The 115,343-nt window shown below is 36.0% G+C and carries 105 protein-coding genes, 1 tRNA gene, 1 other RNA gene, 4 pseudogenes and 2 riboswitches (2 of these 113 running past the window's edge); of the genes and pseudogenes, 91 read left to right on the top strand and 20 right to left on the bottom strand.

The features are described 5' to 3' along the window. From MHI02_RS14550 to MHI02_RS14450, 21 genes are all read left to right on the top strand, one after another. A protein-coding gene (locus MHI02_RS14550; protein ID WP_047184738.1) for a S41 family peptidase crosses the window boundary here: on the top strand, window positions 1-945 show its 3' portion. It extends 522 nt beyond the left edge of the window; the window shows 945 of its 1,467 coding nt (coding positions 523-1,467); its start codon lies beyond the left edge, outside the window; it ends in the stop codon at window positions 943-945. A gap of 262 nt (window positions 946-1,207) precedes the next feature. After that, the gene (locus MHI02_RS14545; RefSeq protein ID WP_047184736.1) at window positions 1,208-2,398 is read left to right on the top strand and encodes a PDZ domain-containing protein; all 1,191 of its coding nucleotides are present in this window, start codon (window positions 1,208-1,210) and stop codon (window positions 2,396-2,398) included. Window positions 2,399-2,693: 295 nt separating this feature from the next. Then, a complete protein-coding gene (uvrB, locus tag MHI02_RS14540) occupies window positions 2,694-4,718 on the top strand; it encodes an excinuclease ABC subunit UvrB (protein WP_341166116.1) in 2,025 nt (674 codons plus the stop codon). Window positions 4,719-4,726: 8 nt separating this feature from the next. Next, window positions 4,727-7,609: an excinuclease ABC subunit UvrA gene (gene uvrA, locus MHI02_RS14535; protein ID WP_047184735.1), complete on the top strand. Its 2,883-nt coding sequence runs from the start codon at window positions 4,727-4,729 to the stop codon at window positions 7,607-7,609. A 146-nt stretch (window positions 7,610-7,755) separates the two neighbouring features. Further along, window positions 7,756-8,109, top strand: a complete 354-nt coding sequence (locus MHI02_RS14530) for a YojF family protein (protein ID WP_047184734.1) — start codon at window positions 7,756-7,758, stop codon at window positions 8,107-8,109. Between the two features lie 21 nt (window positions 8,110-8,130). Next, entirely contained in the window at window positions 8,131-8,796 is a 666-nt protein-coding gene (bshB2, locus tag MHI02_RS14525) for a bacillithiol biosynthesis deacetylase BshB2 (protein ID WP_204797639.1), read from the top strand. 232 nt (window positions 8,797-9,028) lie between these two features. Continuing rightward, window positions 9,029-9,967 (top strand): HPr(Ser) kinase/phosphatase, encoded by a 939-nt coding sequence (gene hprK, locus MHI02_RS14520; RefSeq protein ID WP_047184732.1) that lies wholly within the window; start codon window positions 9,029-9,031, stop codon window positions 9,965-9,967. A gap of 13 nt (window positions 9,968-9,980) precedes the next feature. Then, window positions 9,981-10,814, top strand: a complete 834-nt coding sequence (gene lgt / locus MHI02_RS14515) for a prolipoprotein diacylglyceryl transferase (protein WP_047184731.1) — start codon at window positions 9,981-9,983, stop codon at window positions 10,812-10,814. 110 nt (window positions 10,815-10,924) lie between these two features. Next, on the top strand, window positions 10,925-11,872 hold the full coding sequence (locus MHI02_RS14510) for a nucleoside recognition domain-containing protein (RefSeq protein WP_047184730.1): 948 nt from the start codon (window positions 10,925-10,927) through the stop codon (window positions 11,870-11,872). After that, a complete protein-coding gene (ppaX, locus tag MHI02_RS14505; RefSeq protein WP_047184729.1) occupies window positions 11,847-12,485 on the top strand; it encodes a pyrophosphatase PpaX in 639 nt (212 codons plus the stop codon). The genes MHI02_RS14510 and ppaX overlap by 26 nt, the downstream gene beginning before the upstream one ends. After that, entirely contained in the window at window positions 12,486-13,007 is a 522-nt protein-coding gene (locus tag MHI02_RS14500) for an acyltransferase (protein WP_047184728.1), read from the top strand. It begins immediately after the preceding gene. Between the two features lie 9 nt (window positions 13,008-13,016). Further along, window positions 13,017-13,565: a glycerol-3-phosphate responsive antiterminator gene (locus tag MHI02_RS14495; protein WP_083452604.1), complete on the top strand. Its 549-nt coding sequence runs from the start codon at window positions 13,017-13,019 to the stop codon at window positions 13,563-13,565. Window positions 13,566-13,908: 343 nt separating this feature from the next. Continuing rightward, window positions 13,909-14,727, top strand: a complete 819-nt coding sequence (locus MHI02_RS14490; RefSeq protein ID WP_047184727.1) for an MIP/aquaporin family protein — start codon at window positions 13,909-13,911, stop codon at window positions 14,725-14,727. 15 nt (window positions 14,728-14,742) lie between these two features. Beyond that, entirely contained in the window at window positions 14,743-16,236 is a 1,494-nt protein-coding gene (gene glpK, locus MHI02_RS14485) for a glycerol kinase GlpK (protein WP_047184726.1), read from the top strand. Window positions 16,237-16,459: 223 nt separating this feature from the next. Then, window positions 16,460-18,130 carry a glycerol-3-phosphate dehydrogenase/oxidase gene (locus tag MHI02_RS14480; protein ID WP_060668919.1) on the top strand — a complete coding sequence of 557 codons (1,671 nt, stop codon included), beginning with the start codon at window positions 16,460-16,462 and terminating at the stop codon, window positions 18,128-18,130. Window positions 18,131-18,302: 172 nt separating this feature from the next. Continuing rightward, a complete protein-coding gene (locus MHI02_RS14475) occupies window positions 18,303-19,301 on the top strand; it encodes a tetratricopeptide repeat protein (RefSeq protein ID WP_047184724.1) in 999 nt (332 codons plus the stop codon). 140 nt (window positions 19,302-19,441) lie between these two features. After that, window positions 19,442-20,395 (top strand): thioredoxin-disulfide reductase, encoded by a 954-nt coding sequence (trxB, locus tag MHI02_RS14470; protein ID WP_047184723.1) that lies wholly within the window; start codon window positions 19,442-19,444, stop codon window positions 20,393-20,395. Between the two features lie 335 nt (window positions 20,396-20,730). Next, window positions 20,731-21,618 carry an RNase adapter RapZ gene (rapZ, locus tag MHI02_RS14465; RefSeq protein WP_047184722.1) on the top strand — a complete coding sequence of 296 codons (888 nt, stop codon included), beginning with the start codon at window positions 20,731-20,733 and terminating at the stop codon, window positions 21,616-21,618. A 1-nt stretch (window position 21,619) separates the two neighbouring features. Further along, the gene (locus MHI02_RS14460; RefSeq protein WP_047184721.1) at window positions 21,620-22,579 is read left to right on the top strand and encodes a gluconeogenesis factor YvcK family protein; all 960 of its coding nucleotides are present in this window, start codon (window positions 21,620-21,622) and stop codon (window positions 22,577-22,579) included. Window positions 22,580-22,727: 148 nt separating this feature from the next. Next, entirely contained in the window at window positions 22,728-23,669 is a 942-nt protein-coding gene (whiA, locus tag MHI02_RS14455; protein WP_047184720.1) for a DNA-binding protein WhiA, read from the top strand. A 221-nt stretch (window positions 23,670-23,890) separates the two neighbouring features. Next, window positions 23,891-24,145 (top strand): HPr family phosphocarrier protein, encoded by a 255-nt coding sequence (locus MHI02_RS14450; RefSeq protein WP_047184719.1) that lies wholly within the window; start codon window positions 23,891-23,893, stop codon window positions 24,143-24,145. 48 nt (window positions 24,146-24,193) lie between these two features. On the opposite strand, the gene clpP is transcribed toward MHI02_RS14450, so the two are convergent. Continuing rightward, a complete protein-coding gene (clpP, locus tag MHI02_RS14445) occupies window positions 24,194-24,784 on the bottom strand; it encodes an ATP-dependent Clp endopeptidase proteolytic subunit ClpP (RefSeq protein ID WP_047184718.1) in 591 nt (196 codons plus the stop codon). Window positions 24,785-25,262: 478 nt separating this feature from the next. Then, a complete protein-coding gene (locus MHI02_RS14440; RefSeq protein WP_204797636.1) occupies window positions 25,263-25,823 on the bottom strand; it encodes a shikimate kinase in 561 nt (186 codons plus the stop codon). A gap of 178 nt (window positions 25,824-26,001) precedes the next feature. Here MHI02_RS14440 and MHI02_RS14435 point away from each other — a divergent pair. From MHI02_RS14435 to MHI02_RS14390, 11 genes and pseudogenes are all read left to right on the top strand, one after another. Continuing rightward, window positions 26,002-26,077, top strand: a tRNA-Arg gene (locus tag MHI02_RS14435). Between the two features lie 187 nt (window positions 26,078-26,264). Further along, entirely contained in the window at window positions 26,265-27,029 is a 765-nt protein-coding gene (aroD, locus tag MHI02_RS14430) for a type I 3-dehydroquinate dehydratase (protein WP_204797635.1), read from the top strand. 26 nt (window positions 27,030-27,055) lie between these two features. Continuing rightward, window positions 27,056-27,124, top strand: a pseudogene (locus MHI02_RS18575) (hypothetical protein); the annotation flags it as partial. Next, window positions 27,121-27,384, top strand: coding sequence for a glutaredoxin family protein (locus MHI02_RS14425; RefSeq protein ID WP_338111354.1), 264 nt, complete (start codon window positions 27,121-27,123; stop codon window positions 27,382-27,384). The pseudogene MHI02_RS18575 and the gene MHI02_RS14425, both read left to right, overlap by 4 nt. A 150-nt stretch (window positions 27,385-27,534) precedes the next feature. Continuing rightward, window positions 27,535-28,557 (top strand): sugar-binding transcriptional regulator, encoded by a 1,023-nt coding sequence (locus MHI02_RS14420; RefSeq protein WP_060667572.1) that lies wholly within the window; start codon window positions 27,535-27,537, stop codon window positions 28,555-28,557. 78 nt (window positions 28,558-28,635) lie between these two features. Beyond that, window positions 28,636-29,643, top strand: a complete 1,008-nt coding sequence (gap, locus tag MHI02_RS14415) for a type I glyceraldehyde-3-phosphate dehydrogenase (RefSeq protein WP_047184703.1) — start codon at window positions 28,636-28,638, stop codon at window positions 29,641-29,643. A 165-nt stretch (window positions 29,644-29,808) separates the two neighbouring features. Continuing rightward, complete coding sequence (locus MHI02_RS14410) at window positions 29,809-30,990, top strand: phosphoglycerate kinase (RefSeq protein WP_060667571.1); 1,182 nt, start codon at window positions 29,809-29,811, stop codon at window positions 30,988-30,990. 22 nt (window positions 30,991-31,012) lie between these two features. Further along, window positions 31,013-31,771 (top strand): triose-phosphate isomerase, encoded by a 759-nt coding sequence (tpiA, locus tag MHI02_RS14405; protein WP_341166004.1) that lies wholly within the window; start codon window positions 31,013-31,015, stop codon window positions 31,769-31,771. Further along, window positions 31,768-33,309: a 2,3-bisphosphoglycerate-independent phosphoglycerate mutase gene (gene gpmI / locus MHI02_RS14400; RefSeq protein ID WP_047184700.1), complete on the top strand. Its 1,542-nt coding sequence runs from the start codon at window positions 31,768-31,770 to the stop codon at window positions 33,307-33,309. Before tpiA ends, gpmI begins: the two co-directional genes overlap by 4 nt. 104 nt (window positions 33,310-33,413) lie before the next feature. Continuing rightward, window positions 33,414-34,700, top strand: a complete 1,287-nt coding sequence (gene eno / locus MHI02_RS14395) for a phosphopyruvate hydratase (protein WP_047184699.1) — start codon at window positions 33,414-33,416, stop codon at window positions 34,698-34,700. Between the two features lie 295 nt (window positions 34,701-34,995). Continuing rightward, on the top strand, window positions 34,996-35,967 hold the full coding sequence (locus tag MHI02_RS14390; RefSeq protein WP_047184698.1) for a nucleoside hydrolase: 972 nt from the start codon (window positions 34,996-34,998) through the stop codon (window positions 35,965-35,967). A 105-nt stretch (window positions 35,968-36,072) separates the two neighbouring features. Here MHI02_RS14390 and MHI02_RS14385 read toward each other — a convergent pair whose 3' ends face one another. Further along, window positions 36,073-36,894, bottom strand: a complete 822-nt coding sequence (locus tag MHI02_RS14385; protein WP_204797633.1) for a MerR family transcriptional regulator — start codon at window positions 36,892-36,894, stop codon at window positions 36,073-36,075. A 146-nt stretch (window positions 36,895-37,040) separates the two neighbouring features. On the opposite strand from MHI02_RS14385, the pseudogene MHI02_RS14380 reads away from it, so the two are divergent. After that, window positions 37,041-38,390 (top strand): annotated as a pseudogene (locus tag MHI02_RS14380) (MATE family efflux transporter). Between the two features lie 175 nt (window positions 38,391-38,565). On the opposite strand, the gene MHI02_RS14375 reads toward MHI02_RS14380, so the two are convergent. After that, on the bottom strand, window positions 38,566-39,615 hold the full coding sequence (locus MHI02_RS14375; RefSeq protein ID WP_047184696.1) for a homocysteine S-methyltransferase family protein: 1,050 nt from the start codon (window positions 39,613-39,615) through the stop codon (window positions 38,566-38,568). Between the two features lie 383 nt (window positions 39,616-39,998). Between MHI02_RS14375 and MHI02_RS14370 the strand changes: the two genes are divergently transcribed. Then, a complete protein-coding gene (locus tag MHI02_RS14370; protein WP_060667568.1) occupies window positions 39,999-40,577 on the top strand; it encodes a nitroreductase family protein in 579 nt (192 codons plus the stop codon). A gap of 71 nt (window positions 40,578-40,648) precedes the next feature. Here MHI02_RS14370 and ptsP read toward each other — a convergent pair whose 3' ends face one another. Next, the gene (gene ptsP / locus MHI02_RS14365; RefSeq protein ID WP_341166003.1) at window positions 40,649-42,361 is read right to left on the bottom strand and encodes a phosphoenolpyruvate--protein phosphotransferase; all 1,713 of its coding nucleotides are present in this window, start codon (window positions 42,359-42,361) and stop codon (window positions 40,649-40,651) included. A gap of 30 nt (window positions 42,362-42,391) precedes the next feature. Then, window positions 42,392-43,315, bottom strand: coding sequence for an alpha/beta hydrolase (locus tag MHI02_RS14360; RefSeq protein WP_341166002.1), 924 nt, complete (start codon window positions 43,313-43,315; stop codon window positions 42,392-42,394). 305 nt (window positions 43,316-43,620) lie between these two features. Between MHI02_RS14360 and secG the strand changes: the two genes are divergently transcribed. The 6 genes from secG (at window position 43,621) to ssrA (ending at window position 49,298) form a co-directional block, all read left to right on the top strand. Further along, window positions 43,621-43,851, top strand: coding sequence for a preprotein translocase subunit SecG (gene secG / locus MHI02_RS14355; protein WP_047184692.1), 231 nt, complete (start codon window positions 43,621-43,623; stop codon window positions 43,849-43,851). A 190-nt stretch (window positions 43,852-44,041) separates the two neighbouring features. Then, complete coding sequence (locus tag MHI02_RS14350; RefSeq protein WP_047184691.1) at window positions 44,042-44,788, top strand: alpha/beta hydrolase; 747 nt, start codon at window positions 44,042-44,044, stop codon at window positions 44,786-44,788. A 49-nt stretch (window positions 44,789-44,837) separates the two neighbouring features. Beyond that, window positions 44,838-47,060 carry a ribonuclease R gene (gene rnr / locus MHI02_RS14345; protein WP_341166001.1) on the top strand — a complete coding sequence of 741 codons (2,223 nt, stop codon included), beginning with the start codon at window positions 44,838-44,840 and terminating at the stop codon, window positions 47,058-47,060. 404 nt (window positions 47,061-47,464) lie between these two features. Continuing rightward, on the top strand, window positions 47,465-48,271 hold the full coding sequence (zupT, locus tag MHI02_RS14340; protein WP_047184689.1) for a zinc transporter ZupT: 807 nt from the start codon (window positions 47,465-47,467) through the stop codon (window positions 48,269-48,271). 66 nt (window positions 48,272-48,337) lie between these two features. Further along, window positions 48,338-48,805, top strand: coding sequence for an SsrA-binding protein SmpB (gene smpB, locus MHI02_RS14335; RefSeq protein WP_047184688.1), 468 nt, complete (start codon window positions 48,338-48,340; stop codon window positions 48,803-48,805). Between the two features lie 150 nt (window positions 48,806-48,955). Next, window positions 48,956-49,298: a transfer-messenger RNA gene (gene ssrA / locus MHI02_RS14330) on the top strand. 1,146 nt (window positions 49,299-50,444) lie between these two features. Here the strand turns inward: ssrA and MHI02_RS14325 are convergent. Beyond that, window positions 50,445-51,053 carry a LysE family transporter gene (locus MHI02_RS14325; protein ID WP_204797627.1) on the bottom strand — a complete coding sequence of 203 codons (609 nt, stop codon included), beginning with the start codon at window positions 51,051-51,053 and terminating at the stop codon, window positions 50,445-50,447. A gap of 225 nt (window positions 51,054-51,278) precedes the next feature. Continuing rightward, window positions 51,279-52,688, bottom strand: coding sequence for an ISLre2 family transposase (locus tag MHI02_RS14320; protein WP_047183902.1), 1,410 nt, complete (start codon window positions 52,686-52,688; stop codon window positions 51,279-51,281). A 171-nt stretch (window positions 52,689-52,859) separates the two neighbouring features. On the opposite strand from MHI02_RS14320, the gene pdxR reads away from it, so the two are divergent. The 14 genes and pseudogenes from pdxR (at window position 52,860) to MHI02_RS14245 (ending at window position 65,988) form a co-directional block, all read left to right on the top strand. Beyond that, window positions 52,860-54,308 (top strand): MocR-like pyridoxine biosynthesis transcription factor PdxR, encoded by a 1,449-nt coding sequence (gene pdxR, locus MHI02_RS14315; RefSeq protein ID WP_341166000.1) that lies wholly within the window; start codon window positions 52,860-52,862, stop codon window positions 54,306-54,308. A 482-nt stretch (window positions 54,309-54,790) separates the two neighbouring features. Next, window positions 54,791-55,945: a betaine/proline/choline family ABC transporter ATP-binding protein gene (locus MHI02_RS14310; RefSeq protein ID WP_047184685.1), complete on the top strand. Its 1,155-nt coding sequence runs from the start codon at window positions 54,791-54,793 to the stop codon at window positions 55,943-55,945. 16 nt (window positions 55,946-55,961) lie between these two features. Then, window positions 55,962-56,606, top strand: coding sequence for an ABC transporter permease (locus tag MHI02_RS14305; protein ID WP_047184684.1), 645 nt, complete (start codon window positions 55,962-55,964; stop codon window positions 56,604-56,606). 30 nt (window positions 56,607-56,636) lie between these two features. Further along, entirely contained in the window at window positions 56,637-57,557 is a 921-nt protein-coding gene (locus MHI02_RS14300; RefSeq protein WP_341166115.1) for an osmoprotectant ABC transporter substrate-binding protein, read from the top strand. Window position 57,558: 1 nt separating this feature from the next. Beyond that, window positions 57,559-58,221: an ABC transporter permease gene (locus MHI02_RS14295; RefSeq protein ID WP_341165999.1), complete on the top strand. Its 663-nt coding sequence runs from the start codon at window positions 57,559-57,561 to the stop codon at window positions 58,219-58,221. A gap of 56 nt (window positions 58,222-58,277) precedes the next feature. Then, window positions 58,278-58,484: pseudogene (locus MHI02_RS14290) on the top strand (CocE/NonD family hydrolase); the annotation flags it as partial. 7 nt (window positions 58,485-58,491) lie between these two features. Next, window positions 58,492-59,938 (top strand): annotated as a pseudogene (locus MHI02_RS14285) (CocE/NonD family hydrolase). 213 nt (window positions 59,939-60,151) lie between these two features. Beyond that, complete coding sequence (locus MHI02_RS14275; protein WP_047184681.1) at window positions 60,152-60,700, top strand: GbsR/MarR family transcriptional regulator; 549 nt, start codon at window positions 60,152-60,154, stop codon at window positions 60,698-60,700. A gap of 3 nt (window positions 60,701-60,703) precedes the next feature. Beyond that, window positions 60,704-61,597, top strand: a complete 894-nt coding sequence (locus tag MHI02_RS14270; protein WP_047184680.1) for a BKACE family enzyme — start codon at window positions 60,704-60,706, stop codon at window positions 61,595-61,597. A gap of 1 nt (window position 61,598) precedes the next feature. Next, window positions 61,599-62,579 carry a 3-hydroxyacyl-CoA dehydrogenase NAD-binding domain-containing protein gene (locus tag MHI02_RS14265; protein ID WP_047184679.1) on the top strand — a complete coding sequence of 327 codons (981 nt, stop codon included), beginning with the start codon at window positions 61,599-61,601 and terminating at the stop codon, window positions 62,577-62,579. Between the two features lie 22 nt (window positions 62,580-62,601). Continuing rightward, window positions 62,602-63,078, top strand: coding sequence for a thioesterase family protein (locus tag MHI02_RS14260; RefSeq protein ID WP_341165997.1), 477 nt, complete (start codon window positions 62,602-62,604; stop codon window positions 63,076-63,078). A 346-nt stretch (window positions 63,079-63,424) separates the two neighbouring features. Next, a complete protein-coding gene (locus tag MHI02_RS14255; RefSeq protein WP_204797624.1) occupies window positions 63,425-64,168 on the top strand; it encodes a metal ABC transporter ATP-binding protein in 744 nt (247 codons plus the stop codon). Continuing rightward, window positions 64,168-65,022, top strand: coding sequence for a metal ABC transporter permease (locus tag MHI02_RS14250; protein WP_047184671.1), 855 nt, complete (start codon window positions 64,168-64,170; stop codon window positions 65,020-65,022). Before MHI02_RS14255 ends, MHI02_RS14250 begins: the two co-directional genes overlap by 1 nt. A gap of 21 nt (window positions 65,023-65,043) precedes the next feature. Next, window positions 65,044-65,988 carry a metal ABC transporter substrate-binding protein gene (locus MHI02_RS14245; RefSeq protein ID WP_047184670.1) on the top strand — a complete coding sequence of 315 codons (945 nt, stop codon included), beginning with the start codon at window positions 65,044-65,046 and terminating at the stop codon, window positions 65,986-65,988. Between the two features lie 54 nt (window positions 65,989-66,042). On the opposite strand, the gene MHI02_RS14240 is transcribed toward MHI02_RS14245, so the two are convergent. After that, window positions 66,043-67,239 (bottom strand): MFS transporter, encoded by a 1,197-nt coding sequence (locus tag MHI02_RS14240; protein WP_145523495.1) that lies wholly within the window; start codon window positions 67,237-67,239, stop codon window positions 66,043-66,045. 150 nt (window positions 67,240-67,389) lie between these two features. Between MHI02_RS14240 and MHI02_RS14235 the strand changes: the two genes are divergently transcribed. Together MHI02_RS14235 and MHI02_RS14230 are read left to right on the top strand one after the other, a co-directional pair. Further along, window positions 67,390-67,947, top strand: a complete 558-nt coding sequence (locus MHI02_RS14235) for a cupin domain-containing protein (RefSeq protein ID WP_060667554.1) — start codon at window positions 67,390-67,392, stop codon at window positions 67,945-67,947. A 97-nt stretch (window positions 67,948-68,044) separates the two neighbouring features. After that, window positions 68,045-68,980, top strand: coding sequence for a hypothetical protein (locus MHI02_RS14230; protein ID WP_060667553.1), 936 nt, complete (start codon window positions 68,045-68,047; stop codon window positions 68,978-68,980). Between the two features lie 40 nt (window positions 68,981-69,020). Here the strand turns inward: MHI02_RS14230 and MHI02_RS14225 are convergent, their stop codons facing one another. Further along, window positions 69,021-69,485 carry a hypothetical protein gene (locus tag MHI02_RS14225; protein WP_047184667.1) on the bottom strand — a complete coding sequence of 155 codons (465 nt, stop codon included), beginning with the start codon at window positions 69,483-69,485 and terminating at the stop codon, window positions 69,021-69,023. 85 nt (window positions 69,486-69,570) lie between these two features. Continuing rightward, window positions 69,571-70,221, bottom strand: a complete 651-nt coding sequence (gene trhA, locus MHI02_RS14220) for a PAQR family membrane homeostasis protein TrhA (RefSeq protein WP_047184666.1) — start codon at window positions 70,219-70,221, stop codon at window positions 69,571-69,573. 138 nt (window positions 70,222-70,359) lie between these two features. Between trhA and MHI02_RS14215 the strand changes: the two genes are divergently transcribed. The 11 genes from MHI02_RS14215 to MHI02_RS14160 all read left to right on the top strand — a co-directional run bounded on the left by MHI02_RS14215 (window position 70,360) and on the right by MHI02_RS14160 (window position 82,046). Further along, window positions 70,360-70,920 carry a DUF1836 domain-containing protein gene (locus tag MHI02_RS14215; RefSeq protein ID WP_047184665.1) on the top strand — a complete coding sequence of 187 codons (561 nt, stop codon included), beginning with the start codon at window positions 70,360-70,362 and terminating at the stop codon, window positions 70,918-70,920. Window positions 70,921-70,950: 30 nt separating this feature from the next. Beyond that, complete coding sequence (locus tag MHI02_RS14210; RefSeq protein WP_047184664.1) at window positions 70,951-72,006, top strand: M42 family metallopeptidase; 1,056 nt, start codon at window positions 70,951-70,953, stop codon at window positions 72,004-72,006. A gap of 59 nt (window positions 72,007-72,065) precedes the next feature. After that, window positions 72,066-73,070, top strand: coding sequence for an LLM class flavin-dependent oxidoreductase (locus MHI02_RS14205; RefSeq protein ID WP_328150079.1), 1,005 nt, complete (start codon window positions 72,066-72,068; stop codon window positions 73,068-73,070). A gap of 404 nt (window positions 73,071-73,474) precedes the next feature. Further along, complete coding sequence (locus tag MHI02_RS14200) at window positions 73,475-73,828, top strand: lmo0954 family membrane protein (RefSeq protein WP_047184662.1); 354 nt, start codon at window positions 73,475-73,477, stop codon at window positions 73,826-73,828. An 18-nt stretch (window positions 73,829-73,846) separates the two neighbouring features. Then, complete coding sequence (locus tag MHI02_RS14195; protein ID WP_047184661.1) at window positions 73,847-74,482, top strand: PspA/IM30 family protein; 636 nt, start codon at window positions 73,847-73,849, stop codon at window positions 74,480-74,482. Window positions 74,483-74,569: 87 nt separating this feature from the next. After that, entirely contained in the window at window positions 74,570-75,298 is a 729-nt protein-coding gene (liaF, locus tag MHI02_RS14190) for a cell wall-active antibiotics response protein LiaF (protein ID WP_341165996.1), read from the top strand. After that, entirely contained in the window at window positions 75,295-76,338 is a 1,044-nt protein-coding gene (locus tag MHI02_RS14185) for a sensor histidine kinase (protein WP_047184659.1), read from the top strand. Before liaF ends, MHI02_RS14185 begins: the two co-directional genes overlap by 4 nt. Further along, entirely contained in the window at window positions 76,331-76,963 is a 633-nt protein-coding gene (locus MHI02_RS14180; protein ID WP_047184658.1) for a response regulator transcription factor, read from the top strand. The genes MHI02_RS14185 and MHI02_RS14180 overlap by 8 nt, the downstream gene beginning before the upstream one ends. A gap of 579 nt (window positions 76,964-77,542) precedes the next feature. Continuing rightward, complete coding sequence (aceB, locus tag MHI02_RS14170) at window positions 77,543-79,138, top strand: malate synthase A (RefSeq protein ID WP_047184657.1); 1,596 nt, start codon at window positions 77,543-77,545, stop codon at window positions 79,136-79,138. A 2-nt stretch (window positions 79,139-79,140) separates the two neighbouring features. Next, window positions 79,141-80,418, top strand: a complete 1,278-nt coding sequence (gene aceA / locus MHI02_RS14165) for an isocitrate lyase (RefSeq protein WP_047184656.1) — start codon at window positions 79,141-79,143, stop codon at window positions 80,416-80,418. Between the two features lie 248 nt (window positions 80,419-80,666). Beyond that, window positions 80,667-82,046, top strand: a complete 1,380-nt coding sequence (locus MHI02_RS14160) for a C40 family peptidase (RefSeq protein ID WP_341165995.1) — start codon at window positions 80,667-80,669, stop codon at window positions 82,044-82,046. 111 nt (window positions 82,047-82,157) lie between these two features. Here MHI02_RS14160 and MHI02_RS14155 read toward each other — a convergent pair whose 3' ends face one another. The 7 genes from MHI02_RS14155 to MHI02_RS14125 all read right to left on the bottom strand — a co-directional run bounded on the left by MHI02_RS14155 (window position 82,158) and on the right by MHI02_RS14125 (window position 86,418). After that, entirely contained in the window at window positions 82,158-82,592 is a 435-nt protein-coding gene (locus tag MHI02_RS14155) for an SH3 domain-containing protein (protein ID WP_047184654.1), read from the bottom strand. A gap of 82 nt (window positions 82,593-82,674) precedes the next feature. Beyond that, complete coding sequence (gene crcB / locus MHI02_RS14150; protein WP_341165994.1) at window positions 82,675-83,022, bottom strand: fluoride efflux transporter CrcB; 348 nt, start codon at window positions 83,020-83,022, stop codon at window positions 82,675-82,677. Then, window positions 83,023-83,418 (bottom strand): fluoride efflux transporter CrcB, encoded by a 396-nt coding sequence (gene crcB, locus MHI02_RS14145; protein ID WP_240473188.1) that lies wholly within the window; start codon window positions 83,416-83,418, stop codon window positions 83,023-83,025. Then, entirely contained in the window at window positions 83,403-83,816 is a 414-nt protein-coding gene (locus MHI02_RS14140) for a Fur family transcriptional regulator (protein WP_047184651.1), read from the bottom strand. The genes crcB (MHI02_RS14145) and MHI02_RS14140 overlap by 16 nt, the downstream gene beginning before the upstream one ends. Continuing rightward, window positions 83,813-84,667, bottom strand: coding sequence for a metal ABC transporter permease (locus MHI02_RS14135; RefSeq protein WP_047184650.1), 855 nt, complete (start codon window positions 84,665-84,667; stop codon window positions 83,813-83,815). Before MHI02_RS14135 ends, MHI02_RS14140 begins: the two co-directional genes overlap by 4 nt. A 15-nt stretch (window positions 84,668-84,682) precedes the next feature. Further along, window positions 84,683-85,438 (bottom strand): metal ABC transporter ATP-binding protein, encoded by a 756-nt coding sequence (locus MHI02_RS14130; RefSeq protein WP_111014430.1) that lies wholly within the window; start codon window positions 85,436-85,438, stop codon window positions 84,683-84,685. Window positions 85,439-85,461: 23 nt separating this feature from the next. Then, the gene (locus MHI02_RS14125; RefSeq protein WP_052771675.1) at window positions 85,462-86,418 is read right to left on the bottom strand and encodes a metal ABC transporter solute-binding protein, Zn/Mn family; all 957 of its coding nucleotides are present in this window, start codon (window positions 86,416-86,418) and stop codon (window positions 85,462-85,464) included. Between the two features lie 271 nt (window positions 86,419-86,689). Here MHI02_RS14125 and MHI02_RS14120 point away from each other — a divergent pair, with 271 nt between their 5' ends. From MHI02_RS14120 to sufB, 16 genes are all read left to right on the top strand, one after another. Beyond that, window positions 86,690-89,077 carry a 3-hydroxyacyl-CoA dehydrogenase/enoyl-CoA hydratase family protein gene (locus MHI02_RS14120; RefSeq protein WP_047184649.1) on the top strand — a complete coding sequence of 796 codons (2,388 nt, stop codon included), beginning with the start codon at window positions 86,690-86,692 and terminating at the stop codon, window positions 89,075-89,077. Window positions 89,078-89,089: 12 nt separating this feature from the next. Then, window positions 89,090-90,265 carry an acetyl-CoA C-acetyltransferase gene (locus MHI02_RS14115; RefSeq protein WP_047184648.1) on the top strand — a complete coding sequence of 392 codons (1,176 nt, stop codon included), beginning with the start codon at window positions 89,090-89,092 and terminating at the stop codon, window positions 90,263-90,265. 158 nt (window positions 90,266-90,423) lie between these two features. After that, window positions 90,424-92,208, top strand: a complete 1,785-nt coding sequence (locus MHI02_RS14110) for an acyl-CoA dehydrogenase family protein (protein ID WP_341165993.1) — start codon at window positions 90,424-90,426, stop codon at window positions 92,206-92,208. A gap of 320 nt (window positions 92,209-92,528) precedes the next feature. Beyond that, window positions 92,529-92,885, top strand: coding sequence for an arsenate reductase family protein (locus MHI02_RS14105; RefSeq protein ID WP_047184646.1), 357 nt, complete (start codon window positions 92,529-92,531; stop codon window positions 92,883-92,885). Window positions 92,886-93,018: 133 nt separating this feature from the next. Next, window positions 93,019-93,399 carry a glycine cleavage system protein GcvH gene (gene gcvH / locus MHI02_RS14100; RefSeq protein WP_047184645.1) on the top strand — a complete coding sequence of 127 codons (381 nt, stop codon included), beginning with the start codon at window positions 93,019-93,021 and terminating at the stop codon, window positions 93,397-93,399. Between the two features lie 129 nt (window positions 93,400-93,528). Next, window positions 93,529-93,894 (top strand): toprim domain-containing protein, encoded by a 366-nt coding sequence (locus MHI02_RS14095; RefSeq protein WP_047184644.1) that lies wholly within the window; start codon window positions 93,529-93,531, stop codon window positions 93,892-93,894. A 31-nt stretch (window positions 93,895-93,925) separates the two neighbouring features. Beyond that, window positions 93,926-94,249, top strand: a complete 324-nt coding sequence (locus MHI02_RS14090) for a thioredoxin family protein (RefSeq protein ID WP_225344122.1) — start codon at window positions 93,926-93,928, stop codon at window positions 94,247-94,249. Window positions 94,250-94,454: 205 nt separating this feature from the next. Then, window positions 94,455-94,569: riboswitch (SAM riboswitch) on the top strand. A 154-nt stretch (window positions 94,570-94,723) separates the two neighbouring features. Beyond that, window positions 94,724-95,764 (top strand): methionine ABC transporter ATP-binding protein, encoded by a 1,041-nt coding sequence (locus MHI02_RS14085; RefSeq protein ID WP_047184642.1) that lies wholly within the window; start codon window positions 94,724-94,726, stop codon window positions 95,762-95,764. Next, the gene (locus MHI02_RS14080) at window positions 95,754-96,410 is read left to right on the top strand and encodes a methionine ABC transporter permease (RefSeq protein ID WP_047184641.1); all 657 of its coding nucleotides are present in this window, start codon (window positions 95,754-95,756) and stop codon (window positions 96,408-96,410) included. The genes MHI02_RS14085 and MHI02_RS14080 overlap by 11 nt, the downstream gene beginning before the upstream one ends. Before the next feature lie 170 nt (window positions 96,411-96,580). Beyond that, entirely contained in the window at window positions 96,581-97,426 is an 846-nt protein-coding gene (locus MHI02_RS14075) for a MetQ/NlpA family ABC transporter substrate-binding protein (RefSeq protein ID WP_047184640.1), read from the top strand. 172 nt (window positions 97,427-97,598) lie between these two features. Then, window positions 97,599-97,769: a hypothetical protein gene (locus MHI02_RS14070; protein WP_165589169.1), complete on the top strand. Its 171-nt coding sequence runs from the start codon at window positions 97,599-97,601 to the stop codon at window positions 97,767-97,769. A 329-nt stretch (window positions 97,770-98,098) separates the two neighbouring features. Continuing rightward, window positions 98,099-98,884, top strand: coding sequence for a Fe-S cluster assembly ATPase SufC (gene sufC, locus MHI02_RS14065; RefSeq protein ID WP_047184639.1), 786 nt, complete (start codon window positions 98,099-98,101; stop codon window positions 98,882-98,884). Between the two features lie 17 nt (window positions 98,885-98,901). Beyond that, window positions 98,902-100,212, top strand: coding sequence for a Fe-S cluster assembly protein SufD (sufD, locus tag MHI02_RS14060; RefSeq protein ID WP_047184638.1), 1,311 nt, complete (start codon window positions 98,902-98,904; stop codon window positions 100,210-100,212). Next, window positions 100,212-101,435 (top strand): cysteine desulfurase, encoded by a 1,224-nt coding sequence (locus MHI02_RS14055; RefSeq protein WP_047184637.1) that lies wholly within the window; start codon window positions 100,212-100,214, stop codon window positions 101,433-101,435. Before sufD ends, MHI02_RS14055 begins: the two co-directional genes overlap by 1 nt. Then, the gene (gene sufU, locus MHI02_RS14050) at window positions 101,422-101,856 is read left to right on the top strand and encodes a Fe-S cluster assembly sulfur transfer protein SufU (RefSeq protein ID WP_047184636.1); all 435 of its coding nucleotides are present in this window, start codon (window positions 101,422-101,424) and stop codon (window positions 101,854-101,856) included. Before MHI02_RS14055 ends, sufU begins: the two co-directional genes overlap by 14 nt. A 72-nt stretch (window positions 101,857-101,928) precedes the next feature. After that, window positions 101,929-103,326 carry a Fe-S cluster assembly protein SufB gene (gene sufB, locus MHI02_RS14045; RefSeq protein WP_341165992.1) on the top strand — a complete coding sequence of 466 codons (1,398 nt, stop codon included), beginning with the start codon at window positions 101,929-101,931 and terminating at the stop codon, window positions 103,324-103,326. A 171-nt stretch (window positions 103,327-103,497) separates the two neighbouring features. Here the strand turns inward: sufB and MHI02_RS14040 are convergent, their stop codons facing one another. Then, complete coding sequence (locus MHI02_RS14040) at window positions 103,498-104,808, bottom strand: ISL3 family transposase (protein WP_047185367.1); 1,311 nt, start codon at window positions 104,806-104,808, stop codon at window positions 103,498-103,500. Window positions 104,809-105,767: 959 nt separating this feature from the next. After that, the gene (locus MHI02_RS14035) at window positions 105,768-107,483 is read right to left on the bottom strand and encodes an IS1634 family transposase (RefSeq protein WP_047184088.1); all 1,716 of its coding nucleotides are present in this window, start codon (window positions 107,481-107,483) and stop codon (window positions 105,768-105,770) included. A gap of 292 nt (window positions 107,484-107,775) precedes the next feature. Between MHI02_RS14035 and MHI02_RS14030 the strand changes: the two genes are divergently transcribed. The 8 genes from MHI02_RS14030 to MHI02_RS14000 all read left to right on the top strand — a co-directional run. Further along, window positions 107,776-108,564 (top strand): enoyl-CoA hydratase/isomerase family protein, encoded by a 789-nt coding sequence (locus MHI02_RS14030; RefSeq protein ID WP_047184634.1) that lies wholly within the window; start codon window positions 107,776-107,778, stop codon window positions 108,562-108,564. Window positions 108,565-108,869: 305 nt separating this feature from the next. Continuing rightward, a complete protein-coding gene (locus tag MHI02_RS18570; protein ID WP_225344196.1) occupies window positions 108,870-108,950 on the top strand; it encodes a putative holin-like toxin in 81 nt (26 codons plus the stop codon). A 328-nt stretch (window positions 108,951-109,278) separates the two neighbouring features. Next, a complete protein-coding gene (locus tag MHI02_RS14025) occupies window positions 109,279-110,097 on the top strand; it encodes a sulfite exporter TauE/SafE family protein (RefSeq protein WP_047184633.1) in 819 nt (272 codons plus the stop codon). 11 nt (window positions 110,098-110,108) lie between these two features. After that, a complete protein-coding gene (locus MHI02_RS14020) occupies window positions 110,109-111,506 on the top strand; it encodes a bifunctional metallophosphatase/5'-nucleotidase (protein WP_060667542.1) in 1,398 nt (465 codons plus the stop codon). A gap of 94 nt (window positions 111,507-111,600) precedes the next feature. Next, window positions 111,601-111,912: a YunC family protein gene (locus MHI02_RS14015; RefSeq protein WP_047184631.1), complete on the top strand. Its 312-nt coding sequence runs from the start codon at window positions 111,601-111,603 to the stop codon at window positions 111,910-111,912. Window positions 111,913-112,156: 244 nt separating this feature from the next. Beyond that, window positions 112,157-112,966 carry a sporulation protein YunB gene (gene yunB, locus MHI02_RS14010; protein ID WP_047184630.1) on the top strand — a complete coding sequence of 270 codons (810 nt, stop codon included), beginning with the start codon at window positions 112,157-112,159 and terminating at the stop codon, window positions 112,964-112,966. A 43-nt stretch (window positions 112,967-113,009) separates the two neighbouring features. Next, a riboswitch (Lysine riboswitch) is annotated at window positions 113,010-113,186 on the top strand. 186 nt (window positions 113,187-113,372) lie between these two features. Next, the gene (locus tag MHI02_RS14005) at window positions 113,373-114,923 is read left to right on the top strand and encodes a Na+/H+ antiporter NhaC family protein (RefSeq protein ID WP_047184629.1); all 1,551 of its coding nucleotides are present in this window, start codon (window positions 113,373-113,375) and stop codon (window positions 114,921-114,923) included. Window positions 114,924-115,103: 180 nt separating this feature from the next. Next, window positions 115,104-115,343 carry the 5' portion of a sodium-dependent transporter gene (locus MHI02_RS14000; RefSeq protein ID WP_341165991.1) on the top strand. The gene runs 1,296 nt beyond the window's last position, so the window shows 240 of its 1,536 coding nt (coding positions 1-240); the start codon lies at window positions 115,104-115,106; its stop codon lies beyond the right edge, outside the window.

The following is a 115,343-nucleotide window of genomic DNA, read 5'->3' as shown; positions in this document are numbered from 1 at the left end:
GCTAAAATTCGCGGAGAAAAAGGATCAAAAGTAGTACTAGAAATAAGACGTGCTGGGGCTAAAGATCCTTTTGATTTGACGATAACTCGTGATGAAATCCCGGTTGAAACAGTATATAATAAAATAGAAACGGTCGATGGGAAGAAAACAGGTATAATCGAGATTACGAATTTTTCTGAGCATACATATACCGAATTTAAAGAACAATTGGATACGTTGGAAGATAAAGGGATAGAAGGTTTAATCATTGACGTTAGAGGTAATCCTGGAGGACTCCTAAATGTAATTGAGGAAATATTATCCTTATTCGTACCGAAAGATATCCCATATATTCAGATTGAGGATGCAAATGGTAATAAAGAGCCATATTACTCTAATCTTGATGAGAAAAAATCTTATCCAATTAGTGTCTTAATTGATGAAGGTAGTGCGTCTGCTTCGGAAATATTGGCCGTAGCGATGAAGGAATTAGGTTATGATATAGTTGGTCATACTAGTTATGGTAAAGGAACGGTTCAACAAGCTATTCCTCTTGGAGATGGAAGTTCTTTAAAACTTACTACAAACAAATGGCTGTCTCCAAAAGGTAAATGGATCAATGAAGTTGGGGTAGAACCAACTATCGATGTAAGTCAACCTGATTATTATTATACGAATCCAATTTCACTTGAAAAACCTTTACAATACGATCAAACCAATGAAGCAATTGGAAATATGCAAACAATGTTGAGTGGGTTAGGTTATGATACAAGTCGTACAGATGGTTACTTCAATAAGGAAACGGAAAAAGCAGTGAAACAGTTCCAAGCAGACAATAAATTGGATGCAACAGGAAAGGTCGATGAGAATACTGCAGGTCTTATTGAAGCTAAAGTAATAGAACATATTCGAAATGGTGAAGATGATCAACAATTGAAAAAGGCATTAGAAGAAATATATAAATAATGTTAGAAAATAAAATCCGTGGGAAACCACGGATTTTATTTCATTTTTTTGTTATACTTCAATTAGAGTATGATGCAGAAAATACATTTATTTATCCTACCTCAAGATTTTGGGGAAACAAAGAAGTAGGTGGGAGATCAACTGTCCGTAATGGTCCGATAAGTGCGACTAACCATTAGTGGGGATGAAGGAAACCCTCCACGGATGGAAGTCTCCTTAATCGAATATATTTTTAAATGCATCTTGTTGGAAGGTGATGAACTTGATAGAAGATTGGTTCATGGAAGTGTTAAAAGGAATTGGAAGGTTCTTCTTAAATCCTCTTGTATATTGGTCTATTTTATTAGTTGTTTTTTCTGGCTATAAACGCATTAAAGATGAACGCCTTGATTTCGGTTCTAAAGTTTTTGATATTTTTTCTGAATGGAAAGGCACGCACTTGATTGCAATTGTTTCTGGTATAATCATTTCGGTTATTACTTTAGGGACAGGTATGGTTATTAACTATGAGACTATCATTTTACTATGTATATTAACTATTCTATTAAGTATAACAATGCGCTTTACGCTGCTTTCACCGATATACACGATAGGTATTACTTACTTATTGTTTTTATTTTTGCCATTCGTATCGAAAGACTTAGAGTTATTCGGTATGTCCTTTACAATGGAAACAAACTTTACCGTATTATCTATTTTATTAGGTTTATTTTTAATTGTAGAGGCGATTTTAATTAAAAGCATAAAACGAAATCGAACTTTTCCAAGCCTATCATTAAGTAGACGAGGAATTTGGGTAGGTCAGCACCGATTAAAAAGAATGGCTGTCATTCCATTTTTTATGCTAATTCCTACTGGCAATATTGTTCCTATTGAGCCTTACTGGCCAGTTGTTTCTTTAGGTGATCAAAGTTTTGGCATCGTACTTATTCCTTTTATTATTGGGTTTGACTATATTGCAAAAGGCCACATGCCAAAACAAGCCGCGGAGAAACTTTCGAAATATATTATGTTACTAGGATTTGGGATTGTTGCCATTGCAGTAGGTGGAATCTTCATACATTGGTTGTCCTTTGTTGCATTAATTGTAGCCATTTTAGGAAAAGAATATATTCATTATCGTTATAGATACGGCGATAAAGTAAGATTACCTTATTTCCATCCAGAAAATGCTGGGCTTAAAATTGTAAGTGTTATTCCTGGTACTCCCGCTGAACGAAGTGGAGTTCTAGTCGGAGAAATCATCGCAAAGGTAAACGGAATTAAGGTAAATAATGTTCATCAATTTTATCTAGCCTTACAAAATAGTGGAGCCTACTTTAAATTAGATGTTTTAGATGATAACAAAGAAGTAAGGTTTGTACAGGGCGCCTATTATGAAGGGGAACATCATGAATTGGGATTATTATTTTCTGAGAAACCTCACAAAGAAAAGATGAAAAAGGTAAATTAATGAATAGCTTAAGAGCCTGCTAAAGCTCTTCATGCTATTAGACTTCTATCGTGGATAGGGGTCTTTTTTTGATACATGGGGCTCGTTGGCTAAAATGTTAATTTATCTCATTTAAGTAAGACCCTCACCACAAGCTTCAGGGAAACAAAGAAGGGAGAGGCAGATCCAAATTCCCGTAAAGTACCTCTGCCCTCATTGTCTCCTTATTTTCCCTGCAAATTATGGATAAAATAGTAAAGCGTTAATACTTATGAATCGAATATTTGTTCGTGCTATGTTAAAATATGAAGCAGATATGATAGAATATAGGGAAAGAAGAACGGAGGCGGACATTTTGGATAATAATAAGTTTGAATTAGTATCTAAGTATAAACCAGCAGGGGACCAACCAAATGCAATTAAAGAAATAACGGAAAAAGTGTTGGCTGGTCAACTACACCAAACTTTATTAGGTGCAACAGGTACTGGTAAAACATTTACGATGTCCAATGTAATTAAAGAAATTAATCGTCCAACATTAGTGATAGCTCACAATAAAACACTTGCAGGGCAATTATATAGTGAATTTAAGGAGTTTTTCCCCAATAATGCAGTGGAGTATTTTGTTAGCTATTATGATTATTATCAACCTGAGGCATATGTCCCTTCTACAGATACATTTATTGAAAAAGATGCAAGTATTAATGATGAAATAGATAAATTACGGCACTCTGCCACATCTTCTCTTTTTGAAAGAAATGATGTATTAATAGTAGCAAGTGTGTCTTGTATATATGGTTTAGGTTCACCAGAAGAATATCGTAGTCAAGTACTTTCCCTTCGTATGGGGATGGAAAAAGATCGTGATCAATTGCTCCGAGAATTAGTGGATATTCAATACGCTAGAAATGATATTGAGTTCGGGCGCGGAACATTTCGAGTTCGGGGGGATTCGGTTGAAATTATTCCCGCATCTAGAGAGGAACATTGTATTCGTGTTGAGTTCTTTGGGGATGAAATAGACCGAATTAGAGAAGTTGATGCTTTAACAGGAGAAATAGTTGGTGACAGAGAACATATTGCTATTTTCCCTGCTTCCCACTTCGTTACGAGAGAAGAAAAAATGAAATTGGCTATAGCTAATATCGAAAAAGAGTTAGAAGAAAGATTGAAAGAATTACGGGATGACAACAAACTATTAGAAGCACAGAGGCTAGAACAACGAACCCATTATGATTTAGAAATGATGCGGGAAATGGGTTTTTGTTCAGGGATTGAAAACTATTCTAGACATTTGACTTTAAGAGAAGCAGGTGCGACACCATATACGTTGCTCGATTATTTTCCAGAGGATTTCCTAGTTGTTATTGATGAATCCCATGTTACGTTGCCGCAAATAAGGGGAATGTATAATGGGGACCAAGCTAGAAAACAAGTACTTGTGGATCACGGTTTTCGTTTACCATCTGCTTTGGATAACCGTCCTTTAAAATTCGAGGAATTTGAAGAGAAAACACATCAACTTGTCTATGTTTCTGCAACACCTGGGCCATATGAGTTAGAACATTCTCCAGAAATGACGGAGCAAATAATTCGCCCGACCGGATTACTAGATCCGAAAATAGAAGTACGTCCAATTGAAGGACAAATTGATAATTTAATTAAAGAAATAAATCAACGAATCGATAAAAATGAACGTGTCCTTGTAACAACTTTAACGAAAAAGATGTCTGAGGATTTAACCGATTATTTGAAAGAAATCGGGATGAAGGTTGCCTACTTACATTCAGAAATTAAGACATTAGAGCGAATTGAGATCATACGTGATTTACGAATAGGAAAATATGATGTACTTATTGGAATTAACTTACTTCGTGAAGGACTTGATATTCCAGAAGTTTCGTTAGTTGCTATCTTAGATGCGGATAAAGAAGGATTCCTTCGTTCTGAACGATCTTTAATCCAAACAATTGGTCGGGCGGCACGTAATGCAAATGGAGAAGTTATTATGTATGCAGATAAAATAACGGATTCGATGCAGAAAGCAATTGATGAAACAGGAAGACGTCGGGAAAAACAGATGGCATATAATGAGGAACATAACATCGTACCAAAAACGATTAAGAAAGAAGTACGTGATGTGATCCGTGCAACAATGGCTGCAGAGGATACTGAAAAATATGATAGTAAGTCTAAAGCAATAGAGAAGTTACCGAAGAAGGAAAAGGAAAAAGTGCTTGAACAAATGGAAAAGGAAATGAAAGAGGCAGCAAAAGCGCTTGATTTCGAAAAAGCTGCTGAACTCCGTGATATTATTTTTGAACTGAAAGCGGGAGCGTGATTTCAAATATGTCTACGAATAAAACGATACAAATAAAGGGAGCAAGGGCCAATAATTTAAAAAACATTGATATTAATATCCCGAAAAATCAACTTGTAGTGGTTACAGGATTATCTGGTTCGGGAAAGTCTTCGCTCGCTTTCGATACAATCTATGCAGAAGGTCAACGTCGATATGTTGAATCCCTATCTGCCTATGCAAGACAGTTTTTAGGTCAAATGGAAAAACCAGATGTCGATTCGATCGAAGGCTTATCCCCAGCAATTGCAATAGATCAAAAAACTACAAGTCGTAATCCAAGGTCAACGGTTGGAACAGTTACAGAGATTTATGACTATTTACGTCTTTTATTTGCTAGAGTGGGGCACCCAACATGCCCAAAGCACGGAATCGAAATAGCATCACAAACTGTTCAACAAATGGTTGATCGAATCATAGAGTATCCAGAGCGAACCAAAATGCAGATACTTGCTCCAGTTATTTCTGGAAAAAAAGGTGAACATAAAAAAGTTCTAGAGAAGTTGAAAAAAGAAGGCTATGTCCGAATTCGTGTAGACAAAGAAATGCGTGAAGTAACAGAAGACATAGCACTGGAAAAAAACAAAAAGCATTCGATTGAAGTGGTTATTGATCGTGTAGTTGTAAAACCGGGTATAGAAGGAAGATTGAGTGATTCCATTGAAACAGCATTGAAATTGGGTGAAGGAAAAATCATTGTCGATGTGATTGGAGAAGAAGAATTAACTTTTAGTGAAAATCATGCCTGCCCTATTTGTGGTTTTTCCATTGGAGAATTAGAACCACGTTTATTTTCATTCAATAGCCCTTTTGGTGCGTGTGCTGCTTGTGATGGACTTGGTACAAAACTAGAAGTAGACATCGATTTAGTAATCCCTGATTGGAATAAAACACTAAATGAAAATGCGATTGTTGCTTGGGAACCTATTAGTTCACAATACTATCCACAATTACTAAAAAGTGTTTGCAAGCATTATAACATTGACATGGATACCCCAGTGAAAGATTTGCCAAAGGAACAAATGGATAAAGTCTTATATGGAAGTGGAAATGAAAAAATTCATTTCTACTATGAAGGTGAATTTGGAAACATTAGGGATACCGATATTTACTTTGAAGGTGTTATGAACAACATTGCGAGACGTTACAAAGAAACAAGCTCTGACTTTACAAGGGATACACTACAGAAATATATGACGGAAAAAAAATGTCCTAAATGTAAAGGACACCGATTGAAACAAGAAGCATTAGCGGTATTAATTAATGGGTTACATATTAGCAATATAACCGATTATTCTATCATGGAAGCAATGGAATTCTTTAAGAAAGTAGATTTCACGGAGAAAGAAAAACAAATTGCAAAAATGATTTTAAAAGAAATTAATAATCGTTTATCGTTCCTTGTCAATGTAGGATTGGATTATTTAACAATGTCTCGTGCTGCAGGTACTTTATCTGGTGGAGAAGCACAACGTATTCGATTAGCTACTCAAATTGGATCCGCATTAACCGGAGTGTTATATGTGCTAGACGAACCATCTATTGGATTACATCAAAGAGACAACGACCGTCTTATAAGTACGTTAAAACAGATGCGTGATTTAGATAATACGTTAATCGTAGTGGAGCATGATGAAGATACCATGCTTGCTGCGGATTGGTTAATCGATATAGGCCCTGGAGCTGGGGAATATGGTGGTCAAGTCATAGCAAGTGATACACCGGAAAACGTAATGAAACACGAAATTTCACTTACTGGTAAATATTTATCAGGAGAAAAGTTTATCCCACTTCCTGCGAGCAGGAGAAAAGGAGATAAACGAAAACTTGAAGTTATTGGTGCGTCAGAGAATAATTTGAAAAATGTATCTGTAAAAATACCGATCGGATTAATGACCGTAGTTACTGGAGTTTCAGGTTCAGGTAAGAGTACATTAGTAAATGAAATTATTTATAAATCGCTAGCGAAGGAATTGAACAGAGCCAATATAAAAGCCGGGGAACATAAGGAAATCAAGGGATTAGATAATCTTGATAAAGTGATTAATATTGACCAGTCACCGATAGGAAGAACACCACGTTCCAACCCAGCAACATATACGGGGGTTTTTGACGATATTCGTGATGTGTATGCACAAACGAATGAAGCAAAAGTAAGAGGTTATAAAAAAGGCCGATTCAGTTTTAATGTTAAAGGTGGGCGTTGTGAAGCTTGTCGAGGAGACGGAATTATTAAAATTGAGATGCACTTCTTACCAGATGTTTACGTTCCTTGTGAGGTTTGTCATGGAAAACGATACAATCGTGAAACATTAGAAGTACAATATAAAGGAAAAAGTATTTCAGACGTTTTGGATATGCGAATTGAAGAAGCATTAGAATTTTTTGCTCCTATCCCTAAAATCAAACGAAAACTCCAAACATTAGTTGATGTTGGATTGGGGTATGTTCAATTAGGACAACCTGCAACTACGTTATCTGGCGGAGAAGCCCAACGTGTGAAGTTAGCGAGTGAGCTCCATAAACGATCAACAGGTAAAACTTTCTATATTTTAGATGAACCTACAACAGGTTTACATGTTGATGATATTAAGCGACTTCTATCTGTTTTACAACGTATCGTAGAAAACGGGGATTCCATCTTAATTATTGAACACAATCTAGATGTTATTAAATGTGCCGATCATATTATTGACTTAGGCCCTGAAGGTGGAGATCGTGGTGGGCAAATTATTGCAACTGGAACACCAGAGGAAATTGCGGAGGCATCTGATATTTCCTATACTGGTCAGTACCTTAAAACAGTACTAGAAAGAGACCAAAAACGTATGGAAGAACTAATTACCGAAAAAGAGAAAATTAGTACGAAATAAAAGTGGAAACACCAAGCAGCCCGAATATATTATCCTTAAGAACGAGGAGTGTATTTCGGGCTACAATCTATTTTAAACAAACCAAATTTTTGACTGTATTTTGTTCTTCCGTTACAGTTAATAGAGGAAGAATTGGAGGAACAAAAATGAAACCAATTGAATTGGAAAAAGTTCAAAAAATAATAGATGGATTTAAAAATAAAGAAGTATATGTCCATTTGGAAACAACAAATGGTGCATACGCGAGCCATATTAATAAAAAAGCATATAATGTTGGTGCATATATACGAAATGCGAAAGTTTCCTTTAACCAAGCGAAAATTGTAGGAGATGGAAAGTCATATCGTGTCGGTCTTAAAATGGAAATGGGATGGATTTATGCGGAAGGTCTAACGGATTGGACCATTCATGAAGATTCTAAACTATTAATGGCCGGTCATGATAGAGAAGGACGTTTAATGGTTTCCCTACAGATAAGTGAAACACCATTTAGCTATTAAGTGAAGGAAGGAACGTTAACTATGGAAAAACACGTTGTTGTTATTTACCCACATCCAGATGATGAATCATTTGGAGCTGCGGGGACCATTGCAAAATTTCGGGAAGAAGGTGTGCCTGTTACGTACTTATGTGGAACACTTGGAGAAATGGGAAGAAATATGGGATCTCCTATATTTGCAAACCGCGAGACATTACCTGAAATTAGAAAAAAAGAACTAATAGATGCATGTGAAGTTCTGGATATGAATTTAGAAATGTTAGGTTACCGCGATAAAACAATTGAATTCGAAGACCGAAACCAAATTGCATTAGATTTAAAGTCATATTTAGATAAAATTAAGCCTAGTCTAGTTATCACGCATTATCCAGACTATGCAGTTCACCCGGATCATAATGCATTAGGTGCAGCTGCCATTGAAGCTGTTCGCCTAATGAATCCTGAAGATCGACCAACCGTTTGGGCTCAAGCTATATCCAATGATTATGAAGAGGTACTAGGAAAGCCTGAAATCGAAAATGATATAACGGCTATTTTTGATAAGAAAATCGATGCAATATTCGCACATGCTTCTCAAGCACAAGGTGTTTTAGGGCAACGAAGAGACGAAGCAAGTGCCAATATTGATTTGAAAGAAATTGCAAAACAGAACATGGGAATAGAAAGATTTTATATATGGAAGTTTTAAGAATAAAGGAACCTACTTATGTTAGGTTTCTTTTTTTAGCAAGAAGTTATAATGAACTTCTTGTCCTGGGATCCAATTAACCGTCCCACCGTAAAGATTTGTAAAGCGCAACTAAGGTAATCGCCTAGCCCAATCGCGTGTGCTAGTTTTAATCAAAAAAATCTAGTAGGTGTATTGCCTATATTTTTTTATGCTATAATATTAGCAGTTATTATTGAAGGAGGCTACCTGAATGGGTGCAATAGTACGCACAAAAGATCTACTGGATAATTTTAATCTAACTCTAGTTGCAGGGAAAGATGGTATACATAGAGAAATTATTACAAGCGATATATCTCGTCCAGGAATCGAAATGACTGGCTATTTTAAATATTATCCTAAAGAGCGTTTACAGCTTATTGGAAAGACAGAAATGACATATTTTCTTGAATTGTCACCTGAACAAAGAAAAGACCGAGCAGAAAAATTATGTACAGACATTACACCATGTATTGTCATTTCCCGTGGTATGAAAGTTCCAGAGGAGTTAATCAAAGCTGCAGATCATGCTGGAGTACCTATTTTACTTTCTCCTAGAAAAACGACTAGGGTCACTAGTCGGTTAACAAACTATTTGGAAGCAAAATTTGCACCATTTACAGCCGTACACGGTGTTTTAGTTGATATTTATGGGGTAGGTGTACTCATTACTGGACAAAGCGGTGTTGGAAAAAGTGAAACTGCACTTGAATTGGTTAAGAGGGGGCACCGTTTAGTTGCAGATGATAGTGTGGAAATTAGACAGGAAGATTATGACACCTTAGTTGGAACTTCTCCACCATTAATTGAACATATGCTTGAAATACGTGGATTGGGAATTATAAATGTCATGACCTTATTTGGAGCTGGGGCAGTCCGTAATTATAAAAAGATTGCTTTAGCCGTCAATTTGGAAATTTGGGATGAAAAGAAACAGTACGACAGACTCGGTTTAGATGAGGATAAAATGAGAATTATGGACGTAGATTTACCTAAGGTAACGATACCAGTACGTCCAGGCCGAAATCTTGCTGTAATTATCGAAGTCGCAGCAATGAATTTCCGATTGAAAAATATGGGTGTAAATGCTGCAGAAGAATTTTCAGATCGATTAACCCAAATGATTGAACTTGAAAAAGATATTTCAGAATAAGTGAGGTTTAAAAATGATCTTAACTGCACCATTAAATAGAGTATTTATAGAAATTGGCCCGTTAACCATTTATTGGTATGGGGTAATCATTGCAGTAGGTGCTGGATTGGGACTATGGCTAGCTATGAAAGAAGCGGATCGCCTTGGTCTAAATAAAGAACTGCTAATCGACTTCATTGTTTATGCGGTACCTATAGCGATTATTTGTGCAAGAATTTATTATGTTACGTTTGAATGGAGTGAACGTTACGCGAATGGTCCATTCTGGAAAGTGTTTGCAATTTGGGAAGGCGGTATAGCTATTCATGGTGCTATTATTGGGGGAGTATTAACTGCAATCGTCTTTTCGCGTGCTAGGAAGATACCTTTTTGGCAATTGGCTGATATCGTAGCTCCAAGTTTGATTCTCGCTCAGGCAATTGGACGTTGGGGAAATTTTATGAACCAAGAAGCTCATGGTGGCCCACTCCCTGATGGGTCCATTATTTATGATATTGTCCCGGATTTTATTATAAATCAAATGACAATTAATGGGGTTACCTACCATCCAACATTTTTGTATGAATCATTGTGGAACATTTTAATCTTTGTTTTACTTATTATATTAAGAAGATACAATCCATTACGTGGGGAAGTATTCTTAACGTATGTCATTGGCTATTCGATTGGACGCTATTTTATCGAGGGTATGAGAACGGATAGTTTATATGTTATTGGTGAATGGAGAACAGCCCAAATAGTTTCTGTCATTGCTATTGTTACAGCAATTCTATTGATCATTTACCGACGAAAAACGACAACTATCAGATACAATGATATTCCCAATAATAAAAAGAAAAAAGGTTAGAGTACTTGGCATTCGTCAAGCTTTTAGGCGAATGCCTTAATTGCACTTCATACAAATCTTTTAAGGAAGAAAAAATAAATGGATTAACATTAACGTAAAGGAGATTGCGTATGACAGGTATTTTAAAACGCGGTTTTATACAAGGATTAATAACCGGATGGACATTAGGGAAGGTAATCTTTCCAGTTACATTAATTGTTACCATTTTACAGTTTACTCCTTTACTCCCATGGCTAATCAATATATTAGAGCCGGTGATGGGCCTTATAGGTTTATCAGGAGAGGCAGCAGTTCCTTTAGTGCTTGGGAACTTTTTAAATTTGTACGCAGGAATTGGGGCAATTATTTCGTTTGATTTTACTGTAAAAGAAGTATTTATTATGGCTATGATGCTTTCGTTCTCTCATAATTTACTCATTGAATCTGCTGTAGCTACTAAAGTTGGAATTAAATGGTGGATTATTGTCAGTATCCGTCTTGGGTTAGCGGTACTTTCTGCGGTTATTATCAACTTGTTTTGGAGTGGTGGATCACAAGCTGCACAATATGGGTTTATAGCGGCAACAGAGGAACCTAATGGATGGGGCGAAATCATCTTCCATGGTATACAAACTTCAATTTTGGCGATTATTCAATTAGCTGCAATCGTGATACCATTAATGATTTTCACGCAGATATTACGTGAAAAAGGGTGGTTAAATAAATTATCCAACGCTTTTGCTCCTTTCATGAAAGTGCTTGGAATGAACAAGAATACATCAATGACGATGGTAGCAGGGCTTACAATAGGCTTAGCATATGGAGCAGGTTTAATGATTCAGGCGGTGAAAGAGGATGGGGTATCTAAGAAAGATATGTACTTAGCGATTATATTTCTTGTTTCATGTCATGCAGTAGTTGAAGATACGTTGGTTTTTATCCCATTAGGAATCCCGGTCTGGCCACTGTTAGTAATTCGATTGACTACAGCAATCCTTTTAACTATGTGTGTTGCTTTAGTTATGAATAAACATTCTAGAAAGGAAAGAGAAAATGAGCATACATACCATACTATTTGATTTAGACGGAACATTAATTGATACAAATGAACTAATCATTGCTTCTTTTACCCATACGTTTAAACATTATAATTTACCTTATACAAGAGAGGAAATTATAGAGTTTAATGGACCACCATTAAGGGAAACTTTTTCAAACATTGATAAAGACCGTGTGGAAGAAATGATCGATGTTTATCGAGAACATAACTTAAGGGAACACGATCATTATGTAAAGGCTTTTCCGAATGTAGTAGAAGTATTAGATATACTTAAAGAAAAAGGCTTCCAGCTAGGGATTGTGACAACGAAAATGAACGATAGTGTCCATCGCGGACTTAGTATAGTAGGTATAGAAGATTATTTCGATACAATCGTGACACTTGATGATGTTTCACATTCCAAACCACATCCTGAACCTGTGATGAAGGCGATGAAACAATTAGATGCAGATTCAACAACGACATTAATGGTTGGAGATAATTCTCACGATATTGAAGCAGGTAAAAATGCGGGAGTGAAAACAGCAGGAGTGGCATGGTCCTTTAAAGGAAAAGAGCGGTTAATGAAGTATAATCCAACTTATATGTTAGAAGATATGCGTGATTTATTAAAAATCGTAGGAGTCGAATAAATGCGTAAAACGAAGCGATACCCAGTACAGAATTCAAATTCCTTATGGCAAATATATCAAACGATTTCTTTCTTTAAAGTATTTAAAAATACGGTTGTTATCATTATTGGAAGATATACCCCGTTTATGCGTTTAAAGAACTGGATGTACCGCATGTTGTTGCATATGAAAATTGGCGATAAAACAGCCTTTGCCTTTATGGTTGTCCCAGACATTATGTATCCCGAAAAAATCACGGTCGGTAAAAATAGTATTATCGGATATAACTCAACTATTTTAGCGCATGAATATTTAATTGATGAATATCGTGTGGGAGAGGTCATCATTGGTGATGAAGTTATGATCGGAGCAAATTCTACCATTCTTCCTGGAGTGACCATCGGCGACCGTGCCATTGTCTCTGCAGGATCAGTTGTTCATAAAGATGTCCCTGAAGGTGCATTCGTTGGAGGGAACCCAATGAAAATTATTTATACAAAAGAGGAAATGGAAAAAAGAAAAGTTAGCTTAAGAGAAGAGTAGGTGAAAAGGTTGGAAATTCCTACTGGTATTATACCAGCAGTAAGAAAAATGAAAGAATTTGAATTAGCCCTTGAGACACCATTTGACACAGTTGTTTTTTTAGAAACTAGAATTAGTCAATTGAAGAGTATGATACATTATGCGAAAAAGGCAAATAAAAATGTGCTTGTTCATTTTGATTTAATCCATGGCCTAAAGTCAGATGACTATGGAATGGAATTTTTGGTACATGAAATGAAACCAGATGGTATTTTATCTACCAGAGGAAATGTGGTTACGTTAGCAAAAAAACACCAATTATTAGCGATTCAACGTATGTTTTTGTTAGATAGTATCGCACTTGAAAATAATTTGAAATTGATTAATCGTATTAAACCCGATTGTGTTGAGGTGCTTCCAGGTATCATGCCAAGCATCATTAAACAAATTTATGATAAAACAAATCTTCCTATCATAGCGGGAGGGTTAGTAACAAGCTCAAATGACGTAAAGGCAGCGTATGATGCAGGAGCAATTGCTGTTTCAACTTCAAGAAAGAATTTATGGCATTTATCATAATAAGAAATAATATTTTATCATTGACAACGTTTTCAGTGTGTAGTAACATCTAAACATAAGTTAATGTTGTGACGGAGAAATGGAGTCCCACACGTTTATCGTACTTTTATAAAAAAAGGGTATGAATAATTAGTGTGGGCTCTTTTTATTTCACGTTAGGGAAATTTAGCAAGCGACGCTAACATTTTAACGTTTCAAGTAAAACAAAAGGATTAATAAGTTCAATCTTTATATTTCTCTGTAGGAAAAACATTATGGATTCGTTAAAGGACGAGTGAATAAAGTTTTTCAAAATAACATAACTTGCTTATAGATACATCTAAGAAACGGAGGTATGGTAGAAATGTCAGAATTTCTGGCTGAACTTATAGGAACTATGATCGTTATTATTTTCGGTGGAGGTGTCGTAGGTGGTGTAGTATTAAAAAAGACGAAAGCCGAGAATTCTGGTTGGGTAGTGGTTACCATTGGCTGGGGTCTTGCTGTGACAATGGGGGTTTATGCAGTAGGTAAATTTACTGGTGCCCATATCAATCCTGCTGTAACATTAGGGTTTGCAGCAGCTGGTGAATTCCCGTGGGCAAAGGTCCCACTTTATATTACAGCACAAATGATTGGTGCATTTATTGGAGCGGTTATTGTTTTTCTAAACTATTTGCCACATTGGAAGGCAACAAAGGATAAAGGAGCGAAATTAGGAGTGTTCGCAACAGATCCAGCAATACGAAGCCCTCTATCCAATTTGGTTAGTGAGATAATTGGTACATTTGTCTTAATGATGGGACTGATGTTTATTGGTGCAAATGAAATTACAGAAGGATTAAATCCGATTATTGTTGGTGCTTTAATTGTAGCAATTGGAATGTCATTAGGTGGTACAACGGGATACGCAATTAACCCGGCTCGTGACCTAGGACCGAGAATTGCTCATGCAATTCTACCGATACCAGGGAAAGGTAAATCGGACTGGGGGTATGCTTGGGTTCCTGTCTTTGGTCCAATAATTGGTGGTGTTTATGGCGCCCTATTTTATAATGCGATATTTCTAGGGAATTTTTCCGTGATGTTCTGGGTATTAAGTGTTTTTGTAGCCTTAATAGTAATTGTCGCTGCAAATATTGAATTGAAAAAGAAAGAAATAATATCAGCTAAAAACAATTAGTTAGGAGTGTAGCAAATGAGTGAGAAGTTTATTTTATCTTTAGATCAAGGTACAACAAGTTCACGTGCAATATTATTTAATCATAATGGAGAAATAGTTCAGACAGCACAAAAAGAGTTTGAACAATTTTTTCCGCACCCTGGTTGGGTTGAACATGATGCCAATGAGATTTGGACAAGTATTTTAGCATGTATTTCTGACGTATTACGAAAAGCAGATGTGTCAGCTTCACAAGTTGCTGGGATTGGAATTACGAACCAAAGAGAAACTGCAGTAGTATGGGATAAGAATACAGGTAAACCAATTTATCATGCAATCGTTTGGCAATCGCGACAAACAGAAGATATTTGTAAAGAGCTAGCTGATCAAGGCTATCAAGATATCATTCGGAAAAAAACTGGGTTATTAATCGATCCATATTTTTCAGGCACAAAAGTAAAATGGATACTTGATCATGTGGATGGAGCTAGAGAGAAGGCCGAAAATAATGAGTTAATGTTTGGTACAATTGACACTTGGCTTATATACAAACTTTCTGGTGGAAAGGTGCATGTAACTGATTACTCTAATGCTTCCAGAACATTAATGTATAATATTTATGATTTAAAATGGGATGAGGAATTATTAGATATTTTAACGGTTCCAAAAAGTATGCTGCCAGAAGTACATCAGTCTTCAGAAATCTATGCTAAAACCGTGGATTATCATTTCTTTGGCCAGAAGGTTCCAATAGCAGGAATTGCCGGTGACCAACAAGCAGCATTATTTGGCCAAGCGTGCTTTGAAAAGGGAATGGCTAAAAATACGTATGGAACAGGTTGCTTTATGCTAATGAATACAGGTGAAAAAGCCGTTGTATCCGAAAAGGGGCTATTAACAACATTAGCTTGGGGAATTGATGGGAAGATAGAATACGCATTAGAAGGAAGTATTTTTGTTGCTGGTTCCGCTATACAATGGCTACGGGATGGGTTGAGAATGATTAAATCTAGCCCACAAAGTGAAGCATATGCAAAGAGTGTTGAATCTACGGACGGAGTATACATGGTTCCGGCATTTGTTGGACTAGGTACTCCATACTGGGATAGTAATGCAAGGGGGGCCGTATTTGGCTTAACTCGTGGAACAACAAAGGAGCATTTCATCCGTGCTACGTTGGAATCTCTAGCGTATCAATCAAAAGATGTCCTAAATGTTATGATTTCTGAATCAGGCATGGATCTAAAAACGCTACGTGTTGATGGTGGTGCTGTTGCAAATGATTTCTTGATGCAGTTTCAAAGTGATATTCTAGGTGTTCCGGTTGAACGACCAGCTATACAAGAAACCACCGGTCTAGGAGCAGCATATTTAGCTGGTTTAGCTATAGGATTTTGGGAAGATAAAGATGAGATTGCTAAACAATGGAAAAATGAACGTACTTTTACAAATCAAATGAATGAAGAAGATAGGAATAAATTGTATTCCGGATGGAAGAAAGCAGTGGAAGCAACTAGAGTATTTAAGTAATTTAGAAGTATATAGGTGTAGTAAAGACTTTTAAGTACCAAATATAAGAGAAATTGCTGTTGAATGTTATATCAAATGGTGCTATACTAATGGTAAGTTAATAATCTGCTCGGAGAGATGGAGAACCGCAAGCAACTAATGCAATGGCATTAGTCTGTTTGTGGTTCTTTTTTTGGGTAGAGTTTTTCAAAATTGGTAATACTACCTATAAGGAGTGTAGACAATGAATAACTTTTCAAGCTATAAACGTGAAGATATATTTCATAATCTAGAAAAAGAAAAATTAGATCTTTTAGTAATTGGTGGTGGGATTACTGGAGCAGGAATTTCATTGGATGCTGTAACAAGAGGATTAAAAACGGGACTAGTTGAGATGCAAGATTTCGCTGCAGGTACTTCAAGTCGTTCCACGAAACTTGTTCATGGTGGTCTTCGTTATTTAAAACAATTTGAAATAAAAATTGTAGCCGAAGTTGGGAAAGAAAGAGCGATTGTTTATGAAAATGGGCCACATGTAACAACACCAGAATGGATGATGCTCCCATTTCATAAAGGTGGCACATTTGGTCCGTTTACAACAAATATTGGACTTCGGGTTTATGACTTTCTTGCTGGCGTAAAAAAACAAGAACGTCGAAAAATGTTAAGCGCGGATGAGGCGTTGAAAAAAGAACCACTAGTAAAAGACCAAGGCCTAAAAGGTGCAGGGTATTATGTGGAATATAAGACAGATGATGCCCGATTAACCATTGAAGTAATGAAAAAAGCCGTTGAAAAAGGTGTCCATGCAATAAATTATGCAAAAGTAGTGGAATTACTTTACGATGGATCTAAAAAAATAATTGGTGTAGTTGTGGAAGACCAAATTACTGGTGAAAAACATGAGGTATTTGCGAAAAAGGTAATTAATGCAGGTGGACCATGGGTAGATAATTTAAGAGAAATGGATGGATCTAAAAAAGGAAAAGCATTACATTTAACAAAAGGTGTTCATTTAGTAATACCAAAAGAAGTTTTTCCACTTAAACAGGCGATATATTTTGACACTCCTGATGGTCGGATGGTTTTTGCAATACCGCGTGAAAATAAAACATATGTCGGAACAACGGATACAACCTATCAGGGTGATATTGCACATCCACAAATAACAGACAAGGACAGAGATTATTTACTTGAGGCAATAAACTATATGTTCCCATCACTGAATATAGGACCAAATGATATTGAATCAAGTTGGGCTGGATTACGGCCGTTAATTGCGGAAGAAGGTAAAGGTAATAGTCCGAGTGAAATCTCTAGGAAAGATGAAATCTTTATCTCAGATTCTGGACTTATATCCATGGCAGGCGGAAAATTAACCGGATATCGGAAAATGGCGGAACAAGCTGTCGACACAGTCGTAAAACAATTAAAGGAAGAAGAAGGAATACTTTATCCTGAATCTGATACAGAAAAAATACCGATATCTGGTGGAGACATAGGTGGTTCTAAAGGGTTCGACCGTTTTAAAGAGCAAAAAGTTAGAGAAGGAATAAACTTAGGTTTAGATAAGGAAACTGCATTAAAACTTGTTCAAAAATATGGTACAAATGTAGATTTAGTTTTTGATGTATATCAAAACCGCTCTGAGGAAGCTAAGGAGGAAAATATCGACCCTGACGTGTTCGCAATGCTTGTTTATGGAATTGAACATGAATTAGTTTATAAACCTATTGACTTTTTCATCCGGAGAACAGGTGCATTGTTCTTTGATATAAATTGGGTGCATCAACATAAAGAAACTGTCATCAATTATATGGAAAAAGTTCTAAAATGGAGTAAGGAACAAAAGGAAGTGTACACCAAAGAATTAGATCAATTACTTTATGAAGCTGTACACCCAATAAAGGAATAATGTCTCTTTACCTAAATCCAAATCTAAAAGGGCAGCCGTTATGGCTGTCCTTTTAGATTTGTAACACCAAGTATTCGAAAAGGCTTAAATGATTATCCAAGAACTAGGTATATATTTAGAAGATTATATATGGTATACTTTTTTCGTATGTTCGAAAAATAGGGGGATACACATGTCACATGTAACAAATAAAGAAAAGAATAAAGTAAATAATATCGTCCCTTATATTCCAGATGGTGATTTTTATTTTACAAAAGGTGTTGAGGCATTCCGTAATCGGAAATTTGATATTGCATTAAAATGGATGAAAAAGGCTGTCGAACAAAAGCCAAATGAACCATTATATCAATGTCAGATGTCTATTATATATACTGAAATTGGTGCGTATCATGCAGCCAATCAATTATTAACAAACGTATTACAATCAAGTGATTATATTGATTGTTATTATTTAATTGCTAATAATTATGCGCATTTAGGACTATTAAATGACGCGAAAAAATATGCAACTTCATATCTTGATAAAGAACCAAATGGCGATTTTAGTGATGATGCCAAACAGTTATTAGAGTTGATTGAAATTGATGACGAAGAATTGGATGAATTTGATTTAGAAGATGAGGATGAGCTTCTTATTTATCAAGAAACTGCCTTTTTTTATATGGAAAAGATGGAATGGGATAAGGCATTACCGGTTATAGAAAAAATGGTTGAACTATTTCCGAATCATGAAATTCCAAAACATGACTACGCGCGAGCGTTATTCTTTTCAGGTCGAAGGGAAGAGGCTTTACAGAAGGAATTAGAACTATTTGAAGAAGACCCAACTTCATTATATAGCCTAACGAATTTAGCAATCTTTTATTATGAATTAGGTCAAAACGAAAAAAGTGATCCATTTATTCAAGCTATAAGTAATGTATACCCAATACATGAACAGCAAAAGCTAAAAATAGCGGTTACGTTAGCTCGTACTGCAAATTTTGAGGAAGCATACCTTCGATTTCGCTCAATTGCAAAAGGAAAAGTGAAAAATCACTCCTCTTATTATCGCTGGTACAGTACTACTGCTTATCACCTAGGAGAGCCATCTAAATCCATAGAGTTATGGAAAGAAGGGTGTCACTTACATCCACATTTATCTAAGGAAAAAGGGCCTTGGAATTGTTAAATAAGTCCGAAAAGCCAATGAGCAGAATAATAGACGTACTGCGTTTATTTTAATAAGCTAGAGATGACTGAAAGTGCAAGTTCAAAAGAAGGACTTTTTTGAACATGCTTTAAATAAATAGGATTAAAGGGGCGAAGAAAATGTCCGATGAACGAATCTATGATGTAATTATTGCGGGTGCAGGTCCTGCTGGTATGACCGCTGCTGTATATGCTTCACGTGCAAACTTATCAACGCTTATGATCGAGCGGGGAATTCCTGGTGGACAAATGGCTAATACGGAAGATGTCGAAAATTATCCAGGATATGATCATATTTTAGGACCAGATTTATCTAACAAAATGTTTGATCACTCTAAAAAGTTTGGTGCAGAATATGCTTATGGAGATATTAAAGAGATTATAGATGAAGGCGACTATAAAACGATCAAAGCTGGCGATAAGGAATATAAGACAAAAGCATTAATCATTGCAACAGGTGCAGAGTATAAAAAACTCGGTGTCGAAGGTGAAGATGAACTAGCCGGCCGTGGCGTTTCTTATTGTGCGGTTTGTGATGGTGCATTTTTTAAAGAAAAAGAACTAGTCGTCGTTGGTGGTGGTGATTCAGCCGTTGAAGAAGGTGTTTATTTGACACGTTTTGCAAATAAGGTTACCATCATTCACCGTCGTTCGGAACTAAGAGCACAAAAAATTCTTCAAGATCGTGCATTTGATAATGAGAAGATTGATTTCATATGGGATACCGTTGTGAAGAAAATTAACGGTCCTGAAGGTAAAGTGAGCAGTATTACTTTAGAAAACACAAAAACGGGTGAAGTAACAGAATTTCCTGCTGATGGAGCATTTATTTACATCGGTATGGTGCCATTAAGTACACCATTCGAATCACTTGGAATTACAAATAATGAAGGTTATATCCCAACAAATGAAAATATGGAAACGAATGTACCGGGAATTTTTGCAGCTGGTGATATTCGAGAAAAACAACTTAGACAAATTGTGACAGCTACCGGCGATGGAAGTATTGCTGCAGAATCAGCTATCAAATATGTCGAAGAATGGCAAGAAAGATCCAAAGTCTCTAATTCATAAGGTATTGTGATTTTTACGAAGTTTTAATCCTGCTGTAACACAGGTGAAATAAATATGGGGTACAATTAAAATAACTAATTGACCCCCTTTTATAAATAGATTAGTTACTTGGCACAGGTTTGAAACCTGTGCATTTTTTTGTTCTAAAAAGACTTATTACAATTTTCTACATCAAATGATTATTATTGTTAAAACTAGGAAAAAACAAAAACTCTACTGTCATGGAAGTTTAGTGTTATTCATAGTATAATATGTAAGGAAGATAAAATATATTAATGAAACTAGCGTAATGATAAAAATCCTTCCATTAAGGTATTTTAAAGGGGACATACAGGATGAGCGATAAAAATACAGAAACAAAATTAGTCATTATTACTGGAATGTCAGGTGCTGGTAAAACAGTAGCTGTACAAAGTTTTGAAGATCTAGGATATTACTGTGTAGATAATTTACCCCCTACTTTATTACCAAAATTTCTAGAATTAATGAAGGATTCCGCTAATACGATACAAAAAGTTGCAGTTGTCATGGATTTAAGGGGTCGGGAATTTTTTGACTCCTTATTTGATGCGTTGGAATCTTTAGGGAAAGAAGAATGGTTAGATGAACATATTCTATTTCTTGATGCGAAAGATGAAAAATTAGTTAGTCGATACAAAGAAACAAGACGTTCCCACCCACTAGATCCTGGTAGTTTACCGCTTAATGGTATCAGACAAGAGCGAGAAATTCTAGATCTTCTGCGTGGTAGAGCTCAACGAATTATTGATACAACAAATTTAAAACCGAGAGAATTAAGAGAGAAGATTATTAATATATATTCCGAAGAGGAACAAGAAATTTTCTCTGTGCATATGGTTTCTTTTGGATTTAAACATGGAATACCAATTGATGCGGATCTTGTATTCGACGTGAGGTTTTTACCAAATCCTCATTATGTAGGTAATTTACGACCGTTAACAGGTTTGAATCAAGAGGTTTCTTCCTACGTATTTAAGTGGTCTGAGACACAAACATTTATTGAAAAAGTTTTAGATCTATTACGGTTTATGCTCCCTCAATATAAAAAAGAAGGAAAAACACAATTAGTCATAGGTATCGGTTGTACAGGCGGACAACATCGTTCCGTAGCATTAGCGGAATACTTCGGTAAAGAACTATCCTCTAGCTATATAACACATGTAAGTCATCGCGATATTGATAAAAGAAAGGGAAACTCCTAACATGATGAAGAAAGAGCAACCACGTGTAGTTGTCATTGGGGGCGGAACTGGTATGCCGGTTCTTCTTAGAGGTTTAAAAAATTTGCCAATTGATCTCACAGCACTAGTTACCGTTGCTGATGACGGTGGTAGTACAGGAAGAATTCGAAGCGAAATGGCAATCCCTGCCCCAGGTGATATAAGAAATGTAATTGCAGCGTTGTCTGATGCGGAACCTATGTTACTTGATCTTTTTCAACATCGTTTTTCTGATGGTAATGGTTTATCAGGTCATTCACTAGGAAATTTACTCTTAGCCGCAATGACCTCCATTACTGGTGATTTTTATGATGGAATACAAGAAATTTCAAGAGTACTCAATGTAAAGGGAGATATTTTCCCGATTTCTAACCAAAATATGACTTTACATGCTAAGTTCACGGATGGGACATATGTTTGTGGAGAGTCCAATATACCTAAAGCAAATAAAAAAATTGAACGTGTATTTTTGGAGCCAAACCCGATTAAGCCACTTCCTAATGCTGTACGTGCAATCGAGAATGCTGATTTAGTCATTATTTCTCCAGGTAGTTTATTTACAAGCATCATGCCCAATTTAATTATCCCGCAAATTGATGTTGCATTAAGGGAAACGCAAGGGAAAGTTGTTTATATTTGTAACGTTATGACGCAACCTGGGGAAACTACTGGTTTTACCGCATCTGATCATATTCAAGCAATTCAGAATCATATTGGTACTGGATGTGTTGACTCTATTGTTGTACATAACGAACCTATCGAACAATCGATTCGTGCGATTTATGCAGAAGAAAATGCTGAACCAGTTGTATACGATATTGAAAAATTGGTCGATATGGGATTGGAGATTATTGAAGGAGATATTATTAATCATTCAAATAAGACCGTAAGACATGATAAAGAAAAAATTGCAAAGCTATTATTTTCGATCATCGACAAATAATTGGGATAAAATGCGAGTTCAAAAAGGACCGTGGTCGGCTAAATGCGTAACGTTTTATTGCAACGCTGCTATTACCAACTAGAAATGCGAAGCGTCATTTTCACCGGACTTTTTGAACAACCTCTTAAAAGGAAGGGAGGGGATTACGATGTCCTTTGCTTCAGAAATAAAGAAAGAACTGACAAGCCTAGAAGTTGATGAATGTTGTAAACAAGCTGAATTAACTGCATTAATTCGGATGAACGGTGTTATTTCTGTCAATAGGTTACAATACACGTTAGATGTTCAAACTGAAAATGCTGCAATCGCTCGAAGAATATACACGCTTATAAAAGCAAATTATGATCCACCAGTAGAGCTACTTGTTAGAAAGAAAATGAAGCTTAAGAAAAATAATGTTTACATTGTTCGCTTAAAGGAGAAGGTACGTGAATTCTTAATGGAGTTAGGAATTTTAAAGGATTCATATACGGTTGTAAGAACGATATCTGATAAATACTTATCTAAATCTTGTTGTAAACGTGCCTATTTACGTGGTGCATTTTTAGCTGGTGGTTCCATTAATAATCCCGAAACATCATCTTATCATTTAGAGATTTTTAATAATTATGAGGATCATAATAATGAGTTATTCGAATTACTTAATTCATATGGTTTACGTTCAAGAACGTTAGAACGGAAAAAAGGTTATATTGTCTATATGAAGGAAGCAGAAAAAATTACTGAGTTTCTAGGAATAATAGGAGCACATAATGCATTATTTAAATTTGAGGATGTTCGAATTGTAAGGGATATGCGAAATTCCGTTAATCGATTAGTGAATTGTGAAACTGCGAATTTAAATAAAACGATTGGAGCAGCTTTCCGTCAGATAGAGAATATAAAACTTATAGAAAACACAGTTGGTCTGGATAAGCTTCCAGAAAAATTGCAAGAGATTGCTAAGTTACGGGTCGAGCACCAAGATGTCTCGTTAAAAGAATTAGGGGAATTAGTTGGAAGTGGAAAGATTTCCAAATCTGGTGTAAATCACCGCCTTAAAAAGATAGATGAGTTTGCAGAAAAAATCAAGCAAGGTGAATTTGTTTAGCGGATAAGAAAGTATGATACTATCTTATCTACATAAGTCACCAGCTAATAGTGTATTCTGATTATATTAAAGTTAAAAGGGGATATTTTCCTTTTAACTTTACATATGATATAATACATGTAATTTACAGTATAAAATTTAATTTTTTAGATAGTTAGCAATATGGGATGGTACAAAAGAAAAACAATGTTAGCGCTTACTCAATTGGGAGGATGAGAAGTTTGATTGAAAAACAGATAAAGGTAGAAATAGAGTCGGGTCTACAAGCTAGACCAGCGGCACAATTTGTTCAAGAAGCAAACCGCTATGCAGCGCATTTATTTTTAGAGAAAGATAGTAAGAAAGTAAATGCCAAAAGTATAATGGGGCTTATGAGTTTAGCTATTGCATGTGGAGAAGAAATTAAATTAATTGCGGATGGTCCTGATGAAGAAAATGCAATTGATCATTTATGTGAATTTGTTTCCAAAAAATAAGATATAAAAACTCCCTTTCGAAAAGTTGAAAGGGAGTTTTTATATCTATTATTTTTCTGATTGACGTTCTAGAATTTTGTCAATTAATCCATATTCAACGGATTGTGGAGCAGTCAAGAAGTTATCACGTTCCGTATCACGTTCTACTACTTCTAGAGGCTGTCCAGTCTTCTCAGCAAGGATTTCGTTCATGCGTTTTTTGATTTCTATAATACGTCTTGCATGAATTTCAATGTCGGTTGCTTGCCCCTGTGCTCCACCTAATGGTTGGTGAATCATAATTTCACTATTTGGTAGGGCATATCGTTTTCCTTTTTCCCCCGCTGCAAGTAAGAATGCTCCCATAGAAGCAGCCATTCCAATACAGATAGTGGATACATCTGGTTTAATAAAGTTCATCGTATCATAAATTGCCATCCCAGCAGTAATAGAACCACCTGGTGAGTTAATATATAATGAAATATCTTTCTCTGGATCTTCAGCTTCTAAGAATAATAATTGTGCAACAATGGAGTTTGACACATTATCATCGATTCCGCTTCCAAGTAAAATGATACGGTCTTTCAATAAGCGTGAGTAAATATCATATGCACGTTCACCACGATTAGTTTGTTCAATAACTGTAGGTACTAAATTCATAGTAAATCCTCCCTTAATAACAATAGTTTAGCCAAAATGTTATATTTCCATAATAGCTCAATGGTCAATGAAGGTCAAACAAAAACGTTCGACAAATTGGATACACTTTCCATTTTTCCCATAATTTTATTTAATAAACCAAATAAACCATTGGAAAGTTTGAAATCCCTTCATTTTATCATTATTGACTATTATCCCACCTCAAGCTTCCGGGGAACAAAGAAGGTAGGTGGGAGAAAGGTCCGATAAGTGCGACTAACCATCAGTGGGGGATGAAGGAAAAAACCACTGATGGAAGTTTTCTTTATGGCTTCATTAGAAAACTTGGCATTCGCTAGGCTTTAGCGAATGCCTTAGTTGCACTTATGCAATTCTTTAAGGTGGGGCGAGTAATCGGAGCCCCAGACGGGAAAGATGTTATACTTTCCCGCTAAAAAAAAGAAAGTATATTTCTACTTTTCTTTCCCTAAAATTTTATTTAACGATTTGGTTCATAAATATCCCAAGCTGTTTTTAATGAGGATACAATATAATCTGCTATTTCTTCGACATTTTGCTTGTCCGTTGCTACTTTGGAATGATGTTCTTCGTATATTGGCTGTCTTTTTTCAAATAGTTCTTTCATTTCTTCATAATTCTTTCCTTGAAGAACCGGTCGATTATCTATTATCATACTGATTCTTTCTTTCCATGATTCCCAAGATAACGAAAGGTAGAATACGATAGAATTAGCTAAGCAAGTCTCTTTTATTTCTTCTTGTAAAAATGCGCCACCACCAAGTGAAATAATTTTGAGTCTTTGATTTTTACAAAAATCCTGAATGATTTCTTTTTCTTTTTCACGGAATGTTTTTTCCCCAAATACCTGGAATATTTGGGGGGTAGGCATGTTGAATTGTTTTTCGATTTCTTCGTCTATATCAATGAAATCGCGATAAAGTTTTCTTGCAACAGCTTTACCGATTGTTGTTTTTCCTGCTCCCATAAATCCGATAAGCACAATATTTTGTTCTCTGAGAGAAACATTATTTAATCCCATTTTAATCCTCTTTCTCTTTGATAAGTTAAGGATATTATAATGTAAATTCATAATTTTGTAAAAGAGGTCACATAGGTACTAGGTGTCAAGTTTTTTGGCAATGTAAATGGATTAATTAAAGACTTGAATCTAGTAAAAGTTAAGGTTATAATAATATATGTGTCCAATTTTATATTATGCGCCCATAGCTCAGCTGGATAGAGCACTGGTTTCCGGTACCAGGTTTGTCGGGGGTTCGAATCCCTCTGGGCGCGTTAGATGAAGTCAAGTGTAGCAAGGGATAAAAGATGTTTTCTTCCCTTGCTATTTTACTATGAAAAAGGTGATTTTCAAACGGATTTCAAACATGTGGATCCAATTCACTGAATAGAAAGATTTTTTAGTAGGATTAGCACTGGTGTAACGAGAAAATCAATTAAACCTAACTAAAAGGAGTCCCAAATGATGACTATAGTTAAAGTGAAGAATATTACTATAGGCGAAGGAATGCCGAAAATCTGCGTACCGATTGTAGGAGAGACCGTTGAAAAAATAGTAGAAGAGGCAAAGTATCTTACTACTCTTGAGGCCGATGTAGTGGAATGGCGAGTTGACTTTTTTGAACAAGTTGAAGATATCAATCAAGTAAAAGAGGCATTAAAGAAAATACGAAAACGATTGCCACAAACCCCTATCATTTTCACGTTTCGTAGTTTAAGAGAAGGCGGACAAAAGGAAATTAGTACATCTTATTATATGGAATTAAATCGTATAATGGTTCAAACCGGGCAAGTGGACATGATAGATGTAGAATTGTTTAACGATGAAAAAGATGTAAAACATTTGATTGATGTTGCTCATGACCATCATGTGTATGTGATTATTTCCAATCATGATTTTCATAAAACTCCAAATAAAGAGGAAATTGTAGCCAGATTACGAAAAGGGCAAGAGCTAGGTGGGGATATTCCAAAAATTGCTGTTATGCCGAAAAATACGGCTGATGTATTGACATTATTGGATGCGACAAGAGAAATGAAAGAACATTATGCCGATCGCCCGATTATTACGATGTCAATGGCTGGAAAAGGTGTAATTTCTCGCTTGGCTGGTGAAATATTTGGCTCAGCATTAACATTTGGAGCGGCGAAGAAGGCCTCAGCACCAGGACAAGTAGCTGTTAATGAATTAAAAAACACTTTATCTTTATTACATAAAGCTCTTTAAGACGAATATGGAATTGAAATTGCCACAGAACAGTCATGAAATATCGAGAACAATTACATATACCATCATCAACTAATATAAGGAGAAAACAATGATGTTACATATTAACTTTTATACGAAGGAGAATTGTTCTTTATGTGTGGATGCAGAAGCACTCTTGTCCACATTCAAAAGAGATTACCCTTATGAGTTAGAAATGCGTGATATATACTCAAATGACGATTGGTTAGAAAAGTACCAATTATTAATTCCAGTTATCGAAGTAAACGGAAAACAATTGAATTGTGAGGAAATTAATTATGACTCAGTTGAAGAATTATTAAAAAATGAGTTTAAAAGGGAAGCCAACAAATAACGGTCTTTCCTTTTTTTATGTTCTTTTCCACTGTTTGTCATGATTATGAATCTTTTATTTGTATATTCATTAAACTATGTTATAATTAAAATCAGCTGGGACATAATAAAACCGCATGGGACATATTGTGTCCAGTTAGGAAGGGATTATATGAGAACTTTTACTGAATTGCAACAGAAATTGGTGCCAGATCTTTTGAAAATTATGCAACAACGTTATTTTATTTTACAAGCTGTCGAGAACTTTGAACCAATTGGAAGAAGAGGCTTGGCAGATCATTTAAATATGACGGAAAGATATGTCAGAAGTGAAGTTGATTTTTTACATAAACAAGCACTTCTTGATGTAACGTCAAAGGGTATGTATATTTCAAAAGAGGGCAAATTAGTTCTTGAACAATTATCTGGCATGATGCGGGAAATTGTCGGATTATCTGTTTTAGAAAAGCAAATTCGGGAAAAGTTAAAAGTAAGAAACGTTATTATTGTCCCTGGAAACAGTGATGAATATGAATGGGTAAAACAGGAAATGGGTAAAGCATGTGTTACCTATCTTAAAAAGATTGTTACTACTCGTTCCATTATTGCTGTAACTGGTGGAACAACAATGGCAGCCATTGCCGATGTAATGACTCCCTTAAATCACCGGATTTTATTTGTTCCTGCTCGTGGTGGGGTTGGAGAGAAGGCTGAGAACCAGGCAAGTAGTATTGTTTCCCAGATGGCGCATAAAGCGAATGGTGAGTATCGTCAACTATTTGTTCCAGACCCAATAAGTGAATCAGCATACCAAACATTAATTGACGAACCAATGATTAGGGATGTTTTAGAACATATTAAAGGTTCGAACATCGTCATTCATGGTATAGGTGATGCAAATACAATGGCCAAGCGAAGAAAGACATCCGAAGAAACAATGCGTAAACTTATAACCAATCATGCGGTTAGTGAAGCCTTCGGATATTATTTCAATCAAGATGGGGCTGTTGTTCATAAAGTACGAACAGTTGGATTACAACTGGAAGACTTATCATCAATTGATCATGTAATTGCGGTTGCTGGAGGAACTTCTAAGGCAGAAGCTATAGAATCATACTTTAAACAAGGAAAAAGTGATTTATTAATTACAGATGAGGCAGCTGCAGAACAGATTTTAAGAGGGAAATCCTTTTAAATATATGTTCGAGGAGTAGAGGAGAAATCATCTACACTTTGAACAAACCTATATAAAAAACATTAGGAGGAATTTTTAATGGCAGTTAAAGTAGGTATTAATGGTTTTGGAAGAATTGGACGTAATGTTTTCCGTCAAGCTCTAAAAAATGATAATGTAGAAATTGTTGCAGTTAATGACTTAACTGATGCAAATATGTTAGCACATCTTCTAAAATATGACTCTATTCACGGAATTTTAGAAGAAGAAGTTACTGTAAATGGTTCAAATATTGCAGTAGGTGGTAAAGAATTTAAAGTACTTTCTGAGCGTGACCCTGCACAATTAGGCTGGGGAGACCTAGGAGTAGACATCGTAATCGAATCTACAGGTCGTTTCACTAACGGAGAAGATGCGAAGAAACATATTGAAGCTGGAGCGAAAAAAGTAATTATCTCTGCACCTGCATCTAATGAAGATTTAACAATCGTTATGGGTGTTAATAATGATAAATATGATCCAAGTCAACATAACATTGTATCTAATGCATCTTGTACAACAAACTGCTTAGCACCATTTGCTAAAGTACTTAATGATACATTTGGAATTAAACGTGGTCTAATGACAACTATTCACTCTTACACAAATGACCAACAAATTCTTGACTTACCACATAAAGACTATCGTCGTGCTCGTGCAGCTGCTGAAAACATCATTCCAACAACAACAGGTGCTGCAAAAGCAGTAAGTTTAGTATTACCTGAATTAGAAGGTAAATTAAATGGTATGGCTGTTCGTGTTCCAACTCCAGACGGTTCATTAACTGACCTTGTTGCTGAACTTGAAAAAGATGCAACAGTTGAAGATATTAACAATGCATTTAGAGAAGCTGCACAAGGACCATTAAAAGGAGTTCTTGAATACAGTGAATTACCATTAGTATCTAGAGACATTGTAGGAAATACTCATTCTTCTATCGTTGATGGATTATCAACAATGGTAATGGAAAATAATATGGTAAAAGTTGTTTCTTGGTATGATAACGAAATGGGTTATTCCACTCGTTGTGTAGACTTAGCTGTATTTATGGCAGAAAAAGGACTATAAAATTAACCAATAGTGTTTAATAATTTCCTTAGGGGGAGGAGGTAGCTCCTCTCCCAATTTCCATTTTCCTATTTTTAAATCGTACATTTAGTATATAATGGATAAGGATGCAAGAAATGGCAGACGCTATATACTAGACATCTACATAATATAGGAGGATCTAACGTGAATAAGAAAACATTAAAAGACCTTGATGTAAAAGGGAAAAAAGTTTTTTGCCGTGTCGATTTTAATGTGCCTATGAAGGATGGGGAAGTAACAGACGATACCCGAATTAAAGCTGCATTACCAACCATCAAACACTTATCAGACAATGGTGCTAAGGTAATTTTAGCTAGTCACCTAGGACGACCAAAAGGACAAGCGGTAGAAGAGTTACGACTTGATCCAGTAGCCAAAAGACTTAGCGAATTAAGTGGTAAAGAAGTAGTCAAAACAGATGCAGTTTATGGCGAAGAGGTAAACGAAGCTATCGCTAATCTTCATGATGGTGATTTATTATTAATAGAAAATGTTCGCTTCGAATCAGGAGAAGAAAAAAATGATCCTGCATTAGTGCAAAGTTTTGCATCTATGGCAGATTTATATGTGAATGATGCATTTGGAGCAGCTCACCGTGCGCATGCTTCAACAACTGGTATTGCGGAAAAATTACCTTCTGCAGCTGGCTTTTTGATGGAAAAAGAAATCAGTGTGTTGAGTAAAGCTTTAGAAAATCCAGAGCGCCCATTTACAGCGATTATTGGTGGGGCTAAAGTAAAAGACAAAATTGACGTAATCGATAATTTGTTAGATAAAGTAGACAATCTTATTGTCGGTGGAGGCCTTGCTTATACATTTATCAAAGCACAAGGTCATGAAATTGGAAAATCCCTATTAGAAGAAGATAAAATTGATTTAGCAAAAGAATTTATGCAAAAAGCAAAAGAAAAAGGTGTAAACTTCGTCCTTCCAGAAGATGTCGTTATCGCGGATGATTTCTCTGAAGAAGCAAACACGAAAGAAGTATCCATTGAAGAAATCCCTGCCGATTGGGAAGCACTAGACATTGGACCGAAGACACGCGAGAAATATAGCAAAATCGTATCTGAATCTAAACTAGTGATTTGGAACGGACCGATGGGTGTATTCGAATTGAATGTATTTGCTAATGGTACAAAAGCTGTAGCAGAAGCTCTTGCAACAACAGAAGGTTATACGGTTATTGGTGGAGGAGATTCGGCAGCAGCAGTTGAAAAATTTGGTCTAGCAGACAAGATGGATCACGTTTCAACTGGTGGTGGAGCTTCCCTAGAGTTTATGGAAGGTAAGGTTCTACCGGGAGTAGCAGCCCTAGACGAAAAATAGTATTTTATATTGAGGTGAGACGATGCGTAAAAAAGTAATTGCTGGTAACTGGAAAATGAATAAAGTTTTATCTGAAGCAAATAGTTTTGTAGATGAAGTAAAAGAAAAAGTACCTAATAGTGAACAAGTAGAAGCAATCGTATGTGCACCGTTTCCATTTTTAGCATCTCTTGTAGAGAAAACAAAGGGATCTAAATTAAAAATCGCTGCACAAAACATGCATTTTGAAAATGATGGAGCATTTACTGGTGAAGTAAGTCCCGTTATGTTAAAAGACTTAGGTGTAACTCACGTTGTATTAGGTCACTCGGAACGTCGTGAGTATTTTGCTGAAACAGATGAAACAGTTAACCAAAAGACCCATGCAGCATTTCAACATGGTTTAACACCAATTGTTTGTGTTGGTGAAACGTTAGAACAACGTGAAGCAAACGAAACAATGGGACTTATCGAAACTCAAGTGCAAAAAGCACTTCAAGGGTTATCCGAAGAACAAGTAGCAAATACTATCATTGCTTATGAGCCGATTTGGGCAATTGGAACTGGTAAAACAGCAACAAGTGAACAAGCTAATGAAGTATGTACACATATTCGTAACGTTGTAAGAGAATTAACTTCTGAAGCTACTGCTGAACAAGTTATTATCCAATATGGTGGAAGTGTAAAACCTGCCAATGTGGATGAATTATTAGCACAATCCGATATAGATGGCGCACTTGTTGGTGGAGCAAGCCTAGAAGTCGATTCTTTCTTACAGCTTGTGGAGGCTGGAGCAAAATGAATAATGAAAAACTAGCTGCATTAATCATCTTAGATGGATTCGCATTTCGCGATGAACAATTTGGGAATGCAGTTGCACAAGCAAAAAAACCAAACTTTGATCGTTATTGGAAGCAATTTGCACATAATCAGTTAACAGCTAGTGGTGAAGCGGTTGGATTACCTGAAGGGCAAATGGGTAACTCTGAGGTTGGACACTTAAATATCGGTGCGGGTCGTATCGTTTATCAAAGTTTAACAAGAGTTAATTTATCCATTAAAGAAGGCGAATTTTACCATAATGAAGCTTTCTTAAAATCTATTCAACATGCAAAAGATCATAACCGAGCATTACATCTATTTGGTCTACTATCAGACGGTGGAGTGCACAGTCACATTAGTCATTTATTCGCTTTGTTAAAGCTTGCGAGTGATCAAGGACTTAAAGAAGTTTATGTCCATGGTTTCCTTGATGGTCGTGATGTTGGACCGCAAACAGCGAAAGAATTCATTAAACAAACGGAAGAAAAAATGAAGGAATTAGGTGTAGGTAAGTTTGCTACAATCTCTGGACGTTATTATTCCATGGATAGGGATAAACGTTGGGATCGTGTGAAGAAATCATATGATGCCATGGTATATGGAGAAGGACCTAGCTACCAATCAGCGTTGGAAGTAGTAGAAGACTCCTATAAGAACGGAATTTATGATGAATTCGTCATTCCTTCTGTAATCGTTAATGAAAATGGAGAAGCGGTTGGAAAAGTACAAGATAATGACTCTATTATTTTCTATAATTTTAGACCAGACCGTGCCATCCAAATTTCACGTACCTTTGCAAACGAAGATTTCCGTGACTTTGACCGTGGTGAAGGTGTACCGAAAAACTTGGACTTCACAATGTTAACAAACTTTAGTGAAACAGTTGATGGGTATGTTGCCTATAAACCAGTGAACTTAGATAATACAGTAGGTGAAGTTCTTTCTCAAAACGGCTTAAAACAATTACGTATTGCGGAAACTGAAAAATATCCGCACGTAACGTTTTTTATGAGTGGTGGACGTGAAAAAGAATTTGAAGGAGAAAAACGAATTCTTATTAATTCACCAAAAGTAGCGACATATGATCTTAAACCAGAAATGAGTGCATACGAAGTGACGGACGCGTTGCTTGATGAACTTGATTCTGAAGATCGTCCAAATGCCATCATTCTTAATTTTGCTAACCCAGATATGGTTGGACATTCCGGAATGTTAGAACCAACCATTAAAGCAATCGAAGCGGTGGACGAATGTTTAGGAAAAGTTGTCGATAAAATTCTTGAACTAGGTGGAAATGCAATTATTACTGCTGATCACGGTAATTCAGACGAAGTAGTAACAATGGAAGGTAAACCAATGACAGCTCATACAACAAATCCAGTACCTGTCATTGTTACGAAAGAAGATGTCAAATTACGTGATGGTGGAATCCTTGCAGACTTAGCACCAACCTTACTTGATTTATTGAATGTTAATAAACCAGAAGAAATGACTGGGAATTCATTGATTGAAAAATAACTATATGTCTTAAAATTCCCGTGGTGAGATAAGATTGGCTAGCCACTCATATACGGGAACATGGACTTGATAGAAAACTAACATATTTAAGGAGAGAAAAAATTATGCCATACATTACAGACGTATACGCACGTGAAGTATTAGATTCACGTGGTAACCCAACAGTAGAAGTAGAAGTTTATACAGAATCGGGTGCTTTCGGCCGTGCTCTAGTTCCAAGTGGTGCTTCAACAGGTGAATATGAAGCAGTTGAATTACGTGATGGAGATAAAGACCGTTATTTAGGTAAAGGTGTTCTTCAAGCGGTGAAAAACGTAAATGAAACAATCGCACCTGAAATCATTGGACTAGACGTAACTCGTCAAAATATCATTGATGCCACTATGATTGAATTAGACGGTACAGAAAACAAAGGTAAATTAGGAGCAAACGCAATTCTAGGTGTATCTATGGCTTGTGCTCGTGCTGCTGCTGATTTACTAGATGTTCCTTTATACAATTATTTAGGTGGATTCAATGCAAAAACTCTTCCAACACCAATGATGAACATTTTAAATGGTGGAGAACATGCAGATAATAATGTTGATATTCAAGAATTTATGGTTATGCCTGTAGGTGCTGAAAGTTTTAAAGAAGCTCTTCGCATGGGTGCAGAAATTTTCCATTCCTTGAAAAAAGTATTAAATTCCAAAGGACACAATACTGCTGTAGGTGACGAAGGTGGATTTGCACCAGACCTTGGTTCAAACGAAGAAGCTCTACAAACAATTGTTGAAGCAATCGAAGCAGCAGGGTATAAACCAGGTGAACAAGTAAAATTAGCGATGGACGTAGCTTCTTCTGAAATTTATGAAGATGGTAAGTACAACCTTAAAGGTGAAGGGGTAACTCGTACATCTGAAGAAATGGTAGCATGGTACGAAGAAATGGTGAACAAATACCCAATCATTTCCATTGAAGATGGTTTAGATGAAAACGACTGGGAAGGCCATAAACTATTAACAGACCGTCTTGGCGATCGTGTACAATTAGTTGGTGATGACCTTTTCGTTACAAATACGAAGAAACTTGCACAAGGTATTGAACAAGGTGTAGGTAACTCTATTCTTATTAAAGTGAACCAAATTGGTACACTTACAGAAACATTTGATGCAATTGAAATGGCGAAACGCGCTGGTTATACAGCAGTAGTTTCTCACCGTTCTGGTGAAACAGAAGATTCAACAATCGCTGATATTGCAGTTGCAACAAATGCTGGTCAAATTAAGACTGGTGCTCCATCACGTACAGACCGTGTAGCTAAATATAATCAATTACTACGCATTGAAGATGAATTAGCTGGCATGGGCGAATATGGTGGACTAGCTTCATTCTATAACTTAAAAAAATAAGTTGAAACAATATAAAAAGAGTGCTAAATCATAAGGTTTAGCACTCTATTTTTTTATATTTCCGTAAAAGGTCAGATAAGAGCCTGTAAAAGATTGAAATGTAATCGTCGATGAGTAACTATCTGCATATGTTTAGCGAATGTATTTTTTATCCCGCCTAAACGGGCAGTAAGACTCCTGCCTCGGGCTTCTGGGGAACAATGAAGGTAGGTGGGAGATTAACTGCCCAGTTTTTTCCATAAGGGCATAGGACAAATTATCGAATTAATATCATAGCATAAGGGGGGGAGGAAGATTGGCAAAAAAAGTATTGCTCTTTGGAGATATTGGTATAGATGATACAGTAGCTCTCATCTATGCTTATTTAAGTAAAAATATTGATGTAGTAGGTGTGGTAGCAGATTATGGGAACATACCTAGAGAAAATGCGATAGCTAACATTAATTACGTTCATAACATCTTTGATACACCAAAAATAGAAAATGTTAAAATTATTGCAGGAGCTGAACTCTCGATGACTGGGGAAATCCCTAAGTTTTACCCAGAAATTCATGGGGAATATGGACTTGGGCCTATCATTCCCCCTGCAGATGGGGCTGAGGTTTTAAGTGAAAATTTCTATGAAGTCATCGAAATTATTAATGAACACTTTGATGATCTTATTATCGTTAATATTGGTCGACTAACATCTTTAGCCACATTGTTTATTCTGCAACCTAATTTGATGAAACAAATTAAAGAATACTACATTATGGGAGGGGCATTCTGGTATCCAGGTAATGTTACATCGGTCTCTGAAGCTAACTTCCATGGTGATCCAATAGCTGCACAATTAGTTCTTAGTTATGCAAATAGGGTGAAAATCTATCCTTTAAATGTAACATCTAGAGCTATTGTTACACCTGAAATGGTTAACTATATTGATCAAGTCGGGAAAGTACCCCTAATCAAAACCCTCCTTGATTACTATTATAATTTTTATAAAAAACGCGATCCAAGTGTACAAGGAAGTCCGTTACATGATGTACTCACAATAATGGCAGTATATTATGATGATATGCTTAAGTATGAAAGTTTTCCAGTCTATGTCGTACGATCATTAAATGGAACGGAACGGGGTCAGAGTATTGCTGACATAAGACCATTTGGAAGTTTAGAAGAAGAAACGACAGCGGTGATTAAAAAACATCAAATTGCGTCCCAGTTAGACTATCCGAAGTTTTTCAATCATTTTATGGAAGTGATGACAGGGGGAAAATTTGAATAGGAAAATATTCGTTTTTAAGAGGAACTATCCAATGCATTCTAGAAGAAGAAAATGAAAAAAATAAGCGATATAACTAAAAATGGCAGAAGAAAAATAGCAGTTTGCTTATTTTTCTTCTACCTGTATCATTATTTTTGTCACATAGTTATCTTCTCCGTGTACACTTACCTCATCTATCACATACTCTTCGAAGCTGTCACCACAAATGCTATAGCCTTCCTTATTTAAATAAATTTTCATTTTTTCATATGTTTCTGGAATCGTTACATAACTTCCTTTATGATAACCAATTACATATTTGCCTGCCTTTTTGATAAAAGGTTCCGCAAAATCAGGTTGATCGATACGCATATATAGATGCGAATAATTCCAGTAGTCTCCCGCTTCTAATTGCTTTTGTCGAACTAGAGCACCAATAGGATAGCCTGTATCAAGTTCCTCTTGCTTTGTGTATTTAATAAATGACATAATGGATTTCGTATATTCTTTATCGGAACAGTTTAAAATGTCCTCACTTAATACATAGCTTCCTATTTCCATCTCTTCAATTGTAAACTTGTCAAAATCCAACCGTAACGCTTCCTCAATTTGTTTTTTCTTGTTTTGAATAATTTGCTGCGTACGTTGCATTTTCACGATTTTCTCTTTCATTGCTTTTTCCTTTTCCGTTAATAATTCGATTGCTTGCTTAGGGTTTTTGAAATGTAAAAAGTCTTTAATTTCTACTAAAGACATACCAATTTCTTTTAACATTTCGATCACGCTAAAAACCTCTGCTTGTTGAACGGAATAAAAGCGATACCCATTTTCGTTTTTATACTCTGGTTTGAAAAGACCGATATCATCATAATGAAAGAGTGTTTGCTTTTTTACACCACATAAATCCGCAAATTCTCCTGTCGTAAATAGTATTTTAGTGGACTCCAAATTTTTCACCTCTTCACTCTTGACTATATGGTAACCGAATACTTTATCATCATAACATAGAAAGGTCGACAAGCGCCGAATGAATGAGGCATAGACATCAAAGAATGTAAACTTGAGGTGGTATTTTTATGGAAAACAATCATTTAATGATGCAAACGATGGAGCCCCGTAAACTATTTATGAAGTATTTAATTCCTTCCTTATTTGGAATGGTGTTGATGGCGATAAATATTTTAATTGATGGTCTATTCGTTAGCCATGGTGTTGGAGAAAAAGGGTTAGCCGGGGTTAATATTGCAGTGCCGATTTATTCGGTCATTTTATCCGTTTCTTTGTGGATTGGGATGGGCGGTGCCACGTTGTATTCGATTGCACTTGGCTAAAGCAATCAACATCGTGCGAAAGAAATATTTACACATTCGATTATTCTTGCTGTTTTGACAACAGGATTGATTATAGGATTCTGTCTATTATTTGAGGAACCACTTGCTTATTTATTCGGGGCAAACGATTCCATTATTTCATATGTTGACGATTATCTTCACATTATCCTATTATTTGGCCTTGTCTTTGTATTTGAAAATATTTTAAGTATTTTTATCCGAAACGATGGAAATCCTACGCTTGCGATGGCAGGGTTAATTGTAACATCTGTTGTGAATATTATTTTAAATTATCTATTTATCTTCATTTTTCATTGGGGGGTAAAAGGGGCCGCTTATGCAACAGTAATCGGTACTTTCATAGGAATTCTTGTTTTACTTACACACTTCTTAACGAGGAAAAAACAACTAGGGTTCGTCCATACGAAACTTGACTTGTCAATACTTGGTAATATTTTCTCGATTGGTTTTCCGAGTTTTATCGTGGAAGGCTCAACCGCGGTGATGATGGTTGCATTCAATATAACATTTAGCCATTATGTCGGAGAAACGGGAGTTGTAGCCTATGCGGTTGTCAACTATTTGCATACGGTGTTTCTTATGCTTTTTATCGGGATTGGAGCAGCCCTGCAACCTATTACAAGCTATCATTACGGTGCGAAACTTTATCAGCTTATGAAACAATTTATCCGGATTGCGCTCGTTACAGGATTTGGTCTTGGATCAGCTGTATTTATTATTGGGCTTTTCGGAAAAGGATTTATTATTGATTTATTCGGGATTGATATTCCCGAAATCATCAATTATACGAAAATAGGGATCGTATACTTTTTTGTAGGATATCTGTTTCTAGGGATCAACATGGTCTTTGTGGAATATTATCAATCTATTAAAAAAATCCGCATTGCTACATGGATTATCTTAAGTCGTAGCATAATTTTATTTATCCCTTTGCTTTGGATTTTACCGAATGTCTTCGGTCCTAACACGATTTGGCTTGTTTTTCCGGTAGCTGAGGGATTAACGGTACTTTTCACTTTTCTAGTATTAAAATTCAAATGGGTGGAACTTGTTCCAGTAGAAATGACACAGCTGTCCAAAAAGTCAGGATAAGGAATCAATAAAGAGATGATGGAAATATATTGAATTGGTTAGGAAGAATTATGGGCTTTCCTTTGTATAAAATTTTGCGATTAAAAAGGCTCGGTTCTATTCTGTAGAACCGAGCCTTAATCGTTTAACTGTTTTGGAAATTAGATGTTCAACATTTCAAAAATATTTTCAGACCTTAGGCTTTTAAACGATAGTTCAAGTTATGATCTTTTAATGTTTTATCGTTCCCGAACAAGAAGTGTTTTTCCATGTTAGGCGAGTATTTGGAATTTACCGTTTCAATACCCACAGCTTCAGCTACCGCACGCAGCATCGCAGGGGATGCGCCACAACACAATCCTATATAGTTTATTCCTATGTCTTTGGCTTCCTTAGCCCACTCAGCCAACTCGTAACGATTATGATAAAGTGGGTCTAAAGCAGTGGGAAAAGTTGTTTCTAAAGGCAAATGACAACTACACCCACCATCTGGTAAATTGAAAAATGTAGGATTTTCTTCTGTTGTACGGTAAGGGATTGGTAATCCAGCTACGTAGCCATCCACATTTTTACGTATTTCAGCAAGGTAGGGCTGCATCGTATTAGGGCCTCGGAAACAATTCATTCCCACAACTAATGCACCTTTTTCGGAAAGTATTTTACATGATTCTTCTACTGTATACCCATCTCTTAAAACATTTTCACCCATTAGACCTAAAGTTATGACAGCTGGTAATCCTTGATTTTGAATTTCTTCCAGAGCGATTACTGCTTCTTCGTGGTAGTAAAACGTCTCACCATTAATATAGTCGACCTCTTCTTCCTTACACCATCCAGCCATTTCTGCAAACATATTTCTAACCTTTTGTTTCGATTCGGAGTCTTGCGGATCAAAAATATTCGTGTTAGATATATTACCTGCAACCAATGCCTCTTCATAGGGGTGTTCCTTTGCGACTTCTTTTGCTAATCGTATCGCATTCCTATTGAGAGGTTCTAATAAATCTTCCTTACCAATTATACGCATTTTTTCTCTGTGGGCATTGTATGTAAAGGCCAATACCACATCTGAACCTGCATTCATGTAATCTCGGTACGCTTGTTTAAGTGCTTCTGGATTATCCAATGCTATTTCTGGCACAAAGGATCCCGCTTGCAAATAACCCCGGCGTTCTAATTCAAATAAATAACCTTCCCCCGCAATAACTGTTCCATCTTTCAGCCTTTCTTCTAAACTGCGTTTCATACGAATTTCCTCCCCTTAAGTTTTGTGTTCAACCTTTTGAACAACTTATTTCATATTTGAATCATTTCGCTATCCTACCCGATAGGCCACTTTATACTCCCATCTAACCTAACCCTCTCCTTGTTTGAATTTGATGTAAAGTAAGTGTAGCATGGAAAAATAAATATAGGGTAACACATAAAATCTATCACTTGATATAGTCTTAGACTATGGCAAGAGATGCCAAGAAGATGGGACTGTGAAATCGAAAAACCATATGCGATGGAGACTTTTAAAATGTAAAAGAGATAAAGACGCTATTTCAAATCACCAATCTTTACCATCCTATCTATGCTAAAATAAAGACAAAATAGAAAAATTTACACGACAGGGAGGGGACTCGTATAGATATTTTAGAGGGGATTAAGCGCCGTAGGTCTATCCATTCATTTAAAGAGGAACAAGTAAGTAAAGAAATATTGGAGCAAATTTTCACATATGGTTCCTATGCACCGACCCATTATATGAAAGAACCGTGGAAGATAAAGGTGTACCAAGGTGACGGTAGGAAGAAATTTGTTCAAAGCATCATGAAAAGCTATCAAAGGATTGGCATGATTAAAGATGATGATCATCCGAAAACGTTAAAAACAATAGATTCCTTATCCAGTTTTCTTCTAGCTATTCCCCATCATGCTGTGATTTATTATGAACAACCTGACGATAGAATTCGTAATGAAGAGGAATATGCTTCCATTTGTGCTTTCATACAAAATTCCCAACTAGCTGCATGGCAATTTGGGGTAGGTATGTTATGGACTATCACACCCTATATGCACGATCCACAGTTTGCAAAAGAAATAGGGTTAGAAAACGAGAAAATTAAAATAGCAGCTGTTATGCAAATTGGGTATCCAAAAAAGATTCCCATTGATAAAGGGAGAACACCGATAGGAGAAAAAATGGAATTTGTGGAGTTCTAAATTCAAAATGTCGAACATACTTTTTCGATCAAAAAACACCTTGTCAAAATATAGACAAGGTGTTAGCCGTTTCACTCAGTTATTTCCCTAATAAACTCCACCACTTCATCCGCAGTCCTCATCGATAGAATTTGCTCTTTATGTTTGGAAATATCTTTTTTAGATAAATTTTTAATTTGTGTACGTGCAGGTAAGATAGATGTTGCACTCATGCTGAATTCATCTAAACCAAGTCCTAAAAGAATGGGAATGGCAATTGGGTCGCCAGCCATTTCACCACACATACCAGTCCATTTTCCTTCCTTATGTGCGGCTTGGATAACGTTGTTAACTAAGTTGAGAATAGCTGGATGATATGGTTGATACAAGTAAGAAACTCGCTCATTCATCCGGTCCGCTGCCATCGTATATTGAATTAAATCATTCGTTCCAATACTAAAGAAATCCACTTCTTTTGCAAATTGCTTTGCGGTAACGGCAGTCGATGGAATTTCAACCATAATTCCGACTTCAATATCCTCTGATACTTTGACACCATCGGCTTTTAGGGATTTCTTCTCGTCTAAAAGAATGGATTTAGCTTGGCGGAATTCCTCTAACGTTGCAATCATTGGGAACATAATTTTCAAGTTTCCGTAAGCACTAGCGCGAAGTAATGCGCGCAATTGTGGACGGAAAACAGCCTCATTTTCTAAACAGAAACGGATGGCACGGAAACCAAGGAAAGGGTTCATTTCCTTAGGCAGATTAAGGTAACTAAGTTCCTTGTCTCCACCAACATCCAGCGTTCGAACAACGACGGGTTTCCCATCCATCCTTTCTAGGACAGTTTTATACGCTTCGAATTGTTCTTCTTCTGATGGTAGTTCACTTTTACCCATATAAAGAAATTCTGTACGATAAAGTCCTACTCCCTCGCCCCCATTATTTAAAACTCCGTCAATGTCATTCGGGGTTCCAATGTTAGCAACCAATTCAACTTGTTCCCCTTCTTTGGAGAATGTCGGTTCGTCTTTTAATTTTGCCCATTCTTCCTGTTGTTTGCGAAAAGAGTTTTGTTTCTCACGATAGCTTGTTAATTCTTCTTCGCTAGGCTGTATAATTACTTTTCCTTCTATACCATCAATGATTACCATGTCGCTTTGGTTTACGGAGGTAGTTACATTCTTCGTTCCTACGACAGCCGGAATCTCAAGGGACCTAGCCATAATGGCAGAATGCGAGGTTCTTCCACCAATGTCGGTTGCAAAACCTTTCACATATTGGCGATTTAATTGAGCCGTATCAGATGGTGTTAAATCCTGAGCAATTACAATCACTTCTTCATTAATTAATGCAGGGTCAGGAAATGTCACACCTAATAAATGGGCCATCACACGTTTAGTCACATCTTTAATATCAGCTGCACGTTCTCGCATATACTCATTGTCCATATTTTGAAACATCTCAATAAACATTGTTGTAACATCTTCAAGAGCTGTTTCCGCCATTACGTTATTTTCCTTGATTTTATCCTTCATGGGATTAATCATTTCAGGGTCATTTAAAATAAGTAAATGTGCGGAAAAAATTTCAGCATGCTCATCTCCCAAGGAATTTTTCGTATGTTCTTTAATTCTCTCAAGTTCGGATTTAGATGTTTCTAGTGCTTGATTTAACCTTTCTATTTCTACACTGGGATTATCGATCGTTTTCTTTTCAAAAGATAAATCTGGAGTGACTAGTTGATACGCTTTTGCTATTGCAATTCCTGACGATGCTGCAATTCCATTGATGTGTGTCATTTTAATTACTACAACCTTTCCATCTCTTTTTCAGCTATGATTGATATTACTTAATTGTTGATTAATCCAGTTATAAATGACGGAATGGGCTTCTTCTTTGACCGAGTCATTTAATACCTCGTGTCGAGCGCCTTTAAATAAATGTGTATCTATCGATTTTATACCCACATCTTTATATAATTGAACACTTTTCCATACGCCTTTTTCATAATTCCCTACTGGATCATCTGAACCACTTATAAAAAGCATCGGTAAGTCTTTTCGTATGGAATGATTTTGTTTCTGCATTTGGTTTAATCCGGACATTAAATCATAAAAGAAACGAGCGGTTGGAATGAATCCAGATAAAGGGTCTTTCAAATACTTTTCTACTTCTAATTCATCACTAGATATCCAATCATACGCCGTTTTATGACCTGTAACTCTCTTATTATAATTTCCAAATGCTAAACGATTCATAATCTTAGATGGCTTTTTACTAGGCAATAGCATGGAAAGTAATTTACCTGGTATGGTTATGCTATCTGGATAATAACCGGTTCCAGATAAGATTACTCCATCAATCGAATGGCTATATTTTTGTATGAAACTTCTTGCGATAAAAGAACCCATACTATGACCAAAAAGAAAAATTGGTACATGAGGATGTTCCTCTTTTATGTGAACATTAATCTGATGAAGATCATTAACTACTTTAAAAAAACCATTATTTTGATCAAAGTAACCAAGCAAACCTTGTTTTAAGCCAGTTTGTCCATGGCCTCTATGATCATTTCCGTATACAGTAAATCCCTTATTCGTTAGGAACGTTGCAAAGGAATCATATCTTTCTATATGTTCAGCCATCCCATGGGAAATTTGAATAATTGCTTTTGGTTTAGCATTTTCTGTTGACCATCTTTTTATGTATAAATCCGTATAATCTTTTGTTTTAAACCAAAAGGACTGTCCCATCTGATCATCCTTTCTTTATAAGATAAGAGAAAGTATAAAAATTCAGCCTATAAATCTTGTCATAGAGAGGGCCACGTCCAGCTCCAGCGCCCAGCGACTAGCGAGACTTCCTTCACCTCCGTGCGATAAGTTAACATCGACTCACTCCGTTCGTCGTGTTTCCTTTATCTCCTACGGCTCAGTCCAGTCCGTACGTCGCTAAACGGGCGCTTCCGCTTTAGTTCAGTTAAATCAATGGTATTTTAAAATTATTTGTGCTAAAGTAAAGGGTAGTTAGTGTCGGAAATAGGAGGTATGATGGAAATATGTCTGGATTAGTAAATACATTATTGATTATTGATGCGATTATTTTAATCACTTTCGTTCTACTACAACCTGGAAAAAGTGCTGGGCTGTCCGGAGCAATTTCTGGTGGCGCTGAGCAATTATTTGGTAAACAAAAAGCGCGTGGTATGGATTTAATTTTACATCGTGGTACAGTAATTACTGGCGTTTTATTTTTTGTATTAGCATTTATAAGTGGATATTTAGTATAATTATATTCTACCCTTATCACAATGAGAAGTGATAAGGGTTTAATTATGATTTTTAAAAGGTTGTTCAAAAAGTCCGGTGAAAATGACACTTCAACGTTTCTAGTTGGCTTGCTTTCATCCTTCTTTTTGAACACCTATTTTAAAATTGGTAAAATTAGGGAATACATATAAAGATAGGAGATGTAGCATCATGAAAATAGTTCAACCAAAACCATTTACATTTGAAGCAGGTAAACGAGCCGTACTTTTATTACATGGATTTACTGGGCATTCTGCTGATGTACGGATGCTTGGTCGATTTTTAGAGAAAAAAGGATACTCGTCCCATGCACCAATCTATAGAGGACATGGTTTGCCACCTGAAGAGATTCTTAAATCTAATCCAATGCAATGGTGGGAAGATGTCAATAAAGGGTTAAATCATTTAAAAGAATTAGGATATGAAGAAATAGCTGTTGCCGGGCTATCCCTTGGAGGTGTTTTAGGACTTAAATTAGCCTACTCAACACCGATAAAAGCGGTTATTTCAATGTGTGCTCCAATGTTTTTTGATAATGAGTTTCAACTATCTAAGGGTTTTGAAATATTTGCCAAAGAGTATAAACAATTAGAAGGCAAAGATGAGCAAACCATTGAAAAAGAAGTAAATCAGTTAATGGAAGATTCATTAGATTTATTCCATGAATTAGGAGAAACGATTAACGAAGTAAAAAGTAACATTGACACCATATATACACCAACTTTTGTCGTACAAGCTCGTAACGATGAAATGATAAATACAGATAGTGCAACTTATATATTTGAAAACGTAGAATCTGATGAAAAAAGCATTAAATGGTATGAAAACTCTACTCATGTAATTACCTTGGGAGATGAAAAGGAAGAATTGTACGAAGACATTTATCAATTTTTAGAAAGCCTTCAGTGGAATGATTGAGTATAAATAGAATAGAGAGCAAACAATAAATTGGAAAGCAGGTGAGAAGATGAAAGATAGAATACTAAGCATGTTCAAAGAAACTGAGATGAGACCATTAGCCGTCGATGAGATTGAACGTGAACTTGGAATAGATGATTCAAGTGATTTTAAAGAACTTATCATTGCATTAAATGAATTAGAGGAAGCTGGTGAATTAGTACGTACGAGGAAAAATAGATTTGGGCTACCAGAAAAAATGAACCTCATTCGTGGTAGAATTCAGATGCATCAAAAGGGTTTTGCCTTTTTAATTCCTGATGAGGAAGGTTTATCAGATGTTTATATACACGCATCTGACTTAGCTTCCGCCATGAATAATGATAAAGTTCTCGTACGAATCGAAAAAATGTCTGATGTGGGAAATCGCCCTGAAGGACAAGTTATTCGTATATTAGAAAGGGCAGTGACAAAAGTAGTTGGAACGTTTGAGGACAATCGCTCCTTTGGTTTTGTCATAGCAGACGATAAACGAATCCCAAATGATATATTCATCCCAAAAGGAAAAACAAATGGTGCTGTAGATGGACATAAGGTAATTGTGGAAATCACGAAATATCCTGAAGGAAGAAAAAGTGCAGAAGGAGAAGTAATTCAAATTTTGGGGCATAAAAATGACCCAGGAATTGATATACTTTCGATTATTTATAAGCACGGAATCATCATTGATTTTCCAGAAGAAGTTTTAAAACAAGCGGCTGATACACCGGAAACCATTTCGGAAGATGAACTAAAAGGACGTCGAGATTTGCGAGATGAAATGATTGTAACCATTGATGGTGCCGATGCGAAAGACTTAGATGACGCCGTTTCCGTTAAACAGTTAGAAAATGGAAACTATAAATTAGGGGTTTACATTGCTGATGTTAGTTATTATGTAAGAGAAGGTTCTCCCATAGATGTAGAAGCATTTGATCGGGGAACAAGTGTGTATTTAGTAGATAGGGTTATCCCGATGATTCCGCATCGATTATCCAATGGGATTTGTTCATTAAACCCACAAGTCGATCGATTAACCCTTGGTTGTGAAATGGAAATTACTTCGACCGGTGAAGTCGTAAACCATGAAATTTTCCAAAGTGTGATTAAAACGACGGAGCGGATGACCTATAGCGATGTGAATAAAATTCTCGTTGACCATGATGAGGAACTTCGCAATCGTTATGAATTGCTCGTTCCGATGTTTGAAAACATGGAGAAGCTTGCGGAAATATTAAGAGCAAAACGAATGGGACGTGGAGCCATTGATTTTGATTTTAAGGAAGCAAAAGTATTAGTGGACGATGAAGGTAAAGCGTTCGATGTTGTTTTACGCGAACGTTCTGTTGCGGAACGTTTGATTGAGGAATTTATGTTAGCAGCAAATGAAACGATAGCGGAACATTTTCATTGGATGGATGTCCCTTTTATACATCGTATTCATGAAGATCCTGATGATGGGAAACTACAAAACTTCTTTGAATTCCTTGGTGGATTAGGAATCAAAGTAAAAGGTACTGCTAATGAAATTCACCCACAAGCTTTACAAAAGGTTCTAGAGGAAATTAAAGGTGAACCAGAAGAAATGATTGTTTCTAAACTTATGCTTCGATCCATGAAACAAGCAAAATATGATCCGCAAAGTATTGGACACTTTGGGTTGGCAACGGAATTTTATACACATTTCACCTCGCCGATTAGAAGATATCCGGATTTAATTGTCCACCGCTTAATTCGAACGTATTTAATTGATAAACAAATGGATAGTAAAACCATTCAGCATTGGAAAGAAAGTATGCCTGAAATAGCACGTCATACTTCGGAAAGAGAAAGACGAGCTGTAGATGCAGAACGAGATACAGATGATTTGAAAAAAGCGGAATACATGCAAGATAAAATCGGTGAAGAGTTTACTGGTGTTATTAGTTCCGTAACGAATTTTGGTATGTTTGTCGAGCTACCTAATACGGTGGAGGGCCTTATCCATGTTAGTTTTCTAACGGATGATTACTATCACTATGATGAAAAAAGTCATGCACTAATTGGTGAACGGACGGCTAATGTGTATCGTGTGGGTGATGAAGTGAAAATAAGAGTCGCTGGAGTTAATATGGATGAACACGCGATTGATTTTGAATTAGTTGGCTCTGGTACAAAAGCAAGGAAGAGAAAGCCAATTAAAAATGATAAATCATCCGAAAAAGGTCGACCTCCAAAAAAGAAGCAAAAGAAGAATAAGAAAAAAAGAAAGTGAGCCTTCAGTTGATTGGGCTCGCTTTTTTTAGGAGAGAAAATGTATAAAAATTTAGCTTATTAAATTCTAACTTAAGAAAGGCCACGTCCAGCTCCAGCGCCCAGCGACTAGCGAGACTTCCTTCACCTCCGTGCGATAAGTCAACATCGACTCACTCCGTTCGTCGTGTTTCCTTTATCTCCTACGGCTCAGTCCAGTCCGTACGTCGCTATACGGGCGCTTCCGCTTTTGTTCTTAAAACATTGGACAATTGCCCTGCATATAATTCATTATCTATATCAATTAATGGATTTTGCCCTTGGGAAAACTTATTGTTGACATCTAAATTATCGTCTTTTATACTGATTAACAATAATAAGCTATATAAAGGTTAAACGGGAGACATCATGAGAGGGGTACTTCAGATGAATGAAGTAATGCTTGCTTTTTTACTAACATTGTTTGCTGGATTAGCCACTGGTGTAGGAAGTTTAATTGCCTTTTTCGCAAAAACAACGAATACCAAATTTCTTTCCTTTGCATTAGGTTTATCAGCAGGGGTTATGATTTATGTGTCGATGGTTGAAATTTTCTTTAAAGCAAAAGATTCTTTAACGATGGCACTTGATGAAACGAGTGGCTATTGGTTAACTGTAATTGGATTTTTTGCTGGAATGCTTTTAATTGGACTGATTGATCGATTTATTCCTAAATATTCGAATCCTCATGAAGTTAAAAAAGTAGAAGATATGGAAAAATCAACATCTCCAGTAAATGACCCGGATCTAATGAAAATGGGGATTTTTACGGCATTGGCTCTCGCAATTCATAATTTCCCAGAAGGAATTGCAACCTTTATTTCGGCCTTAAACGACCCGAGTATTGGTATTGCCATTGCTGTTGCCGTTGCTATTCATAATATCCCGGAAGGCATTGCGGTATCTGTTCCAATTTATTACGCTACAAATGATAAGAAAAAAGCCTTTAAACTATCTTTCCTGTCCGGTTTAGCAGAGCCAGTAGGGGCTTTAGTTGCTTTCTTAATCCTCATGCCGTTTTTAAGTGATGTATTGTTTGGAATCATATTTTCCATGGTCGCAGGTATCATGGTATTCATTTCTTTAGATGAATTATTACCTGCCGCTAAAAAATATGATGAAGCCCATTTGTCTATTTATGGAGTGATATTTGGAATGGCAATTATGGCAGTTAGTTTAATACTACTTGCCTAATCAATTGGAATTACAGTAATAATTTGTTAAAATAAGGATTACCTGAGCTGTAGGAGGATACACCTTATGCCAAAAGGACAAGGAAAAACAATCGCACAAAATAAAAAAGCAAATCATGATTATGCAATTGAGGAAACGTTCGAAGCGGGAATCGTATTAAAAGGTACAGAAATTAAATCAATCCGTAATGGTCGGGTAAATTTAAAAGACTCCCATGCAAGAATAGATCGTAATGGAGAAGTCCAATTAATAAACATGCATATTTCTGAATATGAACAAGGGAATCGTTACAACCATGATCCTACGAGGTCAAGAAAATTACTTTTGCATCGAAAACAAATTGATAGATTAATCGGTTTGATTCAACAACAAGGTTATGCGCTTGTTCCATTGAAGTTATATATAAAAAATGGTTATGCAAAAATTCTTCTCGGACTTGGAAAAGGGAAGAAAAAATATGATAAGCGCGAAGATTTGAAGAAGAAACAAATGAAGAGAGATATAGATCGAGCACTCAAAGATATGAACCGGTAGGGATGTAATTTCTACCAGTCCTTGATTTCTTCTCTTAATTTGTTATAATAAAGATACAAGTTAATAGCGAATGCTCATTTATCCTTGAGCGTTTCTCATTAAAGTATGTATTCAAATTATTTTTGAATAACATCATTTATATGGGGACGTTACGGATTCGACAGGGGTAGGTCGAGCTTTGGTCGCGCGTCGAGGTTACGACTCGTAAAACGTTATCGCCTAATAATAACTGGCAAATCTTATAATCAACCTGCTTTAGCAGCTGCGTAAGTAGCCTAAAGCGATCCTTCCTACCATCGCCCGTGTGGTAGCCTTGAAGGGTCTCAAATGAAGCGGGCTTTTGCTTCAATCCGCAGTCTGAGGATTGTTGCAGAAACTAATCAGACTAGCCATCTGGAAGCCTGTTGGTAGGCTGAAGGAATGGCGAAAGATAATATACCAACTACACGCGTAGAAGCCTAAGTGGCGATGCCCTTGGACGTGGGTTCGATTAGTAATTTAGTCGCCTTTTGTGGTAACACAAAAGTGAAAATTCGGCTTTATCGGTGAAACCTAAGTTGCTTATAAATATAGCAATAAGGCAATACCGAGTGGTATGTGGAGTAATCCAACAGCCATCTATCGACTTATAGGCTGCCTATCAGGTAGTACTAGGATACGGAATCCTACCATTATGGTAAATTTATATTTCGTATAAAACGCCGAAGGACCTTCAAATAGGTTCAAGATATAGTCAGTGCCATGACGAAAGCATGGAAGAGCATGTCCCACCGTCTCCACCAATACATAAGTTGGTGGTTTTTTTGCTAACTATAACTTAAAAAAGTTTTCTTCAAATAACAACTTATTTTTTAGAGCTTCATCGCTATACTTCCCATTTCTCGGGGTTACATGGTTGTAATCAAAAATATGTGAATTTCCTGTAATCAGAATTGCTCCCCATTTCTACAACACGAAAGATGAAATAAAATATGCAATAGATGAACTTGCTAACATAGTTGTCGGAAATTAATATAGTTTGATCATAAAGATCGTATATTGTAAATTAAAAATGGGTACCTATTGACATAAAAGGTCCGAGGGTAAAGTATAAAATCAATGTACACAATCATTGATTTCGTGGTATAATTAACATAGAAAATCTCTAAGTGCATACAATAATAAGGACCGCCCATGCTGGTACATGGAGCGGTCGCAATAGACCGAACCCCGTCAAGAGGGGTAGGTAGCTAGAGAGATAATCCCTCACATACCTGCTAGAGTGCATGAGGGGTTATTTTTTATGGTTTTTATCAGAAACGATAAACGCCACCAACATCCCGAAGGATATCATAAGCGTTAGCGCACTAACAATGTCCATAGGCAAGCACCTCCCTCCCGAGAAGTCTCTCAATGAAGACAAAACGGCAGATCGACAGTGCTACCAAAAACCCCTCATGCGAAGCCAGTCTATGTTTTATTATAGCATATTATTATCGCTTTTACTGTTAAGGAAAAGTTTGTTCAAAAAGTAGAAAAATAAGGATATGAATTTTTCCTTTTAAAAGTAATTAAAATAATGAGGCACATATATCAACTAGTATGTACCTTGCGATTAAGAAACTCTAATAACTTTAATGTTCCATTTATTACAATCGATTTAAAATAACTGCGCCCCCATATAAACAGCCATAACCCAGATAATGATGGCAGAAAATTGATTCATCCGTTTTAACAGTTTTCCGTCTTTATCGATTTGACCGATTTTTTCCCCAGTAAGGGCTAAAGCTAGAAACCACATCCAAGAAATGAGAATACAGGCTATTGTAAAAATCCACTTCTCATGCCCCGTATAGACCAACGAGCTTGTCCCAATGACGCCTATTGTGTCCAAAATAGCATGAGGATTTAACAAGGATACAGAAGCGGCAAATATAATTTGTCGCTTTGCGGAGAAAGGATTAGATTCTTGGTGGTTCTTTACTTCGGGTGTTTCTCTCCACATTAGCCATCCCATGTACAGTAAGAAAATAAATCCTATCAAAAACATGACTGTTCTTAACCACTCGAAACTTAGAATAATAATAGATACACCAGCAACAGCTAAAGAAATTAGTAACGTATCACAAACTCCGGCCGTAATAACAGCAGGCAATGCGCTAGTAAATCTTTTATGTGTTGCACCTTGATTAAATATAAAAACATTTTGTACCCCTAAAGGTAGTATTAATCCGAAAGCAAGCGCCATTCCGTGAATAAAGGCTTCCATCTTTTACCCTCCAATCTAATATAGAATAAATGATTGGCATCAATATGTCTCCAACCAATTGGATGGTGTATGTGTCAAGTTTTTCTCGGTGTGTCTTTCACGCCAATATTTCCGGCACTCTATTTTTGTACACTTTTTCGGCTACCGCGCGACCCTTGTCGCTTGCTGTCCCCAATTTTTAGGTAACGTTCTAAAAACCAAGAACCTTACCTAAAAATCAGGGTGTTATCTAAAACTTTTTATTAACTGTCCAATAGCTGATGAATGAGCTGTATTTAGGCTTATTTTACCTTGTTTTGCTCCAATTGACGGCTGGGTTTCCTGGCGTAGAAATTCAGTCATACGAACCACTTTTTTCACGTCTCGTTGTTTTCTTACACTTCGCCTTTGGTCTCTCAAATAGACGGATCGTAATGTTTTATTTAGAATCCCTTGTTTGATCTTCACCATTGCCTCACTACCTTCTAAACTCCAATGCATTCCACGCTTTTTCATTCGGAATGAAATATGTCGTTGGTTGGATTCCATTGCACCCATGCCCCTTGCCTCTTTTGGTGGATTCTCAACTTTTTCTCTCCAATCAAAAATTCGATCCCAATTACCGCCAATATATCTACGAAAATCCTCGGCCTTTTCTAACTGCTTATCCGTTTCTAAAGTGCTCTCCAATGTATCCATCCAACGTATGAAATCATCCAGTTCGTGTTCTTTGATTGCCTTTTGTACACCTTCTTTAAACTCGCTCTTTTTAACTCCAAAAGTTCGATTCAGTGCTTTAGAAATGTGAAAGGAATCCAATTGATTTAAAACAGGATAACTAGACTGTGAGAAAGCCTCTTGAAAACGTTCTGCCGTATAACCGGGACCACCATCACTATTGGTGACAACTTGTGTATTTTCTAAGGAATAATGACTAGCTGTAAACGCCTGGACTTCTTTCCAAAAATCATTTGTTGGTTTGGTTGTCATAATAACTTGTGGATTCTTTAGGGATACGCGCTTTCCATTTTTAATCCAACCTTCATGGATCACTGCATGATGTACTTCATGACTTGTTTTTTCCTTAGTCCCACGCACAAATACACCATCTGCCTCGGCAAATAAAAATTCCAATTCTTTCCCCTTTGGTAAATAGGCAGCTTCCTCTAATTCAGCTAACAATTCTTCATCAGCTTGCGCTTGTGCTTTTCCTACACGCTTCACCATACTTCCCACTGTCGTATGACTAAGATTCACGGCAGTCCATTCACTTAATATGCGTGCAGTTTCTCGGTACGTACTCTCACTAGCCAACTCCGCCACTTTTACTTCAACTAAAGGACTATGTCGCTGATATTTTCTAAATCCAACCCACTCATCAAAAGGATAATGCGCTTTCCCATTGATATCGTGCATTAATGTATGCGTAAAACGAACTGCCCCAAAGATAAACTGAATTGTCTTTTCATCTTCTCGTTCAACCGTCCAACCCTTACTTTGCATTCTTCTTTTTATCGTTTGATTAAGTTGTGTAAATACGCTCCCCATCAGTTTAGTAAGGAGATCATATACATAAATTTGAACATGTTCCTCAAAGTCAATTAAATCATTTGTATCCTTTAATAATTCGCTGATTTTTGATATAATTGTATTCATGAAAAGGCCTCTTTCAAATGTATTTGCCGGTCAGCATACATTTATGATAGAGCGCCTTTTCTTTTTTTTCTAGAATTTTGTTTCAAATCCCCGAGAACTATTTTACACATAGTTGGATGGTAATGTAACCAACCATTTGATACACTTATAGAAAAAAGATGGAGTAGGGATATGTCTAAAATAGAATGGAAACCGCAAAAATCTTCAACATTACCTTTACATTTGCAAATCACCAATTATATGAAAAAGAAAATTTTGAATGGGGAGTGGACAATCGGCACGAAAATACCGTCACAGAGGATTTTGGCCGAACAATTTCAAGTAAATCGAAGTACCATTGTAACTGCACTTGAGGAGTTGGTCGCAGATGGATTGATTGAATCGAAAGTGGGGAGTGGTACAAGGGTAGTAAATAATACTTGGAGTCTCCTTGCATCAACACCACCCCCCGATTGGACTAGTTATGTTCGTTCAGGTATTTATGAGCCTAATATAAGCACGATTCAAAAAATTAACGAGTCGGAAGCAAATTCTAATATCATCCGTTTAGGTACTGGGGAACTTTCCCCTGATTTACTACCTAATGAACAAATGAAGAAGTTTTTACAAATGGAGGTGGGCGATACTCTATCTCTAGGCTATGAAGAGCCAAAAGGAAGTTTCGAACTGCGAGAAACTATTAGCCACTATTTAAAAAAGAAAGGCATTGAAGCTGCACCTGCTTCCATATTAATTGTCTCAGGGGCATTACAGGCACTACAATTAATCTCAATCGGTTTATTAAAACGCTGTTCAGTTATCTTTCACGAAACACCTTCATACCTCAACTCAGTTCATGTGTTTCAATCAGCTGGTATGAATTTATTTGGTATTCCTATGGATAAAGAAGGGATAGTGCATGAATCTATTAGTCGTTTACAACGTCAGCACAATGCAGCATTACTTTATTCGATTCCATCATTCCATAATCCAACAGGCACTTTAATGACAGAAAAAAGAAGGCAACAATTATTAGAGGTTTGCAGAAAAGAAGCACTTCCGATTATAGAAGACGATGTTTATGGTGAATTATGGTTGGATACACCACCTCCAAAACCAATGAAGGCAAACGATGAACAAGGGAATGTGCTGTACATTGGTAGTGTTTCCAAATCGTTAAGTCCGGGGCTTAGAATTGGATGGATTGTTGGTCCAGAACCGGTTATTGATCGTCTCGCCGATATAAAAATGCAAACAGATTATGGGTCAAGTTCCATATCGCAATTTATTGTAAATAAGTGGATGAAAAATGGTTTGTATGGGGAGTATTTAAATCAAGTGCGTGTAGAATTAAAACGTAGAAGGGACTTTATGATCGAAATTTTAAATACATATTTCTCTGATATTGCAACATGGAATATTCCAAAGGGAGGATTTTATTTATGGCTTCAATTACAACCAGGGATATCCACGCGAAAATTATTTGAAACAGCTCTTAAGGACGGCATATTATTAAATCCGGGAAGCGTCTATGATAAGAATAATCAAGAACATTTACGTTTATCGTATTCCTATGCATCATTAGCAGAACTTGAAAAAGGGCTTATAAGGTTATCTGAACTTATTAAAGAACATAGATAGATTTTAAATTTTTCTTTCAAACTATTTTAGGGGGAGATTAAATTGAATTTGACCGAACATTCACTAAAGAGGATGTTGAAATATTTACAAAAGTGTTCATGGAGAAGGGGATGGGTGGGAAATTGACTGACCGTAAAGTCTGATAAGTACGACTAACCAACAGTGGAGGATGAGGGAAAAACCCTACTGATGGCTAGTCTTTTTTATTTGAGTTTAGGTAGAATTAGTTGTCTTTCCAATCAAACATTTTCGACATCCCCTTGCCTTTATTTATTACAGCTACAATATACGGAAAGTCATAAACAGGTGAAATATCTAGATATATGCAGGATTTCTATGATATGCACTCTATAAAGTTTATACAATAAAAATTATACAAATTTATCGTACTTTATGGACTTGTATGACTATTTCCTTTATTCCGTTATTACCTTATACTTACAAGAAAGATTAAACGGATCACATATGGAGGTGCTAGGAAATTGTTAGAGTTTCATAATGTAACAAAGCGATATAATAACGGAAAGTTTGCTGTAAATAATTTGAATTTAAAGATAAAGAAAGGTGAATTTATTTGTTTTATTGGTCCAAGTGGGTGTGGTAAAACAACAACGATGAAAATGGTTAACCGACTAATTGACATTACAGATGGATCCATTTTAGTTGATGGGAAAGATATTAAGGATCAAGATCCGGTAGCATTGCGCAGGTCCATTGGGTATGTGATCCAGCAAATTGGATTGATGCCGCATATGACAATCAAAGAAAATATTGTGTTAGTTGGTACTTTATTAAAATGGACAAAAGAGAAAAAAGAGGAACGGGCACGTGAGTTATTAAAGTTAGTAGATTTGCCAGAAGAATATCTAGATAAATATCCACATGAATTAAGTGGTGGACAACAACAGCGGATTGGTGTATTACGTGCGCTTGCTGCAAACCCTCCATTGATATTGATGGATGAACCATTCGGTGCACTTGACCCGATTACGAGAGATTCCCTCCAAGAAGAGTTCAAAAAGTTACAAAGGGAATTAAATAAAACAATTGTTTTCGTTACACATGATATGGATGAGGCAATTAAGCTTGCTGATCGAATTGTGATCATGAGGGAAGGAGAAATTGTTCAGATTGATACACCAGATGAAATTCTTAGAAACCCAGCGAATGAATTTGTAGAGGAATTCTTGGGTAAGGAACGGTTGATTCAAGGTCGACCTGATGTCACAACAGTAGGACAGATTATGAATAGTACCCCGGTTACAGTACAAACTGGCACAACGTTAAAATCTGCTATTTCTACGATGCGAGATAAACGGGTTGATTCTCTACTTATCACAGATTCAGACAATGTATTAAAAGGATATCTTGATATTGAAGCAATTAATCTTAATTATAAAAAGGCTAATCAGGTCGAGGAAGTAATGGAGACCAAACTTTATTCTGTATTTCAAGATAGTTTGTTAAGTGATACCGTTCGCAAAATACTCAGACATGGAGCTCAATATGTTCCTGTTGTAGATGATCAGCATCGTCTAGTCGGAATTGTTACACGTGCGACGCTTGCAACGCTTGTTTATGACACAATTTGGGGCGACGGAACGGAATTGGAAGAAATCATATCAGTAGCAGAATAAGGAGGCAGAGATCGTTATGATGGATTTTTTTGCTGTACATGGTAATGAATTAATAATAAAAACATGGGAACACTTGTATATTTCTGTTGCGGCCATCTTGCTAGGTGTGGTAGTTGCTATTCCCCTCGGGATTCTCCTTTCAAGGGTGCCAAACTTCGCTGATAAGTTTATCTCTTTTATTGGTATTCTACAAACTATTCCAAGTCTTGCAATCCTAGCATTTTTTATCCCATTTTTAGGTGTTGGAAAAATTCCTGCTATTTTGGCACTATTTTTCTATTCGCTATTACCAATCTTACGAAACACTTACATTGGGGTTCGAGATGTGGATAAAAGTGTGATAGAAGCAGGTAAGGGCATGGGGATGAGTAATTTGCAATCGATAATAAAAGTTGAATTTCCAATGTCCTTACCGGTAATTATGGCGGGTGTTCGCTTATCGACTGTATATTTGATTGGTTGGGCGACATTGGCAGCATTCATCGGTGGTGGTGGTCTTGGTGATTTTATATTTGATGGATTGAACTTATATCAGCCTTCATTGATTATTGCGGGAACAGTACCAGCAACCGTCCTAGCCTTGATTTCTGATCGTTTCCTAGCCATTATAGAAAAAAGATTGACACCGGAAGGGTTAAAGAAATCTTATGAAGCCGCATAATGTTGGAGGTGAAAAGTTGTGCTGAAAAAGATGCTATATAGAGGATGTTTTATTTTACTTTTAGTAGTGATGCTTGCTGGTTGTTCCTTGCCAGGTCTTGCAAGTACATCAAAAGATACGTTAAAAATAGGGGCTCTTGGTACATCTGAATCACAAATTTTAGCTGAAATGCTATCTATCTTGATTGAACGGGAAACAGATGCTACTACTGATCTTGTTACACATCTAGGATCATCCATCGTACAACACCAGGGTATGTTAAGAGGTGACCTTGATATAACAAGTACACGTTATACAGGAACAGATCTGTCGGGATCACTGGGAATGGACCCGATTACAGATCCTGAAAAGGCGTTGAATATCGTATCTCATGAATTTAAAGATCGTTTCAATCAAACATGGGCAAGTCCATATGGTTTTGAGAACAGTTACTCCGTTGCCGTTACAACAGATTTTGCTGAGGAAAACAACATCGAAACAATCTCAGATTTAGAAGCCTATGCAGGTGAGCTGCGATTTGGAGTGGATAATGCCTGGATCAACCGTAAAGGGGATGGATATGAAGGATTTCAAGAAACCTATTTTTCATTTGGTGAAGTTTACCCAATGAATATTGGTTTAGTATATGAGGCGGCCGCTAATGATCATATGGATGTTGTACTAGCTTATTCATCAGATGGAAGAATTAAAGAATTTGATTTGAAAGTTTTAGAGGACGATAAACGCTTCTTCCCACCATATGATGCATCACCTGTTATTGCTGGAAAGGTTTTAGAACAATATCCAGAGATATTGGATATTACAGAACGCCTTCATGAGCAAATCTCAACGGAAACGATGCAGGAATTAAATTATAATGCGGATGTTAAATTAATGAGTCCAAGGAAAGTTGCAATGGATTTTCTAGAAACCCATAATTTCTTTGAGGATACAGATAAGGGGGAGAAGTAATATGGAAACGTTGGAACAGTTCATATACTATGTCACCCAAAATGGTGGATATATTTGGGTTCAATTTTATAGACATTTCCTAATGGCAGCGTATGGGGTTTTGTTTGCAGCAATTATTTCTATTCCTTTAGGTATCCTTATTGCAAAATATGGGAAATTGAGTAGCTGGGTCTTGGCGCTTGGAAGTATCATTCAGACTATTCCTGCTTTAGGTGCTATGGCTGTCATTATGATTGTACTAGGTCTCGGCACAAATACGGTAATTGTAACATTAATGCTTTATTCCATCCTACCGATTGTGCAAAACACCTATGTAGGGATGAAGGATGTTGATAAAACAGTTATTGAAGCTGGCTTTGCCTCTGGAATGACGAGGTTCCAGCTTTTAAGAATGGTGGAGCTTCCACTTGCTATTAGTGTAATTATGGCTGGTTTACGTACGGCACTAGTTATAGGTATTGGGATTGTTGCAATTGGAGCTTTTGTCGGGGCTGGAGGATTAGGGGCAGTAATCTTAACGGGAACGAATGCATCAGGTGGAACAGCAATTATTCTAGCTGGTGCTATACCGACAGCGTTGATGGCCATTATTGCTGATCTAATTATGGGATGGATCGAAAGGAAACTCCAACCTATTAAGTCCTCCAAATCTAGTGCAGCATGATAGGTTTATAGGGTAATAGTTACGTAAAAGCGAAAGTATAGATAGAGGTGACTACTATGGGGGAAATTGGGATTAAACTTGAAAAAAATGTTCTTTGTACATTATCAGATGGAACCATCCTTCGTTCCGATGTGTATCGTCCGGATGATGGAGAACGCTATCCGGTGCTGATGTTGCGCTTACCTTATAACAAAGAAAAGCCACGTTATTATAATGAGTACTTAGAAGTGCCTCGGATGGTTCAAGCTGGATATATCGTCATTCTTCAAGATGTACGTGGAAGGTTTGCATCAGAAGGTAATTTTTATCCATTTATCCATGAGGGCGGTAGAATGGGCGGCAAAACTTCCCTATTCGAGCGGCAAAGTTGGACTTTTTGGGATGTCTTATCACGGCTATACTCAGTTAGCTGCAGCAGTGGAAAAGCCACCTTCCTTAAAGGCGATTGCACCGGTTATGACGGGGGCAAACCTGATGGGGAATTTTCTAGGAAAAGAGGGGGAAGCCTTCGCATCAGCTAATCTACAAACTTGGGAATTAGGGTCGATGATGGAGGACCAGCTAAAACGTAAGGGGAACTTCGACGAGAGTAAATTCTACTATTATTTAGAGGATATAGCAGAATGGTTATCTTATGCTCCAAGTAATGAATGGGAGCCAATCCAAGATCTTGACCCAGATTCTTATTACTTTGATTTTATAAAGGGGAATTTATCTCCAGAACTCAAAGATGGTACAGATCTAACTGAAAAACTAAAGCATATAGATATTCCGGCATTGTTTATCGGTGGGTGGTTTGATGCATTATTGGATTCTACATTGGAAACCTATCAAGCTTATAAAGGACCATGGATGTTATGGATTGGACCGTGGACACATGAAGAAATGACAGGTCGATGTGGGGACAAGTTTTTTAACGCTGGTGCCGAAAATATCGGGACTGATAACATAAAAGATCCAACAGAAATTCATATTAAGTGGTTTGATTACTGGCTAAAAGATAAACCAATGCCCATAAAAAAGCCTGTTCATCTATATATGATGGGGCGAGAGAGTTGGGAAGCTTTTGATGAGTGGCCAATAAAACAGGATGTGAAGTTAAGTGAAGTATACCTTCAAAGTAACGGCATGTCACAAAACACGTCATGGAGATGGGAGGTTAAACATACAGCCTTCCCCAACACAAACGAAAAGTTCCTTAAAACTAGATCCGAGCAATCCAGTACCGACTCGTGGCGGAGGAGTATTGATTGCAGGACATGAGTCAGGAATGTTTGATGTTAGTGATATTCAGGATCGTGATGATGTCCTCGTATATACAAGTATGGAACTTGATACGGAATTACGACTATTGGGTTCGATTAAAGCAGAAATTTGGGTTTCCTCTCCAACATGTCTATTTGATATTTCTTTGAGACTATCAGATGTGGACGAATTAGGTCGTGCGTATAATATTGTTGATACGTTTCACAGGGAAAAGGTTGAAAATGTGAATCAGCCATTTTGTTTGGAAACCGAAATAGGTTCTACATCTTATACCCTGAAAAAAGGCCATCGTCTGAGGTTAGATATAGCAGCAAGTAATGCACCACTTTATGATATCAATTTAAATAACGGAACGACAACAAAAACACATACGGAGGGAAAAGCTGCGGTTGAATACATTTATCATGGAGGAGAAAAGGCATCGAAATTAATAATACCACTAGAGAAATAAGTGAAAATGAAACGAATAACCCTTTGTAAATTAATTATTTCTCCTAGTACTATTTAAAGGTTGGATTAATTTTATCCCACCTCAAGCTTCTGGGGAAATAAAGAAGGTAGGTGGGAGTCAACCGCCCGTAAAGGTCCGATAAGTGTGAGATGAAGGAAAACCCGCACTGATGGAAGTCTTCTTTATGTGCAGCATGCCGAAAGGGGAAGTACTATGAAAATTCATGATGAACGAATTGAAGATGTCAGAACTCAATTTATTGAAAAAATAACGGATAATATGAATGCTTTTGGTGTCTCGACAAGTGTTGGACGTGTTCTCGGAATTATTTATATGAACCAGAAACCGATGACCCTAGACGAGTTATCAGAAGAGACCGGAATGAGCAAAACCCGAATGAGTCAGGTTGTCCGGGAAATGATAGATTTAGATATTGCGGAGCGTGTATTTAAAAAAGGTATTCGAAAAGATTTATTTCAAGTAGAAGAAGATTATTACCAAACATTTATTTCTCTTTTTACCTCTACTTGGCATAAAGCTATTAAACGTAGCCGTACCTTTGAACAAAGGCTTTTAAAGACATTGGATGAATTACAGAATGTATCTGGACTTACTGAGGAGGATGAAGAGGCTATTAATGAACTTTTTCATGAAATGAGGGATTGGATGGACTACTATGACTGGATTCGTCGAGTAACTGAGTTTTTTGAAAGCGGTGAAATATTCGAACACGTACCGAAGAAAAAGAATGGGAGGAATTAAGCAATGAATAAAAAAGTAATTTTATCATGCGCATTAACAGGAGCTGGTGACACAACGGCAAAAAGTCCACATGTACCCGTAACTCCAAAAGAAATTGCAGATTCAGCCATTAAAGCTGCTAAGGCAGGGGCTACAATTGCACATATCCATGTTCGTGATCCAAAAACTGGCAAGCTAAGCCATGATGTCAGCCTGTTTCAGGAAGTCGTAGAACGTATTCGTGAGTCAGAGACCGACGTAATTATAAATCTTACTTCTGGTGGGGGTGGAGACTGGATACCAAGTGAAGATGCCCCAACTACAGGTGGAGAAGGAACCGATATTCAAACTCCTGAAGAACGCCACGAACCTATTGAAAAACTTCTACCAGAAATGTGCACCCTTGATTGTGGTAGCTTAAACTTTGGCAATATGTTATACGTAAGCCCGACTGACTGGTTAAGAAGACAGGCGAAACTTGTTAAAAATATTGGGGTGAAACCAGAATTAGAATGTTTTGATACAGGTCATATTCGTTTCGCGAACCAATTAGTGGAGGAAGGTTTAATTGAAGGAGATCCACTATTTCAGTTTTGCCTTGGTATCCCATGGGGAGCAGCAGCGGATGCAGAAACGCTGTCTTACATGAAGAGTCGTATTCCGGATAACGCGAAATGGGCAGCTTTTGGAATTGGTAGAATGCAAATGCCAATAGCGATGGAATCCCTACTTCAAGGTGGAAATATCCGTGTAGGCCTTGAAGATAACTTGTATTTAGAAAAAGGAAAACTTGCTACAAACGAGCAACTTGTTGATAAAGCTGTCGGTATGGTACAAGCTTTAGGTTCCGATATTATGACGCCGACCGAAGCGCGAGAGCATCTAAATTTACGTAACCCATATGGAAAGGAAGGCTAGTATGACGAAAGAAACTTCAATTAAAAATATCACAGTTGTCGGAACGGGTGTAATTGGCAATGGGTGGATAACACGCTTTTTAGCAAATGACTACACCGTTACTGCATATGATCCAGATCCCAACACAGAAGAAAAGACCCGTAAAGCTGTGGAACGTGCATGGCCTTGGATGAAAAAAATGGGATTAGCTGTGGGTGCTCCAGAAGATCATTTATTTTTTGAAACTGATTTAGAAAAGTCATTAAAGGAAGCGGACTTTGTTCAGGAAAATGTCCCGGAGCGAGAGGAATTAAAAAGAAAGGTTATAGCTGATATTGATCGATATACCAAAGAAGAAACCATTATTGCTTCAAGCACATCGGGAATATTACCAAGTAGCTTACAGGCGGATTGCAAGAATCATCCAGAACGTGTTATGGTTGCCCATCCATTTAATCCGGTATATCTGATGCCGCTTGTGGAATTAGTTGGCGGGGATAAAACCGACAAATTTTATATTGAAAAGGCAAAAATGTTTTATGACAACATAATGATGAAACCATTAGTGATTCGTCAGGAAATTGAAGGTCATATTGCTGACCGCTTAATGGAAGCAATTTGGCGTGAAGCACTTCATATTGTTAACGATGGTGCTGCAAGTACAGAAGAAGTGGATGCATCCATTATATATGGGCCAGGACTCAGATGGGCGCTAATGGGACCATTCATGACTCTACATATGGGTGGAGGGAAAGAAGGGATGCGTCACCTGCTGGAACAATTCGGACCTGCATTGAAATTACCATGGACCAAACTGGAAGCACCAGAACTAACGGAAGAACTAGCTGAAAAAGTAATTACTGGTTGTGAAGCACAAACGGATGGTGTGGAAATGGAAAGACTAGAAGACCGCCGTGATCAGTTTTTAATTGAATTACAACAGTTATTGGAAAAATACTGGCCAGGGGAAAATATGTCCGGAAGCTACGAGTCATTTAACTAGTTTTTAGAAGGGAAGATAGAACTTGAACGAATCCAAATTGATTATTCAGGATAAAGTACCAGAGACTTGGATTGACTACAACGGACACATGAATGATGCAGAATATGTACGTGCATTTAGTTGGGCTGTCGATGCCTTTATGAACTTCATTGGTATAACGGAAGATTACCGGAATAAGAGTCAATATACGATGTACACGATGGAAACTCATGTTTGTTATTTAAATGAAATGAAACTTGACGAACCATTTGAGATCCGTATGTACGTTATCGATTATGATGTTAAACGTACTCATCTATTTTTTGAATTGTACGGAGAACATGGTAAACGAGCCGCAACAAGAGAACAAATGCTAATGGGGATTGATCAGTCAACAGGGAAAGCATCACCGTTCCCAGAGGAAATTTATTCACAAGTAAAAGAACTCGCAGCAAAGCATACTCCTATGAAGAAACCGAAAGAAGTGGGACGTGTAATAGGTATCAGAAAAAAGAAATAAAAGTGTAATGGAATGGTTTCCCATCATAGAAAATGGGGAACCATTTTATTTTTAGGTAACGATGTGGTAGCCGTACTAATAAGAGTTGGTTTAGTTATATTTGCAGAGAAAATCACAACTGTTCATGCATATATTTGTATACCTGACATAATGTTGCCTTAGGGAAACTATTTGTTGACAATAAAAGACTTTGTCATTTACACTAGTTATTATAAAAGTGATTTTTAATGAACCATTTTAGTTTTTATTGAATAGAGTATGATCAAATGTTGCCCTAGGGAAAAAGTTGTTTGTGAGGTAAATATTATCTAGTAATAGTATTAAATGGAAGAGGAAGGTGAAAAAGATGGGAAAAGCGCTCACGGTAGACCATCTACATGTTTCGTATTATGGAAAGGAAGTTATAAAAGATGTTTCCTTTTCAATTGATACAGGAAAATTAGTAGGAATAATAGGTCCAAATGGCGCAGGTAAATCAACCATTATGAAAGCTACACTTGGCCTAATTCCTAAAGATAAGGGAAATGTGAGGGTATTAGGGAAGCCTTTAAAAGCTATACGAAAAAAAATTGCTTATGTTCCCCAACGTAATAATTTGGACTGGGATTTTCCTATTAATGTTATAGACACGGTTCTTCTAGGAACATACCCACATCTTGGTCTTATGCGCAGACCTAATGCAAAGCAAAAAGATTGGGCATTCCAATGTTTAAAAGAAGTCGGAATGGAGGATTACAGTAAACAGCAAATTGGAGAACTGTCAGGAGGACAACAGCAACGAGTGTTTCTTGCTAGGGCACTTGCGCAAAAAGCGGAATTATTTTTCTTGGATGAGCCTTTTGTTGGGATTGATGTATCTAGTGAAACCACCATTATCCAAATTCTAAAGAAACTTCGTGACAAAGGAAAAACAGTATTAGTTGTTCACCATGATTTAACGAAAGTGGAGGATTACTTTGATGAGCTAATTTTGTTAAATAAGGAATTAGTGGATTTCGGCCCCGTTCAAGAAGTATTTAAACCAGAAAAGATTACTCGGGCATATCGTGCAAACCTTTCTATATTGGAAAATGTTGGGGTGAAAATGTAATGGAATTTATACAAGACCTTATGAATTACGGCTTTCTACAAAAAGCGTTGTTTACCTCAATAATGGTTGGAATAATATGTGGGGTTATTGGTTGCTTCATCATTCTCAGAGGTATGGCCCTGATGGGGGACGCTATTTCCCATGCTATTCTACCAGGTGTCGCTATATCTTTCATGTTAGGGATTAATTATTTTTATGGTGCAGTGGTTATTGGTTTATTAACTGCTGTCGGTATTGGTTATATAAGTCAAAATAGCCGTATTAAAAGTGATTCTTCGATTGGTATTGTTTTTTCATCCTTTTTTGCACTAGGGGTAATACTGATTACAAAAGCTTCGACAGCCATAGATTTAACCCAAATATTGTTTGGTAATGTTTTATCTGTTCAATCGTCTGATATGTGGTTAACACTGATCATTGGTACTATTGTTTTACTTATTGTTATTTTATTTTATAAAGAATTTCTTATTACAACGTTTGATCCAACGATGGCTCAAGCCTACGGGTTACCAGTTCGATTAATTCATTACATCATTATGATCTTATTAACCTTAGTAACCGTAGCTTCCTTGCAAACAGTAGGAGTTATATTAGTAGTTGCAATGCTTATTACACCTGCATCTACAGCGTATTTATTGACAAACCGTTTATCAACGATGATATTCCTATCAGCTTTTTTTGGAGCTTTATCAGCTGTCATTGGTTTGTACTTTAGTTCAGAATATAATTTATCGTCGGGTGCAGTCATTGTCCTTGCTACAACATTTATTTTTATTTTAGCTTTTATTTTCTCGCCAAAACAAGGAATCTTATGGCGTGCGATAAGGGAAAAGAGAAACAAAGCTTCTATTTAAAAAGAGAAGGAGTAATAAAAGATGAGAAGGTTAGTTCGATTAATGTTAAGCTTAGCCGCTATATCCTTACTATTAGCTGCTTGTGGAAATAAGGATGTTACTGCGAATGATAACAATGACGATGTTTTAAAAGTTGTAACTAGTTTTACGTTGTTAGAGGATATTGTACATCAAATTGGTGGGGAGCATGTAGAGATTCATAATCTCGTTCCAATTGGTACAGATCCACATGAATATGAGCCACTTCCAGAAGATATTAAGAAGGCTACAGATGCAGATATATTATTTTATAATGGTTTAAATCTAGAAGGTGGAGAGCATGGCTGGTTTTTTAAAATGATGAACACTGTTGGACAAAAAGACGAAAATATCTTTGAATTAACGAAAGGTGTAGAACCCAAGTATTTAAATGGAAAAGGGGAAGCAGAACATGAAATGAACCCTCACGCTTTTCTAGATCCAAATGTTGGTATGATTATAGTGGAAAACGCACATGATGCATTAGTGAAAGCAGACCCAGAGAATAAAGAGGAATATGATAAGAATGCTAAGGCATATATAGAAAAATTAAAAGAAATTGATGAAGAATATAAAAATAAAATTGCCGATATTCCAGAAGAAAATCGAATTCTAGTAACAAGTGAACGTGCATTTCAATATATGGCAGACAGATATGGGCTAGAAGAAGGTTATATCTGGGAGATTGATACGGAGGAAAACGGATCTCCAGAGCAAATAAAATCTCTTGTTAATTTCCTAAAAGAGCGCGACGTTCCTACATTATTCTTAGAATCGAATGTGGATTCTAGACCGATGGAAACCGTGTCCGAAGAAAGTGGAGTAGAAATCTATAAAGACAAAATCTTTTCAGATGAAATAGGAAAAAAAGGGGAAGCCGGAGACACGTATATTAAGTTTTTAGAATATAATATTGATAAAATTTACAATGGTTTAAAAGGTGATTAGTCTCTCCAAGTTGAGCATAAATTCCTTATTATGGAATTTATGCCTTTTTACTATTTACCTGGATCGTAACGTACTTTTTGAAAAGACAAGAATTCCTACCAATACAAAAGCAATGACTAATAATACACTAATCATTCCGATTACACCGTTCCAACCGTAATTGCTCCAGAAGATCCCCCCCAATGTACCAAATAAGCTAGAACCACCATAGTAGAATAATAAATATAGAGAAGAAGCTTGTGCCTTATGGGCTGTTGCTTTCTGCCCAACCCAAGCACTTGCGATGGAATGACTGCCAAAAAAACCAAAGGTAAATATAGCGATTGCTACAATTTTTAACCACAAACCTTCATATAATGTACCGATTGCACCTATTGTCATAATCAAAATGCCGAGTGGCAATACTTTGGCTTTTCCGTGCCGATCAGCTTGATTACCCATAAAGGTTGAGCTGAATGTACCTACTAAATAGACAAAAAAGATGGAGCCTACCGCAGCATGACTTAAATGATATGGTTCGCCGATTAATAAATAGGTAATGTAGTTATATAGAGTGACAAAGCTCCCCATAAGTAAGAAAGATAATCCGTAAAGACAAAGTAAAGCTGGATTTTTAAAATGGTAGCCTAATTCAGGGATTAAGTTTTTTAATGTGCCATGCTCTTTTACGAAATGTCGTTCTTCGGGTAAATGCCTCCAAAACCATATGCTAATAAATAATGCGATACCTCCAATGATGAAGAGGGCGATTTCCCAAGAGAACCAATCCGTGAGGGCACTAGTAACAATTCTTCCGGAAAGCCCCCCAACTGTATTTCCACTAATATAGATTCCCATAACCGTACCTAATTCCTTCGGGTGGAATTCCTCAGATATATAAGTCATGGCAATACTTGGAAAACCAGCCAAAACAGCACCTAATAATGCTCGACTAAGTAGTAATAGAGAAAAATTTGGTGTTATAGCCGTCAAAATGGAAAGAATAGAAGCTACCAAAAGTGCAATCGACATAATCTGTTTGCGCCCAATGGAATTAGACAAGCTCGGAGTAAAAAGCATTACAATGGCTAAGACTCCTGTAGAAAAAGAAAGCGATAAACTAGCATTTGTAGGTGATACACCAAACTCGCTTGAAAATATTGGAATTAAAGGTTGGGCACTGTAAAGTAAGCTAAATGTTACGAAACTTCCAGAGAATAAAGCGAACAGTGCTTTACGGTAGGATGCAGTCCCTTTTTGGATATAAGACATAATAGACACCTTGTTTCTATAAAAGAATGTTTAAATTTAGTATAACATTAAATGCTAGATGCGATTTTCTGAAAAAAATAATACAAAGTACATTTTGGATTCTGAAGCATAGAATAGGATGACATGAATTCAATTGGGGGAGTGTTTCAGATGTATTATTATCCTTATATTTATCCAAATCCGTTTTACGTTAATCCACATGGGTACTATCATGTGAGACAGCCAGTAAATATGCCACTGCCTTATGGAAACATGTATGATTATTCGTTTAACCCAAACATTAAAATAGAAGATAGGATAATTAAAGATCATGGGAAACAGCCATTTTCTTTAGATATTGAGGATGCTACGAAAGAAAATGATACATTTCGAACAGCAATTTGGACAGGGGAGCATTTACAAGTAACCTTGATGAGTATACCCGTAGGAGAAGATATTGGATTGGAAAATCACCAAACAACAGACCAATTTTTACGCTTGGAAGACGGGAAAGGCATCGTTCAAATGGGGAAACAAAAAGATCGCTTGGATTATAATGTTAAAGTTTCTGACGATGACGCAATCATGGTTCCGGCTGGTTTTTGGCATAATATCGTGAATACTGGTAACAAGCCATTGAAATTATATTCTATCTATGCACCACCTGAACATCCATTCGGGACTGTTCACCAGACAAAAGAAGAGGCTATGCATGAGGAACATGCTTAGATTGGTAAAATCCTGCCGTGTATATTGGCGGGATTTTTTAAATGAGTATGAAACTTTTAAATAAGTTCGTTCGTATAATAATGGAGGGGGATTTTAGATGATAGAAGAAAAACTTAACCAAGAACTAATGGAATTAAAAACGAAAATGAGAAAAAAGAAAAAGTGGCAATTACAAATTGTAGATTATGAAAATGAACTTACGGCAATTGAAGAAAATATATCATTTCTCTCCAATCAATTAAAGGAAGAAGAAAAAGATGTGGAAAAGTTAGAGGGTTTAAGTTTTTCCAATTTGGTCCAAACCTTGTTAGGCAATAAGGTAGAAAAACTGGAAAAAGAAAAACAGGAAGTCCTTACTGTTCAAATCCAATTAAACGAGGCAAAGAAACATAAAAAGGATGTTGAATTAGAAATAAGTAATCTTCAATACCGTATTGAAAAAATGGGAGATGTAGAATATCGTTATAACGAAATTTTTACTAAAAAAGAAGGAATCATTAAACAAAGTGCATCTTCCACTACATTATTTGAATTTAGTGAACAGGAAGAAGACTTAAGAGCATACATAGAAGAATTAGATGAAGCTTTAATAGCTGGAAATAAAGCGAAAGCTGACCTCGATATTGCAGGAGATTCAATAGATAATGCTGCGACATGGGGAGTATTCGATATGTTTGGAGGTGGTGCAATATCTGGGCTCTTGAAACATAGTAATATGGATGAAGCTATGGAAGCTATTAACCGTGCACAAAAAAGCTTACGTAAGTTTCAAAAGGAATTATTAGATGTAGAAGCGGATTTAAATATTTCGATAGATATTTCAAGTATGTTGAAATTTGCCGACTTTTTCTTGGATAATTTCTTCACTGATTATTTGGTTCAAGAAAGAATTAATGAATCACAGGATCAAATTAGTCAAAAACAGTTAGAAGTAGGTCGAATCGTTGAAAATATAAAAGAACAGATTCATTTAAAAGAGAATGAACTTGAACAAGTTGTTCTAGACCGTAGACGATTTGTAGAAGATTTTTAAAAGGGGAAAGCGTTGGTAGATAAACCAACGCTTTTGTAACTTATTTGATATTCTGTAAAGGGAATTCTGCTGATACTTCAACTCCGTCTAATATGAGTAATGTTGAATCTAGCGCATGTTTTTTTACTTTAGCAAAATTTGCTCCGTTCTTTATTTGGTAAGATACGTAAAAATAAGACTCGCTGTTCGGTTCGAAAAAGCCTCTACTGCCACTGCTCAAAGAAAGCATTTTTTGATGTTTTGTATTCTCTTCCATTTCCATTAAACCAGCTAGTTCTTCATTAGGCTTAACTACTAGTTCAATTCCGTATGGATGGCTTCCTGGGTAATCAAATTCGCTTTTAATAGGTTCGTTTCCATTATTTTTAATTTCAAAGTCGTAACGCAATTCATGGTTTGCCTCATCGACCGTTGTTTCAATTTTTGTAATCTCTAGGTTCTCAGCGTGATCAAAACCCGTTAGAAAAATAAACAAAAAGACAATAGGGAATAATACTTTTTTCATAAATAGCCTCCTAGGAAAACTGTTTCTTACTAGTATTTGGAAAAGGAGAGCTTTTATGCAAAAAAACACGCCATATTAAGGCGTGTTATAAAACGTATGCGTAGATACAAATAAAGTGAAAGAGACTTCCAAACAAAATGAAAAGGTGAAAAATCTCATGAAATCCCCAATTTTTAAATTGAAGGAACTTTGGTTTAAATCCGTATATAAGTCCGCCTACTGTATAAAAAGCACCACCTAAAATAAGAAAAGTCATTCCACCAATACCTAATCCAGGTGCTAATTCTCCGGTGAAAAAGACAACAAGCCATCCCATTCCTAGGTAAATCGCAGTAGATAGCCAACGCGGGGAGTGGAACCAAGTTAATTTAAACGTTACCCCTAATATAGCAAGACCATTTACGATAAAAAACAATATCCATCCAAGTTTCGTTCCTTGTAGTGTAATTAAACAAAATGGAGTGTACGTCCCAGCAATAAGAACAAAAATCATGGAATGGTCAATTTTTCTTAGGAAAGCTATAACACGGTCTTTAGCTATTACCATATGGTATGTAGCGGATGCCGAGTATAATAAAATCATACTTACCCCAAAAATAATAACAGCTGTAGTGACGAGCCAAGAACCGGAAGTAATTACTGCCTTTACAATCATTGCTACCAAACCAAAAACTGCTAAAATTGCTCCAATTAAATGGGTCCATGTGTTAATAGGTTCCCGTATATAAGAATTCATTTACTTATTCCTCCACTTCAACATGTAGTTTCGAAAACTATATATCAATCATACACGTATTGTTATCATGTAGTCAATGTTTTACTAAATAAAATATTTATTTTATAATAAAAGAAAATACAATAGGGGTTTATTATAATGCAAAATATAGATGAACTATTAGAAAAACTATATCTGGATACTCAATTAACAATAGAGGAAATACCTGATATAGATTTATATATGGACCAAGTGATTCAGTTATTCGAAAATAAGTTTTCCCAAACGAAGCGGAATGATGAAGAAAAAATACTTACCAAAACAATGATTAATAATTATGCTAAGGGTAAGTTATTTTTCCCTGTAAAGAATAAAAAATATTCAAAAGAACATATCATGCTTATCAGTATGATCTATCAAATGAAGAGTTCGTTATCTATAAATGATATCAAGAAAACATTGTCACCATTAAATAAAAAAGTTTTAGCAGAAGAGTTTTCTTTGGAGGATGTATACAATACTTATATTACTTCTAATGAGAAAAATGTGGAGCAATTTAAAAATGATAGTTCAGATATTTACAAAGAGATAGAAGATAAAATGATGGATGATAAGGATGAAGAGTATTTAAGAAAACTTCTGCTAGTTGCATCTTTTACACATATGAGTAATTTATTTCGAAGGGCCGCGGAGAAAATAGTGGATGAAATAGAAGAATAAAATCATTCTAATATTAAAGGAGTGGAAAAAATGAGTACATATCCAAAAGTTAACGAAACAAAGGAATTAATCAAGGAACTTGTTTCTATCCCAAGTCCATCTGGAAATACCGCTAAAGTCATACAATTTGTTGAGGAATATTTGAACAGTTTAAACGTAGATACAAAACGAAATCGGAAAGGTGGGTTAATTGCTACTATCCCTGGTAAAGTAGAAAATGAACATCGGATGTTAACAGCTCATGTTGATACATTAGGTGCTATGGTAAAAGAAGTAAAAAAGAATGGCAGGCTTCGTTTAGATTTAATTGGTGGATTTCGCTACAATTCAATTGAAGGAGAATATTGTGAAATTCACACTACAACAGGAAAGAAATATACAGGAACTATTTTGATGCATCAAACTTCTGTGCATGTATATAAAAATGCAGGAGAAGCGGAGCGTAATCAAAAAAACATGGAAGTTAGAATTGATGCGAAAGTGAAAAATGCAGATGATGTACGTGAACTAGGAATTGAAGTTGGAGATTTCGTTTCTTTTAATCCTCGAATAGAACTTACCGAAAATGGATTTATTAAGTCACGTCATTTGGATGATAAGGCAAGTGTGGCTATACTTCTTCAATTAATAAAACGGATAAAAGAAGAAAGTATTACTCTTCCATATACAACCCATTTTCTTATTTCTAACAATGAAGAAATAGGCTATGGAGGTAATTCAAATATTACCCCAGAAACAGTGGAATATTTAGCAGTGGATATGGGTGCAATGGGAGATGGACAATCTACAGATGAATATACCGTATCCATTTGTGTGAAAGATGCAAGTGGTCCTTATCATTATGAATTAAGGAAACATCTTGTCAGGTTAGCCGAGGAAAATAATATCGGTTATAAGCTAGATATTTATCCATATTATGGTTCAGATGCTTCTGCTGCGATTCGTTCCGGATATGATATTGTACATGGATTAATTGGACCTGGGATTGATTCCTCTCATGCTTTTGAGAGAACCCATGAAGATTCATTAAAGGAAACAGAGAATTTGCTTTATCATTATGTACAATCTAAAATGATTTCTATATAAAAGACAAGCGGACTTACCAGTGTGGTAGGTTCGCTTTTTCATAAAGAGGTGGATTACAAATGAAATTAAGTATATTAGACCAGTCCCCAATTTCTAAAGGAAAGACTCCGAAAGACGCTTTAGAGGCATCCATTGAACTTGCCAAACTGACTGACGAACTTGGTTACCACCGTTATTGGGTAGCAGAGCATCATGATTTAGGCGGTTTAGCGTCACCGGCTCCAGATATCTTATTAGGAATTATTGGTTCGCAAACAGAACAAATCCGCATTGGTTCAGGTGCAGTATTGTTACCAAACTATAGTCCCTATCATATTGCTGAAAGATATAATGAACTTGCAACATTGTATCCAAATAGGGTGGACTTGGGACTTGGAAGAGCACCTGGTGGATCCGCAGAAGTTTCGATAGCACTTGCTGGAAACTTTTTAGAAAAGGTCCGGATGTATCCAAAATTAGTGGATGAAGTTATTCTTTTTTTACATCAAGATTTTCCAAGTGATCATATGTATGCGAAAGTCTCTGCAACTCCAGTACCAAAAACACCTCCAGTACCATGGTTATTAGGAACGAGTAATAAGAGTGCAAAGTTAGCGATTGAAAAAAGGTTACCATTTGTGTTTGGTCATTTTATGAGTAATGAAGATGGACCATCTATCGTCAAAGAGTATATGAAAAATGTTCTTAATGGGAAGTCTAATGTGATTGTTACCGTTTCTGCGATTTGTGCAGAGACGACAGAAGAAGCGGAAGAAATAGCAATGAGCAATTATTTGTGGAAAATATTACAAGACAAGGGAGAAGGAAAAGAAGGTGTTCCTTCCATTGAAGAAGCTAAAGCATATCCATATTCATTGGAGGAAAAGGAAAGAATAGAAAGAATGAAACAAAACCAAATCGTAGGGAATCCTTCTCAAGTTCGGGAGCAACTAGAGAACTTACAATCCGAATATGAAGTCGACGAATTAATGATTGTAACTATTACCCATAGCTACGAAGCTCGAAAAAAATCGTATCAGCTCTTAGCAGAGGAATTTGGTTTCTCCTACTTAAACGGGCAATAAGACTCCCACCCCAAGCTCTGGCGAAACAAAGACATTAGGTGGGGCCTCTATATAAACATTTATATAACGTGAAGAATTAAATAACCTGATATTTTTATGAAGCTTGGGTAATTTGTGTATCCAAGCTTTTTATAATCGATCAATGAGTGCCTAAACGCCTGGGGAAATCCTAATTATTCGTTGATTATTCTTAACCCGCCATAACTATTTACCTCGCCTAAACGGGCAGTAAGACCTCTTCCTCAAGCTCATAAGAACTTAAACTTCCACAGTTATTTCCTTCATCCAAACACAAGTATTACCCCAAATACGCCTCAAGTCCTATACGAAAATATTCCTCAGGATCATTATAAGAAAACGTAAATTTCGTTAAGATGGAATCAAGATAAGGAAGGAGGAAAAACATGAAAAAATTTATGTTGTTTGCTGGAGGATTGGTTGCATTACTACTTCTTTTGGCAAATCTTGGATCAATGGTTTTATTAGGACTATCCGTTTGGTTGCTATACATTGTCTTCAAGAAGTTTGTTAGAAGTGAGTCAATTTTCGGGAAAATAGGTTGGGCTATTTTAGGCCTAATTATCGCTAGTATCGCCTTTTCCAATTTATATGCGGTAATTGGTTTGGTCGCAGCCTACGCATTGTATGTAATATATAAAAATTGGAACAAGGAAGACGATGACCCAGTAGTTCGTGTGATAGAAGATGATGATCCATTTACAAACTTTGAGCGCGAGTGGGCAGAATTAAATAAATAATTAAAGGAGCGGATTTTAATGGCAAATATTTTTACAAGAATTAAAAATGCAGTGGAAGCAGACTTACATGATGTTTTGGATAAAAAAGAACAGAAGAATCCGATTAAAGCTTTGAACCAATATTTACGTCAAGCCGAACAAGAAACGGAAAAAGTAAGAAGATTAATTGATCGTCAATACAAATTAAAAGAAGAGTTTACAAAGGAATTTGAAAAAGCAACTCATTTTGCTGAAAAACGCTTAAACCAAGCGAAAGTTGCTGAAAAGGCAAATGAAGTGGAAATGTTCGAATTTGCGATGAAGGAACACGAAGAATACAAAAATCGTGCAGACCGAATGAAAGTTTCCAAAAATGAAGCGATAGAACAATTAGATAAGCTAGAGCAAAAATATGAAGAAATGAAACATCGCTTAAAAGATATGCATTTAAGAAGAATGGATTTAATGGGTCGAGAAAATATTGCCCATGCTAACCATCAAATTAATAAAGTAATGCAACATTCAGCTGAAGAACCATATTCAAGATTCTCAGAAATGGAACGTTATATTGAAGGGCTGGAGTACAAAGTGAATCAATCTTATTTCCGAAGCACCTTTGATGGCAAAATAGACAAGCTAGAAAAAGAATTAAAAGAAAAAGAGATGGAAATATAATATTCATACAGTCATTGGTAAATCATGGTATAATACAGGCGTAACTTACGCCTGTATTCGTATATAATGAAAAGGGGAGGGGATAAAGTGTTAAAACGTTTTCGTACAGATACATTTAACTGGATTTTAATTATTGGCCTTATCCTCCTCATTTTTGAAATGATTTTTTTCCATGGTGGAGCCTTATTTCAGGTGTTTTTTTCCGCCCTTTTTCTGTACATTGGTTGGAAAAACTTTCACAAATTATGGGGGAAAATTCTATTTTGGATTTTCCTAATTAGTTTTATATTTTCGTTATTTAATATTTTAGCCGTTCGATTCTTGATTGTGACGGTACTCGTTTTATGGATTCTTGATTATGCCAAAAAGAAAAAAGAGGATGAGTTTATTACACCGACACTTCCAGGAGAAGAAGTGAAACAAGGTACCATCATTCAAATGGAGCCGTTATTTGATCACACGTTATTTGAGGATCAAAAAACAGAAGAAACTGCTTATGGCTGGAGAGATATTAATATCCATAGCGTTTTTGGGGATAAAATAATCGATTTAACGAATACCGTTTTACCAAATGATACAGCCGTTATTTCGATGAGGCATTTTATGGGGAATATTGAAATCTATGTCCCTTATGAAGTAGAAGTTAGTATTCATCATAGCTCAGTTTTTGGTCGAGCTCATATTCTTGGTGAACATCATTGGAAACTAATGAATAAATCATTATTCTATCAGACGGAAAATTATGGTCGGTCTTTTCCTAGAGTAAAAATTATCACCTCAATCTTTTCTGGAGATATTGAGGTGAAGCGAATATGAATATTATTATTAGGCATATATTTACTTCTGTATTGTTTTCCATTTTACTTTCCGCTGCAATTATAAGTATAACATTCCTGTTTTTTCCTTTAAAAGAATGGATGCTGATTTGGAATGAAAAGCTTGGTAGTGTATCTTATTTACTTTGGATTATCGGAATTACCATTGTAACGGGGATTATTTTTGGCGTAACGATTGGAGTATATTGGAAACAACGGGTTTATGAGGTCGAACGTGATTTAGATGAATTAATAAAAGGGAAAAAACTTGCGATGTCTGATGACTCATATAGAGAAATGGAACAGGTAAGACATAAAATGTATGAGTTACAAGAAAAAATGAAGAAACAAGTAGAGTTGTCCCAGCGTTTGGCAACCGAACGAACAGAGGAAAGAGAGAAAGGTTTGCAAGAAATTGTAGAACAGGAGAGGAATCGTTTGGCAAGAGAGCTTCACGATTCTGTTAGCCAACAATTATTTGCATCTTCCATGATGATGTCCGCTATAAATGAATCTAACCCACCAAGTGACCAAAAGATGAAAGATCAATTACGAATGGTAGAAAAAATGATTCATCAGTCCCAATTAGAAATGCGAGCATTATTATTGCATCTTCGACCGGTCGCACTAAAAGGAAAAACATTACAAGAAGGCATAGAGGAGCTATTACGTGAGCTTACACAAAAAGTACCAATGGAAATCACGCAAAAAATAGAACAGTTCCCAATGGATAAAGGAGTAGAAGATCAGCTATTCCGTATTCTTCAAGAGTCTTTGTCCAACACCTTAAGACATGCGAAGGCGACGAATTTAAGCGTATTGTTAATCGTAAGAGATGAAACGATTATTTTTCGTGTAGTTGATAATGGAGTGGGATTTGATATGGAAAGTATGAAAACAGGCTCTTATGGATTACAAAATATGCGTGAGCGTGCTTATGAAGTTGGTGGAACCTTTAAATTAGTTAGTTTACCAAATCAGGGGACACAACTAGAAGTAAAAGTACCTATATTAGAAAAGGTGGAGGAACAAAATGATTAGAGTATTGTTTGCGGACGATCATGAAATGGTTCGTATCGGAGTTTCGTCATATCTTTCTGCCCAATCTGATATCGAAGTGGTTGCTGAGGCTGATGATGGAGCTCCCGCAGTAAAATTGGCACTAGAACTTAAACCAGATATAATTTTGATGGATCTCGTAATGAAAGAGATGGACGGTATCGAAGCAACGAAACAGATTATTCAAGCGTGGCCAGAAGCGAAAATAATTATTGTTACGAGTTTTCTGGACGATGAAAAAGTTTACCCTGCATTAGAAGCTGGTGCAACAAGTTATATGCTAAAGACATCAAAAGCAGATGAAATTGCAAAAGCAATACGTGCAACGTACGAAGGGCAATCCATATTGGAACCGGAAGTAACGGGGAAAATTATGACAAAAATGAGGAACAAAACTAAAACCGAATTATTTCATCAATTAACAGATAGAGAAATGGAAGTTTTGTTATTAATGGCAGAAGGAAAATCAAATCAAGACATTGCGAATGAGTTGTTTATTTCGTTAAAAACAGTAAAAGTACATGTTAGTAATATTTTAGGAAAATTAGAAGTACAGGATCGCACGCAGGCTGTTATTTATGCGTTTAAACATGATTTAGTGGAGTAGAAGGGTGGCTTTTATATAAGTCCGCTTTCTACTCCCTTTTATTTTACATTTTTTAAATAATCACCCATTAAGTGCAGCATTTCAATATTTTGCCTCAACCCAGAAAGGGATTTTCAAATAATTTTAAAAAAAGGGGTTGATTTTTTTGAAATTATCGAATAGACTGTATTATAACAACAAATGATAGTTGAATAACTGTTATATAAGAGAGGTGAAAGTAATGGAGAAAGTCAACTGTCCAGAGTGTGGAAAAGAAGTAGATGCAAAAAGTTATGTAATGGTTTGTGATTATTGTCTTTCCAAAAGAGAGGACTAATTTTTTTGAATATGATGTTGTACAACAGATGTGATATAAAATACTTGTAATATAACATAAATGATTTGAAATATAATGGGGATTAGGGGTGTAAAAGTGGAAACAATTTACTGTCCAGAATGTGGAAAAGAAGTAGATGCAAAAAGCTATTCAATGGTTTGTGATTATTGTCTTTCCAAAAGAGAAGATTAATTTTTTTGTATAAATTGTTATATAACAATTTGATTAAGGTGAATCTACACTATAACAAAGGAGAGGGAGTTATGCTAAATACTTCAGAAATAAAAAGCAATCAGAAAAACAGATTTGGAGAAATTCTTACACCAGAGGCAATGGAATTTATCGAGCAGCTTCATTATCATTTTGATGAACGTCGAAGGGGATTGTTAAAAAGGCGTGAGGAACTACAACAGAAGTTAAATCAAGGTATGACACTTGATTTTCTTAAAGAAACAGAAAGCATAAGAAATGGTAATTGGGTGATTAATCCTATTCCAAAGGATTTACAAGATCGCCGGGTAGAAATAACAGGACCAGTTGACCGAAAAATGATTATCAATGCTTTAAATTCAGGAGCTAAAACATTTATGGCAGATTTTGAGGATGCAACCTCACCAACTTGGGAAAATATGATTCAAGGTCAAATTAATTTAAGAGATGCCATTAGACGTGAAATAGATTTTACAGCAAATAATGGAAAAGATTATAAATTGAATGAGGAAACAGCGGTATTAATCGTTCGTCCAAGAGGATGGCATTTAGAAGAGAATAATCTTCACTATGAAGGTAGACCGATGTCTGGTAGTTTAGTAGATTTTGGACTTTATTTTTATCATAATTCGAAAGAGCTACTACGTCGGGGAAGCGGACCATATTTTTACCTACCTAAGTTGGAAAACCATTATGAAGCAAGATTATGGAATGACGTTTTTATTTACGCGCAAAACCATCTTGAAATTCCACAAGGCACTATAAAGGCGACTGTTCTAATTGAAACTATTACCGCTGCGTTCGAAATGGATGAAATCTTATATGAACTAAAAGAACATTCAGCGGGGTTAAATTGTGGAAGATGGGATTATATTTTTAGTTTTATAAAAAAGTTTCAAAATCATAAGGATGTTATTTTTCCCAATCGTTCTATTGTAACAATGGAAGTTCCATTTATGAGGGCTTACTCATTGCTAGCAATTAAGACTTGTCATAAGCGAAATGCTCCGGCAATCGGTGGAATGGCAGCACAAATCCCGGTAAAAAATGATGAGCAAGCGAACAAAGTTGCATTTCAAAAAGTTCGAGCTGACAAAGAAAGAGAGGTAAGGGATGGTCATGATGGTACGTGGGTTGCCCACCCAGGAATGGTTGAACTTGTAAAGGAAATATTTAATGAAAGAATGCCGACTCCAAATCAAATTTTTAATAAAAGAGAAGATGTAGAGGTAACGGCTGAAAAGTTATTGGAAGTTCCTACAGGAGAAATTACCGAAGAAGGAGTTCGAACAAATATTAATGTAGGGATTCTTTATACAGCTGCGTGGTTGAGTGGTATGGGCGCTGTACCTATTAACAATCTAATGGAGGATGCAGCGACAGCAGAAATCTCAAGAGCACAAATATGGCAGTGGATAAGACATCCTAAAGGAAAAATAGGTAATAAAATAGATATTACGGAGCAAATGGTTGCAACGTTAATCGATGAGGAACTGATGAAAATAAGAGAGCAAGTTGGAGAGGATGCATTTACAACAGGAAATTATGAAAAAGCTGCAACTATTTTTAGTGAATTGGTTATGCAAGAAGAATTTGCAGAGTTTCTAACAATACCAGCATATGAACAGTTAAATAATGAGGGGGAATAAAAATGGAAATGAATCGGGCGGAAAAATTAAAAAACGATTGGGATACAAATCCTAGATGGAGAGGAATTGAAAGACCATATACTGCAGAAGATGTTATTCGTTTACGGGGTTCTATAGATATAGAACATACATTAGCAACTCGTGGTGCAAATAAACTTTGGGAATCTATTAATGGGGAAGGATATATCCACGCTTTAGGGGCACTAACTGGAAACCAGGCTGTTCAACAGGTTAAAGCGGGATTGAAAGCTATATATTTAAGTGGGTGGCAAGTAGCTGCAGATGCAAATATGGCTGGACAAATGTATCCAGATCAAAGTCTATATCCAGTGAATAGTGTACCTAATGTTGTAAAGCGAATTAATCAAGCATTGCAACGTGCAGATCAAATTCATAGTGCAGAAGGAAATGAAGAAATTGATTGGTTTGTGCCGATAGTAGCTGATGCGGAAGCTGGTTTTGGCGGTCAATTGAATGTATTTGAATTGATGAAGTCTATGATTGAATCAGGTGCATCAGGTGTTCACTTTGAAGATCAATTATCGTCAGAGAAGAAATGTGGTCATCTTGGTGGGAAAGTATTACTTCCAACTCAAACAGCAGTTCGAAATTTAATTGCAGCAAGATTGGCAGCTGATGTAATGGGGACACCAACAATTATTATCGCAAGAACAGATGCAAATGCTGCAGATCTAATAACAAGTGATGTGGACCCTTATGATGAACCATTTTTAACAGGAAGTCGAACAACAGAAGGATTTTTCCGTACCCGTTCAGGAATTGACCAAGCGATTTCGCGTGGTCTAGCGTATGCCCCATATGCTGATCTGATTTGGTGCGAAACTTCTGAACCGAATATTGAAGAAGCACAAAGATTTGCTGATGCAATTCATGAAAAATATCCAACTAAACTATTAGCATATAATTGCTCCCCTTCATTTAATTGGAAGCAAAAATTAACAGATACGGAGATTGCTAGTTTTCAAAATAAATTAGGAGAAATGGGTTATAAATTCCAATTTGTAACACTTGCTGGATTTCATGCATTAAACCATAGTATGTTTGAATTAGCGAGAAAATATCGCGAAGAAGGAATGGTTGCCTATTCTGAATTACAGCAAGCTGAATTTGCAAGTGAACGTTATGGATATTCTGCTACAAGACATCAACGTGAAGTTGGTACAGGGTATTTCGATGAAGTTGCACAAGTAATCTCAGGTGGGACTTCCTCCACTACTGCACTACAAGGCTCCACCGAAATGGAACAATTTTCAAGTTAATTAAATAGATAACAACGGTATTCGCAAAGAAATAAGAGGGATACCGTTGTTTTTTTTATAGTATTATCGATTTCTGTCGCTTTTGAAACATAATTGTAACATTAATATAATATGTGTGAAACCTTTTGATGTTATACTACGACATGTTGAATATGAAAGATTTATACATATATAATAGAAAACTTGTGATAGATTTATAGAAAAAAATATGAAATTACTTGAATGGTAAAGGAAGCGGGGAAGTAAGATTGAAAAAAACAATGATAGCATTGTCTACGGTTGCTGTAATTGGCTTTAGCAGTCCAGCATTATTAAATACGGTTCATGCAGAAACCAAAGCGGAATTAACTGTAAAACAAGAAGAAATTCAAAATCAACGTGGGGATCTTAAAGCAAAGCTTTCAGATGCAGAAAGCCAAATTGCAGATGTCCTATTTCAATTAAATGATTTACAAGAAGAAATTGATCGTGTAAATCGTGCATTAGAAGAAAATCAAGGAAAGATGAATAAGACGGAAGGGGACATTTCCGCAACAGAAGAGAAAATAAAAGGATTGGAAGATGAAATTGCTAAGCTTGAGGAAGCAATTGAAAAACGTTATGATATTTTGAAAGAACGTATGAAATCTTATCAACAATCTGGTGGTTCTGTTAATTATTTGGAAGTTATTTTTGGCTCAGCCGACTTTTCAGATTTTGTTAGTCGAGTGAACGCAGTATCAAAAATTACAGAATCTGATCAAAATTTAATAGATGCACAAGAAAGAGATAAACAAAAAGTTGAAGAGAATAAAAAATCCTTAGAGGACGAGCTTGAAGGATTAAAAGAGAAAAAAGAAGAATTAAAAGGTATGCAAGAAACAATTAATGAGCAAAAAAGTCAAAAGGAAAGTAAAGCAAAAGAATTAAAAAATGAACAACAAAAATTAGAAGATCTAAAAACAGAGTTAAACTTGGAAGATAATGAATTGGCTTCACTTGAAGCAGAAGTAAAAGAAAACATGCAAACAATAACAGAACCGGCAAAAGAGACTCAAGTTGCAAATGTAAGTTCATCATCCAGTGAACAAGTTACAACTCAAAGTCAAGAAAGTAAATCTAGCGAGCCATCCAGTAAATCTGGTGAATCATCCGGTAAATCTGACGAATCATCTAGTAAATCTAGTGAACCATCCAGTAAGTCTAGTGAATCATCTAGCAAATCAACAAAATCAGAAACAAGTAGTAAGCAGGGCGACTCAAACACAGATACAAAATCAAGTGGAGGCATTCAGGCAGCTATCAATGCTGGGTTTGGTCATATAGGTACTCCATATGTATGGGGTGGTAAAGCTCCAGGTGGTTTTGATTGCTCCGGGTTCGTATCATGGGCATTTGCACAAGCAGGAATATCTATTCCATCAAGTACATCTGCGTTACAAAGTGTAGGTACAAAGGTTTCTTATAGTGAAGCACAGCCTGGTGATTTAGTATTTTTTGATACGTATAAAACAAATGGACATGTTGGTATCTACTTAGGTGGAGGTCAATTCATCGGTGCACAAAATTCCACTGGTTTAGACGTAGCAAATATGTCTAGTGGATACTGGAAAGATCACTTCTCTGGACATGTTCGACGAGTAAGATAAAATTGTAAAACAAATAGAAAAACCACCTAAATGAGGTGGTTTTTTTATTTGTGAAAGATAAAAGTTCATATGAAAAGAGTTCTAGAGATACTCATTCTCTAGAACTCTTGTTTATACTTCTTCATCTAAAAATTTACTATTTACAAATCCTGTAAAGTCATCGGTTGTAATTTTAACCCAGCCCTCATCATTATCAACATTTTCCACTTCTACTTTTTGATTTAATGTAACAACGCCTACAATCTCACTGTTAGTGTTTGGGTCACTCCTAACATTTAATAAATCCACGTTCACGTACTTTGTAGTTGGCGTAGTTTTATCTTGGTCTTCTTCCGTAGAGACATCATTATCTTTATCCACTTTTTCTACATCTTTTACGTTTTCTTTCTTTTTGTCTTTGTTGTCATTTAAATTTATATTTTCATTCGTTTCCGCTGTTGCAAAATCTGGATTTAAAAAGTTATGCTGCATAATAATAACGAAGGCGATGAAAGCGATGGTTAGTATAAATAATAAAAATGTCAAAAAACCTCGTTTTTTATTCATATTACTTCTTCTCCTATTACATTTTTCTACCAAGAATAGTATACATCAAATAAAAGATTAGTTGAAGTAAAACTCTAATTCTTTAATAGGTTATGTAACGGACAATGGAAACAACAATGAAAGAGACACTTAACGTAGTAAAAACATATAGGAAAGCTATTTTGTACTTTTTGTCGAAAATTAATTCTAATGTTTCATTACCAAAAGTGGAGAATGTCGTGTACGCTCCACAAAAACCTACACCTAATAAGGCCCAAATCGAAGCGGTTATTTGGCCATTCACATGTAGGTAGTAAATAAATGCTAGTAAAAGAGATCCGGAAATATTGGCAATCCACGTCCCTATTAAACGTTTCCCGGTTATTTGTGAGATATAGAATCTAAGAATACTACCAAAAAATCCCCCTAAAGCAACTAAAATAATATTCATTTATTTCATATCCTGCCTTTTATTTGCTAATTTAAAGCCCACATAACAGCTTAGTAAACCGCCGAACATACTTAAACCTACATATAAGATGCTTAGCACGGCATTTTGTTGCCACAATTGAATGGTTTCTAATGCAAAAGTGGAATAAGTAGTAAATGCTCCAATTACCCCAGTTGTAAGGCCAGTTAAAAATTCTGGAGAAAGTTTTTCTTTAATGGATTGGTGTTGTAATAAAAATGATAAAATAAAGCAACCTAATAGGTTAGCAGCTAGTGTGCCGATTGGAAAGTTTTCAAAGTAAGAAAAAGCGGATGAGATTCCATATCGACTAACTGCACCAATCATTCCTCCAATCCCAACCGCTATATATAATTTTCTATTCAATTGTTTTGACAATTTGGACACAATCCATATATTTCGAATTTATGACCTTCAATTGCATAGTTAGCCAAAGATTTCTTGACATCCGCCATAGGACACACATCAATTGCTTTTGTGCGCCCACATTCATTACAGATAAAATGGTGATGATGATGCTTAGCACAGTTCATACGAAAATGCTTCTCCCCATTTAATTCCGTCGTCTCTAATATGCCCATTTCTTTATACAAGTGAAGGTTCCGATAAATGGTATCAAAGCTCACTGTCTCGTTGTCGTTTTCTAGATGTGTAATTAAATCCTTTGCAGTTCGATAACCATCTTGTTCAGAAAAATAGTCTAAAATATCTTTTCTTTTGCCTGTTGCTTTATAGCCATTATGTTTCAAGAGATCTATTGCTTCGTTTACGTTCATTTGATTTCCCTCGCTTTTACAGCTTTAAAAAACTTTAACCGTTTCATTCCGATTGAAATTAATAAAATAAGGATAGATACCATCACGATTGTTCCACCGGGTGGAATGTTTAAATAATAGCCTGATATTAAACCTATAATAATAGCTAATTCACCAAATAGGATAGATAATCCAATCATTTGTTTAAACCCTTTTGCTATGCGCATTGCCGCGGCTACTGGTAGTGTCATAAGTGCTGATACGAGTAATACCCCAACAATACGAATGGAAGCGGCAATAACTAGGGCTGTTAAGACAATAAATAATAAATGAATAGTTTTCGAGTGTAACCCAGATACAGTTGCATGCTCTTCATCAAATGATAAGGTAAATAATTCTTTATAAAATATAGTAACCATAAATACAACAAAAATAGAAATGGTTACAATCATCAAAAAGTCACTTTTACTAACAGCGGATACAGAACCAAATAAATAGTTAAATAAGTCGTTATTAAATCCGTTAGCTAACGCGATAAAAATAACACTTAAACCAACACCGCCTGATAGAATAATAGGAATTGCGATTTCTTGGTATGCCTTATATACACTTCTCAGTCTCTCGATTAGAATGGAACCAATGACGGAGAAGATCATTCCTCCAAGTAATGGACTAAAAGAAATGACAAGTAATTTTTCCAACATTAATCCAAAAGATATTCCTGCAAGCGTTACATGTGAAAGGGCATCGGCGATTAGGGATAGCCTTCTTACTACAATAAAAGTTCCTAGTAAGGGGGCAATAATACCAATTAATAACCCAGTTAAAAATGTATAACGTAAAAAATCATATTGAAAAAAATCAGCTAACAAGGCGACGCCTCCTTTCTAATGGTTATGTTCAACGATATGAACTGGGTAACCGTAGAAATTAGAGAGTTCCTTCTCTGATAAGGAATGGTATTCTTCCGGTTTACCGTGAAAATGTAATGTTTTATTGAGACAAACAATATCGGTAGCATGTTCAGTCATTATACCAGTATCATGCGTAACCAAAAGAAGCGTGATGTTTCTCTTTTCATGTAGTTGGTGTAATAAGTCATAGAAACGCCTTACGTTTTCATAGTCAATCCCGACCGTTGGTTCATCTAATATTAATAATTCCGGATCACTGACAAGTGCTCTAGCAATAAAGATACGTTGTTGTTGTCCGCCTGAAAGATTTCCGATATTCTGGTACGTGTATTCTGACATCCCAACTTGATCAATAGCATGCAGTATTTTTTCTTTATGTTTTTTATTCATAAATTTAAAATAGCCAATTTTAGCGGTAAGTCCTGTTGAAACAACTTCAAAAACAGTTGCAGGAAAGCCACGATTAAAGGAGTTTGCTTTTTGGGATACGAAGCCGATTTTACTTCTTCCTTTAAATTTACTAACAGGTTCTTCATAAATATTGATTGTACCTTCATCAGGCTTTAATATACCAAGCAATAATTTAATTAAAGTTGTTTTTCCGCCACCATTCGGTCCGGTTAACCCCATAAGGGAACCTTGGGGTATTTCGAAATTAATATGATCAAGAACTATTTTATCTTCATAAGCATACGTAACATTTTTCATAGATACTACTGGTTTTCCCAAACGAACACCTCCTAACAATTTATTTAGCTAGTTACTTGATTTAAGGTTGCTAGATTTTTCTTCATTAAAGTTAAATAATCTTCATGATTTCGAATGTCTTCATCCGTTAATACGGCTAAATTATGAATGACTGCTGTTTCCGCCCCGATTTCTTGTTGAATTACTTCAGATAAACGATTAGAAGAATTTTGTTCAAAAATAATGTATTTTAATTTACTCTTTTTTGCTTGATTAATGATATTGGTTAACTCTTTTTGTGATGGCTCACTACTAGAAGATAGCCCATTAATGGCAATTTGTTGGATACCGTATCTTTCTTTCCAATATCCATACGCTGCATGTGTAACTAAAATTTTATTATTTTGTTTGTCTTTAAGCGTGTTTTTAAAGTCCTGATCTAGTTCCAGTAAATCCTCTTCTAATTTTGCAAAATTTTTATTATAAAGTGATTCTTGTTCTGGATTTAAATTAATCAGTTCTTGCTTAATAATATTGGACATTTCTAACATGCGGATTGGATCAATCCATATATGAGGATCATGATCACCATGATGATGTCCATCATGATCCTCATTTTGTTCTGCATGTTCGTCTCGTTCTTCAGATTCCTCTACATGAAAGAGTTCTTCATGTTTACCTAATTCTATTAGTGCCACATCTTGATTACCTAGCGCATCAGCAGCTGTTTCCGCAAATGCCTCCATTCCTGCACCTAAATAAAAAAATGCATCACTTTTAGCAATATTTGTTATATCTTTTGAAGTAGGTTCGTAGGAATGCGCATCTACTCCCGGAGGATAGACGGATTCTACTGTAACACTATCTCCGGCAATCCTTTCAATCGCATATTGAATAGGATAGAGTGTCGTATATACTTTGAGGGATTCATTACTTTTTGTTTCTGATTCATTATTAGAATTACATCCAAACATGGTTGCTGCGATAATAAACAATAGGATAAATACCTTACCAATTCTCATTTAATTTGTCTCCTCTGCAACTAAAATACTTAAATATAATAACGTAATGATTCCAATTTGTAAATAAGAATGATTACGATTATGATATTTTTTTTGAATAAGTTGCGTCTTTTAAGTCCAATGTTTACAGTTATCACCATTTTTAATGAATAAACTTATTGCGAAATATCAGAATATAGTATATAGTGTAAATAGGAAAATAAGTAATTGATATTTTTTTTGAACTTAAAATGAATGAGTATTCACTCAGTATTTCGAAGGGGGATGAAGTATGAATTACAAAGTAAAGAAAGCTGCAGTTTTAGGGTCTGGTGTAATGGGTTCTGGTATTGCTGCGCATCTTGCTAACAATGGAATTCCTGTTTTAATGCTTGATATTGTTCCCAGGGAATTAGCTAATGATGAAGAAAAGAAAGGCCTAACACTGGATCACCCGGCTGTTCGAAATCGCTTTGCAGCAAATGGTAAAAAAGCGTTATTAAAGCAAAAACCTTCACCTATTACATCGAAAAAAAGTCTCGACTTAATTGAAATAGGTAATTTAAATGATGATTTAAAAAAATTATCTGAAGTAGATTGGATTATTGAAGTTGTTCTAGAGAACCTTGAAGTAAAAAAGGATGTTCTCTTAAAAGTAGATCAGTACCGGAAATCTGGATCAATCGTATCCACTAATACATCTGGTATTTCTGTAAATGCAATGATTGCAGACTGTTCAGATGATATGAAAAAACATTTCTTAGGGACACATTTCTTTAACCCGCCAAGATACTTGAAATTACTGGAAGTTATTCCAACGAATGATACAAAACCAGAAGTTTTAACTTTTATGAAATCTTTCGGAGAAGAATTTTTAGGAAAAGGTGTAGTTGAAGCGAAGGATACACCTAACTTTATAGCCAATCGAATTGGAACACATGGATTACTTGTCACGGTTAAAGAGATGTTAAAGAGAGGGTATAGTGTTGGTGAAATTGATTCTGTTACAGGACCAATGATTGGCCGACCAAAAAGTGCAACATTCCGAACATTAGATGTTGTTGGTTTAGATACTTTCATCCATGTTGCTCGAAATGTATATGACCATGTAGATGGAGATGAGAAAGAGGTTTTTGAAGTTCCTAAATTTATGCATCAAATGAATGAAAAAGGTTGGATTGGTGCTAAGGTAAATCAAGGATTCTATTGGAAAAAAGGAAAAGAAATTTTGGAAATCGACCCTTCAACGCTTGAATATGAGGAAAGAAGGAAGCTAAAAACGAAAGTAACAGAGATGGTAAAGCAACAAAAAGGTGTCAATAAAAAGTTGCAGACACTTCTGAATGCTCCGGGAGACAAGGCTAGTGATTTAGTATGGGCTATTTTAAAACCAACATTACTTTATTCAGCCGAACTAGTTGGAGAGATTTCTGATGATATTGTAGCGATTGATCAAGCAATGAAATGGGGATTTGGTTGGGAAGTAGGCCCATTTGAGACTTGGGACGCAATAGGACTAAGAAAATCGGTTGGTCGAATGCAAAAGGAAGGGGATACAGTTCCTAGATGGGTACTTAATCTATTAGAAGATGGATATGAATCCTTTTACAAATATGATAGTCATGAAGATTACTTCTATGATCAAGGAGAATATAAACTCCTTCCTCATAATAAAAAGGAAATTAATATTCAACGATTAAAAGAAAGTAAAGGTGTCATTAAACATAATCCAGGTGCAAGTTTAATAGATATGGGTGATGGTGTTGCATTACTAGAATTTCATTCGAAGAGTAATGCTTTAGGAATAGATTCGATCCAGATGATTCATTCCGCTATTGAAGAAGTAGAAAAAAATTATGAAGGACTTGTTATCGGGAATCAAGGGAGAAACTTCAGTGTCGGTGCAAATTTAGCACTTATGCTTATGGAAGCACAGGATGATAATTTTGATGAACTTGATTTAGTCATTCGCCAATTTCAAAATATAGGAATGAAAATTAAATATAGTGAAAAACCAGTAGTTAGTGCTGTGTTTAATATGACGTTGGGTGGTGGCGCAGAAGTAGCTTTACCTTCTACCTCTGTTCAAGCATCTGCCGAAACGTATATGGGACTTGTCGAAGTTGGAGTTGGTTTAATTCCTGGTGGTGGAGGAACGAAAGAACTTTATTTGAAACAATTACGTCAAATCCCTGAAGGTATATCAATTGATTTAGGTAAGGTAGCGAATGATGTTTTTGAAAAAGTGGCTACTGCTAAAGTTTCGGCATCTGCAGCGGAGGCTATTGAAAACGGATTCCTTGGTAATGGCGATAGTATAAGTGTGAATTCAGACTATCTATTACATGATGCGAAAGAAAAAGTATTAGCTTTATCTAAGACAGGATATAAAGCGCCAATTCGTGAAAAGATCCCTGTTGTTGGGGAAGCAGGATATGCTGCTATGCTGATGGGTGCTAAATCACTTCAATATGGAGGCTATGCATCTGAACACGATATTAAAATCGCGGAAAAATTAGCCTATGTTTTATCAGGTGGACGTATAAGAGAAGGAAGTATCATTGATGAGCAAGTAATGTTGGATCTGGAAAGAGAAGCGTTTTTAAGTTTAATTGGAGAGCCTTTAACTCAAGCAAGAATGCAACACATGCTATTGAAAGGTAAGCCACTACGTAATTAAGGGGGCGGTAAAATGAAAGAAGCTGTTATTGTTTCAGGGGCGAGAACCCCTGTGGGAAAAGCATTTAAAGGTTCCTTAGCAAATACAAGACCTGATGATTTGGCGGCATTAACTATAAAAGAGACATTAAAACGTGCAGATGATTATGATGGAAACATAGATGATGTCATTATCGGTTGCGCCATGCCAGAGGCTGAGCAAGGTATGAATATGGCCCGCAACGTAGCAGGGTTGGCTGGTTTAAGTCATGATGTTCCAGGGGTAACGATCAATCGTTATTGTTCATCAGGTTTACAGTCAATTGCTTATGCTGCAGAAAGAATTATGGTCGGAGCAAGCGATACGATTATTGCTAGTGGAGCAGAATCGATGAGCTTAATACCAATGGGAGGACATGTGATTAAGCCAAACGTGAAATTAGTTGAGAATGCACCCGGGTATTACATGAGCATGGGTCATACAGCCGAGGAGGTAGCAAGTCGTTTTGGCATATCTAGAACTGACCAAGATGAGTTTGCGACAAGAAGTCATGAACGTGCTGCTAAAGCTATTCAAGAGGGACGCTTTACAGATGAAATTGTTCCTGTTGATGTAAAGGAACGTGTTTTAGGAAATAACAATAAAATAGATGAAGAATCCTTTACGTTTAAAATCGATGAAGGAGTGAGACCGGAAACGAGTGTAGAAACGTTATCCAAGTTACGTCCAGCTTTTAAAAATAAAGGGACTGTAACAGCAGGTAATTCCTCACAAATGAGTGATGGAGCTGCTTCCGTTTTAGTAATGGATCGGGAAAAGGCAAAATCAATTGGATTAACCCCAGTTGTTAAATTCCGCTCCTTTGCGGTTGCAGGAGTTGAACCTGAAATTATGGGGGTTGGCCCCGTAGCTGCTATTCCCAAAGCATTACAAATTGCAGGATTGGAATTATCTGATATAGGTTTATTTGAATTAAATGAAGCATTTGCTGCACAAGCAGTACGCGTCATTCATGCTTTGGACTTAGATATCGATAAAGTAAATGTCAACGGTGGGGCAATTGCTCTTGGCCATCCACTCGGCTGCACTGGTACAAAATTAACCCTAACCTTAATGAATGAAATGAAGCGTAGAGATGTTCAATTTGGTGTCGTTACCATGTGTATCGGTGGGGGCATGGGGGCAGCCGGTGTATTTGAACTTTTATAGGATGTTCAAAAAGTACGGTAAAAATGACATGCCCCTGCAAAAGGGGTATGCCGACGTTGGGCGCAAAGCCGCCTTGAACTTCTCGGTCCTTTTTATCCTCCTTTTTGAACACTCAATTTTATAAAAACTAGTAATCTATTTTAGAAAGGATGAAGAAAATGAGTGAAACAAAGGAAAAGTTATTTAAAGGTGGAGCATTTTTAACAGAAGACTTAACAAGTGACGATGTTATAACACCAGAAGATTTCAATGATGAACAAAAACTGATTGCTAAAACAACACATGATTTCGTTGATAAAGAGGTATTACCAAACATAGAAGAGTTAGAAAATCAGAACTTCGATTTAAATAAAAATCTTCTCAAAAAGGCTGGAGAATTAGGTCTACTAGGAGCTGATGTCCCAGAAGAATATGGTGGATTAGGTTTAGATAAGACAAGTTCTGCTCTAATTACAGAAGAATTCTCAAGAGCTGGTGGTTTTTCCCTTTCTTATGGTGCACACGTAGGGATCGGTTCTCTTCCAATCGTATTTTTTGGTAATGAAGAACAAAAGAAAAAGTACTTACCAAAACTTGCAACTGGTGAACTAATTGCAGCATATGCGCTAACAGAATCTACATCAGGGTCAGATGCATTGGGAGCCAAAACAACCGCAGTTTTAAATGAGGCTGGAACACATTATGTATTAAATGGCGAAAAACAATTTATTACGAATTCTGCTTTTGCTGATATATTTGTAGTCTATGCAAAGATTGATGGAGAACACTTCAGTGCCTTTATCGTTGAACGAGACTATCCGGGAGTTTCTACTGGTGTGGAAGAAAAGAAAATGGGAATTAAATCATCCTCTACACGAACGCTAGTTTTAGATGATGCACAGGTCCCAGTAGAGAATCTTTTAGGTGAAAAAGGGAAAGGACATAAGATAGCCTTTAATATTCTTAATGTTGGAAGATATAAATTGGCCATTGGTGGAATTGGTGGGGCAAAAGATGCTCTTGAAGCTAGTGTGAAATATGTAAATGAACGTAAGCAATTTAATACGAAGATTTCTAGTTTTTCTTTAACACAGGAAAAACTTGCTACGATGGCTGCAAGTATCTATGCTAACGAAAGTTCTGTATATCGTACAGTTGGATTATTCGAACAAAGAATGGGAGCTTTAACAGATGAGCAATTAAATGATGGAAGGGAAGTAGCTGCAGCTATAGCCGAATATCAAATAGAATGTTCATTAAATAAATTTACGGCTACAGAAGTATTGGATTATGTAGTAGATGAAGCAGTTCAACTACATGGTGGAAATGGATTTATTCAAGAATATGCAGTTGAAAGAATGTACCGAGATTCAAGAATTAATCGTATTTTTGAAGGAACAAATGAAATTAACCGATTGATTGTACCTGGAACTTTATTGAAGAAGGCGATGAAAGGTGAATTACCTTTAATGCAACAAGCTCAAGATCTTCAAGAAGAATTAGTAACGAAGATGCCTGAACAGGTTGGAACTGGTACATTGGAACAAGAGAAATACTTACTTAAAAATGCGAAGAAAATCGTATTGTTTGCTGCAGGGTTAGCTGTTCAAAAATACCAGCAAAAGATTGAATTTGAGCAGGAAATCCTTGTGAACTTGGCAGATATGGTTTCCGAGGTTTATAATATGGAAGCGGCTATTCTACGGACAGAAAAGGCAATAAAAAAATCCGGAGAAGCAGCTAATAACCAAAAACTTCTTTATACACAAGTGTACGTACAAGAAGCATTTAATCGTGTGGAAGCTGATGCGAAAGAAACGATTATCGCTGCCAGCGAAGGAGATACTTTACGTATGATGTTATCTTCCTTACGTAAATTAACACGTCACAACCCATTTAACGTTGTGAAGAAAAAGCGTGAAATTGCCGCTAAAATTATTGAAGAAGAAAAATATGTAGTTTGATTTTGAAAGAACAAAGGCGCTGGAGCTGGACGTGGCCTTCTCTGAATAATTATCCACATGCAGCGAATTTTATAATTCCCTGGTAAACAAAGAAAAAGATATGATTCCCGAAATATAATGGGAATCATATCTTTATTTGCTTTTCAGGTTGAGTTGTACTGATATTCAGCGAGTGAATACTGATAACTTGGTATGAATGCTATAGTTTCATGTTTGATTCTAGTAAAGTCTATCTATCGCCAGTGATAAGTCAAACTAATGTATTTAGCTGGAAAACATGATAAGATAGAAGAAATGATCATGAGCAAGGAGTGTACATAATGGCATTAACTTTTTACTGGTATCCAAACTGCGGAACATGTAAAAAAGCAAAAAAATGGTTTGATGATAATCAAATAGAGTATCATGCAATTCATATTGTAGAAGAAACACCTACAAAAGAAGAGTTATTAAGTCTCATAAAGAAGAGCGAATTACCTGCAAAGAAATTCTTTAACACAAGTGGGAAAAAATATAGAGAATTAAATATAAAAGAAAAGATTAAGGATGCATCCACAGAGGAAATGGCAGAAATTTTATCTTCAGATGGGATGCTAATTAAACGTCCGATAGTTACAGATGGAAATAAAGTAACGGTTGGATTTAAAGAAGAGATGTTTACAGAAAATTGGTTATAGAGGTTGTTCAAAAGTCTGGTGAAAAAAACACTGCGAATTTAGCTGATCTTGGCCCTTTTTGAACAGCATTATAAACATAAGTTTTTCCTATAAGTAATAGGATTATACAAACGAACATTTGGAGGGATAGATGATGAGTTTACCAAAAGATTTATTATATTCAAAAGAGCATGAATGGGTAAAAAAAGAAGGGGATAACGTACGTATTGGGATTACGGACTTCGCACAAGATGAACTAGGAGATATTGTATTCGTGGAACTGCCTGAAGTGGGCGATGAGATTAAATTAAATGAACCATTCGGTAGTGTTGAATCAGTTAAAACGGTGTCTGAGCTATACGCTCCAATAACCGGAAAAGTAGTTGAAGTAAATGATGAATTAGAAGATCATCCAGAATTTGTGAATGAGTCACCTTTCGAAAAAGCATGGATGATTGTAGTAGAACCATCAAGTGAGTCTGAATTAGATTCAATGTTGAAGCCAAATGAGTACGAGGAACTAATAGATAATTAAAACAAAAAAACATGGCTAACGTACATTTATTCTAAAAAGCGTATAGTTATCCTCCATTTTATCATATACTTATGTAAACAGGATACTTATAACGAGCATCTTACTTGCTTACATGGGGAGTGCTGTGTGATGATAACGTCTGATTCGGAAAAAGTAATCATTGTAGAAGGGTTGACCGATAAACGTCAAATCGAAAAAGTTATCAATGACGACGTAACGATTGTCTGTACGAACGGTACACTAGGAGTAGAGCGATTTGACGAGATGTTAGAAATGTATCAATTAGATGATAGGGATGTTTTTATTTTAGTGGACGAAGATCGTTCAGGAATAAAACTCAGAAAGCAGCTTGCGCGTGAATTACCACATGCTGATCATATTTATGTAAGTAGTGAATATAGGGAGGTTGCAACAACACCCGAACATATCCTTGCAACTACACTAGTTGGTAAACATTTCTCAGTTAACCCTTTATTCTTAATAAAAGAATTTTAAATGATTATTCGTTCAATTTAATCGGTATAGGGTGGTTTCATTGCAAGAAATAACAGAACAAGCATTAAATGAAGAAAGATATCTATTATATATTTACACCCCTTTTTGCGGAACATGTAGTGTGGCAAGAACGATGTTAGAAAAAATCGAATCTGTTCATAAAGAAACCATTTTTTATGAAATGAATGCATCGTATTTTCCAGAATTTATGTATGACAACAAGATTGAAAGTGTTCCATGTTTACTTATTAAAGAAGAAAATCAAATAAAAGAAAAAATCTATGCTTTTAGGTCTATAGGAAATATTTATCGTTATTTAATTCAGTATAAGCCAGAGTTATTTGGAAATAACTGAAGTGAAATCGACAAAAGCAGGTTTATTTTTGATCGGTAGGACAGAAAATACTCTCCTATCTGTCTGAGTTAACTAAGGCATTCTCTTAAAAAGCTTGACGACATGCCAAGTTTCCTAAGGGGATATGTAACTTTGCTTCGTTATTTGACAAACCTAAGGGCATAGTGCTATCATGGTTTTAATATTATACTAGTAAGCTATCAATCTCTTATCAAGAGCGGTGGAGGGACAAGGCCTGAAGAAACCGCGGCAACCTTCAAACAATGTTGTTTGAAAAAGGTGCTAATTCCTGCAAAGCATATTGCTTTGAAAGATGAGAGAATGGAATGACATAGTAAGCGTCTTTCTGTTCTCATGTTCAGAAAGGCGTTTTTTATTTTAGTATACATTTGTATCACACGATTATTGCAAGTATTTCCAATGCTAGATGTTGTATACTAAAAGAGATTCTAGCTGAATGAAGGAGGATTCGTTTTGATTTCAATTAAAGGGTTACGTAAGGTTTATACATCAGACAATAAGAAATTAACAGCGGTAGATGATTTAACCCTTGATATAGAGAATGGTGAGATTTTTGGTGTCATAGGCTACAGTGGTGCTGGAAAAAGTACATTCGTACGACTACTAAACCGCCTGGAGGAACCAACTGAAGGAAATGTTATTATTGATAAACAAGAAATCACCTCATTAACAAAGAATGAGTTGCGCTCCGCACGAAAGGAAATTGGGATGATTTTCCAACACTTCAATTTGTTATGGTCCCGTACGGTTGAAGATAATATCTCTTTTCCACTTGAAATTGCAGGGGTTTCCAAAGAAAAAAGAGTAAAAATAGTCCAAGAATTAATTGACTTAGTAGGGTTATCTGGTAGAGAAAAAGCATACCCTTCTCAATTAAGTGGAGGTCAAAAGCAACGTGTTGGGATAGCACGTGCATTAGCAAACAATCCGAAAGTATTGCTTTGTGATGAGGCAACTTCGGCACTAGATCCAGAAACAACCAATGCTATTTTAGATTTATTAGTCGACATTAACCAGAAGCTTGGTCTCACAGTCATTTTGATTACTCATGAAATGAATGTGATTCGTAAAATTTGTAATAGGGTTGCCGTAATGGAAAAAGGGAAAATCGTGGAGCAAGGTGATGTCCTTGATGTTTTCTCTCATCCCAAACAACCTGTGACGAAAAAATTCGTAGCTCAGTTAATGGAGCCGGGTTCTGAAGATGAAACAGAAGATATTGAGAATCTGTTACATAATGTAAACCATGACGGTGTTCTATTACGTTTGCGTTTTATCGGAGAGTCAACAAATCAGACTTTAATAAGTCAATTAGCGAAGAAATTCCCAATTGACATTAATATTTTGCAAGGTAAAATTACGCAGACACAAACAGGTGGATTTGGAACATTAATTACGCAATTTATAGGTAATGAAAAAGATATTAGTAATGCGATTGAATTCATTCACCATGAAACCTCAGTAGAAGTGGAGGTTATACGTAATGCTGACTAATATAAAGATGGAAGATATATGGACTGCAACTTATGAAACCTTTTATATGACTATTATCGCACTTATTGGTACAGCTATTATAGGTATTATCCTTGGTTTACTATTATACTTAACATCTAAAGATGCAATTTGGGAAAATACAACTTTTAACGTTATCGTTGCGAGTATTGTCAATGTCTTTAGAGCTATTCCTTTTATCATATTAATACTATTACTTTTCCCATTTACGAATTTTCTTGTAGGAACGGTTCGGGGACCTACAGCTGCTCTACCGGCCCTGATCATCGGATCGGCACCTTTTTATGCTAGATTAGCTGAAATTGCTTTTCGTGAAGTAGATAAAGGGGTAATCGAAGCGGCAAAATCTATGGGGGCAAAAACAAGTACGATTATTTTTAAAGTGCTTATCCCTGAATCAAAACCAGCTTTAGTTTCTGGTTTAACCGTAACCGCCATAGCATTAATTGGGTATACCGCAATGGCAGGTGTTATCGGCGCCGGGGGACTAGGGGACTATGCATATTTTTACGGATTCCAGAGAAGGCAATTTGATGTTGTTTTACTATGTACGATTCTGATTTTAATTATCGTTTTTATTTTCCAATTTATTGGAGACTATATCACTAATAAAATGGATAAAAGATAGACAAGCTTAAACGGGCAGTAAGACCCCCACCTCAAGCTTAAGGGGAACAAAGAAGTCAACTACCCGTTAAGATCCGATAAAAGCGACTAACCATCAGTGGGGATGTAGGAAAATCCCTACTGATGGAAGTCTTCTTTATAAGCAAAAAATAATAAGGGGAGAGAGTAAATATGAAGAAATTATTAGGTACATTACTAGTCTTACTTTTCACCATCGTGTTAACTGCTTGTGGTGGATCATCAGATGAGAATTCAGCAAATGAATCAACAGAGGATGCGGAAATCACCATTGGCGCTTCTAGTACCCCACATGCTGAAATTTTAGAAGAGGCAAAACCACTCTTAGAAAAAGAAGGTATTACATTAAATATTGAAGAATACCAAGATTATGTTTTTCCAAATGATGATTTGGCAAATGGCAAATTAGATGCGAACTTTTTCCAACACATTCCATATCTAGAGCAAACAATTGCTGACACTGGAAATGATTTAGATTATTTTGATGGAATTCATGTAGAGCCAATGGGTGTTTATTCTAAAAATATTAAAAGTATAGAAGATATTCCTGATGGCGCAGAAGTCATTATGAGTCGTTCTGTTGCTGACCATGGTCGTGTCCTTGCATTGTTCGAGGCACAAGGTTTAATTACGTTAGATAAGAATGTTAAAAAAGCGGAAGCAACGGTAGACGATATTGTGGATAATCCTCATCATTTAACATTTTCACCTGACGTTGATGCAGCATTCTTACCAGAAATGTATGAATCAGAAGCAGATGCTTTAGTAGCAATTAATACGAACTATGCCATTGAAGCAGGATTAAATCCTTTAGAAGATGCAATATTTATTGAAGATGAAAATTCACCATACTTGAACGTAGTTGCTGTTCGCGCTGAAGATAAAGATAATGAAGCAATTAAAAAATTAGTGGAAGTTCTTCACTCAGAAGAGATTCAAAACTTTATATTAGAAAAATATGATGGTGCAGTAGTTCCAGTAGGACAAAATGACAAATAAACATTAGTATTTGGCAGGATAATAAAGCAATTTTGTATAACTTAATCATATATGAATGGAAGAGTGTTATACGTTCATGAATCGAACTATATCCATTGAATTTCATGTTGTAAGATAAAACATCAAGTGCTAAAATTATTTTATACCTTTTGAAAGGATGATTAAGTTATACATGAAGTATACACATGAAATGGAAAAAGCCATGGAAAAGTCACATGGGATGAACTATTCTGAATATGAAAGAAAACTCTCTAATCGTATGAAAGTTGAAAGACGTCGTGAACAAGACTACGCATTGAGTAAAAAAATTGTTGCAGAGGCTACATCTCAAATTCATAAATAAATTAAAAAATGCTGGTGCTTACTTAGTGCCAGCATTTTTTGATAAATTTTGTCTGTCTGGGCTCGAATACTCGCCCCAACGTAATGATTTGCATAAGTGCAACTATGGTATCGTCCAAGTTTTTTAAGTAAATATTGGATCAAATTTAGCAATTCTGCATTTTAAGTTATATTTTTTGCTTTTATCTTATAAAACCTATATTCTAGAGTCTACTAGTTAATAAGTTGATAATTAATTGGAAATGCTTTAAGATTGTAATGAGAATAGATTGAGAATGGATTAATATTCATTTCAACATAGTTAAAATATCAGTCTTTGGAGGTATAATTATGGCAGGATCAGTTTTAGAAATCAAAAATCTACACGTTGAAATTGAAGGAAAAGAGATTTTAAAAGGTGTAGACCTTACTATAAAAAGTGGAGAATTCCACGCAATCATGGGACCGAATGGTACAGGTAAGTCAACACTTGCATCTGCAATCATGGGACACCCAAGTTATGAAGTAACGGAAGGTAGTATCACGCTTGACGGAGAAGATGTATTAGAAATGGAAGTAGACGAACGTGCACGTGCAGGTCTTTTCTTAGCTATGCAATATCCTAGTGAAATAACTGGGGTTACTACTTCTGATTTCTTACGTTCTGCAATTAATGCTCGTCGTGAAGAGGGAAGCGAAATTCCTTTAATGAAATTCATCAAAGAATTAGATAAGGACTTAGACTTCTTAGAAATTGATCAAAACATGGCTACAAGATACCTAAATGAAGGATTCTCAGGTGGAGAGAAAAAACGTAACGAAATCCTTCAATTAATGCAATTAAAACCTGAAATTGCTATTCTTGATGAAATTGACTCTGGACTAGATATCGACGCATTAAAGGTTGTTTCTAAAGGAATTAACAAAATGCGTGAAGAAAATCTCGGTTGCTTAATCATCACACACTACCAACGTTTACTTAACTACATTTCTCCTGACTTTGTTCATGTTATGATGCAAGGACGTGTTGTTAAATCAGGTGGACCAGAACTTGCTAAACGTTTAGAAGCGGAAGGCTATGACTGGGTCAAAGAAGAATTAGGAATCGAAGACGAAACTGTAGAACAAAATGCGTAAACGTTAGGAGGACTAAAATGACTGTTGAAACAAAGCTTCCATATAATAAAGAATATATTGAGCAAATTTCAACCAACAGAAACGAACCATCATGGTTGAAGACATTGCGTTTAGAGGCATTGGAACAAGCAGAAAGATTAGAAATGCCTAAACCAGATAAGACGAAAATTACTAGATGGAATTTTACCCACTTTAAACATGAATTCACAGAAGGAGAAGCAATTTCATCTATTAAGGATTTGCCTGAAGTATTACAAGAATACTTTGATCAAAATAATATTCCAGAGAATTTAATTATTCAACGAAATAACTCTATTGCTTATGCAACGATTAACGATGATTTGAAGAAGCAAGGTGTTATTTTTACGGATATTTTCTCAGCACTTGAACAACACAGCGACTTAGTAGAAAAATATTTTATGAAAGATGCTGTACAAGTTGATCAAAACCGCTTAACTGCATTACATGCTGCTTTAATGAACGGTGGGGCATTTATTTATGTACCAAAAAACGTACAAATCGAAGAACCATTACAAGCAGTATTTTGGCAGGAAGATGCAGAGCTAGCATTATTTAATCATGTTCTTGTCGTTGCGGAAGAAAACAGTAAACTTACATTCGTAGAAAACTATATTTCAAGTGATGGCAATCAAGAAACCATTGCAAACATTGTAGAAGAAGTAATTGCAATGGATAATGCGAAAATCTCATATGGTGCTGTTGACAATCTTTCATCTGGTGTAACTTCATATGTTAACCGTCGTGGTGTTGCTAATCATAATGCAACCATTGATTGGGCTCTTGGACAAATGAATGACGGAAATACTGTTTCTGAGAACATTACTTATCTAATGGGAAATGGTGCAACATCCAATGCGAATGCAGTATCTGTTGGACTTGGAAAACAAATTCAAAACTTTACTGCAAGTATTATTCAACACGGAAAAGCGACAGAAGGTTTTATCCTACAACGTGGGGTTATGAAAGAAAGTGCGACTACAATTTTCAATGCAATTGGTAAAATTGAACATGGTGGAACGAAGGCTAATTCTGAACAAGAATCACGGGTATTAATGCTTAGCCCGGATGCTCGTGGTGATGCCAATCCAATTTTATTAATAGAAGAAGATGATGTTACTGCAGGTCACGCAGCATCTGTAGGCCGTGTAGATCCATTACAGATGTATTATTTGATGAGTCGTGGTTTATCAAAAGAGGAAGCAGAAAGACTTGTTGTACATGGTTTCTTAGCGCCAGTAGTAGATCAATTACCAATTGAATCAGTTAAGAAACAATTGAAACAAGTGATTGAAAGGAAAGTATATTAATGGATATTAAAGCCATTAGAGAAATGTTCCCTATTTTAGATCAAGAAGTTAATGGAAACCCATTAGTCTATCTAGATACATCTGCAACATCTCAAAAACCATTACCGGTAATTAAAGCAGTGGATGATTATTATCGGAATAATAATTCTAATGTCCATCGTGGTGTGCATACATTAGGTACAAGAGCGACTGATCAATATGAGGGAGCTAGGGAAAAGGTTCGAGCATTCATTAATGCTGAAAGTGCTGCTCAAGTTATCTTTACCCGCGGAACGACTACTTCCATAAACTTCGTTGCCTATGGATATGCACGACCTAACTTAAAACCAGGTGATGAAATAGTTATTACACCAATGGAACATCACAGTAATATCATTCCTTGGCAACAAGCTGCAAAAGCGACGGGTGCTACATTAAAATATATTCCCCTTCAAGAAGATGGAACGATTTTACTTGAAGATGTTCGGAATACAGTAAGCGATCAAACAAAAATCGTAGCAATTACCCATGTATCGAACGTGCTTGGTACCATCAATCCTGTAAAAGAAATTGCTAAAATAGCGCATGATCATGGTGCGATTATTGTTGTAGATGGAGCACAAGGTGCACCACATATGAAGGTAGATGTTGTAGACTTAGATTGTGATTTCTACGCTTTCTCTGGTCATAAAATGTGTGCCCCAACTGGAATAGGGGTACTATATGGGAAACGGGAGCTATTGGAGAAAACAGAACCTGTTGAATTCGGTGGGGAAATGATAGATTTTGTGGATTTATATGATTCCACCTGGAAAGAACTACCTTGGAAATTCGAAGGTGGGACTCCAATTATTGCTGGTGCAATTGGATTAGGTGCTGCCATTGATTTTCTAAATGATATTGGAATGAATAACATTTATGAGCATGATAAAAAATTAGCAGATTATGCACTGGAAAGATTAAGCACGATTGATGGTATTACCATTTATGGACCTGAAGAGCGCGGAGCACTTGTTACATTTAATTTAGATGATGTTCATCCACATGATACTGCAACAGTTCTAGATGCTGAAGGTATAGCTGTTCGAGCAGGTCATCATTGCGCACAACCATTAATGAAGTGGCTTGATGTTACGGCTACTGCTCGTGCAAGTTTTTATCTGTATAATACGTTGGAAGAAATAGACACCCTAGTCGATGGACTTTTAAAAACGAAGGAGTATTTTGGGAATGTCTTTGAATAATCTCGATACACTTTACCGACAAGTTATTATGGATCATTATAAAAATCCTAGGAATCGTGGAGTTGTAGAAGGAGAATCTGTCTCCGTTGACATGAATAATCCTACTTGTGGTGACCGAATCCGACTACAATTAAAAGTGGAAGATGACATTGTAAAAGATGCGAAATTTGAAGGAGAAGGATGCTCCATTAGCATGTCATCTGCATCCATGATGACACAAGCAGTAAAAGGAAAAAAAATTGAAGATGCCTTGGAAATGTCTCAACTTTTTTCGGATATGATGCTTGGAAAGGAATTAAAAACAGATTTAGATTTGGGAGATATTGAAGCTCTTCAAGGAGTTTCTAAATTTCCCGCTCGTATAAAGTGCGCTACATTAGCTTGGAAAGCAATGGAACGAGGCGTTAAAGAGGAGAATTAGGACTGTAGGCCATATATGATAGGTATGCTACTAAGATGAATCTACAGCTAATACCTAAAGGAGGTTTTTTAATTGTCTAAGAAAGCACCTGAAATAGAAGAGTATCAATATGGATTCAGGGACAGAGACGTTTCTGTATTCCGTACAGAAAAAGGTTTAACTCGTAAAGTAGTAGAAGAAATCTCAAAAATGAAAGAAGAACCTCAGTGGATGCTAGACTATCGTCTAAAAGCATTGGAACATTTCTATAAACGTCCAATGCCACAATGGGGTGGAGACCTCACTGAGTTGGATTTTGATGAGATTGTATATTATGTAAAACCATCTGAAAAACAAGGTAAAACTTGGGATGAAGTACCAGATGAAATTAAACAAACATTTGACAAACTTGGTATACCTGAAGCTGAACAAAAATATTTAGCTGGTGTTTCTGCACAGTATGAATCTGAAGTTGTTTATCATAGCTTGAAAGAGGACTTGCAAGAATTAGGTATTGTCTTTTTAGATACGGATACAGCATTAAAAGAACATGAAGAACTCTTTAAAGAATATTTCGGTACCGTTATTCCATATTCTGATAACAAGTTTGCCGCATTAAACTCGGCTGTATGGTCTGGTGGATCATTTATTTATGTCCCTAAAGGAGTTAAAGCAACTACTCCATTACAAGCCTATTTCCGTATTAATTCAGAAAATATGGGACAATTTGAAAGAACATTAATCATCGTTGATGAAGGTGCATCCGTACACTATGTGGAAGGTTGTACAGCTCCTGTTTATACAACGAATTCCCTTCACAGTGCGGTTGTGGAAATCATCGTTAAGAAGGATGCATATTGCCGTTATACAACCATCCAAAACTGGGCTAACAACGTGTACAATCTAGTTACAAAACGTGCGACATGTGATGCGAATGCTACGATGGAATGGATTGATGGAAATATTGGATCTAAACTTACCATGAAATATCCAGCTATCCACTTAAAAGGTGAAGGTGCTCGTGGCAATACGATTTCTATCGCTATTGCAGGTAAAGGTCAAGTACAAGATGCTGGTGCGAAAATGCATCATTTAGCACCTAATACATCTTCCACAATTGTGTCTAAATCATTCTCTAAGCAAGGTGGTAACGTAACTTATCGTGGTTTAGTTCATTTTGGACGTAAAGCAGATGGAGCACGCGCGAATATTGAGTGTGACACGTTAATCTTGGATAACGAATCCAAATCTGATACGATACCATATAATGAAATTTATAATGACAATATTTCATTAGAGCACGAAGCTAAGGTTTCTAAAGTTTCTGAAGAACAATTATTCTACCTAATGAGTAGAGGTTTAACAGAAGAAGAAGCAACAGAAATGATTGTAATGGGCTTCATTGAACCATTTACAAAAGAGCTTCCAATGGAATATGCAGTAGAGATGAACCGTCTAATCAAATTCGAAATGGAAGGTTCTATTGGATAAAGTTCTAAACCCAGAAAAGAGAAAAAACTTCATTAGTTCATACAAACGTATAACCTTCTAGTAAGAGCTACTCTTACTAGAAGGTTATTTAAAAGGCTCTACGTCAAGTGACGTTGGTACTGTATTTTAGTCGACTTTTAATATGTATTTGATTATCACACTCTAGGGAAGCTATGCTACTCTAGAGTGTGATTTGTTTACTACGGGTTTCAGTTTAAAATGTAATCTTATTCGGTTTTTGTAATGCTTAAAATTCCGATAGCCATATGCAATCCGATTGAGTACCTTGATTTTATTGTTAATACCTTCAATTCGCCCATTGTTATACGTATATTGAAAACTGTTTTTCGTATAGGGCAAGTGCTTTCTTAATGTTTTAATGCTTGTTCTTAAATAGGTTGATGACTGGGTTGGACACTTTTTGTTTAATGTGTTCTCTAATGCATGATAGTCCTTTTCGTCAATTGCCTCCAACAGGTCCTGATATATACCATAATTGACTTTAAGTTCCTCACTATAATCCAACATTTCTTGCACTATTGAACTTTCAAGACGTTGGCCAAATAAGCCGTAATATTTATATTCTGTATAAGATAAACTCGATCTTTTTTTCAGTAAAAGCTTCCAATAACGTTTAAGGCGGCGATACTTTTTCTGATCTTCCCCATTAGATGTTCTGAGTTGGTTCATGATTTTAACACGCGTTTTGTTCATCGCTCTTGATATGAGTTGAACTAAGTGAAAACGATCAATAATAATATCTGCATTTGGAAACATCTCTTTTATCAAACTTACATAACCTGCGTTCATATCGATTGTCACGGTTTCTACTCGTTGTCTAGCTGATAAGCTATAATTTGTGATGAAGTGATCTGTAATAGACCGGTTATCACGACTATTTAAAATGTCTAAGATGTCACCCGTTTCAACATCGATATATTCAAAAGCCATCTTGCCCTTGGCATACTTAAATTCATCAAACGATAGATGCTTAGGTAGGGCTTTATAATGCGGTTTATATTTATTTGCTTCTTTATTAATGATTCTCTGAACAGTTGCCTCAGATACACCACAATCCTGGGAAATATCTTTAACGGACTGCGCTCCAGCTGATTTAATCATGATTTGGGCTTCTGTATTTGAGGATATAAAACAATGACGCTTTACGATATTTGTTTGTGCAGTAAAACTAACACCACAATGTTTACACATAAAACGCTGCTTACTTAATAATAAATATGTTGGATAAACTCCCATGGTCGGAATGGTAATACGAGATAATTGTGTTCCGTTTTTATAAATAGAAGAGCCTACTTTCTCCACCTGGCAATTTGGGCATTGATCTGCATCATATGTTAATTTCGCCTTAATAAATTTACAAGACTTCCCTTTATGTTTGCCATACGTTACTGCATTTTCGCTCATATAAATATTTTTATCTTGAATATCTAACATATTTCTAATATCATTTGATATAGACAAGTGAGTTCCCTCCTAGGAATGGTTTTCAGCGACTTTAATTCTACAGGGAATCTCACTTGTTTTCTATTTATAAACACAAAAATGACGTAGGTGAGTTTTTCCCACCAACGTCATTTATTGTACAACCATTTAAAATTATTGATAAATGTAAAAGCGTTATAAGAAAATACGCTTTTATAACACTAGAGAGGATAACGTTTTAAGCAAAACTGTATCCAATTTACGAATATCGTATGTCAGTTTCGTTTGACTCAGAGTAATATATCCCCAAACCAATTGTGATTACCATAACACTGAAAAACCAGCAATCACAACCACTGAAACCCTCAACTATATAATAATGCCATTTATGTTCCTGTTGTTAACAAATACGGGTGATTTTAATCGTTGCAAAACCGACTGATTTTCCTTTCATCATCATAAATATAATTATTAAACTTAAAATGAGTAACAAAAGCTTTATTTTTTTCCCTTGCTTGACTTCGTTTTAGTGTAAAAAAGATAAACAATGTTCGCAATTACTAATATTATTGCAGCGGTTAAAAAACCAAGTAAAGTGTATATATTAAGATCGAATATTAAGGTTAAAATAGTCCCCCCCAACAAACGCACCTATGCCTACTGTACTAAGATACCACCTCGATCTGTTTTTTGAAGACATAACAAATCTTCTCCTTCCCCACGTTAAGAAGTATACGTGTCTGAGAAACTTACCATAGCACTTGGATCATAAAAATATTTTTCCGCTAGTGTTAGGTAAATCATGCCATTCATACATCATATTATTAATTTACCCCTTCTAAGAAGGCGATTCAATCTAAACAAATCTTTATTTTAGTGAATGAAATGTGACAAGCAATTAAGAAGAATGCTATACTCTCATGTTTGACACTAAAAATCGCCAAAAACACTGCTAAATCAATGTTTATGGCGATTTTTTTAAGGCATAAAACTGCGTACTATTTTTCCCTTTTGGTTTGTTTAAAAATTTTTTTCATATTTTTTTGAGTAACTATTTCGTAGTCAGTTCTAAAGCCAAATGCATCATGTAATGCATCCGTAATTTCTGTTCGAGTATATACAGGTATGTATCCTTCTCCATCCAATTCTAGCATGTTCATATTTCTTAACGTACTAATTAATTCAGGACATGTAAATCTTTCATCCAACTTTTTTTCTAGAATGCGATAGATCAATAAGGACAAAAAGCATGTTAGAAAATGTGCCTTTATTCGGGTTTCTCTTTGCAAGTAAACTGGTCGAGCCTGGAATTCACTTTTTAGTATTCGGAATGTCTCCTCAATCTCCCATCGCCCATGATTTATCTTAATTATTTCCTCAATAGTTGATTCTAGATTGGTACATACGGCATAAAATCCATCATACATGGATTCGTTATCAATCTGTTTCTGATTCAGAGTTGCTTGCGTCTTATCCGCAATTTCACCATTGTCTGTTACATGTGTCGCTTTAATGAATCTCTTTGGGTCATTCTGATTATGTTTATTCAACGAGCTTGGATTTTCCATCTTTTTCTTCGCTCGTTCAACTTGTTTAGCTCGAATGGATGATTGATAACGCTGATAAACAGGGGAGTAGGTGACAATTAACTTTTGTTCTAGATCATTTTCCTTGATCCAACGCTCTTTGTAGTACGTTCTCTGGTCATTTTCGAGATTGCGAATGTCATTCAAATTTATCTTTTTATTACTTCCTGGTATTCGCCACCCTTCAGGATCCAGAGACCATTCCTTCAAAAATTTCTTCAGTTTTTTGATAGACTGCGTAGTTACAAAGGCGCGTTTTCCTCGAGTATTATATATCCGATTCTTATTTGAAGATAGACCGGCATCTGTACATACAACAAATTTTGAAAGGTTAAAGTCCTTTAAAATACGACGTTCCAACGGTTTCAAGGTTGTTTGTTCATTTCTATTTCCAGGTGTCATACTAAAAGCAAGTGGAAGGCCTGACCCATCCATGAACAGTCCCATTTGAACAATTGGGTTGGGGCGATTTTCTTTAGAAACTCCATATTGTTTTAAACCGTCTTCTTCTTCGATTTCAAAGAAAAAGTTTGTGCAGTCATAATATAGAATCTGTGTGTTTCTATCCACTACATTTAGACTGTTTTTATACACCATTTCCTCTATGTAATCTGATTGCTCGGCGAGGACACCAAGTGCCCGATAAATTTGATGTGACTGAAAATGTGCAGGTTCAAGTAAGTCTTTCGAATGTTCAAACGTTCCTTTTTTAGAGGTCGGATGTAGAATCCGTAAATAAAGAAGGCGCGAAAGTATTTCATTCAGATCATATTTGAATTCATACTCCTGAGATATCTTCTGGCAAATTTTATCCAGTTTTAACCCATGGTAAATAGATTGTAAAAAGAGGTAACCAGCATTAAATAGCGTCTGTTTATTCAATGGTATTTGCTTGGCAGGACTGTATTTGGTGACGATTTTATAGTTTCGTTCCTTTTCTTCCAGTGTTAACTTTTTAGCGTATTCTTTTGCCCAGGTATAGGGATCCACACCAGGATGCTTTTCTAAAATTTCTTTGTCATTTCCCAAGGCTTCAACAACTTTGGTTGTCCTTTTATTGCCCCGATAAATATCTTTAATTACAAAATAAGACTTGGAATTTTTAGAACGACTCACTTTAATACGCATAAAATTACCCCCAAAGCAGCTAATGTTACCTTAATTATAGTATATTACGAAATGTTACGCAATAAAATTATGAAAAATTTGACAAAAAAATAAAGCCGTACCAAGGCTTTTGCGCGTTTTTTTTATTTTAGGGTGTCAAACTCCCGGGCGATTCAATCTAAACAAATCTTTATTTTAGTGAATGAAATGTGACAAGCAATTAAGAAGAATGCTATACTATGAATAATTAGAATAATCAATATATAATTGTGGAGCTAAGAAAAAGATATCAAATGATAGAGGAGGAACAAAAATGGAACATATTATTATAGAAACGAAAGATGGGGTTCGTACACTAACATTAAATAGACCGGAGCGCCTAAATGCCGTAAATGATACACTTAGTAATGAGATTATCCAGGCAATTTCAGAGGCATCTGCTGACGATGAAGTCCGCGTTATTGTCATTACCGGAAGTGGGCGAGGATTCTGTGCAGGTCTTGATTTGACCGATTATGCGAAGAGAAATCCAGACGCTCAATCTCGTCATCAAAAATTAGATGAATTGGGTTGGGTTGGTCATCAAGCCTTGGGGATTGTTCATTGTGATAAGCCGGTTATTGCTGCAATCAATGGGATCGCGGCTGGTGCAGGACTTGCGCTAGCTCTGGCTTGTGACATTCGCTACATGTCTGCTAATGCAAGGGTAACAGCTGGATACATTCGCCGCGGTCTCAGCCCTGATGCGGGAATGAGCTATTTTTTACCACGGTTGGTCGGGCAGGGAAAGGCTACCGAATTGATCTTAACCGGTCGGGATATTTACCCGGAGGAAGCAGAACGAATTGGATTGGTCAATGGGATATTCCCTGATGAAGAATTTCAGGAACGGGTGATGAATTTTGCCAGGGAATTAGCGGCAGGACCACCAGTAGCAATGACGCTTTCTAAAAGATTACTCGCTGCAAGCCCAGACACAGACCTTACAACGATTCTAAAACAAGAGTACGCTTTTATTAAACAATGTTTTGGAACTAAAGATGTTCAGGAAGGGGTTCAAGCATTTGCTGAGAAGAGAAAGCCCGTGTTTCGAGGGGAATAGGTAAATTCTAGAAACTAAATTCATGATGAAGGTTCAATTGGATCAAATCTAAATAACTATAACGTTTGTGGCGGGAGTAATTTATTTTTTTGCGGATCTCATTCGTGCATTCCTTGTGTCACGTACGGAATGCAGAAGGACAATTATATGGGTCAATGGTTAGAAGGATAAAACGAAATAAAAAATTACTAAAAGTAGACATGGAAATGATGTGAAATCATCATTTATTTGTTATACTAACTGTAGTGTAATAGGGCTTTCATGGGTGGTGGTTCACCCCTTTTTTGAAAGAAGGGGGTGATAATATGACGGTATTCGAAGCATTGGTTTTGATGATCTCTTTCTCAACCTTAATCGTTGCCATACTGTCTCAACAAAAAAAGTAACCACCCATTGAACGCCTAGCAAGCCTTTGGGTTGGTTACTTCTCTAACTCAAACGAGTGAGCTGCCCCCTTGAAGGGCTGTTACACATTAGACCGTTCCATGTACCAGCATGGTCGGTCTTTTATTATACTATGACTTTCTATATATATTATACCTTAATATCCTCGAAAAATAAACATGTAGCGGTTTATCATCATTACTAATGAACATTAATGTTGCCAATCCATTATTAATTTTTTGCTATAGATCCTTCTCGATAGTTGGGAATTAAATACATTTAGTGCTAATATAAATAGTGAAGTTTAATATTTGGATTGAGGGGAAAGCTTTGGTTTTTATAATTTGTGTATTAATTGGTATCCTTACTGCGTTTGTTGGCTCCATTGCGGGGTTAGGTGGAGGGATAATATTAGTTCCTAGTTTATTTTTAATGAATCATATTTCCCCTTCATTTGCTTGGGCAACACCACAAACTATTGTCGGTATATCATTAGTGACGATGATTTTTACTGCTTTGTCTTCTTCTTTAACCTATATCAAGGGTAGAAGAGTGGATTATCAAACGGGAATTCTTTTCTTAATTGGTAGTATTCCGGGCGGTATTATTGGGTCTAGATTAAATGCTTATTTTGATGTAGACGTATTTACTTTGTATTTTGGACTTTTGATGATTATTGTTTCATCTCTATTGTTTATTAATAAAAGCGTATTTAAAAGGGAAGTTAGGCCAAATCAAAAAAGTGTTAAAACGGTTGAATTAGCTGGAGAAAGGTATCATTATAAAGTTTCTGTTATTCCAGCTATTATACTTTCATTAGTAGTAGGAGTTTTATCAGGCCTGTTTGGTATTGGTGGCGGATCGATTATGGTTCCTGCCATGATGTTACTGTTCGGAATTCCAACTCATATTGCTACTGCAACTTCTATGTTTATGATTTTCTTTGTAAGTATCTCGGGAACCATAACACATTTTGTGCAAGGTCACATTTTATGGGAATATGTAATATTGTTTATTCCTGGAGCATGGATTGGTGGCAGATTAGGAGCAAAGGTTAATCAAATGCTGCCGGGAAAGACACTGGAATGGATCTTACGTATTTTACTTATTATCGTTGGATTACGAATGATTATTGAAGGACTTTCGTAAGGAGTTAAATGATGAAAGAGAAGTTATACTTTTACTATACAAATGATTTACATAGTAATTTCGAACAATGGCCAAGAGTGGCGGCGTTTATAAAAGAATCCATAGCAGCGCGAAACGTTCGAGATAATGATTATTGGCTTTTTGATATTGGCGATCATATGGATCGGGTTCACCCGATATCAGAGGCGACTAAGGGAAAAGCTAATATTCAGCTTATGAATGATTTAAGATATGATGTTGTGACATTTGGTAATAATGAAGGAATTACCTTAGCCCATGATGATCTTTATCATTTATATGATGATGCCGAATTCGATGTTGTTTGTACGAACCTTCATAGTTCGGATAATCAAAACCCTCTTTGGTTGAATCGTCAAGTTAAATTAACATCGGAAAGTGGAGTAAGAATTGGAATTCTAGGTTTAACGGCACCATTTAATGATTATTATCATTTATTGGGCTGGCATATCTCATCCGCATTTGATGAACTAGATAAGTATGTTCATGAATTAAGCCATGAGACGGATATTATTGTTCTCTTGTCACATCTTGGTTTAAGCGAAGATCAAGAAATAGCAAGAAGATATAAAGATATAGATGTAATAATAGGTGGTCATACACATCATTTATTACGAACTGGTGAAAAAATAAATAACACCATAATCACTGCAGCTGGTAAACATTGTTCCTTTGTTGGGGAAGTTATTTTAACCTGGGATCACAATCAAAAAAAACTCATTAATCAAGAAGCGTATGCAACGGATATCTCGGAGTATGAAAATGATACAGAGACAGAGCATAAAATTATGTCATTGCAAGAAGATGCGGAACAACGTTTGAATTATCCAATTGTCTATACAGATTACCCAATAGAGGTAAGATGGTTTAAAAATACCAAAGTCATGCGAGAATTAACAAACACATTACGAGAATTTACGAAGGCAGATATTGCTATGTTGAATTCAGGTTTACTATTAGATTCTCTTCCCGCTGGTAAAATAGCTTATAAGGATGTTCATCGCATCTGTCCACATCCGATTAATGCCGTTACAGTTGAGTTAACCGGTAGTGAAATATTGGAAGTGATTCGTGTTTCTTTAACTAAGCAGTTTACAGAATTTCAGTTAAAAGGGTTCGGATTTCGAGGTAAAGTATTAGGGGAAATGGTATTTTCGGGTATAGAAGTGGTATCGAACTTTCATCCAAATGGGGAGAAATATGTAAAAACTGCATTGTTGCCTGATGGCAGTGAGCTAGATGCAAATCAAACCTATAAATTGGGGACTGCTGATGTGTTTACGTTCGGTCGTTTATTACCTGAAATAGCTAAATCAGACACGAAGCATTTTTTTCTTCCGGAATTTTTAAGAGATTTATTAGTAAAAACATTGGAAGAACACTATTCATAAATACTTCTGTTTGGAATGTCGTATTTTTAGTGACAATCCATCAACATAATGCATAAAGATATAATATACATTGCGAAGGAGGTTTATCATTCTTATGGTAACAGTAGAACCTATAGAAATAGAAGGAAAGCATTTTGTTGCAACAACGGTTAAACTCCCGAAAACAACATTATTATCGGTTTCTAATGATGTTGGCTACATTATGTGTGCGGCATTAGATGTGGATTTTTTTGATGTAAACCCAAAATTAAAAGAAAGAAAAGTAATTGCTGGTCGTGCGGAAGGTGTACGAAGTATTGATCAATTATTGAATGCCCCGTTAGCCAAAATAACGGATGCTTCACGTGAAGAATTTGGTTGGGAAATTGGAATGACTGGTAAAGAGGCATTATTAAGACTTTCGTAAACAAATATAATGATGAGGGGATGCGACTATAGCTTTCTCTTTTATTTATCCTATCTAAACGGGCAGTAAGACTCTGACCTCAAGATAAGTGCGACTAACCATTAGTGGGAGATAAAGGAAAACCACCACTGATGGAAGTCTTCCTCTAATCATGTAATTAATGTGTGTTATTAAATCTTAATGCAATAGAAATAAATTCTATCCCCGCTAAAACAAGCATAGATTGTTTTAGGGGGGATTTTTAATGGGGCCACGTAGACGATTCGGGAGAAGAAAATTTGCACCACCTCCAAGGAAAAATATCTTTTTGATGACCATGGTTGTTTTTGTCTTGTGTATAATTTTAAGTATTGGAATTGTAAGTAAAGGAATAACACCAGCAATAAAAAATATATCGGAAGCTAAAACAGATGAATTTGCCACTAGGGCGATTAATATGGCAGTACGATTTGCAGAAAGTTATGATTTTAGTGATGTCTTAAACATTAGTTATGATGATAATGGTAATGTTACAGTATATAATTGGAACCAATCTGTAATAAGTGAAATTAACAGAGTGGCAACAGACAGGGTGGAGGAGTTTTTCCTACATATGAACCGGGGGGATCCCATATCGTATGATTATTCATTACATGAACCTTATGACTATGACGATGGGGCGGAAGATCGCGCTGCACTAGATCCGACTTTAATTGAGGTGCCACTAGGTGAAATAACAGGAAATGCTTTATTGGCAAACTTGGGACCCAAGATACCAATTAATTTGGAGTTAATTGGGGCAGTTCGTACCAATGTTGTTAGAGAGACGGAACCATTTGGAATCAATGGCTCCTGGGTTTCGTTGTATGTGAATGTAGAAGCGGACGTTCAAATCATTATTCCTTATATTACAGAACGTAAAACAGTTCAAACTGAAATATATATTGACGGCGGAGCAATTATGGGAGAGGTACCGGAGTTTTATGGCGGAGGTAGTAACGGCCCATCCATATCTATCCCAAAGGAGGACATTGGTGAACGAGGAAAAAATCGTAACTTGCAAGAAAATGAATAATCTAGTATATTAGGAAATAGATAAAATTAAATAGACCTCAGATCGGTGAGGTAGAGGTGCGGACAAGATAAGTAGTCAACAGGAGAATGACAACGATGATTGTTGATGAAAGGATTGTTTGCCGAAGTATAATAAGGGGTCAAACTTATTATAACTGGTATATCCTTGAATAAGGGGTATACTGTCATGCATATGTGTTGCATGGAGAACTACTGATCGAAATGGAGGATAACGTATTTTGTAAAGAACAAAGATGGTTATTTTCTATCTTTGTTCTTTTTATTTGGATTTATTTAAATGTTTTATCAATTCTATGAATAAAGCCGCGTATCCTATCAAAAAAACTTTCAGAAGTACACCGATCATTTCACACATCAATATAAGAAAATAACTTGGAGGTAGCAACATGGAAGGGACATTTTATTCGCTTATTCCTGCTATGGTAATGTTAATTCTAGTGCTATTAACTAGAAAAGTAATTCTATCATTAGGTATTGGTATTATTATAGGGGCATTATTTATACATGATTTTAATATTTTGGGAACCATTCAAGAAATATGGAAATCATTCTATGAGATTTTTGTATTAGATGGTGCTTTAAATGTCGGTAATTTATTGTTATTAGGGTTTTTATTATTACTGGGAATGATGATTGCCTTTTTACAAGCTTCTGGTGGTAGTCGAGCATTTGGGAAATGGATGCTAACACGTGTGAAAACTCGTAAAGGTGCAACTCTAGTTTCTGCTCTATTAGGTATTATTATATTTATTGATGATTATTTCAACGCATTAGCAGTTGGACAAATAGCTAGACCGATTACAGATCAATATAAAATTTCCCGGGTAAAGTTAGCTTACATTGTAGACTCTACTTCTGCCCCAGTTACAGTTATATCACCAATATCTAGCTGGGGGGCCTATATCATTGGAATTTTAGGGGGAATATTTGCTGCAAATGGCTTAACGGATATGCAACCATTACAAGCATTTATCCAAATGATTCCACTTAACTATTATGCAATCGCAGCAACGTTATTAGTTTTTCTAGTAGCCTTTTTCAAAATGGATATCGGTCCAATGCGAACACATGAGGAACGTGCTATTCGGACGGGTGAATTAATTGATCCAAAAAATAATAAAATAGCTGGAGATTTAAGTGGTGTATTTGAACCGCATCCTGAAGGGAAAGTTCGTCATCTAATCTTACCTATTTTGGTGCTTATTATTGTGACAGTCTTAGCTATGTTTTTAACAGGAATCAATAATAGTGAAGGTAATGTTAATATCTTTTCTATTTTTGCTAACACTGACGTAAATTTATCCTTATTTGTTGGTGGCTTAGCGGCTGTTTTAATATCACTTGTATTTCATATAAATCAAAATACACCTAAAGCAAGTTTAGGTAAATTGTTAATAGAAGGAATGAAAACGATGCTTCCGGCGATATATATTTTAATATTTGCTTGGATGATCGGTTCTATCATTGGTACTCTTCAAACTGGTGAATACCTAGCACATATATTTGATAATTTACAGGTGAATGTCGCTTTATTACCATTTTTATTCTTTATCATTGCAGGTTTTATGGCACTAGCAACTGGATCTTCATGGGGAACCTTTGGGATTATGTTGCCAATTGCAGCGGAAGTTGCACTAGTAACAGATACAAGCACACTTCTACCATCATTAGCTGCAGTTTTGGCTGGTGCGGTATTTGGGGATCATTGTACACCAATTTCAGATACGACAATCCTTTCCGCAACTGGATCAGGTGCGAACCATATTGACCATGTATTAACACAGTTACCATATGCAATAATTGCAGCGGTAGTAGCTATGGTAGGATATTTGATAGTGGGCTTCACCAATCAAGTATTTTTATCTTTTATTTTAACTGTTGGATTATTAATTGTAATAGGTTTGGGAATTAATTATTTTCATAAGAAAAATGCATAATTTGAACTATTGACTCATTTATTGAAAATGAGTCAATAGTTTTTTTAGTTATTTTAAATTCTTAAAAATATATTTTGACATAGTAGGAAAATGCCGCTATAATATTTTTAAATATCTGAAAATACACACTAATCTAAGTTCTCTTCTGTTATCGATTGAATAAAAAAGGGAGGATAATTTATGAGAACTCGTTCACAATGGGGGACAAGAGCAGGTTTTATTTTTGCAGCAGTTGGATCTGCAATAGGCCTTGGGAATATTTGGAGATTCCCGGCTGTTGCATATGAGAATGGTGGAGGAGCGTTTTTTATACCTTATTTATTTGCGCTTCTTACTGCCGGAATTCCATTATTAATTATGGAATTTACTATTGGGCAAAAATATCGTGGATCGGCCCCGCTATCTTTCAAACGGATGAAT

It is taken from the genome of Oceanobacillus sp. FSL K6-0118, from assembly GCF_038006665.1.
GTDB classification, from domain to species: domain Bacteria; phylum Bacillota; class Bacilli; order Bacillales; family Amphibacillaceae; genus Oceanobacillus; species Oceanobacillus caeni.
The sequence above is the reverse complement of the archived record's forward strand: the minus strand, read 5'-3'. Positions and strand labels throughout refer to the sequence as shown.

Coding starts and splice junctions, on each gene's coding strand:
- clpP (WP_047184718.1), bottom strand. CDS start 24,784: ATGAATTTAGTACCTACAGTTATTGAACAAACTAATCGTGGTGAACGT.
- sufU (WP_047184636.1), top strand. CDS start 101,422: ATGTCTTTGAATAATCTCGATACACTTTACCGACAAGTTATTATGGAT.
- ppaX (WP_047184729.1), top strand. CDS start 11,847: ATGAGCATACATACCATACTATTTGATTTAGACGGAACATTAATTGAT.
- MHI02_RS14200 (WP_047184662.1), top strand. CDS start 73,475: ATGAAAAAATTTATGTTGTTTGCTGGAGGATTGGTTGCATTACTACTT.
- MHI02_RS14005 (WP_047184629.1), top strand. CDS start 113,373: ATGGAAGGGACATTTTATTCGCTTATTCCTGCTATGGTAATGTTAATT.
- MHI02_RS14020 (WP_060667542.1), top strand. CDS start 110,109: ATGAAAGAGAAGTTATACTTTTACTATACAAATGATTTACATAGTAAT.
- sufC (WP_047184639.1), top strand. CDS start 98,099: ATGGCAGGATCAGTTTTAGAAATCAAAAATCTACACGTTGAAATTGAA.
- gap (WP_047184703.1), top strand. CDS start 28,636: ATGGCAGTTAAAGTAGGTATTAATGGTTTTGGAAGAATTGGACGTAAT.
- MHI02_RS14275 (WP_047184681.1), top strand. CDS start 60,152: ATGAAAATTCATGATGAACGAATTGAAGATGTCAGAACTCAATTTATT.
- lgt (WP_047184731.1), top strand. CDS start 9,981: ATGATCTTAACTGCACCATTAAATAGAGTATTTATAGAAATTGGCCCG.
- MHI02_RS14500 (WP_047184728.1), top strand. CDS start 12,486: ATGCGTAAAACGAAGCGATACCCAGTACAGAATTCAAATTCCTTATGG.
- MHI02_RS14245 (WP_047184670.1), top strand. CDS start 65,044: ATGAGAAGGTTAGTTCGATTAATGTTAAGCTTAGCCGCTATATCCTTA.
- trhA (WP_047184666.1), bottom strand. CDS start 70,221: ATGAATTCTTATATACGGGAACCTATTAACACATGGACCCATTTAATT.
- MHI02_RS14230 (WP_060667553.1), top strand. CDS start 68,045: ATGATAGAAGAAAAACTTAACCAAGAACTAATGGAATTAAAAACGAAA.
- eno (WP_047184699.1), top strand. CDS start 33,414: ATGCCATACATTACAGACGTATACGCACGTGAAGTATTAGATTCACGT.
- whiA (WP_047184720.1), top strand. CDS start 22,728: ATGTCCTTTGCTTCAGAAATAAAGAAAGAACTGACAAGCCTAGAAGTT.
- MHI02_RS14210 (WP_047184664.1), top strand. CDS start 70,951: ATGAGTACATATCCAAAAGTTAACGAAACAAAGGAATTAATCAAGGAA.
- zupT (WP_047184689.1), top strand. CDS start 47,465: ATGAATGAAGTAATGCTTGCTTTTTTACTAACATTGTTTGCTGGATTA.
- MHI02_RS14235 (WP_060667554.1), top strand. CDS start 67,390: ATGTATTATTATCCTTATATTTATCCAAATCCGTTTTACGTTAATCCA.
- MHI02_RS14425 (WP_338111354.1), top strand. CDS start 27,121: ATGATGTTACATATTAACTTTTATACGAAGGAGAATTGTTCTTTATGT.
- MHI02_RS14070 (WP_165589169.1), top strand. CDS start 97,599: ATGAAGTATACACATGAAATGGAAAAAGCCATGGAAAAGTCACATGGG.
- MHI02_RS14320 (WP_047183902.1), bottom strand. CDS start 52,688: ATGAATACAATTATATCAAAAATCAGCGAATTATTAAAGGATACAAAT.
- MHI02_RS14030 (WP_047184634.1), top strand. CDS start 107,776: ATGGAACATATTATTATAGAAACGAAAGATGGGGTTCGTACACTAACA.
- MHI02_RS14270 (WP_047184680.1), top strand. CDS start 60,704: ATGAATAAAAAAGTAATTTTATCATGCGCATTAACAGGAGCTGGTGAC.
- crcB (WP_341165994.1), bottom strand. CDS start 83,022: ATGAATATTATTTTAGTTGCTTTAGGGGGATTTTTTGGTAGTATTCTT.
- uvrA (WP_047184735.1), top strand. CDS start 4,727: ATGTCTACGAATAAAACGATACAAATAAAGGGAGCAAGGGCCAATAAT.
- MHI02_RS14055 (WP_047184637.1), top strand. CDS start 100,212: ATGGATATTAAAGCCATTAGAGAAATGTTCCCTATTTTAGATCAAGAA.
- sufD (WP_047184638.1), top strand. CDS start 98,902: ATGACTGTTGAAACAAAGCTTCCATATAATAAAGAATATATTGAGCAA.
- gcvH (WP_047184645.1), top strand. CDS start 93,019: ATGAGTTTACCAAAAGATTTATTATATTCAAAAGAGCATGAATGGGTA.
- MHI02_RS14140 (WP_047184651.1), bottom strand. CDS start 83,816: ATGAACGTAAACGAAGCAATAGATCTCTTGAAACATAATGGCTATAAA.
- bshB2 (WP_204797639.1), top strand. CDS start 8,131: ATGGAAAAACACGTTGTTGTTATTTACCCACATCCAGATGATGAATCA.
- MHI02_RS14530 (WP_047184734.1), top strand. CDS start 7,756: ATGAAACCAATTGAATTGGAAAAAGTTCAAAAAATAATAGATGGATTT.
- aceA (WP_047184656.1), top strand. CDS start 79,141: ATGGAAATGAATCGGGCGGAAAAATTAAAAAACGATTGGGATACAAAT.
- MHI02_RS14325 (WP_204797627.1), bottom strand. CDS start 51,053: ATGGAAGCCTTTATTCACGGAATGGCGCTTGCTTTCGGATTAATACTA.
- MHI02_RS14205 (WP_328150079.1), top strand. CDS start 72,066: ATGAAATTAAGTATATTAGACCAGTCCCCAATTTCTAAAGGAAAGACT.
- MHI02_RS14075 (WP_047184640.1), top strand. CDS start 96,581: ATGAAGAAATTATTAGGTACATTACTAGTCTTACTTTTCACCATCGTG.
- MHI02_RS14265 (WP_047184679.1), top strand. CDS start 61,599: ATGACGAAAGAAACTTCAATTAAAAATATCACAGTTGTCGGAACGGGT.
- gpmI (WP_047184700.1), top strand. CDS start 31,768: ATGAATAATGAAAAACTAGCTGCATTAATCATCTTAGATGGATTCGCA.
- MHI02_RS14255 (WP_204797624.1), top strand. CDS start 63,425: ATGGGAAAAGCGCTCACGGTAGACCATCTACATGTTTCGTATTATGGA.
- MHI02_RS14510 (WP_047184730.1), top strand. CDS start 10,925: ATGACAGGTATTTTAAAACGCGGTTTTATACAAGGATTAATAACCGGA.
- tpiA (WP_341166004.1), top strand. CDS start 31,013: ATGCGTAAAAAAGTAATTGCTGGTAACTGGAAAATGAATAAAGTTTTA.
- MHI02_RS14460 (WP_047184721.1), top strand. CDS start 21,620: ATGATGAAGAAAGAGCAACCACGTGTAGTTGTCATTGGGGGCGGAACT.
- MHI02_RS18570 (WP_225344196.1), top strand. CDS start 108,870: ATGACGGTATTCGAAGCATTGGTTTTGATGATCTCTTTCTCAACCTTA.
- rapZ (WP_047184722.1), top strand. CDS start 20,731: ATGAGCGATAAAAATACAGAAACAAAATTAGTCATTATTACTGGAATG.
- MHI02_RS14250 (WP_047184671.1), top strand. CDS start 64,168: ATGGAATTTATACAAGACCTTATGAATTACGGCTTTCTACAAAAAGCG.
- glpK (WP_047184726.1), top strand. CDS start 14,743: ATGAGTGAGAAGTTTATTTTATCTTTAGATCAAGGTACAACAAGTTCA.
- MHI02_RS14095 (WP_047184644.1), top strand. CDS start 93,529: ATGATAACGTCTGATTCGGAAAAAGTAATCATTGTAGAAGGGTTGACC.
- MHI02_RS14295 (WP_341165999.1), top strand. CDS start 57,559: ATGGAAACGTTGGAACAGTTCATATACTATGTCACCCAAAATGGTGGA.
- MHI02_RS14215 (WP_047184665.1), top strand. CDS start 70,360: ATGCAAAATATAGATGAACTATTAGAAAAACTATATCTGGATACTCAA.
- MHI02_RS14195 (WP_047184661.1), top strand. CDS start 73,847: ATGGCAAATATTTTTACAAGAATTAAAAATGCAGTGGAAGCAGACTTA.
- secG (WP_047184692.1), top strand. CDS start 43,621: ATGTCTGGATTAGTAAATACATTATTGATTATTGATGCGATTATTTTA.
- MHI02_RS14180 (WP_047184658.1), top strand. CDS start 76,331: ATGATTAGAGTATTGTTTGCGGACGATCATGAAATGGTTCGTATCGGA.
- pdxR (WP_341166000.1), top strand. CDS start 52,860: ATGTCTAAAATAGAATGGAAACCGCAAAAATCTTCAACATTACCTTTA.
- aceB (WP_047184657.1), top strand. CDS start 77,543: ATGCTAAATACTTCAGAAATAAAAAGCAATCAGAAAAACAGATTTGGA.
- trxB (WP_047184723.1), top strand. CDS start 19,442: ATGTCCGATGAACGAATCTATGATGTAATTATTGCGGGTGCAGGTCCT.
- MHI02_RS14105 (WP_047184646.1), top strand. CDS start 92,529: ATGGCATTAACTTTTTACTGGTATCCAAACTGCGGAACATGTAAAAAA.
- smpB (WP_047184688.1), top strand. CDS start 48,338: ATGCCAAAAGGACAAGGAAAAACAATCGCACAAAATAAAAAAGCAAAT.
- yunB (WP_047184630.1), top strand. CDS start 112,157: ATGGGGCCACGTAGACGATTCGGGAGAAGAAAATTTGCACCACCTCCA.
- MHI02_RS14375 (WP_047184696.1), bottom strand. CDS start 39,615: ATGAAACGCAGTTTAGAAGAAAGGCTGAAAGATGGAACAGTTATTGCG.
- MHI02_RS14490 (WP_047184727.1), top strand. CDS start 13,909: ATGTCAGAATTTCTGGCTGAACTTATAGGAACTATGATCGTTATTATT.
- MHI02_RS14305 (WP_047184684.1), top strand. CDS start 55,962: ATGATGGATTTTTTTGCTGTACATGGTAATGAATTAATAATAAAAACA.
- MHI02_RS14440 (WP_204797636.1), bottom strand. CDS start 25,823: ATGGGATTAAATAATGTTTCTCTCAGAGAACAAAATATTGTGCTTATC.
- MHI02_RS14185 (WP_047184659.1), top strand. CDS start 75,295: ATGAATATTATTATTAGGCATATATTTACTTCTGTATTGTTTTCCATT.
- MHI02_RS14110 (WP_341165993.1), top strand. CDS start 90,424: ATGAGTGAAACAAAGGAAAAGTTATTTAAAGGTGGAGCATTTTTAACA.
- MHI02_RS14015 (WP_047184631.1), top strand. CDS start 111,601: ATGGTAACAGTAGAACCTATAGAAATAGAAGGAAAGCATTTTGTTGCA.
- MHI02_RS14120 (WP_047184649.1), top strand. CDS start 86,690: ATGAATTACAAAGTAAAGAAAGCTGCAGTTTTAGGGTCTGGTGTAATG.
- ptsP (WP_341166003.1), bottom strand. CDS start 42,361: ATGACACACATCAATGGAATTGCAGCATCGTCAGGAATTGCAATAGCA.
- MHI02_RS14240 (WP_145523495.1), bottom strand. CDS start 67,239: ATGTCTTATATCCAAAAAGGGACTGCATCCTACCGTAAAGCACTGTTC.
- MHI02_RS14035 (WP_047184088.1), bottom strand. CDS start 107,483: ATGCGTATTAAAGTGAGTCGTTCTAAAAATTCCAAGTCTTATTTTGTA.
- MHI02_RS14080 (WP_047184641.1), top strand. CDS start 95,754: ATGCTGACTAATATAAAGATGGAAGATATATGGACTGCAACTTATGAA.
- uvrB (WP_341166116.1), top strand. CDS start 2,694: ATGATAGAATATAGGGAAAGAAGAACGGAGGCGGACATTTTGGATAAT.
- MHI02_RS14480 (WP_060668919.1), top strand. CDS start 16,460: ATGAATAACTTTTCAAGCTATAAACGTGAAGATATATTTCATAATCTA.
- MHI02_RS14360 (WP_341166002.1), bottom strand. CDS start 43,315: ATGGGACAGTCCTTTTGGTTTAAAACAAAAGATTATACGGATTTATAC.
- MHI02_RS14300 (WP_341166115.1), top strand. CDS start 56,637: ATGCTATATAGAGGATGTTTTATTTTACTTTTAGTAGTGATGCTTGCT.
- MHI02_RS14420 (WP_060667572.1), top strand. CDS start 27,535: ATGAGAACTTTTACTGAATTGCAACAGAAATTGGTGCCAGATCTTTTG.
- MHI02_RS14115 (WP_047184648.1), top strand. CDS start 89,090: ATGAAAGAAGCTGTTATTGTTTCAGGGGCGAGAACCCCTGTGGGAAAA.
- MHI02_RS14155 (WP_047184654.1), bottom strand. CDS start 82,592: ATGAATAAAAAACGAGGTTTTTTGACATTTTTATTATTTATACTAACC.
- MHI02_RS14225 (WP_047184667.1), bottom strand. CDS start 69,485: ATGAAAAAAGTATTATTCCCTATTGTCTTTTTGTTTATTTTTCTAACG.
- MHI02_RS14475 (WP_047184724.1), top strand. CDS start 18,303: ATGTCACATGTAACAAATAAAGAAAAGAATAAAGTAAATAATATCGTC.
- MHI02_RS14125 (WP_052771675.1), bottom strand. CDS start 86,418: ATGAGAATTGGTAAGGTATTTATCCTATTGTTTATTATCGCAGCAACC.
- MHI02_RS14350 (WP_047184691.1), top strand. CDS start 44,042: ATGAAAATAGTTCAACCAAAACCATTTACATTTGAAGCAGGTAAACGA.
- hprK (WP_047184732.1), top strand. CDS start 9,029: ATGGGTGCAATAGTACGCACAAAAGATCTACTGGATAATTTTAATCTA.
- rnr (WP_341166001.1), top strand. CDS start 44,838: ATGAAAGATAGAATACTAAGCATGTTCAAAGAAACTGAGATGAGACCA.
- aroD (WP_204797635.1), top strand. CDS start 26,265: ATGATGACTATAGTTAAAGTGAAGAATATTACTATAGGCGAAGGAATG.